We start from the raw sequence: 112046 nt of genomic DNA on the forward strand, positions 1-112046 counted from the left end.
GGCATGGGCAGCGGCGGGCTACGAGGTTCGAGGCGCCGCACTCTCCGGCATTGCCGCCGAGAATCTGGAAGGCGGATCAGGCATCCCGTCACGCACCATCGCCAGTATGGAGCATAGCTGGGGACAGGGCCGCGATCTGCTCACCGCGCGCGATGTCCTGGTGATCGATGAGGCCGGCATGGTCGGCACGCGCCAGTTGGAGCGCGTGCTCTCCCATGCGGCGGACGTTGGCGCAAAGATCGTCCTCGTCGGCGATCCGCAGCAGTTGCAGGCAATCGAAGCGGGCGCTGCATTCCGCTCTATCCACGAGCGACACGGCGGCGTCGAAATCGGTCAGGTGCGTCGGCAGCGCGAGGACTGGCAGCGTGATGCCACGCGCGATCTGGCAACCGGCAGGATCGGCGCTGCGAACAACGCCTATGACGCGCAAGGCATGGTGCATCAGGCTGCAACGCGCGACGAGGCGCGATCTGAACTCGTCGAGCGCTGGGATCGCGACAGGCAGGCGCATCCAGAGGCAAGCCGGATCATTCTCACCCACACAAACGACGAAGTGAGCGCCCTGAACCAGGCCGCGCGCCAGCGCATGCGCGCTGCTGGAGAACTCGGCGACGAGGTGCAAGTGATTGTCGAACGCGGCCCAAGAACCTTCGCCAGCGGCGACCGGGTCATGTTCCTGCGCAACGAGCGTGGCCTCGGCGTCAAGAACGGCACGCTTGGCATGGTGGAAGAGCTCAGCACACAGAGCATGACCGTGCGCACCGATGACGACAGGTCGGTTCGCTTCGACCTGAAAGATTATTCCCACATCGACCACGGTTATGCCGCAACCATTCACAAGGCGCAGGGCATGACCGTCGACCGGACGCATGTGCTCGCCACGCCGGGCATGGATGCACATGGCAGCTACGTCGCATTGTCGCGGCATCGAGACAGCGCGGACCTGCATTACGGCGGAGACGACTTCACAACCCGCGAACGCCTCGTCCATACGCTGTCACGGGACCGCGCCAAGGACATGGCGTCGGATTACGAGCAGGTCGACCCGGCGCAACACTATGCCGAGCGGCGCGGCATCACGTTCCGCGAGCGCGTGGTCGAGATCGTGCGCCGGATCGTTCCGGAGAAGCTGCGCGACAGGATCAGCGGATTGCTGGACGGGTTGCGCTCGCCCGCAGACGGCGAGCCCATGCAGGAACGTGGACCTGGGCCGGGAAGGGAGAGTGTTGGGGTGCGGATCGGAGATGCAGACGCGACGCCCGGCAGAGGAAATCTCGCCACCGGAGTGCCACGCGCCGCGAATGTGCCGGTGGACGCGGAAGCGGCGTTGCGAAGCGCTCGTACGAAGGCGCTTGTTCGTCACGCACGCGCTCTCGACGCGATATCGCACAACGGAGATGCGGATGGGCAGGGCAGTCCCGAGCAGATGCGCGAGTTGAGGGATGCACGTAGCGCCTTCGAGAAGGTGCGGCCGTATGGCTGGCGCGATGCCGAAGCGGCTTATGTGAAAAATCCCGAGCTGGTTCGTGAAGCGGGTGCCGGCCGCGTCAACCGAATCGTGCTTGCTCTCCAGCTTGAGACGGAAATCCGCACCGGGATGGACATCGATCCCGGCCGCCGCGCCGACCGTTTCGTCGAACGCTGGCAAAAGCTCGATCGGACGGGACGGGAGCAATATCAGACCGGCGACATGTCCGGCTACAAGTCAACGCGTTCGGCCATGTCCGATATGGCCAAGAGCCTTGAACGCGATCCTCAACTTGAATCCCTACTGGCCAATCATAAGAAGGCGCTTGGCATCCAGGTCGAATCCGGCCGGCGTCTGGGTGTGGAACTCGCTTTCAACCACGGCATTGGCAGCGGCCGTGGCATAGGAATCTAAACCCTCCGATTCGCCGCCGTTTTCACGCCCCAGATCGACGCGATGACAAATCTGATTGCGCGGCGACCTTGGGTTGTCCTGTCTGGTTCCAGCAGGTGCCAAATGCTCTGAACGAAAGACAAGGCAGCCATGCCTGAACTGGATCGTATCATTCGCCTTAAGACCGTCCTCGCGCGGACCGGCTTGTCCCGCTCGACGATGTACCGAAAAATCGGCGAAGGCACGTTCCCGGCCCAGGTCAAGATCAGCTTAAACGGTGCGGGATGGAGGGAGTCGGACATCAATCGGTGGGTCGCTGATCCTGTCTCATGGCACACCAATGCATCACGAAAAAACAGCGACTAGTGGCGGTGGAGTGGCAGGTTGCGCCCATCGTTGAACAGTCCTCTCTGATGTAAGTTCAACGACTGGGAAGAGGCCGGAAGCGGAATGGCAGCTCATTGAGGAGCCATATCCGGAACATAGTCCGACGCATTCCTAGCTGCGCTTGTTTCGAGGCGATAGCAAGAATGTGGCAGCGGTAGTGCCGTTGCCTACCGATCATTAGAGAGCAGGTGAACCGTGCGTGCTAGTCGCTCAGATCGAGACGTCAGAATACCGCGTGCCCTGCGGCCAGCAGCCACCGCGATGATCGCCTATGGGTTGAGTGGCGCATCATCCTGATCCCACCCAAATACATCTTGATGCGGAACGTCGACGTCGCGAAGGCGAAATCGCGATATCAGAAATTTCTCAGCTCCCTCATAATCCACGCTTGGTGGCCAATGCAGCTGCCAGCTGCTGAAAAAGGCACCAAGGTAAACCTTGGCATGGGCGCTTAGCAGCTCATCGGTGAACACGGCCGGTAGGAGCGCATCGGGCTCGGTTTCGACCTTATCTAACAGGGCCATTCCCCGGCTTCGGAGCTCCTCAAGTGGGAGATCTTCCGGCACATCAAGCCGAATGCCCATCGCGATGTTGCTTAAGATGCTCAGAATCTCCCAATCTTTCATGCCTCGTTCATGCATCTCGAGCAATCGCGCCCGAGTGCCAGGATCGTGAGCGATGCCTGAAATTGTGTACCGAAGCGATACAAGGACTTTGTCATACCTATTTTGCGCGTCACCGAGTGCACGTTCCAACTCGAACGTTGGACCCGGCCCGTCGAACCACTGAACACGGCCGCCGGCGCGGCTGACGAAGGAACGCTCGGGATCGAGAGGCGCGATCGACTGGCGGAAGAACTCGGCAAATAGATCCTCAGGAACAAACTCCCGGAACAGTTCCGCGTAGGGCCGACCAACAAAGGTTGGTTCCAGCACGGACCTGTCAAATTGCCTCGCTAAGGCCTCATCATCGAGCACGGAGATTGCGCGAAGGGCCGCAGCGAACACCAATAGAACATCAGCACTTTCCTCCGGCCCTCGGTCCCGCGACGGCAGCGTCACGCGAAATGCGGCTCGCGTCTCGGTCGGCTCTTCTACCGTCAGTCTCTCAATCGCGTCGGAAACCTCGATATTCATGGTGATATCGACCGGGACGATTCCCAGGTCCCTGTTCGCGAAGGCGAAGACTACAAGCTGCAGTTCCGCGATGATCTGCTCGGCCGGTGGGGTCGTGCGATAGTCGTTGAGGAAAACGCAAGTCCAGCGGATGCCCAGCCCCTCCCAGCGGACGTGTCGTTCGAGCCCGAGATCGCCGAAGGGTCGATCGAGTAGTGCTTCCTCAAGGCCGGTCCACGCCTCCGGCCAGGTGCCTCGGTTCCAAAAGCCATCGGGCTCGTTCGCGGCGCTCAGAATCGGATCTCTGAGTAAGGGAGGCCACTCGCCTACAAGTTCGTCTAGCGCCTGGCGTGTCGTCGGGCTCCCCCGCTTCAGGAAACCAAGTAGGGACGCCAACTGTCCCAGATTGCTCTGCAGGCGCGGATGCCGCTCGGTGTTCAGTGGATGATCGTCATGGAAAATATGGGCTTGAATGAACACGGGAAGCAGCCGAAGAAACCCAAACGAATTGCCGGCACCGTCTTCGGCATCGAGCAGGTCGAGCAGAGCCTCGGGTTGCAGGCGGCGGACACCGTCGTCCCGCTCGTAACGGGTTAGAAGCGCGGCCGTCATCGCATGGTACTTCGCAGCATAGGCGAGACCATGTTGGCGATATTGTTCGGCAAGCAGGACCAGGATGCGCACCGCTCCTACTAATCGCTCACCAGAGAACCACTTGGCTTTGGCTCGATGAAGTTCCCGGATGGCAGCCGCGGGTTGGTCCCGCTCGAGCAGCGACAGAGCTCGATCGATGGCCTTCTCACCGGCCGCGACGCCGCCCATACGCTCAGCCAGCAGATCATCGGCTCGTGCTGCGAGACCCATCAACTCCGGATCGTCACCGCGGAGCTTGACTATCTCGACCAGCAAATCCGCAAATGCTTCGATCGGATAAAGTGACGCTTGCTCGGCGCTGTCCAACATCGCGTTCCAGAATGCGATCACAGCAGAAAAATCGGGCGCCAGGCCGGGTCCTGCAGGCGTCTGCTCCAGAAGGGCCCGCACGTGCAGCAGGCCCGCCCTTCGTCCCGGACCGATCGCTTCGTCGAGTTCTGATTGCACGGCATCTGCGAGTTTGCGCCGATAGTCATGCAGATCGGACTCCTTCGTGAGGAACTGTCCCAGCCAGTACCCACCAAACGCGTAGGTCAGTAACGTCGCAGCCGTAGTCAGATCGCCGATGTCTGTATGGGCTTCGACGTCGACGAAGTAGTCGGCAACCAGATGAGCCTGACTGGTCATGTCGCCGCGACCACGCAGATGAGCGACGGCTATCTCATAACTCGCCGAGCGAACCAGATCGCGCGGCGCCATCGGCACGAGGAAGCCCGCCATTCTCTCTATCCAGAATGATAGGTCCGGTCGTGCGACAGCTTCAAACGTAGCATGACGCAGACCCGCTTTGATCGCAACGAAGTCGGCGCGGCTGATCGGAAGCACCGTCCGAGCCTTCCAATCCACCTTATGCTGCGCATAGCCGTCGTCGTCCGACTGCATCTGTGGGCTGATCTCGGCTGGGACGTGCAGAAATTCCTCCGCGATCCAGAACAGGTCGGGCTCAGCCAACCACTCTGCAATGGTATTGCCGTCGAAGATTTGGAGCTCAGCCCCCATGCCGCTGGCCGCGGTTACCAATTCCTGGCGTTTGGCAATCGGGAGATTCGCCTCGCAGAAATAGACGATCTCGTCGACCTTGCCAGTCGCGAGGATCTTTTCGACATCGCCACGGATCTTTCTTTGTATGCGCTTTTCGAGACTACAGGCAAACGCGACCGCCCATTCTCGCGATGAGCGCGCCGCGAACAGGGAGCCGGCCACGGGTAGCGGAATCCCGGTTCGAAACGTCTCGAAATCGCGGCCTCCGTCCCCACCGGCGCTGACGGGGCCCGTCGCAGGCAGGATGTTGCTGTAGATGCGGGCGCGGGCAAGATGGCGTGCGAGATGCTCGAACTCGTGGTGTGCATTACGGGAACCCAACTCGCTCAAATGAAAGCGGAGCTGGGCGGCGAGTTGGACAGGATTTACCATTTCATGCGCGTGTGTCGGCCGAACACACGCCCCCCCAATCCGACGATCTGCGAGAATTGCGATAAACGCGACCCGGTGAGCATATGGGTCGAGCACATATCAATGTCCGCCTTCACCGGTTCAACCGCGGAGCTGGATACGCTGGCGTATCTGCTGGTAGATTTGAATCTCGGCTTCGTGTGCGACCTGCACGACGATGGCAAACCGTTGGCGGTCAAGCTCCGTCGCCCACCCGGCTTCGCATCGAACGACGATGTAATAGCGATCGCCGTAGTTCGAAATGTCGGTCTTGAACGTCGCAGTAGCCGACTGGAGCGTACTCTTCTCCCTCGATTGCGGACCGGGGACCATCTTACACTGGAACCGATTTGCGATGTCGGGGATCGCCTCGTCACGCGGTCGGCGGCGATAGTGTTCCGAGATCAGCGCCGGCTCGCACCCCCGCACGAGGCGGAAACTCATACCGACGCCGGCATAGTCATTGCGGCTGTGACGGACCGGCGGATCGTACGCAAGCGAAACGCGGATCGTGCGCCGGCCATTTGTGCTCTGAAATAGTGCTGGAACCGGCAGCTCGTAGATGGCGAAATGATCGATCGCCAGCTCGTCTTCCGCACAGAGCACGACGCGTGCGTCATCGGAGAATGCGGCGTGCTCCAGATTGATCTGCCCGTAACCACACACCCACCGGACTGCGTCGTCGCCCAACGGCGACAAACGCCGGTGTGCGGCCTCAGGTACAGTCGCCGAGGTGGCAAGTAGTGCGCGCACGAGGTTGGCCGACGCCTCTGGAAATCGGGACAAAACCTGCGCCGCCTTGAAGGCGACGAGCGGCGCCGCATAGGAGGTGCCCGATCCGCTGGTGATCAAATGCTCAATCGGCCGATGATGAAGCGTTAGCAGGCCGGCGCTCGCGATGTCGCGGCCGTCGCGTAGTCTCTGAACGAGAGGGTCGACGATCATCGTACCGCCGATGTCTATGAAATCCGGCTTGACCGATCCCTCCACCCCGGGCCCGATCCGCGTAAATGGCGACGGCTCGCCCTCCTGCGTGATCGGACGCACCGCAACCTCTGCGCCTAGTCGCGCATCGAGCCCATTGCCATGGGCGAGAGACCCGACCGTCACAACGTTGATGGCGCCGCCGGGCTCAAAAATCCGGTTGCCCTCTTCGATTAGGTAGCGGGGATACTCGGTCACAGCCTGTTCGATCCTGTTGCCCGCACGCGGGGCACGGTTGCCGGCCGAGACCACGATCACAACATCAAGCTCGCGCGCGAGTTCATCCAGTGTCGCGGCCCAGGTGCCGACTTTCCCACCGTCATAGACGCGCTTGCGGTCGGCTAGCGCGATGACAAACAGCCGGCATCCAAAACGGGCGTGAAGCGCAGTGACCGCTTCTCGCATCTGAGAGGGTACCAGTCGCCTCTCATCGAAATCGCCACGCTCGTTGACGACTTTGGCGGAACAAAGACGCGCTGCGCGCGCGAGGGCACCGCCGGCAAGCTGAGCACGAAGATCTCCGAATACGGCCACGCCGCCGACGCGCGTTCCATGCCCCCATTCGTCGGCAGTGCCCAGACGTTCGGGAACGCCGATCGCGCCCACGAGGATGTCCTCAATTAGGGGATGGTCATTGACGCCGCTGTCGATCACGCCGATGAGCGGCGCGTCTTCACCAAGGAGCCCCGGCTCCGGCAGTTCGCCGAGTTCGAGGCGCATGGCTTCTGCCGTTGCAACGTCCGGGGACGGCGGAAGGTCGATGGACGCGACGTCCTCAAGCGACAGCAACGATCGAAAAACCTCTCCGCTGGCGCGGATACGTGCCATGGTGATCGACGGCCCAATATACTCGTCGAGCCATTCGCCGCCGCGAGCGACCACATAGGCTTCGATGTCGCCAAGTTTGCGCTGACGTAGGTCACGTCGGCCCAGATCCCAGAGCTCCAGGTCGGCGATCAACTCACCGACAGCGTCGAAGTCTTCGGAATCGGTGTAGCCCTCTTCTCTCAGGCGCATCCCAATCCGATCTCTTGGATCGACCGTACCAACCGATGCAATCGAGGCGACGAAGTTCGCATACGGAGCGCCCGCCTGCCCAGCCGGGATCGGACCGCCATAGGCGACGATCCGCGCCCGGAAGTCGTGCAATTCGTCGTTTGACGAAAAAAGGACAAGAGTTCGGTCAGCGTCGCTCGATAGCACCGTTAGGCCTAGATCCTCCCAGTCACTTTCGAGCAGCGAACCCGTCATGCGGACACGAAGGATCAGAGATGGATTGACGGTCCCAGGAGGACGGCGGCGCTGCTGAACCGCGACCGCATCGTTGAGCTCCTCGGCGATTCGGCGGCTGTGATCAGGACGGTCGCGCTCCGGTGCTGCACCAAAGCCCGGGCGCTTGCGGCGTTCGAGTTGCTCCGGCAGCCTTGCGAGCTGCAAATGGTCGTACCGGGCCATTAAAGCGGCCTCCTACGACTGGCTGGTGAGGCGCGACCGACCCGCACTGCGACGCTGTTCGTCGAGGATGGCGGCATTGAAATCCCGCTCCCTGACGTCCTTGCGCTTTTCGATGACCGCCGACTTTATCGCCTGAATGCAGACGCGCTCGATCTCCGCGTAAGATAACCCGATCAGTTCACCAGCCTTCGTTCCGACATCGAAGGCCGTCGACACATTTCGGAATTTTGTGCGTAGGTAGCGGCCGATCAGCTGCTCATCCGGCTTGTCGAACCAGATCACCTCGTCGAACCGCCGCCAGATCGCGCTGTCGAGAGCGTGGTCGAGGTTTGTTGCAGCGATCAGGAAGCCCTGGGGTCTGAGGCGGTCGATGAACAGGAGCAGACTATTGACGACGCGCCGGAGCTCATTGTGCTCGCTTGAATCATCGCGAGACCGCGCCAAGGCGTCGAACTCGTCGAGAAAAAGAACACAAGGCTGCTTCCGGGCGAAGTCGAAGATCTTCCGAAGATTGCTCGCGGTTTCCCCAAGATAGGAGGAAATCAGCTGGTCGAGTTTGACGGCAAACATCGGCAAGCCGAGCTCAGCGGCAAAAACCTCCGCTGATACGGTCTTGCCGCAACCGGGCGGTCCGCAAAACAGGAGCTTTGACCGCACAGGCAGACCCCTGCGTCGGATTTCTTCAGCCCGTCGGAACTCCTTGAGGAGACCGATGAAGACACGCGTGTTGGAAGCGCTGAGAACGACGTCTTTGGTTGTATGCGTCGGCTCAACCCGCTCGACAAAGTCCTTGGCGGCATCCGGAAACGGGATGAGTGGCGCAAGCGATTTCATGGACCTAGGCCCGCTCGGCGAAGGACCGTTTTCGAGAGTCTTGCGAAGAGTGCGCGCAAGAACCTTGTTGTTCTTCTTTTCTTCCTCGACGATTATCTGCTCGGCAACCGCACGAAACTCATCGTCGCGGCCATAGCTCGCCAGCAATTTCTTCATTAATTCACCGCGAGCCATCCGAATTCCTATGCTTTGTCCTTGTAAGCTAGTAGATATTCACTCCGTGCTGCGGAATCCGACGCTTGGCACCAAACCGTCAGAATCGCCTAAAGATACCTTACTGAGAAATCACTCTGGTCGAAAGCGGTCATGAGGCTGCTACTGCTGCCCTGACCGCGTCCGGGAGGACATCGATTTCCTATCACGGGACGTCCGCTTTAGGGGTCGGATGAGAACTATAGCAATGTCTGGAATGAGGCGCAAAACAGCCGAATGACGCGGCTATCGGTCTATCCCCCAAATAGGCGTGCTAAGAAACCGCGCTTCGCGGGTTTCGACGCGGGAGGCGGGGTGGCCGGACTCGCGATCGGTTTGGCAGCCGGTTTCCAGTCGCTGGGCTGGACCATAGACGTCTTCGGCAGTTGCGGGATGGCCCGTGGTGCAGGCGGAGTGACGCGCTCCGGCTCGCGCCGACCCGTCCGCATCGTCGGAATCTCGATGACCTCCTTGGCCCGCGTTACGGCGACGTAAAACAGTCGTAACTCGGCGGCATCATGCTGCTCTTTTGCCGCCTGTTCTGCTGGCGAGCGGGCCTCCCGGGTCTTGAGGAAATCATCCATCAGCCGAACGTTCCGCCACTCCCGTCCCTTCGCTTTATGGGCCGTCGAGACGACGATGTCGGCCTCACCCTCATCAAAAGAGCGATTGAGAGCCCAGAGTAGACGCTTCTCGCCCTTGCTTTGCACCAGGTTGACGAACATGGCCAATTGCTCGCCCTCGGTGGTTTTTGAGAAATCCACCACCGCCTGCCAGTTGGTGAACCCGAAGAACTCCGGCGCCTCGGCCGGCCGGCCTTCCTTCAGATCAACCACACCTCGCAAGAGAGTCTTCAGGTCCTTGTTGTCCCCGACAAGGTGGGGCTTTCTGTCGGCTTCCAGGCAATCGATAAGCGCGGTCATAACGTTGGCATTCGTGCGCGCCAGGATCGCGTCGGGATTGCAGATGCCGACCCGGCTGCGCAACGCGCTGTTGCCGGTTAACGGCCTCAGCTCACCAAGGCGGGCGAGAACGCGCGACGCTTCATCCGCAATCCCCGGACCGAAGCGGAACGACTGTGTTAGATGCACTGTTGTGTCGGTCTCGATAGCCTCCATCGCGTTGACAGCGCCGCGCCATTCGTAGATCTGCTGGTATCGGTCACCCACATAGACCAGCTGGCACTGCTGCCGCTTGAGGACGTCTAGTACGACCGGGTTGGTGTCCTGCGCCTCATCAAGGAGGATGTAATCGACGGCAAGTTGCGGCTTCGACAACGCCCATAGCTTGAGATATCCGTCATGGCCGAGCGGTAGAGGGTCGCGGCCATCACACATCCGCTCCCAAACGTGCTGGGCATTGGTTAGAGCATATTCATTAACGGCCTTGAGGGTCGGTTCCCCTGCGGCCAGCAACGACCCGTGGCGTGGCACGTGGATTTCGGAAATGACCTCGTCTGCGCTGTGGGCGAAGCGCCGGACGGTCTCCTGAACCAGGTAGGCTTGCGATACCGCCTGCAGGCTGTGATCCTTGTCGATCCGCCAGGATTTTTTGATGCCGAGAATCTCGGCCAACTGCCTTGCGCTTAAGCGGCTGAAACATTTATCCCGATTGCGCTTGTAGTCCGAGGAGATGGACTTCAGTGCCAGGCTATGGGTTGTCGCGCAGTCGACCGTTGCCGGAAACTTTCCCTTCGAATCTGTAACGATCGCCTTGTTGAAGGCAACGTATTGCCCGCGCCGTCGCGTACTCTGTGCGAGGAACTGGAGGGTCGAGGTCTTGCCGGTTCCGGCGTAGGCATTGATGCGCAGAGACCCGCCGGACAAAAACGCTTGGATCGCCTGTTCCTGCTCCGCCGTAGGTGTTCGGCTGCCTGCTTTCATAGGCACGCGCTCATGCCCCCCAATAGCCTTGGGCTTTCGAGAGGTGCGGGCGGCAGGCTTCATAGCTTCAAACAGGTCAGGCTGCTTCGACGCCTGGAGCTGCTGGATCCGCGCAAGCAATTTCTTCGCGCTCGGCGTATTGCGATGGTCGCGCAACTCGCTGGCAACCGCACGTAGGGTTGGCGTGTTCCCGGCCGCCAGTGCCTTATTCGCAATCGCCTCGATTTCGCTTACACTTAAGGAAAGATACGGCCGTTTCATTTTGCTCCCCGCCCCGAGGCAATTCGCCAACGAACGCGTCGATGAGTCAAGATGAAACAAGTTATGCCGGGCTATTATGCGACCGGTGTTTTATTAACGCTATGGCAGCTTGCGAGACAAAACGCCGGGCTTCTGAATGCCGATGTGAGCGCGCTTAGGTGCCATTGAGGTCAGGTCAGGCAAACGTCCGCTCACAGGCAAAAACGAATTTGCCTGAACGGCGGAAATCAGGCGCATTGCTGACATTGATTGAGAAACAGATAATCCTAAAGGCGCCTGTAGATGCCGCCTTCGTCTAAGTGTTCGCGGTACCGCGTGACAAGCGCACACCACGGCCACCGCCATTCTCTGGAATGAATTCTATTCCGGCTGCTTCGAGCGATAGCTTCAGCGCTTGCAGGATTGATTCAGATGCTGGTTTCGAACCACGTTCGAACTGCACGATCGTCCTCAAACTTACCTTGGATAGATCCGCCAGTTCCTGTTGAGAAATGTCGAGAAGCCCACGGGCCGCGCGAACTTGGGCCGCACTTACCTTCATTGTTCAAATGCCCTGTTGCACAAAAAGTGCAAATATGCTTGTTTTAGGTAACGGCCGTTGGAAGTGGTTCCCCGCTTCCAACAGTCTAACCACGCCCACGCTTTGCGGAGCTCGGATCATGGCTGATTCCGACAATAACACGACTTTGCCTTTCGTCACCCGCAGGAAGGTGCTTGCGGGAACAGCAACCGCAATGGCGGCGACGCAGGCTACATCGTTCGCTGGCATCGACTTGGAGGGTGATGACGCCATTGATCCTGCGGTGGCGGTGTGGAAACGATGGCAGGCGGCTTGGGAAGAGGCTGAACGGCTTTGCAATCAGCAGCAGCGGCTGGAGAGGGTACTTATCGAGACCGTTGGCTTCCCTTGCACGACAGTTACCTTGTCCGACGGAGAGAGCGTGACAGTTCACTCCGTTGAAGCCCTCCAGGAATTGCTCGGTGTTCGTCCCGCTAACACAGTGGCCCGCACCCAAGCTGAAGCTGAAATCGTAGCCAATCAGGCGCGCTGGGATGCCGCCGCTAGGGAGATTGGTTATTCGACAGCCTTACTTGCTGAGCACGAAGCTGGCGAGCGGGCGAAGGAATTACTCGAAACCTTATCCCAAGTTCCTGCAACGTCGCTCGCCGGTATAGCCGCCAAGCTAAATGCAGCGCTTAGGGAAGGGGAGTATTCGCTACATGACAGTGAGCCCCCGTGGCCACAAATCCGCTCGGCCTTAGACGACATAGCTCGGATTAGAGAGCAGAAAGTCTCAAGCTGAACTTCGGCACTAAGGTACCGGAATCGCGATCATTCGTCGGTGTGGTGATTTTCGCGGGGCTTACCGAGACAAACTCTCTACACATGGAGCGACCGATGCAGTTCCGAAAGGCATTTGCGGAGCCAGGACGTCGCAGCGTCTTCGACGCACCGGCAAACCATGGAATCGAGAGTGGCCCGCACCCTGCTGATCAACATGTCGGCAGGCAGATCGCTGCGGTTCGCGTGCAGTCGGACGTCTCGCAGGCACAGCTTGCCCGATCCATCGGTATCAGCTTCCAGCAGCTCCAGAAATATGAGAACGCGAGAAACCGCGTGAGCGCTTCCATGCTCTACGAGATCGCTAGTTCACTAGGTGTTCCGGTGGGCCGCTTCTTCGAAGGCCTGCCGGGCAATGAGATCGATCGTGATCCTCCTCCGCTGCCGGTCGACGAACGCATCAATTTTATTGCCAGCACGGAAGGTCGACGCCTGATTGAAAGGCTTGTGCATCTCCATCCGCGAGTGCGAGGTCGGGTGTCGTCTTTAATCGCAGCATTAGGAGAGGAACTGGCAGTCATCGACCCAAAGCAGGAGAGCGCTAGGTCCAGCGAACCCATGCCGGTCGAATGCAGGCTGGCTTGACCGGCAGTTATGGCAAAGCTCAACGAGTTCCCTTCGACGGCTGGAATGGCGAAGTTCGCGCTGTCGCCTCGATCCGCACCGCCAGGGAGGGGATGGTCGAGCGAGTGTTTCCCGAAGAGACTTCGACAACGGCTATATCGCCGCAGGCAGGGAGAAAGTGGTCCGGTCGTTGCCTACGGCGATGATGGGAGCGTTGCATGAAAAAGCTTCCGAACGCATCCCAAGTTCCTGCCATAGGCTTCCCAGCAGCACGGCTGCAGCCCGTGCGATCTAGATTCGCCAGTTCGGCGACTATCCGATTTGCGCGCCGAAGGGTCCCAAGTGCACGATCGAAGGCGTGTGCCCCTTTTATCGCCGGTCGTGTTAGTGATGCTCGGCTTCGTGAAGTCGGCACGACACAGACGCGATGGTGGATTGCTGCGCGAAACCGCCCTAGCGGTAACGCCGGAGGAGCTTCGCACAGCCATGCTTAAGTTTGTCGAAGCACTCGCCATCGCCGATGCCAGAGGCGATCATCTCAAATCCGTCGGCGCTTCGGCTGGCCGAAATGCTGCCATGGATGCAGATCGCTGCAAGAAGAAGGCTTCCGACACATGAGGCGGGCCGCTGTCTACGCACGCTTTTCGACCGAGCTGCAGAACGAAAAATCCACTGAAGACCAGATTGCGCTGTGCCGTGCTTACGCAGCGCGCAACGGTCTGGCTATCGTTGCGGTCTACGAGGACAAGGCGCGCTCCGGCTCATCTATATTGGGTCGCGACGCGCTGATGCGCCTGATGGAAGCTGCGGGCCAGAACGCGTTCGACATCGTCGTTGTCGAGGCGCTCGATCGCCTATCGCGCGACATGGCGGATCTCGCAGGTCTTCACAAACGTCTCTCTTTTCTCGACATTGAAATCCAGGCTGTTCATGACGGTATCGCCGATGCGGTTCTCATTGGTATTCGTGGACTTGTCGGTCAGATGCAGAGGGAGGATGGCGCAAAGAAAGTCCGTAGGGGTATGGCTGGAGTCGTCCGTGATGGACGTCATGCCGGAGGCCGGGCCTATGGCTATCGACCGGTCTTGGGCCATCCTGGCGAACTCGAGATCGTCCAAGAGGAGGCAGACGTTATCCGGCGTATTTTTGCCGCTTATTCGGCCGGTCGCGCTCCACGTGACCTAGCCGGTGACCTCAACCGGGATGGTATAGCGCCACCGCGGGGGATACGGTGGAACGGTTCCACCATCAACGGAAATGCACAGCGCGGCGTAGGTCTGCTCTTCAACGAGCTCTATGTCGGTCGGATCGTCTGGAACAAGGTCCGAATGGTGAAGAACCCCGATACTGGCAAGCGTGTTTCTAGGCCAAATCCAAGGGACCAATGGCAGACGAAAGAAGTTCCGCATTTGCGCATCATCGAAGACGAAACTTGGCACAAGGCGCAGGCTCGCAAGGCAGTGAGGGTGAACGCAACCTCTCATGTCAAGCGTCGGCCAGCTCACCTGTTGTCCGGTCTGCTCCGCTGCGGCGTTTGCGGTTCAGGTCTGTCGGTTCACGATCGTGATAAGACAGGCAAGACGCGTATTCGGTGCTCGGCAGTGCGAGAAAGCGGGAGCTGCTCCAATCGGCGCATCATCTATCTGCCCGAGATCGAAAAGGCGGTCCTTGATGGCATGCGCGACCAACTGAAAGCCCCCGACCTCATCGAGGCATACATCCGCAGATACAACCAAGAGCGCCGAGAATTGTCCGCACAGGCGAATGCGATGCGCACAGCGCTGCAAGGCAAGCGCGATCGGATAGAAGGCGAACGGCAGCGCACGATCGATCTTGTGATCAGAAGCGTCATTGCTGAAGAGGATGCCAAGCAGCGTATTGCAGAACTCAAGACGCAGCTTTCCGAGGTAGAGGCACAGCTCTCCGGTCTCGATGAGCCGCTGTCACCCGTAGCTCTCCACCCTGCGACCTTGCAGCGTTACATCGAAACCGTCGACGGCCTTTCAAAGGCGTTGGCCGACCACGCAACTGCTGCTGACGACCGTGGCCCGCTGATCCAAAACCTTCGAGGACTTGTTCATAGCGTCACCGTGCACCCCAAGCGGGCACGTGAGGGCTTCGAAATCGAGGTCAAGGGCAAGCTTGCCGCCCTTATAGGCGGGGCCGCATTTCCCAATGCACGGTATACTGAAAAGCCCACCGGACAGGGCAGCCACTTCAACGCTGCCGTTACGTACGATAGTGGGTTGGAAGTGGTAGCGGGAGAGGGACTTGAACCCCCGACCCCAGGATTATGATTCCCGTGCTCTAACCAACTGAGCTACCCCGCCAGGGCGGCGAAAGGCCCGAAATCCGCCTTAAATCGAAAGGCATTTCGAGGCGTTCGCCAAGGTCGCGCGGATATAAGGTTGGGAGGGCGAGCCTGTCAAGCATCGATGCGCGAGGGGCGCCGGCATATTGTCGCCGGTAAAAGCTTTGCCGGGCTGGCATCTCCGGTAAGCCACCGGGGTTGAGTTCGACGGGGCACGCCGCTATGTCTCGGCCAAGAAATTAGAGTTTGAAGCTGATGAAGCCGCGCATTGCAGTCCTCGGTTGCGGATACTGGGGCAGCAACCACATCCGCACCCTCAAGGCGCTCGGCGCGCTGCATGCGGTTTCCGATGCCAATCGGGCGCGGGCCGAAGGCTTTGCCAGCGAGCAGGACTGCCTGGCGATCGAGCCCGACCAGCTGTTCGTGCGTGACGATATCGACGCCATCGTCATGGCGCTGCCGCCGCAATTCCATGCCGATCTTGCCGTGCGCGCCGCTGAGGCCGGCAAGGACGTGCTGGTGGAAAAGCCGATTGCGTTGACCGTGCCCGACGCCGAGCGCGCCGTGCAGGCGGCCAGGGACAACGGCCGCGTGTTCATGGTCGGCCATGTCTTGCGATTCCATCCCGCCTTCGAGACGCTGAAGGCGCTGATCGACAATGGCGAGCTCGGCGAGGTTCGCTACATCCACTCGCACCGGCTCGGCCTCGGCAAATTCCACACCGAGAACGACGCACTGTGGGATCTGGCGCCGCACGATCTGTCGATGATCCTGGCCATCACCGGCACCGAGCCGATCGACGTCAGGGGCGAGGGGGCCGCACTCCTCGACAATCTCAGCGATTTCGCGCATCTGCACATGCGTTTTCCCAATGGCTTGCGCAGCCATCTCTTCACCTCGCGGCTCAATCCCTATCGCGAGCGGCGGCTGACCGTGGTCGGCACCAAGGCAATGGCGGTGTTCGACGATGTCGAGCCATGGGAGCGCAAGCTGGCCGTCTACCGCCATGCGGTGTGGCAGGACAGCGGCCAGTGGGCCTTCACCACCAACGAGCCGTCCTATGTCGCGGTCGGCCAGGGGATGCCGCTGACGCGCGAGCTCGAGCACTTCATCCAGTGTATCGAGACGCGGGCCGAGCCGCGCACCAGCGGCGAGGAAGCCATCAGGGTGCTGCGCATCCTGACGGCGGGTACAGTCACGCACACAAAGTCCTGAGACCGTTTCGAAACCCTGCTCTTAAGGCAGATCGAAACCAAACTGCCTCCGAGAGGGTAGTGTTTACTCTGCGGGAATCTGCGCCGGCCTGGCTGCGAGCCGGCTGAGCATGGCTTCGGCCTCGGCGCCGCGCTCGGAGCGCTCGATGAAGCCGCCGCCGAAAACGCGGGCTTCGTTGCCGTCGTCGGAATAGAGCACGCAGGCCTGTCCCGGCGCGATGCCGGACTCGCCGTCGACCAGTTCGACAAAGGTGCTGCCGGCGCGGTGATGCAGCACGGCCGGGCGCGGCGGCCGCGTCGAGCGGACCTTGGCGAACAGCTCCATGCCGGCGGCCGGAATGTCGGACAGCGCGCGATCGCCCAGCCAGTTCATGTTGCGCAGATAGATCTTGTGGGTCTCCAGCGCCTCGCGCGGGCCGACGATGACACGGGCCCGGTCGGCGTCGAGATGGACGACGTAAAGCGGCTCGCCCGAGGCGATGCCGATGCCGCGGCGCTGGCCGATCGTATAGCGCAGGATGCCGTCATGGCGACCGAGCACGCGGCCGTCGATATGGACGATGTCGCCTGGGTTGGCGGCAGCTGGCTTCAGCTTGGCGATGATGTCGGAATATTTGCCCTGCGGCACGAAGCAGATGTCCTGACTGTCCTGCTTGGCGGCAACGGTCAGCCCCATTTCTTCGGCGATGGCCCGCACCGCAGGCTTGGACAGCCCACCCAGCGGAAAGCGCAGATAGTCGATCTGCGCCTGCGTGGTGGCAAACAGGAAATAGCTCTGGTCGCGGTCGGCATCGACGGGCCGGAATAGCGCGCGGTGGGCGCCATTGGCCCCGGAGCGGATATAGTGGCCGGTGGCGAGCGCATCGGCGCCAAGGTCCTTGGCGGTGGCCAAAAGGTCGGCGAACTTCACCGTCTGATTGCAAGAGACGCACGGAATGGGCGTTTCGCCGGCGACGTAGCTTTCGGCAAACGGGTCGATGACCGCCTTACGGAAGCGCTCCTCATAGTCGAGCACGTAATGCGGAATGCCCAGTGTCTCGGAAACGCGGCGGGCATCGTCAATGTCCTGGCCGGCGCAGCACGACCCGGCCCGGTGCGTTGCGGCGCCATGGTCGTAGAGCTGCAGCGTGACGCCGACGACATCATAGCCTTCGCGCTTCAAAAGGCCGGCAACGACAGACGAATCCACACCGCCCGACATGGCGACGACGATGCGGGTGTTTTGCGGGCTGGCGGGAAGGTCGAGGCTGTTCATGGTTCTTTCGTTCTGCGCGGCGCTTCAATGGCAGTGGCGCGAATATAGGTCAACCACACCAGCGGCGCCAGCTTTGCGGCGGTGCCGATTTTGCGGGAAAATTGCGCGCCTGCCCGCCGTTGCCTCAAATGCCGACGAAAAGACTAACGCGGCGTTCATGATCCTTACCTACTCATTAGGGTTCGCTTAGGCAATTTTTAAAGCTGTGGCGGTAATGTGGTGGGGATTGGGTCTTTGAGTTTTTAGTAGAGAGTACGATGACCGATCTTGTTAGACCGCGAGTCAAATATGTTATTGGGCCTGACGGCAGCCCTCTTACGATTGCCGATCTTCCGCCGACGAATACACGTCGCTGGGTTATCCGGCGCAAGGCGGAAGTGGTTGCTGCGGTGCGCGGCGGGCTTTTGAGCCTCGACGAGGCATGCCAGCGCTACAAGCTGACCACCGAGGAATTCCTGTCCTGGCAAGCGTCGATCGACGAATACGGCCTTGCCGGGCTGCGCACGACGCGCATCCAGCAATACCGGCACTAGAGCCAGGACCACAATAGAAAAGGGCGCGGTAACCGCGCCCTTTTGCCTGTCGGTAATGCCTGCTGCTTCAGACCGTCAGCACCACCTTGCCGATCGGCCTGGTGGCGAGAAAAGCGTGCGCGGCGCTCGCCTGTTCGAGCGGAAAGCTCTTTGCCACATGGACCGCAAGCTTTCCCGCATCGACCAGTTTGCCAAGTTCGACGAGGCCTTCACGGTCGGGCACGACGGACATGCGCTCGACGCGGATCCCACGCGCAGCAGCCTTGGCTCGGGTGGTGTCGTGGACATTGAGCAGCGACACCAAGGCGCCACCGTCCTTCAGGACTGTCAGCGATTGGTCGGCATGGTCGCCGCCCATCGGCTCCAGCACCAGGTCGACGTCGCTGACCTCGGCGGTGAAATCTCCCTTGATGTAGTCGATCACTTCATCGGCGCCGAGCGAGCGGGCGAAATCGAGTTTCTTCGGGCTGGCGGTGGCGATGACATAAGCGCCGCGCGCCTTGGCGATCTGCACCGCCAGATGCCCGACGCCGCCTGCCGCGGCATGGATCAACACGCGCTGGCCGCGCTTCAGGCCGCCATGGCGGACAAGGCCTTGCCAGGCGGTCAGACCGGCCAGCGGCAGCGCGCCGGCATGATTGTGGTCAATGCCTTGCGGTTTCGGTGCGATTTCATCGGCCGGGGCGACAGCGAGTTCCGCATAGGCCGCGGCCTGCTTGGGAAAACGCGGCATGCCGAACACGGCGTCACCGACCTTGAGGCCTCCATCGACGCCTGGGCCCACCGCCTCGACCGTGCCTGAAATATCCCAGCCCAAAGTGAAGGGCGGTTCGCCCAGCAAAGGATAGTAACCGGCGCGCACCGAGCCATCGACCGGATTGATGCCGGCGGCATGCACGCGCACGAGCACTTCGCCTGACTTGGGCGAGGGCGCGGGGCGATCGGCGATGACGAGGACGTCGGGTCCGCCGACTGAATTCTGGACAACGGCACGCATGGGAGGCTCCTGCTGGGGTTTTCTGAGCCACTATCATTTCGATAGTAACATTCCCTTGTCCAGTATGTACCTTTTCCATATATAGGCACCTCATGGATAGTGATAATGATTGCGGCTCCGGCTATGACGCCTTCCAGCGGACGTGTCCTTCGCACGCCGTGCTCGAGATGCTGGCCAGCAAATGGGTCTATCTGACGGTTTGTGCGCTGCGCCGTGGCCGGATGCGCAATGGGGAACTGGCGCGTAAGCTCGACGGCATCACACCCAAAATGCTGACGCAGACCCTGCGCGTCCTCGAGCGCGACGGGCTGGTGCGGCGCGAAATCTTTCCGGTGATCCCGCCGCGGGTCGAATATGAATTGACCGAACTTGGCCAGAACTTGGCGGGGCTGCTCACCCAGATACGCTCCTGGTCGGAAGAGCATGTGCCTGACATCAAGCAAGCGCGGGCGAGGGCGGCGGCGAACCAGGACGGGGATTTGGCACGGGCCTGAGGCTGCGGCCGCCTTGCGGCCAAGTCAGCAGCGCTGGAGCCTTTTGGTCCGGAGCAAGAAGATCGGCGTCAGGCGGCGCCGGTCGGGCTCAAACCCTGCCGTCAGCCGATCATGGCGCTGCGACCGCCGAGTTCCGCGTCGCGGATCTTGGTGTCGCGCGATTCCAGCATCTCGGCCTTGGAAAGCTCCGCTTCAGCTTCGCCGAGTAATGATTCGGCAGCGCTTCGCTGCTGGGCGAGGTCGCTTTGAGAGTTTCTGAGGTTATCACGGCGCAGACGCGCCGCCTTGGCGAAGGTCGGATAGGCAAAATGATTGATGTCGGTGATGCCGGCCTTCTTCTCCTCGGCGGTGATCTGAAGCTCCAGTTCAACGGCCATGCGCTCGAACTCGGCGATCATCATGTCGAGCTGCAGCAGCTGCCGCCGCTTCTCATTCACCTGAAATTGCTTCAGCCGAACGAGGTTTTCACGTGACTTCATGATTCGGTACTCCCGGAAACGCACACCTGCACATATCGTCCAATCCGCCCGCCAGGGCCTGGCGCCGCCCGTATCCACCGGCATTCCCCGAACTATGGGAAACAAATCCCTAAAGTTTTTTGCCGGCGGTAACCATTCGTTTACGCGCATTGTTAATCATAAGGGCGAGGACTTAAGGCCGGGTAAAAATTCCGGCTCCCGATACGGAAGCCGGCCAGCGAGTCCCTTGAGTCACTTAGTCCGACTTATTAATGTGTAGCATTAGCGATTTGGTTCTGTGATTCATCATTAGATTCAAGAGGGTGTAGAAAGGGGTTAAAAAATCTGGTACCGTCCTTGGTGCGGAATTAGGTTTTGTTAACCATTCGATGGCAGCCTCTGTTCAGGCAATCACTGCTCCGGTCCCGGATGGGTCGTGACATGGTCCGGCGGCAGAAAAGGGGAATGAAATGCGCGTTCTGCTGATAGAAGACGACAGTGCAACCGCTCAGAGCATCGAGCTGATGCTCAAATCTGAAAGTTTTAATGTTTACACGACCGACCTCGGCGAAGAAGGTGTCGATCTCGGTAAACTTTATGATTACGATATCATTCTTCTCGACCTCAACCTTCCCGATATGTCCGGCTACGAAGTCTTGCGGACACTTCGCCTGTCCAAGGTGAAGACGCCGATCCTGATCCTGTCCGGCATGGCCGGTATAGAGGACAAGGTGCGCGGCCTGGGCTTCGGCGCCGACGACTATATGACCAAGCCGTTCCACAAGGACGAACTGGTCGCCCGCATTCATGCCATCGTGCGCCGTTCCAAGGGCCATGCCCAGTCGGTCATCACCACCGGCGACCTGGTGGTCAATCTCGACGCCAAGACCGTCGAAGTCGGCGGCCAGCGCGTGCATCTGACCGGCAAGGAATACCAGATGCTGGAGTTGCTCTCGCTGCGCAAGGGCACCACGCTGACCAAGGAAATGTTCCTCAACCACCTTTATGGCGGCATGGACGAACCGGAACTGAAGATCATCGACGTCTTCATTTGCAAGCTGCGCAAGAAGCTCGACGCAGCATCCGGTGGGCAGAACTACATCGAGACGGTCTGGGGTCGCGGCTATGTGCTGCGCGAGCCGGAAGACATCCGCGTCAGCGCCTGAGCGAACACCATCCGATTGAATTTAATGAGAAAACCCGGCTCAGGCCGGGTTTTTTGCTGTCCTTCTTGGCCGAGGACGTGCCGAGTCAGGCGGCAACCTTCAAGGTACGAAAACGTTCGAGCAGTTGCGGCCGGTTGAACGGCTTCAACAGATAACCCTGGGCGCCGGCGCGCTTTGCCTTCATGATCGAGGCAACATCGACCTCGACCAGTGAGATCAGAATCTGCGGTTTGATCGTGCTCTCCATGGCGCGAACCTGGCGAATGACGTCGACCGCTTGCATGTCCGGCAGGGCGCCGTCGACGACAATCACATCAGGCATCTCGGCAGCGCACATCTCGACAGCATCAAGTCCAGTTGCCGCTTCGATCACCACCATGTCGGAGCCGCCAAGAATCCGTTTTGCAACCTTTCTGATGACGCTCGAATCGTCGACAAACATGCAGCGCTTCATTTCCGGGTCCTCTTTGCCATGGTGCGAACCGGCGGCATCCGGGTATCGGGATGCACACTAGGCCAATCTGGTAAAGAAGCAGAAAAGCCGTTAGGTAAAGTTTTTACAAACATGTCGTTTGCAGCCCCATTCTGCAGGGGCGTTGCCGGCGATGAAACTTGCCTGTTCTGAATTGCCGCAAATATCAGCGGGAAAAGATACTTGATTGTTCTTGATGCTCGGCGTCCTGCCGAACGGCTTCGCTCAGGCCGCGGACAGCACGATCTCTTCGGCGGTCGCGTGAATCGAGATCGTCATGTTGGCCTCACGCGCCAGCAGCAGCGTGTAGTAGGGCTGGACGGTATGGGCGTCGATAGGCTCCTCGGGCTTGTTGCCGGAATGGAGTTCGAGGAATTTCGGCGGCACGCGCAGCATCGGGCCGCTTGCGGCAAGCGCAAAGCGCGGCTCGGTGTCGAGGTTTTCCAGCGTGACCACCAATCTGCCGCCGCGCGGGATGGCAGCATTGGCGACGAGCAGCAAATTGAGCAGCAACTTGACCTTGTTCTTGGGCAGCAGGGCGCGAACCCCGTTCCAGATCAATTCCGGCTTCTCGTTCTTCAGGAAGGCGATGGCGACGGACTCGGCATCGCCGGTGTCGATCATCATGCCGGCCGAACCGGCGGCGCCGAAGGCGATGCGAGCGAATTGCAGGCGGGCCGAAGCGTTTCTGGCGCTCTGCCGGATCAGTTTCATGGCGTCTTCGTCGGCGCCGCCCTCGTCCAGGAGTTCAAGGCCGTTGTTGATGGCGCCGACCGGCGAAATGATGTCGTGGCAGACTCGGCTGCACAACAAGGCTGCGAGATCGGGTGCGGAGAGAGAGAAAAGCTCAGCCATCGGCGAAAAATCCCTGCTAAAATTCACATCCTGGTGGCCGCGCGACCGACTGCCACGCTCACCACCCGAATCACGCTCTCTCCCCAGGCATTCTGAATACACAGCGCCCGAGCGTGCAGCAACAATCCACAATTCTCGTGAGAAAAAACGGCATCTTTGCACAGGATGGGAGCCCGCGCAGACAGTCAGAAACAGCCTTCGAACCGCCATGTTCATGTGGGAGGTTAATGGTTGAAAAAGGATTACGGCATAGTTTGCCCGTAACAGTCATCCTTAACGGCCGCCTAAAGAGCCGGACGGGGTGCGAGGCGTCGGCGAAAGTGCTCCCTGACGGAGATTGGAAGCATGGTTTCCCGATTCTACGACCGGACGTTTGTCCGCGTCTTCTTCATGGCGATTGCCCTCATGGGCGCTCTCGCTTTCTCAACCTCTGCGTCGCGGGCACAGGAATACACCGCTCAGGAGATCGTCGATTCCGGTCACAAGTTCTTCGGCGCGACGTCGGGCGGTCTCGCCACCGTCGTCGAGAAGATTTTTGCCTCCTACGGCCTGCCCAATGGCTATCTGCTCGGCGAAGAGGGCTCCGGCGCGCTGATCGGCGGCCTTACCTATGGCGAAGGTACGCTCTACACCAAGAATGCCGGCGACCATAAGGTGTTCTGGCAAGGGCCTTCGCTCGGCTGGGATTTCGGCGGCGAGGGATCGCGGGTGATGATGCTCGTCTATAACCTCGACGACGTCAGCAATCTCTACAATCGGTTCGGCGGCGTTGCCGGTTCGGCCTATGTCGTGGCCGGCGTCGGCTTCAACGTGCTGCAGAACAACAGGGTGCTGCTGGTGCCGATCCGCACCGGCGTCGGCGCGCGGCTTGGCGTCAATCTCGGCTATCTGAAGCTGACGCAGAGGCCGACCTGGAATCCTTTCTGAGCGATTCCGACCACACTTCGACCCGATCAACAGATTCTGACCCGGTGCAGCTGCGGCAAACCCTTGCCGCAGCGCTGGATTTGCGTCATGCGAACATGGCAAAGTCCAGACTTGGCGGTTGCCGGATAGCGGCCCGCCCGTAACGGGTAGTCACCTTGGTTCAGTCGATCCTGTTCTTCGCCCTCGGCTTTCTGTGCGCAGGCTTTCTGGCGCTGCTGGTCGCGCCGGCCATCTGGCGGCGGGCGGTTGTGCTGACACGCAAGCGTGTCGAGGCGTCGGTGCCGCGAACGCTGGCCGAGATCCAGGCCGACAAGGACAGCTTGCGGGCCGAGTTCGCCATGACGACGCGCCGGCTCGAAATCAGCATCAAGACGCTGCGTGAGCAGGCGAATGAGCAACTCGTCGAAATCAATCGCGGCCGCGAGGCGCTGAAGGGCCTGGCGGTCGAGCGCAAGGACAAAAAGCAGGCGCTTTCGGAGCTCGGGGAAAAAAACGAATTGCTCCTGCATCGCGAGCAGCAGATACAACAGCTGTCTGACAGGCTTGCACAAACAGAGCGCATGATGGAAAAGCGCGCGCTCGAGCTGGAAAAGCTCGAACATATGTACGACGACGCGTCCTTCTCCTCCAGCAATCGTCAGATCGAACTGGTGGCGCGCGAATCCGAGCTGGAAAAACTCGCCAACGACATTTCAGTGCTGCGCGGCCAGCGCAAGGAGGCCGACAGGCGCCATCAGGAAGTCGTCACCGAGGCCAAGGCCACGCGCGATGCCTTGAAGGCCGAAAAGAAAAGAACCGCCGACCTCGACAGAAAGCTCGAGCGTCTGCTCGCCACGCTTGCCGATCGCGAGGACAAGCTCGATCGCCGCGAAAAGGAACTGGCCCGGCTTCGCGAACGGGTGAAGGGCGAGGCTGCGGGAGGCGCCGCGGCTGCTGGCCTGGTTGGTGCGCAAGACAGTGCCCGCGCCAGGAACGAGGACATCGACAAGACGCTCGCCAAGCTCGAAGGCGACCGAGAGCGGCTCGAAGCCAGGCTGACGACGCTGGCCCGCGAAAACAAGCGGATGAAGGCGGAGCTTGGCGGTTCTGGATCCGCGAAGCCCCGGAATGGCCCCGGCAATGGCAATGATGCCGGTTCTGCCTTGCGCGAACAGATGAACAATCTGGCGGCTGAGGTCGTCCATTTGACGGCCAAGCTCGAAGGACCGGATTCACCGATCGCCAAGGCGCTGGCGGCGCCGCAGGAAACGCGGTCAGGAACCACCAGCCTCGCCGATCGCGTCCGGGCGTTGCAGAAGGCGGACTCGCCGAGCTGAGTTTCGAGCCTCGGCTTGGAATTGCCCGACTACCCCTATCAGCGCGAAAAATGATGCAGCGCGATGGCTGAGGCGGCCGCAACATTCAGGCTGTCGAACCCTTCCGACATCGCGATCCGCACCGTCCGCAGGCGAGTGAGCAGCCTCTCCGGGAGGCCCTCGCCTTCGGTGCCGAGATAGAGCGCCAGTCGTTTCGGTCGCGCGGCATCACGAATGTCAGCCTCACCACGCGGCGACAAAGCGACCTGGCCGAAGTCCAACTCGCCGAGCTTCGCGATGAAAGCTTCAGTGTCGCCGAAGGACGCAAAGGGCACCTTCAACGCGGCGCCGACGGAGACGCGGATCGCCTTGCGATACAGTGGGTCGCAACAGGTGGCGTCGACGAAGACGGCATCGGCGCCGAAGGCGGCGGCATTGCGGAAGATCGATCCGATATTGTCATGGTTGGCGATGCCGATGAGAACGACGATCAACGCTTCGGCAGGCAAGGTGTCGAGCAAGGCCTCGGCGGGCTGTGGCGTGCCCTTGCTGCAGATCGCCAATATACCGCGATGCATGTGGAAGCCGGCGATCCTGTCCATGACGGCGCTTGCCGCAACGTAGACCGGCAGGTCGGCAGGGGCCTTGCGCAGTATGTCGTGGAGCCCGGCCAGGCGGTTTTCGAGAACCAGGACCGACTCCGCAGCAAAGCGTCCGGCTGACAGCAGGACGTCCAGCACCACCTTGCCTTCGGCAACGAACCGGCCATGGCGGCCGGTGAGATCGCGCTCGCGGATGTCGAGATAGGCGGCGACCCGCGGATCGCGCGCGTCGTCGATCTGGATCGGATCCATCAATACCTCGGCCGGCGAAAAATCGTCAGCGAGGTAAGGAGCGATCGGAGCCGCCAGTCAAGCCCTGCAGGTCAAGTCCCGGCGCGGCGCAGACGCGTTGCCATCTGGGACAAGTCGCCTATCCCGAAAATGCCGTCCAGCATGCGCAACAGTTCGCGCACCGCTTCGGACTTGCAGGAATAGTAGATCATCTGCCGGTCGCGGCGGGTCTCGACAAGATCGAGCGCCCTGAGCTTGGCCAGATGTTGCGACAAAGCGGACTGGCTGAGCATCACCTTTTCGGCGATGGCGCCGACCGACATTTCACCGTCGGCCAGATAGCTCATGATCAAGAGCCGCTTTTCGTTGCCCATAAGGGTCAGAAATGTCGCCGCCGATTCGGCATTGGCGATTAGTTTGGTCGAGACCATCGATGCCCCATGTTTTCCTGCTCATCCAAACGCTATGGGGGCAAATAGCGTTGGCTGCTATAATTCAGCTATGGATCACGCTGCTGATTCAGCGTCGCCTGAATCGTAGATCATTTCGCCCAAATCTCAAGACGTGCTTTTGATTCATGACGATTATCCTTGCGTAGCTGGCGCACGACCGGCTTTGGCCATGTCGACCAGAACCGGCCGCAGGTCGCGCGCGGTCTTCAATGGCTGCGGAAAATAGACCCTGCAAACGGTGTCGCCCGACGCCAGGTCCATGCCCTCGGCATCGAAGCCGGTCATGGTCCAACCATCACCTTCAACCCTGGCGAAATGATGGGCATAGACGGCGATGGCGTCGAGATGGTCGGCATTCATGTGGTCGAGAGCGGATTGTTCGCTGGCGGCCAGCTCGTCGACGATCAACCCCTCGGTGATGAGATCGGCACGGTCGAGCAGGTAGGCCTTGCCGAAGCCGCCATTCAGGCTGGCGCGCTCCGGCTCGAGGCGAAAGATCGAGAAATCGCCGAGCTCGGCATAGAGCTTTGCCTTGGGATTGCGGTTGAGATAGCGCCGCTCGGCGCGGGCATGCGCGCTCGACCCGCGTTCCAGCGGCTGCGCCCGGCAGACCAGCGTTATCCTGGGATGCGCCAGCGGATCGCCCTTGCCGGGTTCGCCGACAAGCAGCGAGCAGCGCGGCTCGGCAAGGATGGCGCCGGTATGGGCTGACAGCGCCGAGACAAGGATCAGAGGCGTGCCATCGATGTCGGTGGCGACTCCGACCCTGGAGGCCAGCGGTGCGCCGGTCGACGGCTCGATCACCGCGAGGGCGCCGAAACGGGCGCTGCGGATCAGCGTTGCGGCCAGCCTGATCGCCTCGGCGTCCGTCGCGCGAATGACGTCCTTCTTCGGCTGGTCCAAAATGCTCACCAGGTAAGTTGATTTTCTAAATCCAGTTACTGGCCCAATCATGCCGGCTTTGACAAGCGCTTTGATCTCGGCGGTCGAAAAGCCGAAGCGCGCCAGCACAGTCTGGGGCAGCTGATCGTCATCTTCAGACATGCCGGCAAGCGCCGGCTGCGAGGCCGAGAAGCGTGGCGCGGGCGCGGGGCGCTCGAGCGCACCGGCCTTCACAAATGCGTGACGCGCCCGGTTGTGCGGATGATCCCTGGCTTCGGCCAGCGACAGAACCGGCGCCACGCAGGCATCGCTTGCGGCAAACAGCGCGTCCCAGTCGTCGCGTGTCTTCTGCCGGAACCGGTCGGCAATGGCCGCGCGCATGTCCGGCCACAACGCCATGTCGTATTGGCCGCGGACAAAATCCTCGCCGAGCGGCAGCAGCCTTGCGAATGCGGCGAAGAAGCACGGCTCAAGGCAGCCGACCGCAACGTGGCGTGCGTCCGCCGTCTCATAGGTGTCGTAGAAGGGCGCACCGGAATCGAGCAGGTTGGCGCCGCGCCGGTCGCTCCACAGACCTGCCGACATGAAGGCGTGTATGGGGGCCGCCAGCATCGAAGCGCCCTCGACCATCGCCGCGTCGATCACCTGGCCTTTGCCGGAGCGCGAGCGCTCGAACAGCGCTGCAAGCACCCCGGCGATCAGCATCATGGCGCCGCCGCCATTGTCGGCGATCAGATTCAGCGGCGGCACCGGCCGACCTTCCTCCCGGCCGATGGCATGCAACACACCCGAATAGGCGAGGTAGGTGATGTCGTGGCCGGCACGGCCTGCGAGCGGCCCGTCCTGGCCGAAGCCGGTCATGCGGCCGTAAATCAGCGCCGGATTGCGCGCCAATGCAGCATCCGGGCCGAGACCAAGCCGCTCCATCACACCGGGGCGAAAGCCTTCGACAAACAGATCGGCCTTTTCGGCAAGGCGCAGCAGCAGTTCCGTTCCTTTGGCCTGCTTGAGGTCGACGCGCAGGATGGAGCGGCCGTGACGGTCGAGATTGTACGCATCGGAGAGGGGCAGCAGGGGTTGGTCCGAACCGGTGCGCTCGATGCGCAGCACCTCGGCGCCCATCTCCGACAGCATCAGCCCGGCCAGAGGCACCGGGCCGAGCCCAGCCATCTCGATGACTTTCAGGCCGGCCAGCGGACCGGTCTTCACTGCGCCGGCCGCCATGGCCGTCTATTTCGGCGCCATGCGGATTGCCCCATCGAGGCGGATGGTTTCGCCGTTCAGCATCTGGTTTTCGACGATATGCAGGGCGAGCGCGGCATATTCGGACGGCTCGCCGAGGCGGGACGGGAAGGGCACGGCCGCGCCGAGCGAATCCTGCACCTCCTGCGGCATGCCGGCCATCATTGGCGTCTTGAAGATGCCGGGCGCGATGGTGCAGACGCGAATGCCGGAGCGCGCCAGGTCGCGGGCAACCGGCAGCGTCATGCCGACGACGCCGCCCTTGGATGCGGCATAGGCGGCCTGGCCGATCTGGCCATCATAAGCGGCCACCGACGCGGTGTTGACGATGACGCCGCGCTCGCCGCCCTGCAGCGGTTCGAGTTTGGCGGCACGGTCGGCGACGAGGCGGATCATGTTGAAGGTGCCGATCAAATTGATCTCGATCACCTTGCGGTACTGGTCGAGCGGATGTGGACCATCCTTGCCGATCGTCTTCACGCCGATGGCAATGCCCGCGCAATTGACCAGGATGCGCGCTGGCCCAAGTCTCTTTTCCACCTCGGCGACCGCGGCCGCACCGCTGTCGGCGCTGCTCACATCGCACTGGATAGCGGCGCCGCCAATGTCGCCCGCCACCTTCGATGCCCGGTCGATGCCGATATCGAAAATGGCGACGCGCGCGCCCTTGTCGGCCAGCGCGCGGGCGGTTGCCTCGCCGAGGCCGGAGCCGCCGCCGGTTACGATCGCAATCTGGCCGTTCGGGTTCATGCTGCATGCTCCGTGCTGTTCCGGGTCATGCTACGGAGGTCGCCGCCATGGTGCAACCTGACCAATGGGGATCCATCGCGACCGGTGCCGCGACCGATCCTGGAGCTCAGGCCATCACTGGTGCCTGCTCCGCGATCCTGGCAAGGCTGGCATGGCCGACCTCGCCGGAGAGCCGCGCCACGGCACCGGGCACGATCTCGTGCGACAGCAGCCGGTCGAGGTCGACTGGGCGCGGCATGGAGATCTGGCCGCGGGGGATCTTTCTGAAGCCGAGCGGGCCGTAATAAGGCTCGTCGCCGACAAGGATCACCGCCGGCGCGCCGGCCTTGGCGGCCGCCTCCAGCGCGATCGCCACGAGCCGGCGGCCGATACCGAGATTCTTGAAGGCGGGCCGCACGGCGAGCGGCCCGAGCATCAGCGCGCGTCCGGCGCCGGCGGCGATGCGGGTCATGCGCACCGAAGCAACGACGATGTCGCCATTCATGGCGACAAAGGATAGCGAGCGCTCGTGGCCGCCGGTCTCGCGAATCTTGTAGGCGGCCAGCACGAAACGGCCGGGGCCAAAGGCTTCGTCGTTGATGGCTTCGATTTCGGGATCATGCGCCGGAGTTTCCGGCAGGTATTTCACGTCGGCAAGGCTCATGGTCTTCGCGGTCCGATAAAGAGGAAAGGTTGCTGCAAGCGGCAGCGTTCGCCAGTCAGCGCTTTCTAAGCGCGGGCGCCCTTTCGTCGTCGGTCAAACCGGATCAAGCCAAGATCGAACATGCGGAGTGTCCGCTAGCATCAATTTCCGGCGGCTGCAATCGGCTGTTTTCATCCGGCGTTTCATACGAGTGACGCTCTGTTCAGCAGATGACGGCTTCGACATTGCCGCCTTGCGACTACATTGGCCAAGGCACGCAAGGAGATTTCGTATGGGATTGCTGGTCGAAGGCAAATGGCAGGACCGTCCGGCCAATGTCGATAGCAGCGGCAGGTTCATCCGCGCCGAGACGCAGTGGCGTGACTGGATCACGCGCGACGGCGCGCCGGCGCAAGGTCGTACGCGCGGCTTCAAGGCCGAGCCCGGACGCTACCATCTTTATGTCTCGCTCGCCTGTCCGTGGGCGCACCGCACGCTGATCTTTCGCGCGCTGAAGAAGCTCGAAGACATCATCCCGGTTTCAGTCGTGCATCATTTCCTCGGTGCTGAGGGCTGGACGTTTTTGGCCGAGGATGGCGCCACCGGCGACACGCTCTACGGCCTCGACTTCCTGCATCAGATCTACACCAAGGCCGATCCAGCCTATTCGGGCCGGGTTTCGGTGCCGGTGCTGTGGGACAAGAAGGAAGAGACCATCGTCTCCAACGAATCCGCCGAAATCATCCGCATGCTCAATTCGGCCTTCGACGAGTGGGGCGATGCCGCTCTCGATTTCTATCCGCCAGGCCTGCGCGGCGAGATCGACAAGGTCAATGCGCTGGTCTTTCCAGCCGTCAACAACGGCGTCTACCGCGCCGGCTTTGCCACCACGCAAGCGCCCTATGAAGAGGCGTTCGGCGAGCTGTTCGCGGCGCTCGACACGCTGGAGGGCCGACTGTCAAAACAGCGCTATCTCACTGGCGAGCGTATGACCGAGGCCGACTGGCGGCTGTTCACCACGCTGGTGCGTTTCGACCCGGTCTATGTCGGCCATTTCAAATGCAATCTGCGCCGCATCGCCGACTATCCGAACCTTTCGAACTATCTGCGCGACCTCTACCAGGTGCCCGGTATCGCCGGCACGGTGAACCTGCACCACATCAAAATGCACTATTATGGCAGCCACGAGAGCATCAACCCGACGCGCATCGTGCCGGTCGGGCCTGGGCTCGACTATGGCGCGCCGCACGATCGGGCGCGGTTCAGGCAGGCGGCGTGAGCATCGGATTGACAGCCTACCAGTACGGCGATACCGGCTCGCCTTCAAAAACCTCGGCAAGCCGCCGCAGCGTCGCCGGCGTCGTGCCATGCGGCAAGCGGTCGAGCGGAAAGAAGCCTGCTTCGGCGATCTCGTGGTCCGGCAGTTTCGGCGCGGTCTGGTTGAAGGTTTCGATGAGATAGAGGCCGACATGGTCGCGGCGGCTGGAGCGGCGGTTGAAATGCATCGATTTCAGCACCGGCTGGGCTGTCAGCGCGATGTTGCCTTCCTCGGCCAGTTCGCGCACCAGCGCCTCACCGAGCGTCTCGCCGACTTCGACGCCCCCGCCCGGCAATTGCCAGCCGGGAACGTAGGTGTGGCGGATGAGGAAGACAGTGTTCGAGGCGCGATCGTGGATCAGGCCGCGCACGCCCAGCGTCATCGGCCGCCGCAGCAGGAAATAGAGATGGAACAGCCTTGCCCTGAGGCCTGCCCAGCCGGTCTGGCGAAACGCCTGCTCCGGGTCCGATATAGCCATGACTAGCGAAACCGTGGATGGGCAGGAAACAGTGAGTGGAAAGCGGGGAGCGCGTCGCCTATGAAGGAAGGATGTTCAGGCTCGCGCATATTTCCGATGTCCATCTGGGGCCGCTTCCCGGTGTAACCTATCGCGAACTCGCGTCCAAGCGCGTCGTCGGCTACGTCAACTGGCAGCGCAACCGCCGCCGCCATATGCACGATGCCGTCATCGACACCATCGTCGCCGACATGAAGGCGAGCACACCCGACCACCTCACCGTTACCGGCGATCTGGTCAATCTGGCGCTCGACGGCGAGATCGAGATGGCCAAGCACTGGCTTGAGACGCTGGGTTCGCCGGAGGATGTCTCGGTGGTGCCGGGCAACCACGACGCCTATGTGCCGGGCGCCTTCGACAAGGTCTGCCGCTCCTGGGCGGCGTGGATGAGCGGCGACGGCGTGACTGCGCCGATCGACCGCAACGCTTTTCCCTATCTGCGCGTACGCGGCAATGTCGCGCTGATCGGCGTTTCGACGGCGCGCGCCACGGCGCCGTTCATGGCCAACGGCTTCTTCCTCGAAGGTCAGGCGCAAAGGCTGGCGACAGTGCTCGACGCAACGAACAAACGCGGCCTGTTGCGGGTGATCATGATCCATCATCCGCCGGTGCGCGGCGCCGTCGCCCAGCAAAAGCGCCTGTTCGGCATCTCCCGCTTCCACAAGACCGTTCATAGGCATGGCGCCGAACTCGTGCTGCACGGCCATTCGCATCTGCCGTCGCTGTTCTTCATCGGCGGGCGCGGCGCCAGGATTCCGGTCGTCGGCGTCGCCGCCGCCGGGCAGTCGCCAGGCAGCAAGAACCCGGCGGCACAGTACAATCTGCTCGATATTGACGGGGAGAAGGGCAATTGGCTGATTCGCCTGACGCGGCGCGGCCTGACCGGGCCGGCCTTGCCGCCATCGGACCTGCAGGTCATTGAACTCGGCGCGCAGACACCGAGGCCTTCAGATCGTTGATCAGAAGCTGATCTTCATCGCCATCAGGCGATCCCAAAACAGCGCGGCCGCCACCGCCAGGCCAACAAGCGCGCCGGCGGCGACCAAGCCGAGACCGGAAAGGAACGTCGACCAGCCCTTGCGGGGCACGGCTGCTTGCAAGGGCGGCTCAGCTTCCGGCACGGCGGCGCGTTTCAGGTCGGCGACGGCCGGCTCGACACCGCCCTCCATCATGCGCTGGCGCTCGACGATACGCTCCGCCACATAGCGCGTGACCTGATCGGCGACCGGTTTCATATCGGTCGATTCGGCGAGCACGACGCGGCCGATGCGGGTATCCCTGAGAAAGCGGTAGGTGCGGCGGTCGCGCCCCATGGCGACATGGCTGACGGCGTCGATCCACAGGCGGGGCTGCAGGCCGGAGGAGACGACGAAGTCGAAATTGTCCATGTCGGCGGGCACGTCGGCAAAGACCGGGGCGAGCTCGGCCGCGAGCAGATCAAGCCGCATCCGGTGCGCCTCGCGCATGTCGACCACGACATCGTCGCGATCGGCGAAGGCATTTTTCACATCGCGAACGGCGTCGGACAGTTTGCGGGAGGTGTCGATGGGGGTGATGTTTTCGCCAGTGTCCTTCATCGGCGTCGCCTCGCTGATATGGTTAATTGCGAGTTAACACAGGCGGCGGCAAAATGCACTGGCGAGATGCGGGGCGCAAGTAAGTTAGCTCGCCGCGGCCTCGAATGTCGGACGCAGGCGCCTGCCGCGGCGTGCCATGTTTCGGCGCACGGCCTGGGCGACCACATCAGGCACTTCCTCGACCAGCATATGGCCGGCATCGAGCACATGATGAATATGAAAATGCGCCGGCAGACAATCAGCCTGGGTAAAGGGCAGCACCGGATCGTCCGTTCCCCAAACCACCATCACCGGCATGTCGAGGGTGTCCAGCTGTTCGCGGGGGATGACCCCCTGCCGCTCGTTCCTGGTCATGACGGCCGATATCTCAATCAGCTTGCGCAACTGGCCGGGGCGACGGCGTAGGTCCGCCAGGACGCCAACGATGCGTTCGGGCGGCGGGCTTCGCGGTCCCGACATGGCGGCAAGGCAGGCGCGGATTTCCCGTCTGTCGGCGGCCGCGGCGTAGCGGCGCAACAGCGGTCCGTTGATCTCGGGGCCAACACCGCCCGGCGCCAGAAGCGTCAGCGAACCTATCCTTTCAGGCTCGGCAAGCGCCATCAGGGAGGCGACCGCGCCGCCCATCGAATGACCGGCGACATGCACCCTTGCTATCCCGCGTGCGGCGATATCGGCGAGAACCGCTCGCGCCGCTGTTTTGGCCGGGCCGCTGCCAGGAAATTCGAGAGACAGTCCGTGTCCCGGAAGATCGTAGGCCAAGGTCCTGACATCGGGCCCTAGCGACGCGGTCACCTCGCGCCAGATATCATGGCAACCACCGAAGCCATGCAGCAGGACGACCGTCTTCGGCCCGGCGCCCCGCTCGGCAACATAGAGGGATGAGACCATGAAAATGTGCGATTATTGCAAGACTGGAGAGGAAATTCGAATCGAGGCTGGATTGCTCCCAGTCCAGACCGATGGCCAGTAAAGTTTTCGCGATCCGGAAAGACTAGCTGGCGTTGCCGAGGCCCGCGGCGCGCAGCGCCTCAACCAGCCGGTCGGTCAGATCGGCGGGATATTTGCGCTCGGCGAAGGCCGCGCGCGGATCGGCGGCGAATTTCGGGAATTTGGTGGTCAGCTCATCCAGAAGCTTGGCTGCCAGCTGTTCGCGGCCGGCAGCCTTGGCGCCGATCAGCCGCGCCGCCAGATAATGCGATTTCATCGCCGTAGTGCGCAGCGACTCGCTGGCTATCGCGGCCTTGTTCATGTCGCCCAGCATGAATTGCCCGGCGAAAAGCCCAAAATCCCACCATGTCGGATGGCCGCTGAACGTCTCGACGGCATGGGTCAGGATGGGTGTTCCCTCGGCATATTTGCCGGCAAAGATCAGGCCATAGCCGTAAGCGGCAGCCATGCCGAGGTCGTAGGGGTTGAGCTCATAGGCCTTGCGCATCCAGCGGATCGATTCCTCGGTGTTGCCGAGGCGCGAATTGAGGTAGCCATAGGCGCGGTGCGCATAGGGGCTGGTCGGTCCCATCTGGATGGCGCGATGGGCGAAAGACATTGCCTGTTCCACCGTCGCGCCAGGCGGATAGGCGTAATGATCGGTGGCGGCCTCAAGGGTCAGGGAGGCCAGTTCCGAATAGACCAACGACGATTTCGCACCCTGGCCGGCGAGGTTGTCCAGGCAGCGATAGGCGGCCTCGTGCGTCCTGGTGCTCTGGTCGAGATAGTATCTGTCGTTGAGGATCAGGCAGCTCGTCAGCCCGGTCTGGATGCCGTTCTGTTCGATGTAGCTGTAGAGCGGGCCGGAGGCGGGAATGGTCGAGCTGAGGATGGCGGCGATACGATCCTCGACGGTGCCAGGTGCGCTGTCGGCGGCCGTCAGACTGCGGGACAAAAGCACGCGGCCCGTCGCCACGCTCTGCAGTTCGAGCGTCACGTCACCTGCCATTGGTCCCGGCAGGACATCGAAAACGAAGCTGGTCGGGTCGGTGCTCGGATCGCGCTTGCCATCGGCGTCGCGGCCGATGAAGTCGATGGTGTCGAAACCGGCAAGGCCGGCGCGCAGCGAAGCGGCGACGCGGCCGGCCTCGGGGCCGGTGGCCTTCACCGCGATGTAGACGAGGGGCAGGGCCTCCATCGACGGCGATGCGATGCTGCTCGTTACGCCCGCGGTCTCGACCACCGCGGTAGGATCGCTGCTGGCAAGCAATGCGCCGCCGCCCTGGCGCAGGATGAGCACGCCCAGCATGAGAATGACCAGCGTCATGGCGACCCAGAAGAACTGGAGATGGCGCGCCAGCGAAGGCCCAGGTTCTGTAACCCCCGAAGCTGTCGCGGCAGCGGGAACGGCGTCAAGAGCCGCCTGGTCGGGCGATCCGGGCAAGGCGGCTACCGCCGCCGCAAGCGGCTCCTGCCCAACCGGCAGGCGTATGGCGTTGAGCTCATAGGACGGCACGTAGCCGCCGCGCGGAATGGCAATGCGAACCGGTTCGGCTATGCCTTCATTGGCGAAATAATGCTGGAGAAGTTCGCGCAGCCGGCCTGCCTGCACCCGGACAACGGCGTCGGTCGACGAATCGAAATCGCCGTCCTTGCCGAAGACGTCCATGGCGATGGAGAAACCCTTGAGCCTGTCGGCTTCGCCGGCCTGCTCGCGCTCAACAAGATAGCGCAGCAACTTGCGCGCGCGCTCGGAACGTCCGAACGTTTCGCTGGCGAGCAGTCGCTCCAGTGTCTCGCGCACTGCGGGGGCGGCAGGCGTGGCATGCTGCAAGTGTCGATCCTCTCGAAGTCGGCACAGGTTGAGGCGCAATCATATAGAGCCTGCACTTCCATACAAGCATGCTTATGTTATGCGATCGCGTAACACACCGGATAGTTGCCGGTGGTTGACACAAAAGACCGGAACTTCCCTCGGCAAATGGGGGATTTCCGGGCGCCGCGGACATTCGGCGCCCGGGAAAATATCAGCCGGCCTTGCGGCCGATTATCCGGTTGGCGGCCGAAACAACGGCTTCCAGCGAGGCGGCGACGATGTTGGTGTTGATGCCGGCGCCGAACAGCTTGCCGCCGGGATATTCCATCTCGACATAGGAAATCGCCGAGGCGTTCGAGCCGCGCTGGAGCGAATGTTCGGAATAATCAAGCACCGACATGTCGACGCCAACATGACGCGACAGCGCATCGACGAAGCCGTCGATCGGGCCGGTGCCGGAGCCGGCGATTGTCGTCTCCTTGCCGTTGTCGAGGATCACCGCCTCGACCGCGCGCCGGCCCTTTTTCTCGGTATCGGGATAGGTGTGATGGTCGAGGAACTTCAGCCGTGCGCCGGGCTGGTCGACATAGGTTTCAATAAAGCGGTCATGGATGCGTTTTGCCGGCACTTCCTTGCCTTCGGCGTCGGTGATCGCCTGGATCTCCTGGCTGAACTCGATCTGCAGGTTGCGCGGCAGATTGAGGCCGTAATCGGCCTGCAGTACATAGGCGATGCCGCCTTTGCCCGACTGCGAGTTGATGCGGATGATCGCCTCGTAGCTGCGTCCGACATCGGCCGGATCGATCGGCAGATAGGGCACTTCCCAGACCGGCGTGTTGGCCTTCTTCAAGGCCTTCATGCCCTTGTTGATGGCGTCCTGGTGCGAGCCGGAAAAGGCGGTGTAGACGAGTTCGCCGACATAGGGATGGCGCTCGGAGATCTTCAGCTGGTTGGAATATTCGTAGACGTCCTTCATCCGGTTGATGTCGGAGCAATCCAGATGGGGATCGACGCCTTGCGTGTACATGTTGAGCGCCAGCGTCACGATGTCGACATTTCCGGTGCGCTCGCCATTGCCGAACAGCGTGCCTTCGACGCGGTCCGCACCCGCCATCAGGCCGAGCTCGGTGGTGGCGATGCCGGTGCCGCGATCGTTGTGGGGGTGCAGCGAGATCAGCAGGTTCTCGCGGTCGTCCAGGTTGCGGCACATCCATTCGATCCGGTCGGCATAGATGTTGGGCGTCGACATCTCGACCGTCGACGGCAGGTTGATGATCAGTCTGTTGTCGGCTGTCGGCTTCACGATCTCGGTGACGGCGTTGCATATCTCCAGCGCGACTTCGAGCTCGGTGCCGGTAAAGCTTTCGGGCGAATATTCGAAGCGATAACCGCCGCCGGCCTTGGCCGCCATGTCGGTGATCATCTTGGCCGCGTCGGTGGCGATGCGCTTGATACCGCCGACATCCTTCTCGAAGACGACGCGACGCTGCAACTCGCTGGTCGAATTGTAGAAATGCACGATCGGGTTGGTGGCGCCCTTCAGCGCCTCGAAGGTGCGGGTGATCAGTTCGGGACGGCACTGCACCAGCACCTGCAGCGAGACATCGGCCGGCACATTGCCTTCCTCGATGCACCAGCGGGCGAAATCGAAATCGGTCTGCGAGGCCGAGGGGAAACCGATCTCGATCTCCTTAAAACCCATGTCGAGCAGCAGGGCGAACATGCGCGCCTTGCGCTCGTGACCCATCGGATCGATCAGCGCCTGGTTGCCGTCGCGCAAATCGACCGAGCACCAGATCGGCGCCTTGTCGATGACCTTGTTGGGCCAGGTGCGGTCGGTGAGACCGACCGTCGGATAGGGCTGGTATTTTCGGGCCGCGCCCGGCATGCGGCCGGCCGCGCGCTTTACGCTTTCGGCTTCGCCGGCGCGGATGTCTTCTCGTGCGTTCATCGTCTGGTTCTCCCGGCGGCTCGCGGATCGGTCTTCGGACGGATTCCAAGGCGAGCAGCGCCTTATCAGATTTTCGTTCGTTGATGTGAATTGCCAATTTCTGAACTGGCCAAGGAGCGTGCGCGTAAGCGGCGGTTCGACCGCCGGGCGCTCCTTCAGCGAACCCGGCGATCGCCGATAAGGCCGAGAAGAAGCAGGGTCGATGCCAGCGCGCGCACCGTCTCGCCGGCAAAGCCAGTCGGACGGGAAGCGACGGAGGAGACGCGCGTGTTCATGGCGGGTTTCATACAGGAGCCGCCATGGACAGGCAAGTGGGCTGCCATTCCACCACTCGCGAGCACTCTTCCCCATGCGCGGCAAATGCGCCAGACTTGCGTGTAGCCGAGGCCGCAATGCTTCGCCGTCGGAGGGGTCATCCGTGAATTTTGTTTTCTTCTCGCCGCATTTTCCCGCCAACGGCGCCGATTTCTGCGACCGGCTGAAGAAGGCCGGCGCCACGGTGCTGGGCATTGGCGATGCTCCTTATGAGGCGCTGGACGGCAAGCTGAAGGTGGCCCTGTCGGAATATTACCGCATCGCCGACATGGAGGACTACGACCCGGTGTTCCGGGCGATGGGTCATTTCATCCACAAATGGGGCCGGATCGAGCGCTTCGAGTCCCTCAACGAACATTGGCTGGAGCTGGAGGCCAATATCCGCACCGACTTCAACATCTACGGCACCAAGCTCGATTTCGTGAAGAATTTGAAGCGCAAGAGCCGCATGCGTGCATTCTTTCGCAAGAGCGGCGTCGACACCATCGCCCAGCGCAAATGCTCCGACCGGGCCGGTGCCATGACCTTCATCCGCCGCGTCGGCTATCCCGTGGTGGTGAAGCCCGATTCCGGTTCCGGCGCCTCGAACACCTTCAAGATTTCCAACGCCAGGGAACTCGACCAGTTCTTCAGAGACAAGCCCGAGGACGTGACCTTCGTCATGGAGCAATTCATCGAGGGGCTGGTGGTGACCTTCGATGGGCTGGTCAACCGTGACGGCGAGGTGGTGCTGGCGGCCAGCCACCGCTACGACCAGAGCATCATGGAAGTGGTCAACAAGGATCGCCACATGAGCTACACCTGCTTTCCCAAGGTCCGACCGGCGATCGAAGAGGCCGGCCGCAAAATCCTCAAGGCGTTCGACGTGCGCGAGCGCTTCTTCCACATCGAGCTGTTCGAAACCAAGGACGACCGCGTCATCGCGCTTGAGGTCAACATGCGGCCGCCCGGCGCCTGGATGACCGATGCGATCAACTACACGTTCGACATCGACGTCTACGCGGCCTGGGCGGACATGGTGGTGAAGGATGCCACCGGTGGTCCTTATGAGGGCAAGTATTTCACCGCTTATGCCAGCCGCAAGCAGCACCTCCACTATTTGCACAGCCATGAGGACGTGCTAGCCGCGCATCGCGACAAGATCGTCCATCATCAGCCGATAGAAAAGGTTTTCAGCCGCGCCATGGGAAATTACGCCTACCAGATGCGCTCGAAGGACGAAGCAGCACTGCGCGCGGCTGTCGCCTACATCCACGCGGAAAAGGCTTAGACGCGATGGACATCTCTTATCACAAGGGTTTCTCCGGCAATCTCGGCCGCGACATGGAATACAAGCGCTACGGCCATGCCGGCCGGCCGGTGGTGGTGTTCCCGACGTCGCAGGGGCGGTTCTACCAGTTCGAGGATTCCGGCGGGGTAGGAGCGCTGGCCGAATTCATCGACACCGGCCGCATCCAGCTGTTCGCGGTCGACGGCATCGATTCGGAATCGTTCTTCAACAAGCATGCCGGCGCCGCGCACCGCATCGGTCGCCATGAGGCTTATTTCCGATATGTGCGCGAGGAGGCGCTGCCGGAGTTTCTGGCGACCGCTGAGCAAGCCAATGGCGGGCGCAAATTAAAGCCGCTGTTCACCGGCTGTTCGATGGGCGGTTATCATTCCACGAATTTCGTCTTTCGCTTTCCCGAACTCGCCAGCGGCGTCATCGCGCTGTCGGGCGTCTATTCGGCGGGCGACTTCTTCGGCAAGGCGCTGGAAGGCGATATCTTCTACAATTCGCCGCTCGACTATCTGCCCGGCATCGTAGACCCAAAACTGCTTGCCCGGCTGAAGGCGCTGAGGATGATCTTCTGCTGCGGGCAGGGCGCCTGGGAAGAGCGGATGCTGGTCGAGACCCGCAGGCTGGAACAGATCCTGCGCGACAAATCCATTCCCGCCTGGGTCGACTATTGGGGCGGCGATGTCAGTCATGACTGGCCATGGTGGCACAAACAGCTGGTCTATTTCTTCGGCCGCTGGCTGGATGATGATCTGATGCACCGGCTCGATTGATGACCACACCCGAACCTATCCGCCGCTTTATCGAGGCCACCAATGCGGGTGATAGCGAAGCCGTTCTCCACACGTTCACAGCCGACGCGTCCCTGACCGACTGGGGGCGGTCCTTCCAAGGCCGCCAGCAGATCGCGCCCTGGAACCAGTCGGATAATATCGGCGTGAAGTCCAATCTTCGCATTGTCCGCATCGCCGAGGTCGAGGGCAGCTACCGCGTCCGCATTGCCGTGAAAGGCAATGGCTTCAACGGTGAGGGTGACATGACCTTCGTGCTCGACGGCCACCGCATAGCGAGCCTCGTCATCTCCTGACGCGGCTCAGCTACCCTTCCTGGCAAACCGGCAGAGCAATGGTCTCGTGTTCCACCGCCGATCCACGGCGCAAGCCGAGAAAGACGACAAGGGCGGTGACGGTGGTGATTGCCGCCAGCACGATCAGCAGCCTGTCGAACGCGATCTCATAGGCCTGGACCAGGACCGTGGCTCCGGCACCCGGCAAGCGGGCTGCCGCTTCGCCGATGTTGCCGGTCACCAGCAGCTGCGCGGCGGCGGTTGCATCCAGGGAAGACGCCGTTCCCTGAGCCGCCAGTTGGGCTGCCGTGAAACCCGACAGGACTGCCATGACGATCGCCAGCGCCACGCCTTCGCAAGCGACGCGGGTGGTGTTGAAGATGCCGACCGCCATGCCGGCACGCTCTTTCGGCACGACGCCGACGGCAAGTCCGTCCATCAGCCCCCAGGGCAAGGCGATGCCGACGCCGATGAGGATCAGCGGCGCCACCAGCGCTGCGACGACAGGCGGTGTCAGGCTCAGCCAGACAAGGCCGCCGGCGGCCACAAGCAGGCCGACACCGCAGATCGTTGCCGGAGCGATCCAGCGCGCTACCTGGCCGGCGAGCAGTGGCAGGATCAACAGCGGTCCCGACAGGCAGATCATCAACTGCCCCGCCTTGATCTCGCTCATCCCCTCGATGCCGATGAAGCGGATAGGCAACAGCACCAGCAGGACGACGAAGCCATAGGCGGGAGCGGCCGCCAGGAACTGGACGCCGACGAAGCGGGGAAAGCGGAACAGCGAGAGATCGAGCATCGGCCGGCGCACGCGCCGCTCGACGACGACGAAAGCGGCAAAGCAAAGGGCGGCCGCCACGAGAAGCCCGATCACCAGGGGATCGGTCCAGCCGCTCTGCGGCGCTTGCAGCACGCCGTAGGTCAGCGATGCCAGCGCGATCGTAAAGGTGCCGGCTCCCGCCCAGTCGAGGCCGGTCGCATCCGGATCGCGCGATTCCCTGATGGTGCGCAGGCCGAGCAAAGCGGCTGCAATCGCGAGCACTGCCACCAAGACGAAGATCGATCGCCAGCCGAAAGCATCTATGAGCAGGCCCGACGCGATCGGCCCAAAAGCGAGGCCGATGCCGAAACTGGTGCCGAGGAAGGAGAAGGCGCGCAGCCGCAATGGCCCATCGAATTCCTGGGCAAGAGCGGAGGCGCCGCCGGCAAAGGCGGCGGCACTGCCGAGCCCTTGCGCAGCCCTGAGCACATCGAACCAGACGATATCAGGGGCAAACATCGATCCCAGCGATGCCAGCACATAGGTGGCGAGGCCAACAAGGAAGAGCCGCTTGCGGCCATGATTGTCGGCCAGCGCGCCTGATGCCATCAAGGTGGCGGCGAAGGTCAGCATGAAGGCGTTGGTCACCCAGTTGAGCGCGATCGGGCTGCCGCCGAGGTCGGCCGCAATGCGGGAAAGCGCGACGGCCGGGCCGGTGAAGGTCAAGGGCATTGTCATGGCGGCAAGGCATACCGACAACAGGACAAGCCATGGCGCGACCGCGCCGTTTGTGGTCTTCGAGGTCATGGATTTCCTATCTGAACCAGGATCCGCCGGCCTGCCGCAAGCTTGCTGCGCCGGTCGTAACGGGAAGATAGGCTCGCGACACTTCGAGAAAAATAGTGTTAAATCTCCAGATATACCGGACTAAAACGCTCGAATGGAGAGATGCGATGGAACGCCTCAATGGGCTCCTGGCCTTTGCCCGCACGGCTGAGTTCGGCAGCTTCATCGCTGCGGGCCGCACGCTCGGCATCTCGGCATCGGCCGTCGGCAAGAGCGTCGCCAGGCTCGAGCAGGATCTCGGCGTCAGGTTGCTTCAGCGCAGCACGCGCCGCATCGGCCTGACCGAAGAGGGCAAGCTGTTCAACGAGCGGGTGCGGCGCATCCTCGACGACATCGACGATGCCGAGGCGATGCTGTCGCGGAGCCGCGAAACACCGCATGGGCGGCTGCGCGTTTCGACGCCGATCGTGACCTATCATTTGCTGTTCCCGGTGCTGTCCGAGTTCATGGCGCGCTATCCCGAAATCGAACTCGACATCGACTTTAACGACCGCATCGTCGACCTCATCGACGAAGGCGTCGACATCGCGATCCGCAGCGGCGACCTGCCGGATTCGCGCCTGGTGGCGCGGCCGCTTGCACCCTTCCGGCTGCTGTTGTGTGCGGCACCCTCCTATATCGAGCAGCACGGCAACCCGAGCCGCCCGGACGATCTCGTGAACCATTACGGCATCCGCTTCCGCTTTCCCAACAGCGGCAAGCTGCAAGGCTGGCCGTTCATCGGCGGCAGCGCCGAGCCGCAGGTCCGCTCGATGCTGACCTGCAACAACACGGAGGCGCTGAAGGGCGCCACGATGGCCGGGCTCGGCATCAGCTCGATGCCCGATTTCCTGGTCCGCGAGGCGCTGCGTGACGGCCTGCTGCGCACGGTGCTGGACGATCATGTCGACGGCCGCGGCCAGTTCCGGTTGCTTTGGCCGTCCAATCGCCATTTGTCGCCAAAGGTTCGCGCCTTCGTCGACTTTCTTCCCGACCGGCTTGCCGCGACGCTGAGCGGCTCTTGAATTAGTCCTTCGCGGCCGACAGCGACGGCGACAGCAAGGAACAGCGGCGCTTCTCAGTAGGTGGCGCGGCCGCCGGAGAGATCGAACGTTGCGCCGGTGGTGAAGGAATTTTCGTCCGATAGCATGAAGGCGATCATCGCAGCCGCCTCTTCGACTTCGACGAACCGGCCTCGCGGCACCTTGCCCAGCATGTAGGCGACCTGGGCCTCAGTGAGCTGTTCGAGGATGCGGGTGCGGGCGGGCGATGGGGTCAGCGCGTTGACGGCGATGTCGTGGCCAGCCAACTCCTTACCGAGCGATTTTGTCAGCGCGAGCACGCCGGCCTTGGCGGCGGAATAGGCGGCGGCATTCGGATTGCCTTCCTTGCCTGCGACCGAGGCGATGTTGACGATGCGGCCGTAGCTGCGCGCGATCATGCCGGGCACCAGGCGCTTGCAGCAGTAGAAGACGCCGTTGAGGTCGATGTCGATTATCTGGCGCCAGGCGGCAGGATCATAATCCGCCACCGTCGCTGCCGGTCCGGCGATGCCGGCATTGTTTACCAGCAGATCGACCGGACCAAGCGAGCGCTCGGTTTCGGTCGCGGCGCTGTCGACGGCCTCCATCAGCGATTGATCGCACAGCAAACCCTCGACCCGGCCGAGCGGGGCGAGTTCGGAAACGGCCTTCGCCATGGCGGTCTCGTCCACATCCCAGATGGCGACGCTGGCACCCGATGACAGCAGTCGCCGGGCGACGGCAAGGCCGATGCCTTGCGCGCCGCCGGTCACCACGGCGACCCGGCCTGAGAGATCGACGGCATTCACACGACGTTTCATGGGCACTTTTCCTCTTCCCTGGATATTTGAATCTCAGTCCCTGACGGCTCTCGCCACCAGCCGCGCTATGCTCGGCCCGGCGATGAGCACGACCAGGAAGCGGGTCGACTGCAAGGCCATGACGAAGGATATGTCGACGTTCTGCGCGGCGGCGGCAATGATGGCGACGCTGTCCATGCCGCCGGGGCTGGTCGCGAGATAGGCGGTCAGCGGATCGATACCAAGGACGTGGCTGATCAGCCAGGCTAGCCCGCCGCAAAAGGCGATCAGCACGACGATAGAGCCGACGATCTGCGGCAGCGCCCGTGTCGCATGACGCAGGATCGCCCGGGTAAAATTCAGCCCTATCGACCAGCCGACCATCGCATAGGAGAGCGCCAGCAGCCATGGCGGCAATTGCATCGCCACGCCGAAGCCGAGATGGACGATGGTGCCGATGATGAAGGTGCCGAGGAAGAAGGGTGACGGCAGCCGGCACAACCGGCCGAGCAGGCCGCCGACCAGCGCCACGCCGAGCGTGGCGGCAAAGGCTGCCGGTTCGATCGGCGGGAACCAGACGATGGCTGGTACCTCGATGCCGGAAGTGTCGACCCACATCTTGGCGACGAGTGCTGCCGTCATCGAGACGAAGATGACGCGCAGATACTGCATGAAGGCGACGAGGCGCTGATCGGCGCCGAAGGCACCGGCCATCAGCACCATGGCAGTGGCAGCACCCGGCGACGAGCCCCAGACCGCGGTGGTGCCGGGCAGGATGCGCCAGCGGCTGATCAACCAGCCAAGCAGGCTGGACGCCGCAAGGGTCGCCAGCACCACGACAAGGACCAGCGGCCATTCCTTGTAGAACACCGAAAAAATGTCGGTGGAGATCGACGCCGCGACCAGACAGCCGACCAAGGCCTGGGCGGCGGCGAACAGCGGCCGCGGCACGCGCACCGTGGCGCCATTGGTGCCGGCAAGGATCGCCGCCAGCATCGGGCCGATCAGCAGCGCCGCCGGCAGTGCGGCGTATTCCAGCGCGCCGGCGAACAGCAGCGAGACGATCAGCAGCACCAGCCACTGCCGAACCGGACGCATGCGCGCCATGCGTTCGACGGCCGGTTGGTCTGGCGAAGAGTCCATGTTTGGGTCTTAGACCTGGAAGAGAAAAATGCGAACGCTGTCTCGGACGAAATTCACGACCCCGACCCCGCGTTGGGATGTCACTCGTTCTTGATGGCGGACAGGCCGAAACCGCCGGCCGGATGGGTCTCGACCTGGAATTCGAAGCCGGCGATGATCGGCCGGGCCTTGGCGATCGCTGCCTGGACCTCCGGCAGCTGCAGCGAAGCCTTGTGGCTTGCGGCGTCGGTCCACACTTCGGTCACCCAGATCGCGTCGGCATCGGCCGGGTCGCGGGCGATGACATAACTCAGGCAACCCGGCATGGCGCCGGTCGAGGCGAGCAGCACATCCATGATCGCGTCGCGCTGGCCGCGCGCCGCCCGCATCTTTCCGATCAATCCGTACATTGCCTCTCCCCTTTCTTCCAACCTCAGCAAACGTGCGCACGACATGCATGGTTGCGAGACGCAGTATGCAATTGCCGGCTCACGGCATCAACTGGCCACCGTTCACCTCGATGACCTGACCGGTGATGTAGCCGCTCAAAAGATCGGAGGACAGAAACAGATAAGCGCCGACGCAGTCTTCGGCCGTGCCGGCACGCCCTTGAGGAATGGTGGCGACCATGCCCTTCATCTGCTCGTCGGTGGAATAGCGCTCATGGAAGGGTGTCGCGATGGTGCCCGGCGCCACCGCGTTGACGCGGATGCCGAAGCCGATCAGTTCCTTGGCCATGCCGCGCGTCACATTGGAGACAAAGGCCTTGGCCGAACCGTACAGCCCGGCGCCGCCGCCGGCGCCGTTGCGCGCCGCGATCGACGAGGTGTTGACGATGAAGCCGCCCTGCTTCTTCAGCCATGGCATCGCCTTGCGCGAGGCCGTCAGCACCGAGCGGGCGTTGAGGTCCATCACCGCGTCGTAGTGCGCCTCGGTCTGCTCCGCATAGGGCACGCGGCCGAGCATGCCGCCGGCATTGTTGATCAGCCCGTCGAGCCGCCCGAATGTTTCGGCGCTCTCCTCGACTACCCGCTCGACATCGGCTGCCTGTGAGAAGTCGCCCTGTGTCAGGAACACCTCACCGCCGCTGTCGCGGATGTTTTTGGCCAGCGTTTCTGCGGCCTCCCGGCTCGAATTGTAGTGCAGGGCGACCCGGCATTTCTGGGCGGCGTAGGCCAGTGCAAGGGCGGCACCGATGCCGGTCGAAGCGCCGGTGACCAGCACCGCTTTGCCGGCAAGATCGGGGATGACGAGGGTGGTCGCGGTCATGAGCACTTTCCTTCGGGCTGTTTGGCCACCCTTCGTAGGCTCTCATGGCCTTCACGTTCAAGCCCGTGGCGGCTCAGGGCCGGAGATAGGCGTAGCCCTGGCGCTGCAGTTCGGCGAGCTTGACGACGCCGCCCTTGTCGGCGGCGTGGAAGCCCTCGAGCAGGTCGGCAAGCGTGATCTCCATGCCTTGCATGGTGTTGCCGCAGGCATGCGGCTCAAGGCCCTGTTGGACAAGGCCGGCAAAGCGTCCCGAGATCGCCGCCGATATGCCTTTCGACTTGAAGCCGGCGAGGGCCGGACCATGCACGACCAACACGATGTCGACATTGCCGCCGGTGCCTTCATAGTGGTTCTTGATGTTGCCGAGCACGAAGTTGACCTTATCGAGGTCGCTGAGGTGATAGGCGACCTTCGGTCTGTCTTCAACGGCGGCGGCCCGGCTCAGCCCGAACAGGCCGGCGGCACCGGCAAGGCTGGCCCGGAACATGTCGCGTCGACGCATGGCATCCTCTCGGCTTGGCGCTCCCCGCAAATTGCGTGGCTGCGGCCATGATACTAGCATAAATTCACGTTACGTCCTGTCGATGCGAGGAGGGGGTCACATGGCGTTCAGGAAGTGGAAGGTTGTTGCCAGCGCTGGATTTGGCTGCGTGCTGCTCGGCGCGCTTGCAAGTTCGGCCCTTGCCGGCGATGCGCTTAAATTACCCGAACTCAGCCCGAATGGCGCCGATGCGTGTTTCGGCCGCGTCTATGATGCGGCGCACCTCAAGGCGCATCCAAAGCAGAAGGTGGCGCGGATCTTCTTCCTCTATGGCCATGATCCGGTGAGCCATCCGAACGAAGAGCCGATGGCAAACGCCGACACCTCCTACAACGGTTTTCTCACCACCACGGTGCGCGGCGCCAAGGCGCCGCAATGGGCCGGCGGCTGGTGCAATCACGAGTCCGAGGACGGCAAGTCAGGTCCGATCCGCTGCGGCATGGACTGCGACCGCACCATGGCGTCGCTGAAGCTCGATGACAAAGGCCGCCTGATCCTCACCGACGTCTCGTCCGATCTCTATCTCGACGCCGGATCGGAAGACGAACTGGGCGAAGCCGAATATGACCGGCAGGCTCTGGGCTCGGAGGACAATAATTTCCGCCTCGACCCGATGCCGGCCGCAACCTGCCAGGCTGAATTCGCCAAGATCGACCCGATCGATCCGGCGCTTGGGGCTCCCTTGCGCGAGCGACTGAAGCCGGACCAGCCTTTCTGTTTCGGGCGAGACTACGATGCCGCGCATCTCTCCTCGCATCCCGACCAGGTGACGCAGTCGATCCGGGTCTTCCGCGGGCCGGTCGAACTCGCCTCCTTTGCCTCAGGCGATGTCGCCAACTGGCCCGACGGCTCCGATGTCGCCGTTTCGGTGACCACCAGGAAGAACGGGACGAAGGTCACGCAGACCTATTCCTGCCAGGGTGAAGCGGATCAATGGCGCTGCGCGGCCAGTTCGAAGATGAGCAACTTTTCCTGCGATATCGCGCAAAAGGAAATCTTCCTCAAGCGCGGCGCCAACGGCACCCTTATGCTGGCCAACCCCAATAGCAGCCTGGCGATCGTCGATTTGTGCTCGGCGGATGGCAAGACCAAGTCCGATGACAAGGTCTACCGGTTGGAGGCTATGCCGCAGTCGGCCTGCACTCGTTGAGTTCGATCTTGTCTATGACGCTACCATGGTATATATCTTTGCTATATCTCATTTGAGGATAGCACATGGACAAGGCAAAGGTGTTCTGGTCAGGCCGGTCACAAGCTGTGCGCTTGCCTAAGGAGTTTCGGTTCGAGGCAGACGAGGTTTCGATCCGTCGTCATGGGCAAACTGTCATCTTGGAGCCGCTTGCGCAGGATTGGGCATGGCTCGACCAGGTCATCGGACCGGTTGACGACGATTTCGCCCAGGGAGCGCTGGAGCGTCAGGATGGTCAGGATCGACCTGCTTTGGATGACCTCTTTAAGTGACCTACCTGCTCGACACCAATGCCGTCATAGCGGTCATCGCGGGCGACGAGGGTCTGCTGGCTTTGCTCAAACGGCATGCACCACAAGACTTTGCTCTCTCGGCGGTCGTTTTGCATGAGCTGTACTACGGCGCTGAAAAGAGCCAGCGAAAGGTCCAAAATCTGGCGCGCATCGACGCCTTGCAGTTCCCGGTACTTGAATTCGACCGAGACGACGCGAGACATGCCGGTGAGATTCGTGCTGGGCTTGCGGCACTGGGAACCCCGATTGGTCCCTACGATGCGCTGATTGGCGGGCAGGCACGTGCTCGGGACCTCACGCTGATAACCCGCAATATCCGGGAATTCGAGCGGATCAAAGATCTCACTATCGAAACGTGGTAACTCGCCTCAAGCAAACGGCACCGCCGTCGTGCCTTTCGGCAGCTTCGCCTCGTCGTCCGGTTCGACATGGATGGTGACGCGCACCGAGGGGATTTCGGCCTTCAGCGCGTCCTCGATGCGGTCGCAAATGACGTGGCTGGCGCCGACCGTCATGTCGGCGTCGACGACCAGGTGGAACTCGATGAAGGTGGCGCGGCCGGCGATGCGGGTCTTGAGGTCATGAACCTCCAGCGCGCCCTTGCAATTGGCCGAGATGATGTCGCGAATGTGCATGTGTTCGGTCGTGTCCACTGCGCGGTCCATCAGCCCGTTCATCGACGAGCCGATGACGTGCCAGCCCTGCCACAGGATGTTGAGCGCGACGATGACGGCAAGCGCCGGATCAAGGATCTGCCAACCGGTCAGGATAGCGCCGACGAGGCCGCCGAAGACGCCGACCGAGGTCACGACGTCGGTCATGATGTGCCGGCCGTCGGCGACCAGCGCCGGTGATTTTGCGCTGCGCCCGGCGCGGATCAGCGTCCAGGCCCAGAAGGCGTTGATGACGGTGGCGACACCGTTGATCGCCAGGCCCTCCCAGGGTTGTTCGAGCGGGGTCGGCGTCTGCCAGGAGCGCCAGACCTCGTTGAGGATCAAAAGCGCGGCGAGCACGATCAGCACGCCTTCCAGCACCGCCGAAAAATACTCGGCCTTGTGGTGGCCGAACGGATGGTCCTGGTCGGCCGGCTTGTAGCTGACCAGGACCGCCCAATAGGCGGCGGCCGAGGCTATGACGTTGACGATCGATTCCAATGCGTCCGAATAGAGCGCAACGGAGCCGGTGACGTACCAGGCGGCAAGCTTGAGCGCGAGCACCACGCAGGCGATGACAATCGACCAGAAGGCAAGGCTGGCGATCCTTTGCCTGGCCGCTGCCTTCGCTGCGATCGCCGCCATGTTGTCCGTTGCCGCCATCGTTTCTAGGCGGCCTTTTCCTTGGCCTTGCGCGGCAGATGCGCAACGATGTTTTCGATGATGCGCATGCCGGCATTGTGGCCGAGCGTCATGATCGATTCCGGATGGAACTGGACGGCGGCGATCGGCTCCTTGCGGTGTTCGAAGGCCATGATGATGCCATCCTCGGTCTCGGCGGTGACGATGAAATCGTCGGGCAGCCGCACCGGATCGGCAAAGATCGAGTGGTAGCGGCCGACGGTCACTTCCTTGGGCAGGCCGGAGAAGATGATTCCGGGCTTGGAGACGCGGATGCGCGACGGCTTGCCGTGCATCGGCACGTGCAACTGCCTGAGTTCGCCGCCATAGGCCTCGGCCAGCGCCTGCAGGCCAAGGCAGACACCGAAGATCGGCAGGTCGCGGGCGCGGGCGTTCTTGATGGTCGCGGCGCAGTCGAAATCCTTCGGCGTGCCCGGTCCGGGCGACAGCACGACGAGATCGGGCTTCAGCCGTTCGAAGACTTCTTCCGGCACCGGCGAACGCACGGTCGAGACATTGGCACCGGTCTGGCGGAAATAGTTGGCCAGTGTGTGGACAAAGGAGTCTTCGTGGTCGACGAGCAGGATGTTGACGCCGTCGCCGACGCGCGCGGTGGTGCGTTCGGCGCCTGCGGCATTGCCCAATTTGGCGTCGCGAATGGCGGAGAGCATGGCGGATGCCTTCAGTTCGGTTTCGGCTTCTTCTTCCTCGGGGATGCTGTCGAAGAGCAACGTGGCGCCTGCTCGCACCTCGGCAATGCCGTCCTTGATGCGGATGGTGCGGAGCGTCAGGCCGGTGTTCATGTCGCCGTTGAAATTGACCATGCCGATGGCGCCGCCATACCAGGCTCGCGGGCTCTTTTCGTTCTGCTCGATGAAGCGCATGGCCCACAGTTTCGGCGCGCCGGTGACGGTGACCGCCCAGGCATGCGACAGGAAGGCGTCGAAGGCATCCATGCCTTCGCGCAGGCGCCCTTCGATGTGATCGACGGTGTGGATCAGGCGCGAATACATTTCGATCTGGCGGCGGCCGATGACGCGCACCGAGCCCGGATCGCAGACCCTTGACTTGTCGTTGCGGTCGACGTCCGAGCACATTGTCAGCTCGGATTCATCCTTCTTGGAATTGAGCAGCTTCAGGATCTGCTCGCTGTCGGAAATGGCGTCGTCGCCGCGCTTGATGGTGCCGGATATCGGGCAGGTCTCGACGCGGCGGCCATTGACGCGCACGAACATTTCGGGCGAGGCGCCGATCAGATACTCGTTTTCGCCGAGATTGATGAAGAAGGAATAGGGCGACGGATTGATCGACTTCAGCTTGCGCGAGATTTCGGAAGGCTGCGTCTCGCAGCGTTCGTAGAACATCTGCCCGGGCACGACCTCGAACAGGTCGCCGCGCTTGAAACTGTCCATCGCCTTGCGCACCAGATTGGCATATTCGCCCGGCTCATGGTCGCCGCGCGGCGGGATGCGGTCGGCGGTCTTGAACGGTTCGGCAATTTCGTCGCGCGGCAGCCCCTCGGTTGAAAAACCGTCGCCGGAATAGTCGTAGCGGTCGGTCCAGGCCTTGGTCGAATAATGGTCGACGACCAGGATCTCGTCAGGCAGGAACAGCACGAGATCGCGCTGGCTCTGTTTGCGCTCAAGCTTGTAGTCGACTGGATCGAACTGGAAGGCGAGGTCGTAACCGAAGGCGCCGTAAAGGCCGAGATTGGCGTCTTCATCGGTCTTGAACAGAGCGGTGATGGCGCGCAGCACAGTAAACACAGAGGGGACGCGGCTGCGCTCTTCCTCTGTGAAGACGCGGCCGGGCTTGGCGACATCGAGGCGGATCAGCTTTTTCGAGGTTTCAGCAATCGTCACCTCGGCAATGCCGGCCAGCGTCTTGCCGATCACCGGCAGCAGCACTTCGCCACGGCCATTCAGCGCCTCGATGCGCATGGCGCGGCCACGCGCGGAAATCACCAGCGGCGGATCGATGATGGCCGTATCCCAGCGTGTGTAGCGGCCCGGATATTCGTAATTCGAGGAAAACACCGCACCACGGCGCGAGTTCAAGCCATCGACATAGGCATCGATCGCACCGGCGTAAGGCTTGTCGTGGCGTTCGCGGGTGATGGTGACACCACCTGCGGTCACGAAGCTTTCCGCGCCGTTTTCCAGAGCCTTCATCGTCATTGCCGTCTCCATATGGCTTGTTGGGGCAACGGACCCGGGAATGGCTTTGAAAAAACAAATGGCCGCCCGGACATTCCGTTGCGGCCACCCTCTATTTTCACGCGCACGCGTTCGAACAGGCCGCTGTCAGCGAGCCCACCACCAAATGGTCTTGATCGAGCGCATGTTCATGGGCGAAATCCATAGCGGCGAAAAGCCGGATGCGCAACAGGTTTGAAAGGCCTGTTTGTGGCCGCCGCTTCTGCAGCCCATGGCACATCGCCAAGGCTTGGGGTCCTGCCTAGACTGTTCGTCCAACATCGGAAAGACGGGAAGACAGCAATGACCGAGCAGATCGAGCGCGCACGCACGTTCCATGCCCTTCATGTCAAGGGCAACCCGATCGTTCTCTACAATGCCTGGGATCCGGGCTCGGCCAAGATCGTCGAGAGGGCGGGCGCCGAGGCGATCGCCACCGGAAGCTGGCCGGTCGCGGCTGCTTTTGGTTATGCCGATGGCGAGAAAATTCCGCTGGAGCTGGCGCTGGACAACATCAGGCGCATCGTGGCGGCAGTCGACCTGCCGGTGACCATGGACCTCGAAGGCGGCTACGGCGTCGAGCCGGTGACTGTCACCCAGACGGTGACACGTGCCCTGCAGGCCGGCGCCATCGGTTTCAATTTCGAGGACCAGATCGTCGGCGGCGCCGGTCTGCACGACATCGCCGTGCAGGTGAAGCGCATCGAGGCGGCAGCGGCGGCGGTGAAGGCTTCCGGCATTCCCGCCTTTATCAACGCACGTACCGACATTTTCCTCAAGGCCAAGCCGGATGCGCATGACAGCGTGCTGCTCGACCAGGCCGTCGAGCGGGCGCACGCTTATGAAAAAGCCGGAGCGAGCGGCTTCTTTGCGCCGGGGCTCGGCGACGAGGGTCTGATCGAGGCGCTGTGCAAGGCGACGGCATTGCCGGTCAACATCATCGCGCTGGCGCATGTGCCGCCGCGCCAGCGCCTGGCCGAGCTTGGTGTTGCCCGTGTCAGCCACGGCCCGGTGCCGTACCGGCAAATGGCCGAATGGCTGGAGGCCAAGGCGCGGCTGGCGATTTCGGGTTAGCTCAGTCCTCCAGCGTGCCTAACCTCGCGTCGGCGCTCTTCTTGTTGCCAACCAGCTTCAAGAGATCCTCGCCGGCGCGGATGATGCGGCGTGAGCGGCGGGTCAGGATGACGCCGTCCTGCGGCGCCAGCACTTCGGTGCGGCCACCGGCCTCGCCCGGTGTGTGGACGATGGTGGCGAGGCGCGCGCCCTCGGCGACGCGGTCGCCGGGCTTGACGTCGTAGAGGATGGCGCCGGCCCGGGGCGCCGGCATCATGTCGATGTTCTCCAGCGGCGCGACGAGGCCCTTGAACGCGCCGGGTGCGGGAAGGGCGGTATCGGCGATGACGCCGCGCGCCGCCAGCAGCCGGTAAAGGCCTTCGGCATCGGAACTTGCCAGCGCGCCGTCGACATCCAGCATGCCACGGTATTCAACCGTGGTGGCAACGCGGCGGTCGAGCTTCGCCACGTTGGCGGGGACGTTCTGGTAGGGCATGATCGTGGCGCCCTCGAAGGTGCCGTCGGTGTCCTCGCTCCACAACACCACGGCGTCGATACCCATTGCGGCGGCGCAATCGGCCATCGCCGGCCACAGGCTGGCGTGGACGTAGAGATAGGCAAGGCCCTCGTCGTCGCAATGCAGGTCGAGCACGATGTCGTGGCCGAGCGACAGCTGCACCAGACGGGTCTTCAATCGCTGGTCGGGGGTGCCAAGCGTGGTGTCGGGCAAAAGCTTGGCGTCCGGTGCTGCGAGCAACGGAAAGCCGCGGTTGAAATTGTTGCGGGTGCCGAGATGAAAGCGGCCCTGGTGCTCGCCGAAATGATATTGCGCGCGGCCGATCGGATTGGCCCAGGGCACGACCGTGATGCTGCCCTTGATGCGGCCTTCGGCTTCGGCCTTGTTCAGCGCCGGCATCAGCGCGTCGATGGCGACGACACCAGGCAGTTCACCGGCGTGGAGTGCTGCCTGGAGATAGGCCGAAGGTGCTGCCTTGTCGGCGCCGGCGAAGCGGAACACCGGGAATTCGTAGGAAACGCCTTCGGTATCGCCGGCGATGCGTTCGATCGATTTCTGCATGGGATGCCTCCAGGATAAGAGGCAGAACACATGCACTTTTGCCGAAGGGCTGTCGATTGGTCCAGTTCGCGCCGCCATGGGCGCAATGGAATTATTCGGCGGCGGCCGGAACCGTCGTTATCGGCGCCGATCCTTCGAGCGCCTGCGAGACAACGGCTACGCTGACCGCCAGCAGGGCCAGCACCGCGCCGGCCAGCGGCAAATGAGCATAGGAAACGCCGGCCGACAGAGCCACGCCGCCGATCCAGGCGCCGCTGGCATTGCCGATATTGAATGCGCCCTGGTTGAGCGTGGCGGCGAGGTTCGGCCCTTCCGAAGCCGCTTCGACGACGCGGATCTGCAGCGGCGGCACGACGACGAAGATCAGCAGTCCCCACAAGAAGACGACGCCGATGGCGACGCTGGCGATAGCGCCGAACTGCGTGAAGCCGACAAACAGAACTGCCATCAAAAGCAGCGTGCCGATGACCGTCGGCATCAATTTCCAGTCGGCCAGCCGGCCGCCGATGATGTTGCCTATGGTCATGCCGGCGCCGAACAGTAGCAGGACCCAGGTGACCGCGGAGGTCGACAGGCCGGAGACATCGGTAAGGTAGGGCTTGATGTAGGTGAAGACGGCAAACAGGCTGGCCGAGGCCAGCGAGGCGATCAGCATGGCGAGCCAGACTTGCAGCTTGCCCAGCACGCGCAGTTCACTGCGCAGGCCGCCGCCGCTCGGTTCGGCGACATTGGATGGCACCAGCCAGGCGATGGCCGCAACAGAGATCAGGCCGATGCCAACGACGGCAAAGAAGGTGGAGCGCCAGCCGAAGGCTTCGCCAAGCGCCGTGCCGGCGGGAACGCCGAGAATATTGGAGAGCGTCAATCCCGCGAACATCATCGCCATGGCGCTGGCGCGCTTGTTGCGCGGCACCAGGCTGGCGGCAACGACCGAGCCGATGCCGAAGAAGGCGCCATGGCCGAAGGCGGTGAAAACGCGAGCGGCCATCAGGAGCCAGTAATTGGGCGCGATGGCGCAGAGCAGATTGCCGACGACGAACATCGCCGTCAGCGCGACCAGGACCGGCTTGCGCGGCAAATGCGCGGTGGCCATGGCGACGATGGGTGCGCCGAAGACGACGCCCAGCGCATAGCCGGTGACCAGCAGGCCGGCCGAGGGGATCGACACGCCGAGATCGGCCGCAACCTCCGGCAACAGGCCCATGATGACGAATTCGGTGGTGCCGATGCAGAAGGACGCAATGGCAAGCGCAAGGATCGGCAAAGGCATGGAAAATCCAGACTGAATCGGTTCAATTCAGACTGAACGAGAAGCCTTGCCGCGCGCAATGCACATTGCTGCAACGCACCAATGCAGAAAGCGCTGAGCTTGACGCGGGGCTATGTCAGGCGAGCGGCTTCAGCTCCTGGGCGATGGTTGGCAACAGCTCCGAGACGTTGGGGTGGATATGCACGGCGCGCGCCAGCGTATCGACCGGCGCCTTGGCGTACATCAGGTCGAGCACGCAGTGCACCGCCTCGTCGCCGCCGGGGCCGAGCACGGAGCAGCCGAGGATTTGCCTGGTGTCGGCATCGACCAGGATTTTCATGAAACCTTGCGTCTCGCCCTTTTCGATGGCGCGGCCGACGCGGGTCATTGGCCGCTGGCCGACCAGCGCCTTGCGCCCGGATTTCTTCACCGCCGCCTCGGTCATGCCGCAGCGGCCGAGCGGCGGATCGATGTAGAGCGCATAGGCCTCGATGCGGTCGCTGACCTTGCGCGGATCGTCGTCGAGCAGATTGGCGGCGACGATCTCATAATCGTTGTAGGAGGTGTGGGTGAAGGCGCCCTTGCCGTTGCAGTCGCCCATTGCCCAGATGCCGGGCACGCTGGTGCGCAGCTGGTCGTCGACGGTGACGAAGCCGCGCAGATCGACCGCGACGCCGGCCTTATCGAGGCCGAGATCGTCGGTGTTGGGGGTGCGGCCGAGTGCCAGAAGCACATGCGAGCCGACCGCCGGCGGCTTGCCGGATGAGAAGGTCACGGCGATCTCCTTGCCCTGTCTGGCAAAGCGGATGTCGTCGGCGCCGACATGGACTTCTATGGCTTCGTTTTCGAAGATCGACAGGATGGCCGCCGACACGTCCTCGTCCTCGCGGCCGGTCAGGCGCGAACTCTTCTCGATGACGGTGACTTCAGAGCCGAAGCGGCGAAACATCTGCGCGAATTCAAGAGAGATGTAGCTGCCGCCGACGACGATGAGATGGCGAGGCAAAACGTCGAGGTCCATCATCGAGGAGTTGGTGAGGTAGTCGACGTCGTTGACGCCGGGCAGGTCGGGCACCGAGGCGCGGCCGCCGGTGTTGAGGAAGATCTTTTCGGCGGTCAGAAGGTCGCCGCCGACACGCACGGTGTTGGCGGATTCGAAGCGGGCATGGCCGCGATAAAGCGTGCAGCCCTTCATGCCGGCGATCCACGTCTCCAGATTGCTGCGGGAGTCGTTTGTGACCTTGTCCTTGCGCGCCTTGATCCTCTTGTAGTCCACGCCGACAGGGCCTGAGAACGTCACGCCGTAGTCCGCGGCACGCCGCGCCAGATGCGCGGCATAGGCGCTGGCGACCATGGTCTTGGTCGGCATGCAGCCGGTGTTGACGCAGGTGCCGCCGACCAGCTTGCGCTCGATCAACGCAACGCTCATGCCGGCTGACGTGAGCCGGCCGGCGAGAGGAGGGCCGGCCTGTCCGGCGCCGATGATGATGGCGTCGTATGTCTTGGCGTCTGAGGCTTGGGCAGTCATACCACCGCCGCCACGATCAGCAGGCCGCCGATGATCGCCACCGCGTCCTCGATGAGGGCGGCAGGCAAATCCTTGCCGAAGGCGGCGGCCAACCGGCCGCGCGCTTCGGCGCCGCCATAGGTGCCGATGACAGCACCGATGGCGCCGGCAATCAGGCCGCCAATGGTGGAACCGGCAGTGGCGCCGATCACCGCGCCGCTGAAGGCGCCAAGCAGGATGCGGGCGCCGAATTGCTGCGGCACCTTGCGGCTCGGCGTCGAGGGCAGCTGGTCGGTGACCAGTTCGACGATGGCGAGGATGGTGAAGATACCGACGGCGGCCCAATGGCCCATGAAACTTGCCCAGGTGCCGGCCACCGGCAGCCATCCGAGATAGGCGCCCCAGGCGATCGCGCCCGGCGCGGTCATGGCGCGAAGACCGGCAATGACGCCGATCAGAAGTGCAAGCAAATAGAGCATGTCGATCCCCTCGAAAGCAGGCCCGGGACTGGCCCACGAGGCAAGCTAGCATAGGTCCTGCGTTTGACGAGAGTAGGCGATGGTGCTTCTTCCATCAGTGAGCATTGTACTTTGGTAACCAGTCGAACACGACGAAGGGACGGAGTCGCTGTGATGGCCGGAAGCGAACGCACAAGGATGATTGCAGGCGAATGGTACACCTGCATCGACGACGAACTGGAGGCGCTCCGCGTGATCGCGCGAGATGCGGTGTTCGAGCACAACGCGCTGCCGCCCCAGCAACGCGGCAATATCGGCCCGACGCTATTGGCGCTGCTCGGCAGCGCGGGCGCAGGCTCCCGGATCGAGGCGCCGTTCCACTGCGCCTACGGTTTCAACATCCATCTCGGCGACGGCGCCTTCCTCAATGCCGGCTGCACCATCCTCGACCCCGCGCCGGTGCGTATCGGCAGGCGGACGCTTCTCGGCCCCAATGTGCAGATCTACTGCGCCGAGCACCACAAGGAGGCCGCGGGCCGTCAGGCGGGACTGGAGATTGCCCGGCCGGTCACCATCGGCAATGACGCCTGGATCGGCGGCAGCGCCATCATCCTCGGCGGCATCAGCATCGGCGATGGCGCCATAGTCGGCGCCGGCGCGGTGGTGACGCGCGACGTCCCTGACAACACCACGGTGGTCGGCAATCCGGCGCGGGCGGTCAAGCGGGGCTGAACTCGTCGTGGGCGGTCAGTATGAAGCCGTGCGTGCCATGCGCTCGTCCGGACCGGCTCGCCGCGAGAATTCACGCCGGTATTGGGCCGGTGACGTCTTGAGCCGTGCGGCGAAATGCTGGCGCAGCGAGGTGGCGCTGCCGAAGCCGGCTTCGAAGGCCACCATGTCCATCGATTTTTCCGTCGCCTCCAGCAGCCGTTGCGCCAGTTCGGTGCGTTGGCCGGCCAACCATTCGCCAAAGCTGGTGCCGATCGATTTCTGGAAACGGCGGGTGAAAGTGCGCCGGGTCAGGCCCGCGGCCTCCGCGACGCGGTCGAGGTTGTGCGTTTGTCCGAGCGTTGCCCGCACCGTGTCCAGCGCCAGGGTGAAGCGGTCGGTGGCCGGGGTTTTCGCCAGCGGGCGCTCGATGAACTGCGCCTGCCCACCCTGCCGGTGCGGCGACAGCACGATGTGCCTTGCCAGCCGCAGCGCTACCTCTGCGCCATAGCGCGCGCGCACAATGTGCAGGCAGCAGTCGAGCCCGGCGGCGACGCCGGCCGAGGTGACGATGTCGCCGTCGTCGACATAGAGCACGTCGGCGTCGACTTCGATGTCCGGGTACAATGCCTGCAACCGGTCGGTGGAGGCCCAATGTGTCGTCGCACGCCGGCCCGCAAGCAGCCCGGCGGCGGCAATGGCGAAGGTGCCGAGACAGAGGCCGACGATCAGCGCACCGCGCCGGTGCGCGTGGGTGAGCGCTGCCAGGAGCGGCGGCGGAAGTGGGGCCTCGAGATCCTTCCAGCTCGGAACGATGACGATGTCGGCATCGTCGAATGCGGAAAGGCCATACGGCACCGCGATGGTCAGCCCGGCATCGGTGTGGATCGCTCCATCGTCGAGCGCGCAGACGCGAAAGTCGAAACGCGGCAGGCCAAGCTTGGTGCGGTCGGTGCCGAACACCACGCACGGCACGGAGAGGTGGAACGGGCTGATGCCGTCAAAGGCGAGAACGGCAATGATCGGGTCGGCCATGCGTGTTTCCAGCAAGCGAAAAGCGGATTGTCCCAATTCTTTCGACTGATGTCAATCGGGCCACTTTTGGCAGTCGGGCGATTCGCCTATTTCCTGTCCCATTCAAGCTCGAAGGAGAACACCATGTCCGCCAATATCACGCCGCGCCGCGCACTCATCGTTATCGATGTCCAGAATGATTATGATGGCGGCAACCTCGCCATCCAGTGTCCGCCGTTCCGCGACAGCGTCGTCAATGTCGCGCGCGCTATGGATGCCGCCGCTGCGGCCGGCGTGAAGGTGGTGGTCGTCAAGCAGATGGCGCCCGAGACCTCGCCAGTCTTCGCCAAGGGCAGCCATGGCGGCGAACTGCATCCCGAGATCGCCCGGCGAAGCCGCGACCACTATGTCGAGAAGTCACTGCCTAGCGCCTTTGCCGGCACCGACCTCGAGGCGTGGCTGCGCGCCAATACCATCGATACGATAACGGTGATCGGCTACATGACGCATAATTGCGACCTGTCGAGCATCATCCACGCCGCGCATGTCGGCTTTGCGGTCGAGTTCCTGTCCGACGCCACCGGTTCGCTGCCTTACGCCAACAGCGCCGGCTACGCCTCGGCCGAGGAGATCCACCGCGTGGTGTCCATCATCCTGCAGTCGCGCTTTGCGGCCGTGCTCAAGACCGCCGAATGGATCGATTGCCTGAAGACCGGTGCTTTGCCCGAACGCGACACGCCCTATGCGTCCAACCAGCGCGCGCTGGCGCGCAACGCTGCATAGGCAAATTGCCGCGAAGGAACAGGGGCGCCGCAGTCTGCGGCGCCCCTTGGCGTTCCTGATCACGAACACCGGGGCGTGGCCTCGTTTGGAAGTCTTTTCGGCTGGGCCCATTCACTTTCGGGATGATGAGCCGGCTAAACGCAAGAAACTCAGATCGGGCTCTATCTCAGGATGGGGAACTGGAGAACAGAGTGAAGTCTTTCACAGACGAAGGCCTCTCTCCGAGGAACGGTATATCTGGATCAAGGGGTGGGACGGGGTAGACTTCCCCGGGAGAAACAAGTGAAAGCGCGAATTGCACGAACTACAGTCGTTCTCGCCTTGGCTGGTGCCGCGGCACTCTTGCCATGGCCCGCTTTCGCCCAGGTCCCTTCGCACGCGCCGGGGACGATCTGCTTCACTCAATCCTTCTGGTGCTGGGCGCAGCCGCCCGGCCCGCCCGGATATCCGTGCGGGTGCCCGTCGCAATACGGCTATGTGCCGGGCTATCTAGGGTAGTCGTCAGGCGGGGGGATTTCACGATGACGACGACACCGGCCGACCCTCTCGTTTCTGGACTCATCGCGGACGCCAAGCTGGTCGCCAACTACGGCCGCTACGGTGTGTTCAAGGACAGTTCCCTGTTTGCGGCCATCGGCAATGCCGAAAAGCTCGACGATGCGACGGCCAGCCAGCCTGAGGTCGTCAATCTTCAGACGGTTTTCAACGATTGTTCCGGCACCGTGCCATTTGCCACCCTGGCGGCACTGCGATCGGGCTGGTCGCCCGGTGACATGTCGCGCAAGACCGCGCTGGCGACGTACTTTCTCGTGGCTCTTTCCGTGCTTTTCATGGTTGTAACCGGAAGATTGACGTACATTTACAACAAGGGAGTCGCGATAAACTCCGAACTCATAGAAATCGACAACAATGATTTCAGCGCACGGTTCGGACAGGCGATACGCCAGGTTTGGGCGACGAAGAAACAACTGAGCTCGGCATCGTCCGAGCAGGCTTCGACCACGGATCTGACGCTTCTGAAGGACGCCTATTACAATTCGGAAGATAGCCTTCACGCTCTCGACCAGCGCTTTTCCTCCCTGGTGAGAAGAGCGCAAGGGTTCATGACTGAGGACGCGCAATTCCCGATCTGGGGAATGCAATGGATGTACTGCAAATTTTATTCAACCTCCACGGCAGATGGCGTAGCGGCGGGCCAGGCTCAGTATTCCCAGCAAGGTGCCATAGACCAGTTCTGTGACCAGCCGCTGGGGGTGAGTAAATCCACGCCTCCAGACAAGCTCAAGGAGCTCCCCAATCAGCCGGATGCTATTGCGCGCAGATAAACACCGAAAAGAAAAACCCGAACAATCTTGAAGGTACGTCTTCGGAAAAAGTGACGGACGTGAATGCCGATTTCGACGAGGCAACGCGCAGCCTGCAGTGCGACGGAGTGATCACGATCGCGCCGAACTCGATCTACACGCTGACCGCGCAGATAAAGACGCTGGACGAGGTTCTCAGCCCATATGCCTTGTGGATACTCCCAGCCTTCTACGGCGCGCTCGGAGCCATCATGTTTCACATGCGGATGATCCTCAATCCGCTGCTGCCCAATCCACCGCTGTCGCGGCTGATCCACAGGATCGCACTGGGGGCGCTGGCCGGCATGGTGCTTGCCTGGTTTGTAGCACCGGGCACCAAGCTTGGAGAGGAGGCTTCGGGAATAGGCTTCAGCCTCTTCACCTTCTCCTTCCTGTTTGGGTTCAGTCTGGATATCTTCTTCACCATTCTCGACCAGTTCGTCAGCATGTCGGTCGCCGGGATCAAGAAGTTCGGGTCCTCGACAGTGGCGTGAGAAGCCCGGCAAGCAAAAGGGCGCCGCATGGCTGCGGCGCCCTTGGTTGTCGAGACAAATCTCAGAACAGGCCTTCGATCTGGCCGGCCTCGTTGAGGAAGATTTTTTCCGAGGACGGCGCCTTGGGCAGGCCGGGCATGGTCATGACCTCGCCGCAGATGACGACGACGAAGCCGGCGCCCGCCGAAAGCCTGACCTCGCGCACCGGCACCGTGTGGCCGGTCGGCGCGCCGCGCAGGTTCGGGTCGGTCGAGAAGGAATACTGGGTCTTGGCCATGCAGACCGGCAACTTGCCGTAGCCGGCGTCTTCCCAGGCCCTGAGCTGGTCGCGCACCGACTTGTCGGCGATCGCCTCCGAGCCGCGATAGATGCGCTGGACGATGGTGTTGATCTTCTCAAACAGCGGCATGTCATCGGGATAGAGCGGCGCGAACTGCGACGCCCCGGATTCGGCCAGCGCCACCACCTTGTTGGCGAGTTCCTCGATGCCCGCGGAGCCATTGGCCCAGTGCTTGCACAGGATCGCCTCCTCGCCCATCGAGGCGACATAGTCCTTCATCGCCTGGATCTCGGCGTCGGTATCGGAATAGAAGTGGTTGATCGCAACCACCGCCGGCACGCCGAACTGACGGATGTTCTCGATGTGGCGGCCAAGGTTGGCGCAGCCCTTCTTCACCGCCTCGACGTTTTCCTTGCCGAGGTCTTCCTTCTTGACGCCGCCATTCATCTTCATGGCGCGCACGGTGGCGACGATGACGGCAGCCGCCGGCTTCAAACCCGCCTTGCGGCACTTGATGTCGAAGAATTTTTCGGCTCCGAGGTCGGCGCCGAAGCCGGCTTCGGTGACGACGTAGTCGGCGAGCTTCAGCGCCGTGGTGGTGGCGACCACCGAGTTGCAGCCATGCGCGATGTTGGCGAACGGGCCGCCATGCACGAAGGCAGGGTTGTTCTCCAGCGTCTGCACCAGGTTTGGCTGCATGGCGTCCTTCAACAGCACCGCCATGGCGCCGTCGGCCTTCAAGTCGCGGGCATAGACCGGCGTCTTGTCGCGGCGGTAGGCGACGATGATGTCGCCGAGGCGCTTTTCCAGATCCTTGAGGTCGGTGGAAAGGCACAGGATCGCCATCACTTCCGAGGCGACGGTGATGTCGAAGCCTGCCTCGCGCGGATAACCGTTGGCGACGCCGCCGAGCGAGCAGATGATTTCGCGCAGCGCCCGGTCGTTCATGTCCATGACGCGGCGCCAGGCGACGCGGCGGGTGTCGATGCCGAGCTCATTGCCCCAGTAGATGTGGTTGTCGATCAGCGCCGACAGAAGGTTGTGCGCCGTGGTGATGGCGTGGAAGTCGCCGGTGAAGTGGAGGTTCATGTCCTCCATCGGCACGACCTGCGCGTAGCCGCCGCCCGCGGCACCGCCCTTGACGCCGAAATTCGGGCCGAGCGAAGCCTCGCGGATGCAGACGATCGCCTTCTTGCCGATGCGGTTCAGACCGTCACCAAGGCCGACGGTGGTGGTCGTCTTGCCTTCGCCGGCCGGCGTCGGGTTGATGGCGGTGACGAGGATCAGCTTGCCGTCCTTGTTGCCCTTCACCGATTTGATGAATTCGGCCGAAATCTTCGCCTTGTCGTGGCCGTAGGGCAAAAGGTGCTCGGTCGGGATGCCGATCTTGGCGCCGATCTCCTGGATTTGCTTTTTCTTGGCGCCGCGCGCGATCTCGATGTCGGACTTCACTTCGGCCATGACGGCTTTCCTTCGGATTGGACGGTGGAGGGGACGGGTTTGATCTCACTCGCAGGCATGTTGAACCCGGGCGCGGGCATGTTCTAACCCTGTCGCTCCCGCGGCGTCAACTTGCATGCAACTATGTTTCCTATGAAGAAAGTGTCTCCGCGGCCGGCCGACCTGTCGCCGGTTCTTCCTGGCTCCGTTGCCGCGCCGTATAGAAGCCAGAGGACGCGACGTTCCGCCGTCTCAAAACAGCCGCCCAATGCACGGAATGCGACAGAGGCGACGGCGCAAATTCGCCATCGCTCGCCGGGAAAGCTGTGGACGCTACTGAGTCAGGACGTTGCTGATCTCGACCATGTTGGAGCGCACGCGAAGCACGTAGAAACCCATCGTCGTCAGGTGCGTCGGCATGATCCAGCCATCCTCGCGGCCATTGGCGATGATGAAGGGCTGGATGCGCAGCGCCGAGACGAATTGCGCATCCATCGTGTCCCACAGATTGCCGAGATGCTTTTCCTTGATGACGTCCTCGAAGTCGGCCTGGGCGCCCTTCATCAGGCCGTAATAGGCATAGAGCTGGCCATAGGCGAACCAGAAGCGGTCGTCGGCGCGGAAGTCGAACCAGCCATTGTTATGGTTTTCGGCGCGCTCCTTGAGGATCGCCGAGGTCGAACCGATGTCGGAGGAGATGCGGTCGATATACTGCTTCAGATTGTCGGCGCGGGCATCGAACGTCGCCTGGCAGCTGCCGAGGCGGGCGTTGAAGGAGCGCAGCTTGGTGACGGCATCGCGATAATAACTCGGCGTCGGCGTCTTGGGGCCGAACGGGTTGAGGCCGAAATACCAGGTCTCCTCGTCGAACTGCAGATTGCCGCGCGCATCCTGCAGGTCGCCGTCGATCTGCGATGTGGTGCGAACACGGCCGAGATTGTCGGCAAGCTCGGTGGCCGTACGCCGCACCGCCTGGTTGATGCCGCGCTGGAACGAGGCCTTGTTGTCCATGAACGGCGTGTTGTCCCAGTCGATGCCGAACAGGCCGAGTTTGTAGAGGATCATCGACGAGATCCAGGCATTCTGGTTGACGTTGAAGTCCGTCAGGTCGGCCGCCACCTGGGCGATGCCCGAATTGCCGCAGGTCTTGGCGGTGTCGGTGCCGGCGCCGGCGGCGACCTGTTCGCCGGCGGAAATGTTGCGGTTCTCGAAGGTATATTTGTCCACGTAGTTGGGATCGAACTTGTTCCACCACTGGGTGGCGTAGAAGAAATTGGCGTAGAGGCCGATCAACACCAGAAGCGCGAGGCCGACCACAGCCTTCAGGATCCAGCCGCGCTGCGTATACCAGCGCCCAGCCCAGAGGAACGGCCACAGGATCGCGCCGATGACGAGGCCGATGCCGCGGCCTATCCATTGGAAGATGCGGGTGAAGAAATTCACGATCGGATCAAGCATGGCTCTCGTTCACCCCTCAGTCAGTCAGGCCGTAAAGGCGCGTGCGAAACGCCACTTTGTCTTTCAAATATGTGGTTTTCAGAACGTCCACAACATGCGACCGCCAGGCGTCGCTGTAGCCGTCATAGTCCTTGTAGAAGCCCGGCTTGTTGAAGACGTAACGCGAGACGAAGTCCTGCGGCACGAAATCCGAGATCAGCTGGTTGGTCAGCCAGGCGTCGGGATGGTCGGGCTTGCCACGCACGACCAGGAAGCGCTGTTGCGGAAACACATCCTCGATCTTGAGATGGCCGAGTTGGGCGATCTCACGCTTGGCGGCGTTGAGAAAGGGGAAATTGCCGTCCTTGGTGATCAGATCGGCATGGCCATGGATCCAGGTCTGCAGCCAGACCTCGTCGACCTCGGTCAAATTGCGGTTCGGCTCTGTGTCGCGGATGAGAGAGCGCACCACCATCTCGGCGCGATGCTCGAGATAGCCCGAGCTTTCGACCCATGACGCGCGGGGCAGTTCGATGCGGCCGGTGCTGGCCAGGAACTTGAACACCTTGTCGGCATCGTTGATCGAGAGATAGCTGACCTGCCAGGGCCGCGAACGGCGAAAGCCGGGGGCGGCCGGGTCGCCGATGACGGTGGTCATATCAGGATCGACGAAGACGTAGACGCCGCCGAAATGGCTGGTCCAGTAGGCGTTGTGGCGGAAGATCACCTGGTCGGGCACCAGCGCATTCTCACGGATATCGCCGCAGACCTTCGCCAGCTCCACCATACGGCTCAGCATGGTGTTGTCGCGCCAGGCATCGGGCTCCTGCTTCAGCCGGTCGACCAGCTTGCCGAGTTCGGCGGCCTTGCCCAGCACGTCCTCGGCCGAAAGCACCCTGAACTCGACCTGGCTGATCGACAGCAGATCCTCGATGTCGTTGACCAGGGGAACGGAATCCTCGATCTCCCCGTAGATGACATCCTTGATGGTCAGCGCATCGATGGCGCGCTGGTTCTTGGACATGAACTCGAACATCAGCTGCGAGGTGTTGGAAAAGGCGGTGTGCACCACCGGCAGATCGATCTGCGACGGCGTCAGGATGATGAAGCGGCGGTTGACCTCATTGGGGTCGAGATAATCGTAATCGCCGCATTCCTCGGCCACTTCGGGCGAGAAGCCGGTGCGGTCGATCTGGAAGCTCTTCAGCTTGGTGGGCTTGAGGCCGAAGGCAACAAGCGCCTTGTTGTAGCGCTGGATGAGGTGCGACTCGTCGACGGTGAGCAAGCGACCGTAGATCAGCTCATTGTCGCGGAGAAGGTCGGGCTTTTTGGCGTGGCTCATGCAGAACGTTCCGAGCGGCGTTGCCTGTTGTGGCGAAGCGCCAACGCTGACGCCTCCCTCTCCCCGTTCTTCACGGGGAGAGGGTAAGGGTGAGGGGCAGCGCTAGCGTTCAAGGACATGTCTCCCCATGGCCTTTGGCGGCAATAAATCGAAGATCATTGGTCCGGATGTGCCGATCGAGGCGCTGTTCGATAGCTGCCAGTATGGTCGTAGCGATCTCTGGTCCACGCATGCGCCGCCCCTCACCCTTGCCCTCTCCCCGTGAAGGAGGGGGAGAGGGGGGCGTCAGCGTTAGCGCCAAGCCTTTCAGCACCTGCGGGCAGCGAAGGAAGTTCACGCATTCCAGAGCCCCTTCTTCTTCATCTCCTCCATCTCGCGCCCCGCCCGTTCGCGCAGGCGTGCGTCGCGCAGCAGCTTCTCCACCGCGGCGTCGTCGGATTTGTCGGAATAGCGGAACTCTGAGTCGGCGTAGCGGTTGATCTCCTGCATGACCATGTCCATCGAGAACGGCCCCCGCAGTTCCTCGATCATGGCCTTCTTTTCGTCGTAGCCCTTGTGCATGAAGACTTCCGGCTTCTCGAACCAGTCGTCGGGCAGCTCGATGTCCATGGCGCGCATCTTGATGGCGTCGGTGACGTTCTTGATGGCTCGGCCGGTGAAGCGCGGCTCGGCATCCTTGATCAGGTGCAGATAAGTGCCGATGTCGGCCATCGATTTCGGCGCGCCATTCTCCTTCATGTAGCGCTCATAGACCTTCATCAGCCCGTCTTCCTGAGGCTTCTCGTGCTCCTCATAGGCTTCGGTCACCGCGCGCTGGATCTCCTGCGCGGCGTAGAGCTTGTGGTCGCCGAGTGGGATCTTGTGGTTCTTGCCGGCAAGCAGGACGAAGATGTCGATATAGTCGTCGCGGCTCTGTGGGCCGTCGACCAGCCAGCGGGCCCCGGCGCGCTGGCGCAGCGCATCGTCGACATTTTCGGGATAGTTGGAAAACATGCCGAACGAGCAGTTGCCGCGCACCACCGTGCCGGCGCCGGCAAAGGCGTCCATCAAGACGCCGGTGATTTCCTGCTGGCCGGCCGAGGCGCGGTCGTCGGAGCGGCGGGCCGCCACCTGGTCGATGTCGTCGACGGTGCCGAAACCGATGACGCGTGGGTTCAAGACATTGTTGATGAACTGGCGGCAATTCTGGCCGGATTTGCCCTGGTAGGACGAGATCTGGTCGACGCCGAAATTCTCATAGGCGAAGGGATAGCCGGCAACCTGGCAATAATTGTTGACGAGGCCGGCGATCATCTGGATCAGCGTCGTCTTGCCGGTGCCCGGCGCGCCATCGCCGATGAAGGTGAAGAGGAAGCCGCCGAGCTCGACGAACGGGTTCAGCTCGCGCTCGAAATCATAGGCCATCAGCATCTTGGCGAGCTTGACCGACTGGTATTTGGCGATGTGGTTGCCGACGACCTCTTCGGGCTTCTTGAAGGTCATCACCAGCGGTTTCGAACGCTTGCCGGGCGCGACGTCGAAGCCGTCGAGGGTGAAATCGTCGGCGTCGATGCGGATGTGGGCGTTCTCGAACGGACCGATGCCGTCGAAGCGGCCTTTGCGGGCCAGCAGCCCATCAATGGCGACCCGTGCAAAAGCTCGCGCGCGCGTCGTCAGGTCGCCATCGTCCTTGGAGTCCGCAATCGCCTTGTCGAGACCGGCGACGATCGACTTCACCGCGTCCTGCGGCGTGTCGAACAGGAAGTCGGGTTCGGGGATATCGTTGGGCGCCTCGCCATCGCTGTCGATCAGCTGGAACAGATAGGAGGCAAGGCTGAAGGCCGAAACGTAAGCAGAGGCTGACAGAAGCTTCTTGAAGGTCGCCGCCTCATCGCCCTCAAGAGGCGCACGGGTGTTCTTGGCCTGGAGGCTTTCGAGGTCGGAGCCCTCGGCGAAGACGTCGGAGATGGCGAGCGCTATCGCCAGGCCGCGGCGGGCGCGGAACAGCAGCGTGTGCTGCGGGATGCTCATCAACTGGTCGTCGGGATGGATCGCGGCGACGGTCTTGGTAAGCTCGACCTCGCGGGTACGGCGCACCGAGCCGACCGAGACTGTCGAGACAAAGCGGCGATTGGTGCCGGCAAGTGCTGTGCCGGATTCGCGCGCAGGGTCTTCCAGAACCACGACGCGGGTGATGAAGCTCTGCGCCGTGGCGCGGTGCTTTTCGATTGCGGCTTCCGGGATGGTGGTCAGGCCGGTGTCCATCGTATCAATCCTCCTCGCGACTCACTCTTGTGCCTGCCCTCGCGTGAGCAAAATTGAAAACATCCCGTCAAAGGGTTCGTGATCGGGAAAGCGTTCGGCTTGAAAGATGGCCTCTCCCGGCCCTCCAAGCTTGAAACGGCAACGCTCAGTCCGTGCAAGACAATAAGCGACAGCCTGGTACTCAGTTAGGTCCGCTAACATCGCGCTAACGCAAATCTGATTCGGTTTTCCGTTGTTAGATGGCGGTCCGAATTCAACACGGTCTTCTGGCTCAAATGCATATCTTTTCATCAATCTTGGCCAGTGATATTCGACAAGCTTTTGTCTATTGTCGCAAAAGAACTGAATCACGATTTTTACATTGTAGCTATATCTTGGTTGCCGACTCTGTCTTATTCCAACGATCGGACGGGATGAATTACGTGTTCGGACAGGTAATTTTTCGACCAGAACGAGCATGACGCCTCCGGATCGAATGTGGCGGTATGCTTCATATTGATCCAATTCGTACCAATAGAAAGTACAGATCGTGTCACCGTCTGTATTTTCATCTTCAGACCGCGAAGTAACCGGTCTGTAGCCGGACCCGGAAAACCATTCGGATAAGCCGGAAATTTGTTGAAGAACAAAAAACGCGGCAAGCGCCGGGTCTGCAACATCGATATAATTGAAAGCTTCAAGCTTCCGCACCCCATCCGGTAATCCTCGATGACGCCACCGACTTTCAACGTGAACCCGGTGTCCGAGAATGCGCTCAAGGTTACGCAATGGTCGGGCGGTCAGTTTGTGCTTCTTGTAAGCACCGATATGCATATCGACATCCCACCAAGCGAGAACCCGGTAGGGCGATTCATTACTGCGGGAAGCAAGGTTATCCGTTTCGATCACAATCGCCTTCTGCCCCTGACCGCGCCCCGGAGATTGTCAGGCCCACCAAAAATGCCACCTCACACATCGCTGATCACCTGTCCGTTGGACAGAATATGGACCTTGTAGCCGGAAAAGATCTTTTGAGCTTCGCCGGCGGCGTAGAGTGCTTGATAGGCTTCGTGCGGGATCAGGGCGTGGTTCTCGTAGCTCGACACACCCTGGCGCGCGGCTTCGAGATCGTCGGTGTTGATAAAGAATTCCTGCGTCGTCTTATCGCTCGAAAACAGCCCCTTGCGGCCGGGTTTCTCGCCCTTGGAGTAGACCTCCTGGATGGTCCAGGTGAGCAGCCAGGCATTTTCCGGTTTGCGCACCTTGGCCAGCACCTCGGTCACGGTCGAATTGTTGTCCGTAATGCCTGCGGAATAAAAGGGGCCGAGCACGACGCGGCGCAGCTGCTTAGGGTGCAGCGGCTCGAAATCCTTGTCGAGATTGACCGCAATCGTTGCGGGCGAAAGCGTGTAGGCGGAATTCTTCTCGGTGAAATCGTCGAAGCGATGGGCGAGTTCGGGGTTGAGCAGGCCGTCCACCGGCAGCGGGATGTCGACCCGTTCATTGAGCTTGCCGTTGCTGTCAACGAGCTGCCGGATCATGCTTTCGGAGGAATCCTCCACCGTCACCATGTAGACCAGCGGCAGGTTGGCGCTGCCGTCGAAGCTCGCCCAGTGCACGAGGTAATAGGGGCGCCCGGTCTTTGGATTGACCGAGACCTTGGCCGTCTGCGCCAGCGAGAACGGGCCAAAAGTCTGTTCGCTCTTGACGTCCTCGAGATAGAGCCGCTCGGCCATCGACTTCTGCAGCGCTTCGGGGAATTCCTTGTGGCGCAGGATGAAGTCGGCCATTTCCTCGCGCAATTCGCCGGCCAGCGGAATGTTGGCCAGCCGCGCCTCGGCCTGGCGGCGGTCGTTTTCCAGTTCGAGCAGGTTCTGGAAGACGGGATAGCCGCTGTCGGCGCGCGAAATGCGGAACGTGTCCATGAAGCCGAGCCGGTTGCGCCAGCAGGAAAACGATTTGTCCAGCCGGGCAATGTATTCGGCGACGATCTTGGCGACGATGCCGTGCCGGTAAAGCGGCGAGCGGTCGTCGCGCATGAACACTTCGAGGCCGCTGAGTGCCGCCGTGATGGCGGAAAAATAGCGCGCCGCCGCTTCGTTTTCGGGAGTCATGCCGGTGTGCCCGCGTGCAGCCGCTTCTTACGACTGCACGTAGTTGGCCGAATTGTGCTTCTTCATCACGTCGTCGAAACGGCGGGCGAAGGCGTCGTCGGCGAGCTTCTTGCGGCGCTGGATGTCGGAGCTGGCGACCATGTTCTTCTCGTGCATTTCGAGGAGATCGCCGATGTGCTTTTGCGAGGCGGCGCCAATGCCGGCCATGGTCTCTTCGGCGGTGTTGTCAACCTGGCTGCCCAGCGTGTTGATCTTGTGGGCGACATCCTGCTGGGCGGCGGTCTTCAAGGAATCTTCCAGTGCCTTGTAGAGCACGATGCGCTGCTCGGTATCGATGGTCAGCTTGTTGATCAGCGTCGACTGCGCTGCGATCTGATTGTTGAGCGAATCGACGAAGGTCTGGAACATCGAGGTGTAGCGTTCCAGCGTCTGGCTTTCGGCCAGAAGCTCCTGCTCCTTGGCCTGCTTTTCATTGTATTCGGTCGCCAGTTTCGAGCGCTCGCCCTCAAGCTGCGTGCGCTCCTTCTGACTGGTAGAAGCGGCGATCTTGTTTTCGATGTCGAGCAGCAGCGGATTGACCTCCTCGATGCGCTTCTGCACCGCCTCTAGGTTGGTCATGGTGACCTTGCGGCGCTCGATCACCTGCGACAGGCTGTTTTCCGAGGTCTTGTAGCGCTGGTCGAGGACCTCTTTCTGCGCTTTCAGGATGCCGACGATGGTGTCGGACTTGACCAGAAGCTCCTGCAGATTGCCGGCCAGCGACATGTTGCGGACGCGGTCGGCGCGCATGCGCTGCTTGCGTTGCGCCGAGAAGACGCCGACGAAGCTTTCCCAGCCGGTGTAGTTCTTCATGCTCTCGAATTCGGTGCCGAAGACGTTGGTGGCGTCTTCCAGCCCGATGATCAGGTCGGCAATGTTGCCTTCCATCACCTTCTGCTGCTTCAGCACGTCCTCGATGCGGGCATTCTCGATGTCGAAATTGGCGTCGCCGATCTTCTTGTCGGCGGTGGCCAGCGTATCAAGCACCGTGCCCGACTGCTCGATCTTGGAGCGCATGTCCTGCACGACCTGCCTGGTCTTGGCAATTTCGGCATCGAAATTCTGCAATGTCGCCATAGGGGCCTCCCGCTTCGGCTTCCGGTCGCTGGCTGCGAACAGCGGCGAATATATGTGGGGTATCAGGGGATTGAAAGACGCAAGACAAGACCCGCCCCGAAAACAAAAAAATGCCTGGTCGTCTTGAAAGGCAATGAAGGCGGGGTCATGGCGTGATTAACCAGCCGGCCAAGTTTGTTCAATTGTCATTGAACTTTGACGGCTGCGAAGAAGTCGATCTCGGACAGTGTGGGTGTGCTGAATTCGACAGAGGGCTCAATGAGTTGCAAGTGCGAGACTGCTGGCGGAAGCCGTCGCCATCACGCTAAGCATCGCGCCGTTCAAGGCTTCGGATCGGCCTTCAGATAGGCGATGACGTTGGCGATGTCCTCGTCGCTGCTCAAGCCGGAGAAGCCCATCCTGTTGCCGGGTACTTTCAGCTTGGGAGCGCCGAGATAGGCTTTGAGGTTGGCTTCGTCCCAAACGAGGCCGGCCGCGCCGGCGTCCTTCATGGCCTGCGAATAGTTGAAGTTCTGGGCGGTGCCGGCGGTGCGGCCGACGATACCGAGGAGATGCGGGCCGACCTTGTCGCGGTCGCTTGCCGCCTCGTGACAGGCCATGCAGCGGTAGAACACTTTCTTGCCAAGTGCTGCATCGCCGTCGGCCAGCGCGGCGAGGATACCGGCCAAATAAATGACAAGGCCTGATGAAATGGCTCGAAGCATGGCGGTTCCCGGCTGGCTCTGGCTGAGGGCAAAATAGGCTGCAGGCCTTAACAAACGCCGTATGCCGGTGGATAGCAGCCGGGCTCAATCCGTGCGCGGGATCGCCGCGACCGCCTGCTTGACCTGCTTTTCAATCGCCGCCGACGAATGATTGTCGCGCACGAAAGCGCGGCCGATCTCCGCCATCTCGGCGGCCGCTTGCGGGCGTGTCGCGAGATCGATGATTTTCAATGCCAACTTGCCGGCATCGTCGCTGGACAGGAAATGCCTGCCCGCCTGCAGGCCAAGCCCTTCGACGGCCTTTTCGGTGGCGGCGACGACAAGGCCCGCCGCCATCGCCTCCAGCACCTTGATGCGGGTTCCGCCGCCGAAGCGCAGCGGGATCGGCGCATAGCCGGCACGCCCAAGCAATTCCGGCAGATGCGGTGGGTTCTCGATCAACCGCAGACCATGCCTGGTGCATAGACCGCGCACGACATCGCGCGGGTTTCTGCCGGCGACGGTGATCGACCAGGGCCGGCCGGAGGCGGCGAGGCGCGGCGCCATCGCGCGGCCGATCTGCTTGACGGCGTCGATGTTTGGGAAGTAGCCGAGATGCCCGATGAAGCACAGGCTGAGCTCACTGAAGCGCTCGGCAGCAATCGGCAGGGAAAGCACGCTCTCGTCTGGAATGGGGTTGGCGACGAACCTGACGTCGTTGACGGGGCCGAGAGCGGACAGAAGCGCTTCGTCCGCCCGCGAACAAACCCAGACCTGGTCGGCCAGGGCAGCCGCACACCTGTCGGCTTCGCGCGCCTCTGCCTTCCTTCGCCTGTTTTGGCGCCAGTCTCGAATTTGCTGCCACAGCGTCAGGCCGGCGATCCGGTCGGACACCGTCCGGGAATCAATGTTGTGCTGGTCAAGGACGGTGCGCGCGCGATGCTTCGGCGCCAGCGTCAGCAGCTGCGAAAGCACGATCTCCTCGATCACCACGAGATCGGGCGCGAATTCCCTCCAGATGGCGTCGGCTTCGGCCAGCTCGTCGTCCGGCATCATATGCACGGTCGGGTGCGGGCTGCGCCTGCCCCAGGGCGCCCTGCCGCGCGCTGCCTCGATGATCCGGTGACGGATGTTCGGCGGTGTGGAGGGTGCCGGGGCGCCAGTCAGGCTTACCGTCAGGACCTCGCCCATCGATGCCAGGGCGCGTGCATTGGCGGCGTTCCGGATCTCTCCGCCGGAGACCGGCGGAAACGGGCAATCAACTGTGAACTGCAGAATTTTCATGTTGTCCCGGCCGTTCAGCCTCTGGTGAAGCCAATGAAATCGTCGGGCGCGGCGCGGCCCATTTCCTCTTCCCAGTGGCGGCGGCAGAGCGAGATATAGACGTCCTTGCCGATCGCCACCTGTTCGCCTTGTCTGGCCACCTTGCCGTCAGCGCCGAGACGCACGACCATCGTCGCCTTGCGGCCGCAGCGGCAGATGGTGCGCACTTCGCGCAGATCGTCTGCGATGGCGAGAAGCGCTCGCGAACCGGAAAACAGATTGCCCTGGAAATCGGTGCGCAGGCCGTAGCACATCACCGGGATGTTCAGCCGGTCGGCGATACGGGCGAGCTGCCAGACCTGCTCTTCCTCGAGAAATTGCGCCTCGTCGACAAAGATGCAATGCACCGTCGTATGTTCGTGATGCTCGGCGACGCGAGCGTAGAGATCGTCGCCGTCGCGGAACATCTCGGCCTCCGTCTCCAGGCCGATGCGCGACGAGATCAGCCCGGTATCGCCCTTTCTGTAGTGGCCGGCGACGAACAGCATCGTCGTCATACCGCGTTCGCGATAATTGTAGGACGCCTGCAGCAGCATTGTCGTTTTGCCGGCATTCATCGTCGCATAGTGGAAGTAGAGCTTGGCCATGCCGTCCTTTTAAGCCGAGTTGGCGCTGTGCGGGGAGAGGGCACCGCTGCATTTCATGGGAAAAGCCGTCTGCCATCGAAAAAGCAGCAGGCGTGTCGCTGTTTGGCCAGTCCGCGCCGTTGATCGTGATTGTCTTAGCGCTTGAAACCACACCAGAATGGTGTTTGGCTGACGAAACAAGGCGGGCAGAGAAACCGTAACGCTTCGCCAAAGAATCACAATGGGAGACTGCCAATGTCGCGTATGAACACCTTCGTCGCCGGTCTCGGCCTGGCGACTTTTCTGTCCACGAGCGCTGCACTTGCCGGCGATCCGGAGAGCTGCAAGGCGGTGCGCCTTTCCGATGTCGGCTGGACCGACATCCAGGCAACCACCGGCGTCGCTTCGGTGCTGCTCACCGCGCTCGGCTACGAGCCGCAGACGATCCAGCTGTCGGTGCCGGTGACCATGGCGTCGCTGAAAAACAAGGATCTCGACGTCTTCCTCGGCAACTGGATGCCGTCGATGACTAACGACATCAAGGACTACACCGCCGATGGTTCGGTCGAGACGATCGGCACCAACCTGACCGGCGCCGGCTACGGCATCGTCGTACCGACCTATGTCGCGGAGGCCGGCGTCAAGTCGCTGACCGACATCGGCAAGTTCAAGGACAAGTTCAACGGCAAGATCTATGGCATCGAGGCGGGCAATGACGGCAACCGCATCATCCTCGACATGATCAAGAACCCGAAGGACAATCTCGAAGGCTTCGAGCTGGTCGAGTCCTCGGAAGCCGGCATGCTGACGCAGGCCGAGCAGTCGATCAAGAACAATGAGTGGATCGCATTCCTCGGCTGGACGCCGCATCCGGTGATGGGCGCCATGAAGCTCACCTATCTCGACGGCATGGGCGACAGCGGCTTCGGCGCCGCCACCGTCTACACCAATGTGCGCAAGGGCTACACCACCGAATGCCCGAATGCCGGCAAGTTCATCGCCAACCTGAAGTTCAACCTGGACATGGAAGGCGAGATGATGGACGCGATCCTGAAGGGCGGCGACGCCAACACGGTCGCAGCCGACTGGCTGAAGAAGCACCCTGACGCGGTTGCGCCGTGGATTGCCGGCGTCACCACCTTCGATGGCGGTGATGCGGCAGCGGCGGTCAAGACCGCGCTCGGAAGCTGAGCCGACTGAATTCGGCAAAGCCGAACCAGGAAGGGCAGCCAATCTAGAAAAGGCTGCCCTTTTTCATATCCTGTGAGAAGATGACCTAACGACAGCGGAGGCCGGAAGCAGGCGGTCTCTCGCATGAGAGGGGCGATATGGATCCGATTTCGAAATTCATGGTTGATCACAAGATACCGATCGGCGCCTGGGGAAAGGCGTTCTTCGGTTTCCTCACCGACAATTTCGACACCGTGTTCAGAGCCTTCTCGAATGGCCTCAATTTCCTGCTCGACGGGCTGGTTGGCATCCTTTTGATGGTGCCGCCGGTGCTGCTGGCGCTGATCATCGCCATCATCGCCTGGCTGCTGCAGCGCTCGCGCCCGCTGGCCATAGGCGTCTTTCTCGGCCTGATCTTCATCATCAACCAGAACCTCTGGAAGCAGACGGTGCAGACGCTGGTGCTGGTCGTGGCCGCCGCCGCCATGGCGATGGCCATCGGCGTGCCGCTCGGCATCTGGGCCGCGCACAAGCCGAAGGTCTACCGCATCATGCTGCCGGTGCTCGACCTGATGCAGACGCTGCCGACCTTCGTCTACCTGATCCCGGTCCTGACCCTGTTCGGTCTCGGCAACGCGCCCGGCCTCATCGTCACCATCATCTTCGTCATCCCGACCGCGGTCCGGCTCACCCATCTCGGGGTCGTCTCGGTGCCGAAGTCGATCATCGAGGCCGGCGAGGCGTTTGGCGCCACCAAGCAGCAGCTGCTGTGGAAGGTCGAATTGCCCTCAGCGCTGCCGACCATCATGGCCGGGCTGACGCAATCGATCATGCTGTCGCTGTCGATGGTGGTGTTTGCAGCACTCATCGGCGCCGGCGGCCTCGGCACTGAAATCAACCGCGCGCTCGGCTCGCGCCGCATCGATCTCGGGCTCGAGGCGGGCCTGGCGATTGTCGTACTCGCCATCGTGCTCGACCGGATGACGCGTATCGGCGTTGGAGGCAAGAAATGACCGTCGCCGTTGACTTCAAGAATGTCGATATCGTCTTCGGGTCCGACCAGGCCGGTTCGCTGGCGCTGATCGATGGCGGCGCCACGCGCGCCGAAATCCTCGAAAAGACCGGCAATGTGCTGGGTTGCGCCGGCGCCAGCCTGACCGTGCATGAGGGCGAAATCTCGGTGCTGATGGGCCTGTCCGGCTCGGGCAAGTCGACGCTCCTGCGGGCGGTCAACCGGCTCAACGTGGTGTCGCGCGGCCAGGTGCTGGTCAAGGACGGCGACAATATCGTCGATGTCGTGACCTGCGATCAGGCGACGCTGCGGCGGCTGCGCCAGAAGCAGGTGGCGATGGTGTTCCAGCAGTTCGGCCTGCTGCCTTGGCGTACGGTGGAGGAGAATGTCGGCCTCGGCCTCGAACTCGCCGGCGTGCCGGAGCAAGAGCGCAAGGAGCGCGTGCAACGCCAGCTGAAACTGGTCAATCTCGACCAGTGGTCGAAGAAATACGCGCATGAGCTGTCCGGCGGCATGCAGCAGCGCGTCGGCCTGGCCCGTGCCTTCGCCACCGAGGCGCCGATCCTGCTGATGGACGAGCCGTTCTCTGCGCTCGATCCGCTGATCCGCACCAAGCTGCAGGACGAATTGCTGCAGCTGCAGGCGGAGCTGAAGAAGACCATCATCTTCGTCAGCCATGATCTGGAAGAGGCGCTGAAGATCGGCACCCACATCACCATCATGGAGGGCGGTCGCATCGTGCAGACCGGGGCGCCGGAAGACATCGTGCTCAAGCCCGCCAATGACTATGTCCGCGACTTCATCGCCAATGTGAATCCGTTGTCGGTGCTGACCGCCTGGAACGTCATGCGCGACAGCCGCGACCTCGAGCACGGCGATAATGGCTGGGTGTGGCTCGACCGGCGCAAGACGACTCGCTTTAAGATCGACGAGCACGGGCTGGTGGCGGCGGCGGAACGCGACGGCAAACCGGCGGTATGGGTTTCATGCGCCGATGTCGAGGCGCAGCCGGAGGAGACGGCGCAGGTGTTCTGGGCCAACCCCGGCACGTCGCTGAAGACGGTGATGCTGGCCATGCACCGCTCGCAGACGGCACCCGTGGCGCTGTTCGACGACCAGTCGCGCTTTGTCGGCGCGATCGGGATACGCGATGTGCTGAGCGCGGTGTTGCGGCGCTAGATCATGATGAGATTTGGTTGAAATCTCATCATGATCTAACCCTTTGTTGGAGCATGATCTTTTCCAAAAACCGGTACCCACTTTTTGGGATCATGCTCTAAGCCAGACCGATGCGCGTGGCGCCGAGCTTGAACAGGGCTGTGGCATCCCGGTCGAAGCGGAAGGTGTCGATGAAGTCGTCGGCTCGGTAATCCGGAAGCGTCTTGCGGATGGCGGCGGCGAAGTTTTTCGCCTCGTCCAGCCGCCCAGCCAACGCCAGGGAGTGGGCGGCGATCGACAGGATGATGACATGTGCGTTGGGGCGGGCGGCCGCCTTCAGCGCCCATTCGGCCGCCTCGTCGAACTGGCCGAGGCGGACATGCGCCATGGCGCGTGCGCCCAGCATGCCGAACAGCATCGGGTCGAACGGCGACAGATGGCGCGAATGATCCGACGATCCGATCGCCGCGTGCGGGTCGCCCGACTGCGAATGCACGAAGGACAGCGCATAGTGGCCAAGCGCGAAGTTCGGGCTGAGGTCGACGGCTCTTTGCAGTTCTAGCACGGACGCATCACCCTCGCCGCGCAGCCACAGCGCCCGGCCCATCGCCCAGTGCGCGGCGGGATTATGATCGTCGACCAAAACGCTCTGGCCGGCCGCCTCAAAGGCAAGCGCGCTGTCCTGGTCGCGGTCGCCCCAGCGCTGGAAGGCGCTCTGCCAATGGGTGAAGGACAGGCCGGCATAGGCGCGGGTAAAGGTCGGATCCTGCTGCAGTGCGATGCCGAAGAAATGCCTGGCCTGCTCGTTTTCGCTGCGGGTGAAGCGATACATATGCCAGAGTCCTCGATGGTAGGCCTCCCAGGCATTGAGCGAATTGGGCGCTTTCAGCATGGCGCGGTTGCGCTCGACCATCTCTATCTCGGATGAGACAGAGGCCACGATGCTGTTGCCGATATCGTCGAGGACAATGAAGATGTCCTCGGCCTTGCGCTCGAAGGTCTCGGCCCAGACGATCCTGGCCGTGCGAACCTCGACAAGCTCGACAGTGACGATCAGGCGACCCGTCGCGCTGCGCACCGTGCCGGTGGCGACATAGTCGACATTCAGCCTTCGGCCGGCATCTTCCGGCGCGATGTTCCTTTCCGCCAGCGCAAAGACCGAGCCCCGGGCGATGACAAAGAAGTCCCTGAGCTTGGCGAGGCGGGTAATGATGTCGTGGGTCAAGCCATCGGCCAGCCCGCCACGAACGCCGCTACCGGCGTCTTCGGCAAATGGCATCACGGCAAGCGAAGCCTTGTGCGGCGTCGCGGCTTCTGAACCGGCAAGCATGACTGACGCCTGGTTCGGCCCGGGCGGAGCTGCCGGTTGTGCCGGCAAAATCGCGCAGGGCCGTTCGCTGCGGATGGACAGCCACGCCTCGCGCACCGGGCCGAAATCCAGCTCTTCCGACTGGAACAACTGCGCCGCAGCGGCAAGATGGTCTTCGCAGGCGCCGAACTGGCCGCGCCGCGCCAGCCTCACCAGGAGTGCGACATGGGCGCTGCTGTCGAACGGGGTCAGTTCCAGCCATTTTTCGAGATGGGCGGAGACGGCTTCGGAATCGGCCGGCAGCGTCTTGACCAAATGTTCCAGTATAGCCGCGTGGCAGGAACCGAGACGGCGGCGCTGCGCGGTCAGCCAGCTGTTGAAGAGAGGGCTGCGGTCGATCTCCAGCCCTTCGAGGAAGTCGCCGACGAACAGGCCGGAGAGCGACTGCAGTCGCATCGGCTCGAGCGTTTCGATGCCTGCGGCAGCCGCCGCCGCGACATCCAGCACGTCGACTGAGATGCCGTCGAGATCGAGCGCGATCGTATCGCCCGATGTTTCGATTCTGCAGCGGCCCGGTTCGTCGAGCGCGGCCCGCAGCTTGCTCAGGCACCAGCGCAGCTCACCCCTGGGATCATTTGGAACATCCCACAGCAACTCGCAGAGCTTGCCACGTCCGACCGGATGGGGCGCCAGCGCCAGATAGGCCAGCAGCGCGCGCAGCTTGCGCGATGTCGGCAAGACCACCGGGACGCCGTCGCGCGCAATTGTCGGCGGCCCAAACAGGCGCACGACAACACCTTGATGGCTGCTCGCCAGGCTCGATTCCACGCCAGATACCACGCCTGCTCCCACGCTGACCTGCCGGCCCCTGCTTTACCACCGAGCACGACAAAGTGCACCCGGCTCGCAAAATTTGTGCGCCGAATGTGGTGTTTACCACACTGCCGCACGTCAAGGACCTGTAGTGCGGCAAGGTGTCGAAATCTCGCCGCCCAAACCGCCGGGTGTGTAACCGGCCCGTGAGCAAGAACCAGGAGTCTACCATGTTGCATCAGCAGAAAATCAGAACCACGGCCGGCCGCGGCCGCCTGTTCGACAGCATTCTCGACACCATCGGCGACACGCCGGTCATCCGCGTCAATAATCTCGGACCGGCGCACGCCACCATCTACGTCAAGGCCGAGTTCTTCAATCCGGCGGCGTCGGTGAAGGACCGGCTGGCGCTCAACATCATCGAGGAAGGTGAACGCACCGGCGCGCTCAAGCCGGGACAGACCATCGTCGAGGCGACCAGCGGCAACACGGGCATCGGTCTTGCCATGGTCTGTGCGCAGAAGGGCTACAAGCTGGTGGTGACGATGGCCGACAGTTTCTCGGTCGAGCGCCGCAAGCTGATGCGGATGCTGGGCGCCAAGGTGGTGCTGACGCCGCGCGCCGAGAAAGGCTTCGGCATGTACAAGAAGGCGGTGGAACTGGCCGAAGCCAATGGCTGGTTCCTGGCCCGCCAGTTCGAGACCGAGGCCAACGCCGACATCCATGAAGCAACCACGGGACGCGAGATCGTCAACGATTTCGCCGGCTCGCGGCTCGACTATTTCGTCACTGGCTACGGCACCGGCGGCACCGTCGCCGGCGTGGCGCGGGTGCTGCGCCGCGAGCGGCCTGAGACTCGGATCGTGCTCACCGAACCGGTTAATGCGCAGCTTGTCGGCAGCGGCAAGCCGCAGATGCGTGGCGCCGGCGGAGCGCCGGCCGCCAGCCATCCGGCTTTCGAACCGCACCCGATCCAGGGCTGGACGCCGGATTTCATCCCGCACGTCCTGCAGGAGGCCATCGATGGCAACTTCTATGACGAGGTGATGCCGATCGCCGGGCCGGAGGGCATGAAATGGGCCAAGGCGCTGGCGCAGCAGGAAGGCATCTTCACCGGCATTTCCGGCGGTTCGGCTTTTGCCGTGGCGCGCCAGATCGCCGGCACGGCACCGGCCGGATCGGTGATCCTGTGCATGCTTCCCGATACCGGTGAACGCTACATGACCACGCCTTTGTTCGACGGCATCGAGGCCGAGATGAATGCGGAAGAGCTTGCTCTCTCGCGCTCGACGCCCGGTTGCCAGTTCCCGGCATGATGACGCGGGAGCAAATTGCATGGACGCGATGCCTGGACACTCGGCTACCAGTACCGAGGAAACGCTTGACCCCTCGGACTGGGCCGATGTGCAAAGCCTGTCGCATCGGATCGTTGACGATGCCGTCGCTTACCTGCGCGATGTCAGGCAACGGCCGGTGTGGCAGGAGATGCCTGGAGATGTGAGGGATTTCTTCACCGCCTCTCTGCCGCAATCGCCGACCCCGCTTGCCGACATCTATGGCGATGTCGTGGACAAGGTGATGCCCTATCCGATGGGCAACATCCATCCGCGCTTCTGGTCCTGGTATATGGGGTCGAGCAATTTTACCGGCGCGATCGGCGATTTCCTGGCGGCAATCCAGGGCTCCAATCTCGGCGGCGGCAACCATGCCGCCGCCCTGATGGACGGCCAGGTGGTCGACTGGTGCAAGCAGATGACCGGCATGCCGGCTTCGGCCAGCGGCACGCTGGTCAGCGGCGGTTCGATGGCCAACATCATCGGGCTGACCGTGGCGCGCAACACCAAGGCCGGCATCGACGTGCGCGAGCACGGCGTTGCCGCCATCGAAAAGCCGTTGCGTTTCTATGGCTCGGACCAGGTCCATTCCTGTCACCGCAAGGGGATGGAAGCGCTCGGTCTCGGCAACAAGGCGCTGCGCCGCATTGCCAGCGACGCCGGCCTGCGCATCGACATTGAAGGTTTGAGGACTGCGATATCGGAAGATCGCGCGGCCGGGTTCAAGCCGGCCTGCATCATCGGCAACGCCGGCACTGTCAACACCGGCGCCATCGACGATCTGCAGGCGCTGGCCAAGCTGGCGCATGAGGAGGACCTCTGGTTCCATGTCGACGGCTGCATCGGCGCGCTGATCGCGATCGCGCCTGAGAATGCACATCGCGTCGCCGGCATCGAATGGGCCGATTCCATCGCGCTCGATCCGCACAAATGGCTGCATGCGCCTTTCGAGGCAGGCTGCGCGCTGGTGCGGGATGCCTCGGCGCATCGCAAGACCTTCGCGGTGACGCCGGAATATCTGGAGTCGACACCGCGCGGCCTCGCCTCCGGCCAATGGCTGCACGATTACGGCCTGCAGACGTCACGCGGCTTCAAGGCACTCAAAGTGTGGATGGCATTGCGAGAACACGGCGTCGAAAAATTCGGCCGCCTGATCGACCAGAACATTGCGCAGGGGCAGTATCTCTCAGGGCTGATCGCGGCCGAACCAGCGCTCGAACTGACGGCGCCGACCAGCATCAACATCGTCTGCTTCCGCTATCGCGCGGATGGTCTCGATGGCGAGCGCGCGAAAGCGCTCAACACCGAGATCATGCTGAGGCTGCAGGAAGAGGGCATCGCCGCCATTTCCGATACCACGGTGCAAGGCCAGCATTGCCTGAGGGTGGCGATCAACAACCACCGGACCCGGCGCGAGGATCTCGACCTTCTCGTCGCCGAAACGGTCCGCCTGGGCAACGAGATCGCTTCTGCCTGACCGGCCATGGGGTAGTTCTCAGCCGCTGGCGGCCTCCTTTAAATCGCCCTCCGTGGCGGGAAACGTGACGCCGGGAAGGTAAAATGTGATCGGCCGGATCTCGTACACCGCCGAGGGGTTCACGCGGCGCAAGTCGCGCGCAGCCGCAATCGCCGCCTCCTGCGTGGCGCAGTCGAGGACATAAAGACCCAGCAATTGTTCCTTGGTCTCGGCAAACGGCCCGTCGATGACGATGCCGTCGCCCGGACCACGCAGCGTGACGGCGTCGGCGGTCGCGCCCAGTCTTGCGGCCGGCCCGAGCTTGCCTTCGCGGGTCAATCTGGCATTGACCTCGAGCAGGTCGTGCATTAGCGCCGCATCCTGCTGCGGCGTCAGGGACTGGATGGTCTGTTCGACGTGATAGGCCAGGATGGCATAAAACATGCGGCGATCTCCTCCTGTTCGAGCGGCCGCACTATTGCAAGGAAACATTGGCAACGGAAGTCTGACCTGGTCTGGGGTGTCAGGGGCTGGGCCACGATCATCGACCGGCTCGCTCATCCGCGAAGGCAAGCAAAATCTCCACTTCGTATCCGGAAAAATTTCCTGCTTAGCGTTGATCTGCGAGAGTGATTGCGATGCTTCGAGGAGCAAACCCGATCAAAAAATCCGCATCGAAATCATTTGATCTAAGGATGGATTCTCTGAAAAATCCGAGCCTGACTCCAGCGTCAGAAGTCGAGCCTCAACGCCACTACCTGATAGCGCCTGCGCGTATTCCGAAAATTTATTCTCTATATATGCGGAGCGTGGTTCCATCACAGCAATGGTTGCAATATCCGGTCTAATCCGTTTAGCTATATCAGCAAATTCGATTGCCTTCTGCATTTGCCTGGCAGATTGTTTTACCTCGAAAATTTGAACGACCCCATTCGAAATCGTAGTTAAATCAATATCTGTGTCAGGCTCTTGCCTGTCAGCGCTACTCTCAGAGAAATATATATCTAGTGGTCCCTCGAAATAAAATGACCGTTCCTGCATGGTCCTACTTTTCTCCAAGGCCCAAAACAACGGTAGAACACCATGAGCCCGTAGGGCCTCTCGAAAGAACTCATTCAGTCGAAATGCCCAGGGTCTTCCAACTGGAGCTGGTACCGTTGTATGGCAGACTTCGCAGGTGATCGTTGCCTTAAGTGCTTCGATCGATATCCAGAACTTATGAAGGCATTTTCGACACTTCGTCTCATAGCCTTGGTGGAGTACCCCCATCTGACATAGTCTTTGAACGCTGGGCTCAAGCGAAGCAAGTAGATCGTCTCGCCAGCCCGCCATACCGCTCTCATCCGCACGTGGCGGATGAAGTTCCCAATATCGTTCGACAAATCGCCCATGCGCAGAAGCTAGATCTGTCCATGCGACCGATGGCGGCCGAGATCGGAATTGTTCAGCTTCTTCGAGAACACGATCGGCGATCATATCTAATCCATCGGATATTGGTGAGTCCAATTTCTTTCTAAGTCTCTGTTTTAGAATATTAATAACCGATTCTCTTCGACTCTCGGTCCTCGATGAAGAGGCGCCCAGCAATTCAAATTGCTCTCGCCAGAATCCATGTAGAAGTGTCTGTTTTATAGCATCGAGACCGCCGAACATCTCCAGTACACCCCAAAAATATCGACCATTCCCGGATCGCCTCACATCGAAAGCCAATTGGTTGGGCATCTGGGCCGTTCCGTCATGCTTCTCAACGAATGGCCACCAGTTGCGGCCACTTGTGTAGCCTGCCCTGATTGCTTTCTCATCGGAAGGGACAGAGACATTCGTTATGTCGGTTTGTGCGTCGGCAAATAGGCAAAGGAAGCCACCGCAGGACACGCGAGGCATAACAATCGGACCATTGCCAGCTAGCTGATAACCACCTCGAAAGGCAGGGGCTGTCCGCAATCGCCTCGGTAGCCACCAGTTTTGCTGCTCATTTTGATATTTGGACAGATCGTTTGTACGTGAGATTTCCAGCTCGACTGCCCAAGATCCCGAATGTGAAGAAACCAGTGCCGGTGGCATGTGCTGCAGATGGTCAGGCTTCGGTGCCTGGATACTAATTTCTCTACCGTTTGCTTCGCTTTCCCTCCAGTTTTTGCGATTTCCCGCGCCGATTCCGTCGACAAAGGCAAAGTAAGATCGATCCAGTGACTTTTTGGAGGGAATATGATCTTCGATCGCCTCGAAAGGTGACACTTGATAGCGGACCCATTCGCTGCCGGCTTTCAGTTTCTCCGTTAATGCCTGTAGCCTGTCTTTTGATACGGATGATGACCTTATTATTGCTTCTGGAGTGCTGCTGCTTTGATTCGAGTTTACATTATTTCTATTTAGAATAAACTCACCTATAGACGACAATAGCTTATAGTCGTCTAAATCTTTCTCTGGTATTATTAAGTCAACGCTTCTGCCGTCGCGCCATCTTGGGTATAAGGACCGAGCGTTCCAAAATGTGACCCGGTCGACAAAACTATCACCAACTACGATATTGAAGGCATCCGCCCATCGGGAATTTGGTATATCCAAGCGGGGAGTAGCAAGTGAAGCGAGCCTCGACACACTTACTATGTCGTTTTTCGACATTTCCTTCAGGAGGTCATAACGATTTTGAATGACGTTGAGGTTATTCAGACCATGTCTTCGCCGCGGCTGTAATTCGGTATCTGATAAAATATGAAATGGTGCACCAAATTCGCTAAGTGAGGCCGGATAACTTCGACCGATACTTCCTGTGAATCCTCCAAAATTCTGCAGAATAAATGCATCATCTGAAGCTGATCCGTAATAAGAATCGATAATTACTGCACGGTCACCCTGCCTATATCTTATAGGGATGGTGACATATGGGACTAATGTTTCGCTAGATAAGGGGGAGAACTTAAGATCTGGCGTGAAGTACCGAATAGAGGTCTTATCGTCACCACGCGATTCGTGGCGAGTTAGATAGCTCGGGTAAATTGTTTCATGGATTTCTTCGATCGCCTGATTAGTCAGATCGCAGAATGAATAAACGATGTCTGGGTCATATGCTGTAAGCCACGGTGTAAACGCGGGGATAGGCTTTCCGTCTGCGCATGGAACAATTAGATGAAACCGGCCTCCCCAAAGTCCATAACTCTTTCGGAAAATCGCATCGAGCGTTAACCCTGAGTTCTCAGAGTCTTCCAAGAGGTACGCTATTCGGACGGGGCGCGAACGTGACAAAACTTTCATTTCAGAATCGAGCTCGCAGTTCGTGCAGTCATTGCAACATTTAATGGAGAATCTCGGCTGACGTCTATGCCTACTCTATTCATCCTCTGGGATTGAGTCCGCGAAATCAAACGTCTGACTTATGCCGCCAGCGGCAGGCTGAGCTCCGTCAGCAGGCCGCCGCGGGGATGGTTGGACAGGTTGACATCGCCGCCGGCGGCACGCGCAATGTTGCGGGCAATGGTCAGGCCGAGGCCGAGGCCGCCGGTCTGGCGGTTGCGCGATTGCTCCAGCCGCACGAAGGAACCGAACACCTGGTCGAGCTGCGCCTGCGGTATGCCCGGCCCCTCGTCGCGGATAACCAGCGTGACCGTGCCGTCCGACTGCCGCAGGCTGACATGGGCTTTCTTGCCGTAGGTCACGGCATTCTGGACCAGATTGTTGACGCAGCGCTTGAGCGCCACCGGCCGCGCCATGCAGATCATGCCGCGCGGCCTTGCGCCGTCATGGTCGAACGTGACGTCCTCGAAACTGTCGGCGATCGATTCCACCAGCGACCAGAAATCGATCCGCTCGCTCTTCTCCTCGGTGACTTCGAAGGTGGCGAAGTCGATGACGGAGCTGGCGATGCTCTCGATGTCGGCGAGGTCGTGGGCCAGCGCCTCGCGCGCCGTCGATCTGCGCAACAGTTCGAGGCGCAGCCGCATGCGGGTCAGCGGCGTGCGCAGATCGTGGGCGAGCGCGGCGGCCAGATGTTCGCGGTCCTCGACATAGTCGCGCAGCCGGACCTGCATGGCGTTGACGGCTTTGGCCGCGGCGCGGATTTCGCGGCTGCCGGTCTCGGCGATCGGCGGGCTCTTCAGATCCGTGCCGATCCGGTTGACCGCCGTTTCCATCATCCGATAGGGCGCCGTCAGCCGGCGCAGCGACCAGATCGACATGATCACCACCAGGGCCGCGATCAGCGAATAGAGCGGCAGGCTGTCGAAGCTCAATATCGGTCCGACCGGCGTGTTGGGCTCGGTGAAATTCAGCCATTGGCCGTCGGCGAAGCGGACAGAGGCCGTCAGCTTGTCGCTTTGGGCGAAGCTGGCCGCCAGCGATAACAGGTCGCGCTCCACCGCGCCAACATCCTTGGTCACGGCCACACCGCCAGGCGCGTTGGCTGCCTGGGTTGCCGGATCGCGCCGGACGCGGGCGTCGGTGATGCCGAATTTCGACAGCCGCCCGACCAGAATGTCCTCGAGCTCGGCCAGTTCGTCGTCGCCGGCGATCGACGAGGTGACCGCGGGCGTGTCCGAAACGGTGAGCGCATAGGTGGCGTTGAACAGACCGGAGGCCGTCAGCTTGCGCTGCTCCGGCGTGTCGTCATGCATCAGCTGCACCAGCGAATAGGCGCGGTCGTTAAGCCGGTAGAGATCGACCTCGTCATTGGCGACGGCGCGATCGCGCGAGACGATATAGAGCGTAGCGACCTGGCTGATCAGCAGGCCGGCAATGACGATGAGCAAAACCCAGACCGGCAGGGTTTGCGGCAGGAAACGTCTCATTCGGAGGTGGTCTCGGGCAGAAACTGGTAGCCTCCGCTGCGCACGGTCAGGATCAGTTTCGGCGTCTTGGGGTCGTCTTCCATCTTGCGCCTGAGGCGGCTGACCAGGATGTCGATGCTGCGATCGAAGGAATAGTCGCTGTCGCCGCCGGAAAGCTCGATGAGCTGGTCACGGGTGAGCACTCGCTGCGCGCTTTTAACGAAGGTCTGCAACAGGTTGAACTCCGCCATCGTCAGCTCGACCCTGACGTCGCCCGGCGCCATCAGCCGGCGGCGCGAGCAGTCCATCGTCCAGCCGGCGAAATGATAGATCTGCTTGGTGGTGGCGCGCTTCGGCTCGGCAGCACCATTGCGCCTCAAAACGGCGCGGATACGGGCCAGCAGCTCGCGCGGATCGAAGGGTTTGGGCACATAGTCGTCGGCGCCCATCTCCAGGCCGACGACCCGGTCGGTGGTCTCGGTCACCGCCGTCAGCATGATGATCGGCGTCGAGTAGCTGGCGCGCAGGTCGCGGCAGAGTTCCAGCCCGCTTTTTCCCGGCAGCATCACATCAAGCACGATCAGGTCTACCTGCGTGCGGCGCAGTATGTCCTCCATCTCGATGCCGTCGGCGGCAACCGTGGTGCGCAGGCCGCGCTTCTGGAAGAATTCCTGAAGCAGATCGCGAATGCCCTTGTCGTCGTCGACGATCAGTATGTGCGCATCGGATTTCACGGCGATCCTGTCATTGCTGGCGGCCGGTCGGCGGCTGCCTTCTGAGTCTGCTTCTGTGGCGTCACCCACACGATAGAATTCTGGCCACATGTTGGCCAGCGGCGATGATCGCCCGCAAAGCCGATTTGCCAGAAACAATTCAGAAACAAAATTCTATAGTCCGGAAAAACTCCCGAAAAAAATCAAGGGCATAAAGGGTGCCGTGGCGGTCAGGACATCGGCTGCGACGCGAAGTCTCCGGAGTAACGGACATCACCAATGCACAGGTTCACGATCAGCTTGATGGGTGCGCTGCTCAGCATTCCGCTCGTCACAGCCGCGGTCGGAGCCACAACCGCAAAGGTGACGCCGATCACAAGGAGCGAGCGCTGCATCGATCTCAATCGCCAGGTAGACGAAGCCCTTGAAACCCATGCCGCGGCAACGCAGGTCACCGCGGCGAAAGCACTGCAAAGAAAGGGAAACCGGTTCTGCGCCAACAAGAAACAGGCACAGGGTATCCGGATGCTCGCGAACGCTTTGAAGCTGCTTGGAGTGACACCGATCGACCCGGTTCAGTGACACTCGAAACTCGACCCGCACAAAGAAGGAAATGAAGCCATGAAAAAGTCCATCCTCTCCGCCACCGGTCTCGCCGTCGCTCTCGCTTTCGCAATGCCGGCTCTGGGCAATGCCGCTGCCACCACGACCGCTGCTCCGGCTGCTTCCACGACCACCGCTCCGGCGACCACGACCGCCAAGCCCCCGGTGAAGAAGGTCGTCGCCAAGAAGCCCGTCAAGAAGCACAAGAAGGCGAAGAAGGTCGTCAAGACGGACGCCCCGAAGGCCTGATCCAGACAGCCAACAGGCTTGTCTGTAACAAGGCCGCTCCAGCACCCCCCCGGCTGGAGCGGCCTTGTCGTGTGAGTGCATGATTACCCGTTGATGGGTGCCGGCCACCCAGGACTTTAACCCGTTTGCAATGCCGGTCCGGTAGGATAGCCCGCATGAAGAAGCGGCTTTCATCCATTCTGCGCTCGATGGCCATCGGCGGCCTTGTGGCCTCGGCAATGGTCAGGGTGCTGATCCAGTTCACCGCCAGCCCGGTGCCCGATCCGGTGAGCGGGCGCACGGAGCCGTCGCTGTTTGCACCGGCAATCTCCAGCAGCTGGCAATACATCACACCATGGCAAAGCCTGCTGCTTACCGTGATCACCGGCGCGGCGCTGGCCTGCTTCTTCGGCTGGCTCGCGGTCGCCTGGGTCGAATACAAGGCGGCCGGATCAAGGCCGGATGCGGCATCCAGCGCACGGCAATTCCAGGCTCGTCGCGTCGCCGATCGCCAGAGCCGTTGAACCGCAGCGTACAGTTCCTAAATTTGTGAACGGCAGCACTTCCGGGAAGCCGGTTTGGCGCGCCGATCAAAATGGACGACGGCTTTCCCCCATGACAAAGTGAGAGCGACCCCTCGCGCGATACCGGTTCCCGATGCCTGAAATCAGTTCCAAACCCCGCACCAAGACCAAGCCGCGGACCGAGCGGCCGAAGCTCTACAAGGTCATCCTCATCAATGACGATTTTACGCCGCGCGAATTCGTGGTGACGGTGCTGAAGGGCGAGTTCAAGCTCAGCGAAGACCAGGCTAACCGGGTGATGATCACCGCGCACCGGCTCGGCGTTTGCGTCGTTGCCGTCTTCACCAGGGATGTCGCCGAGACCAAGGCGACACGGGCCGTCGACGCGGCCAAGGCCAAGGGGTACCCGCTGCTGTTTACGACGGAGCCGGAGGAGTAGGTTGAGCGTCTTTCTCCCCGTATAGTGACGGAGAAGGGATCCTTACCTTCCCTCTCTGTACCACATCGCGCCCATGGCCAGCAGCAGCAGGCAAAGGCCGAGGAAGCCGCCGAACAGGGGTACGCGCGAGACGGCTTTGAGCACGCTGTCGTCGGTGCTGCGCAGGCCGATCCAGTCTGCGCCCGAGGCCGCACCGGAGGCGCGGACCGGGACGATGGAGGGCAGGGCGACGCTGCCGGTGAGCTGGCCAAGGGTGGAGGAGGCCGCCAGCCGGCGCACGCTGCCGCCGGTGGCCTCAGTCGGAGCCTTCAAGCGGTCCTCGGTAGAGACGACGTCGGAGAATTCCGGCGCGTTGACCGGGCCGACATGGGCGAGTGCGGTCAGGTCACCATTGCCGATCTGGTAGAGGCCGATCTCCTTGGTCTCGATGCTGCCCAGGAAAACGCCGGGTTCGGACTTCTCCAGCTTGACGATCAGCGCCTTGCCCGAAGGGGTGATCACCTGCGCCGGGCCGGGATCGTCGCTCATCGTCTGGCGGCGGATTTCCAGCATCATGCCGCGGCCGTCGGCGGTCAGCCGCTCTTCCTCGAGTTCAGGTTCCTTCATCAGCCAGTGGGCGATGCGGCGGTAAAGCTGGACATGCGGCCCGCCACCCTCGAAGCCGCGCGCCCATAGCCAGCCCTGATCGGACAGAAGCATGCCGACGCGGCCTTCGCCCTTATGATCGAGCAGAAGCAGCGGGCGGTTGTCGGCGCCCTTCATCACCACTTCGCCTTCGGGGTTCTGCACGCCGATGGTGCGGAACCAGCGGCTCCAGCGCGGCGGCTCGGTCGCCGAGCCGTCGAGGCCGCGCGTCACCGGATGGCGCTGGCCGAGATCGGTGAGGCGCGGATAGAAGGCCTTGTCGATGACTTCGCCGGTCGGCATTGCCGGCAGCGACGACATTAGCGGGGTGCGGGCAATCGAGGAGTCGCCGGCATATTCCGGCCCGGCGGCGATCAGCAGCGCGCCGCCCTTTTCGACGTATTCGGAGATGTAGTCGTAATAGAGGATCGGCAGCACGTCGCGGTGCTGGTAGCGGTCGAATATGATGAGATCGAAATCCTTGATCTTCTCGACGAACAACTCGCGGGTCGGGAAGGCGATCAGCGACAGTTCGTTGATCGGCGTGCCGTCCTGCTTTTCCGGCGGCCGCAGAATGGTGAAATGGACGAGATCGACCGAGGCGTCGGATTTCAGCAGATTGCGCCAGGTGCGCTCGCCGGCATGCGGTTCGCCGGAAACCAAAAGCACGCGCAAGTTCTCGCGGATGCCGTCGATCAGCGCGATGGCGCGGTTGTTGGCGTCGGTCAGTTCGCCCGGCTCGCGGTCAATGGAGAGTTCGACGATGTTGCGGCCGGCGCCGGGGATGGTCACCTGCAGCGGCATCGCCTGGCCGATGGTCGCCTCTTCGACCGCGACCTGCTCGCCATTGACCGAGACGCGGACATCGACCGGGCCGGTTTCGCCGTCGGTGGCGATGACGCGGTAGGTCATGTCGAGCGGCTTGCCGACGAGGCCGAAGCGCGGCGCGTTCTCGAAGCGGATGCGGCGGTCCTTCTCGTGCTCGTTGCCGGTGATCAGCGCGTGCAGCGGCGCATTGAAGTCGGGGGCGGCCGGGGCGTCATGCACCTCGCCATCGGTGATCATGATGGCGCCACCGATGCGCGAGGGCGGCACGTCGCGGAAGGCGCCTTCAAGCGCTGCAAAAAGCTTGGTCTCGGTGAGTTCGTCGGCAGCTTCCGACTTGCCGGCCTCGACGACGCGGACGTCGAACTGCTTGAAGCGGCCAAGGCGCTGCTGCAAACCGGCAAGCGCTTCGTCGGTCTGTTTGGTCCGGTCGCCGATATCCTGGCTCTGGCTGCGGTCGACGATGACGGCAACGACGCTCTTCAGCGCCTCGCGCTCCTCATCGAGGAAGACCGGATTGAGGAGTGCTGCGCCCAGCGCAATCAGCGCCGCGAAGCGGAAGATCGCGCCGCGCTGGCGAAACCACAAGCCGACAGCCGCCAGCACCAGCAGCGGTGCGAGCACCAAAGCCAGCAAGGGCCAGGACAGCAGCGGTTCGAAGGAAACCGACCAGTTCATAGGCTTACTGCCCCAGCCGTTCGAGCAGGATCGGCACGTGCACCTGGTCGGATTTGTAGTTGCCGGTCAGCATGTACATCATGATGTTGACGCCGGCGCGCAGCGCATAGATGCGCTGCATCGGATCCGATGGCACGGTCGGCAAAAGCGGGTCACCATTCTCGTCGACGGCCCAGGCGCCGGCAAAATCATTGGCGGTGATCAGGATCGGCGAGACGCCGTCGCCGACGCGTACCGGCCGATTCTCGGCATTGCTGGCCTCGAGCGAGGCTTCCACCCAGAGCGGGCTGCCGGAGAAGCGGCCGGGAAATTCGGGCAGGATGAAGAAGGATTTGGTCAGCACATGGTCGGCGGGCACCGGCTCCAGCGGCGGCACGTTGAGATTGCCGAGAATGTCGCGCAACCGTTCCGTCGCCGGGCTCGCCGAATCCGCACCGATGCCGTTGGCGAACTGGTCGCGCGTGTCGAACAGCACCGTGCCGCCCTGCTGCATATAGGCGTCGATGCGGGCGATCGCGGCTTGGCTCGGCATCGGCGCGGAGGGGTCGATCGGCCAGTAGATCAGCGGATAGAAGGAAAGCTCGTCCTTCGAGATATCGACGCCCGCCGGCGCGCCCGGCTCGAGCGCGGTCTTCTCGATCAGGAAGCGGGTCAAGCCTTCGAGCCCTGCGCGGCTGATCGAATCGTCACCGGGCACACCGGTCAGCACATAGGCGATGCGGGTCTTGGCAATGTCCTCGATAGCGGCGGCATCGCCGGGCTTGGCGTCGTCAGCGCGGGCGAGGTCGGCATGGCCAAACAGCATGCCGAGGCCAAGCAGCAGCGCAGCCGTCGTTGCTGCGGCCGATCGGGCGCGGCGCGGTCGGCGCGACATCAGCCCGCCCATCCAGAACACCGCCAGCGTGTCGAGCAGCATAAGCACAAGTGCCGCTGTGACCAGCGATCCCTTGAGGTCGCGCGATTCATCGAAAGCGTACTGGATATTGGTCACCGGCACTGTGAATTGCGGGCGCACCAGCGGCGCGAAGGCGGTGGCCGGGTCGAGCAGATTGTGGGCGAAAACGCCGGTTTCCGAGCCATAGAGGCCGGGCGGGTTCTCGAACGTCACCGGCAGCGAGCCGGCGCCGGGGACCAGCGGTCGTGCGTCCGGCGTCGGCGGCACCAAAGTGCCGTCGGCGGCTATCATGCGATAAGGCGCCAGCGACGTAGCAGCGGCTTCGGCGTTGGCGACCGCCGCACCCTGGTTGCGCGACAGCTGCACGATGCGCCGCAGCATCTCGACGAAGCTGCCGGAGATCGGCAGCGTCGACCATGTCGCTTCCGGGGTGATGTGGAACAGAACCAGCGTGCCCTTGCCCTTCTTCAACCCGGTCACCAGCGGGGTGCCATCGGCAAGGGTTGCCCAGGTGCGTTCGACGATGTCCGGGGTCGGTTCGGCCAACACCTGCCGGCTCACCGTGACCTCGGCCGGCGGTGCGAGGTCGGCGAACGGGCCGTTCTTCGGGAATTCGGTCACCGCTTGCGGCGTTGTCCATGACAGCGCGCCGCCAAGCGAGCGCTCGCCGGTGCGCAGCCTGACCGGCAACAGATCATCGTCATTGCCGGCGGCGGCCAGCCGCGAACCGGCAAAGCGCACCAGCGTGCCGCCATTGTCGACCCAGTCGACCAGCCGCTGATGGACCTGCGGCGGAATGGTACCGATATCGGCCATGACGATCATCGCCGGTTTCTGGTCGAGAAGCTGCGGGATGGCGTCGGCGAGATCGACGCTCGACGGTTCGACCAGATCGGCGAAAGGCTGCAGCGCGCGCCTGATGTAATAGAGCGGCGACAGAAGCGGCTGCGCCTGGTCGGCCTCGGCCTGCGATAAAAGTCCGACGCGGCGGCGCTTGGAGCTTTCGTCGAGCACGCGCACCGCACCTGCCTGGCGTTCGCCGTCGAGCGCGATCGAGGCGAAGTCGTTGCGCAGTTCGAACGGCACCGCCATCGTGCCGGTGGCGGTGGTCTCACCCGGCGCGAAGGTCAGCGTCGCGTCGGCGATGCGGCGGCCCTTGTCGTCGAAGGCGCCGGCTGTGACTTGTGCCGGCGCCGGATCGCCGGGCGCGCGAATGGCGGTCAGGGCGAAGCCGTCGACCTCGTTCTCGGCGCCGGTGAGCCCAGTCAGCGCCAGCCGGTCGGAATTGGCCCAGACGACACGGGCGGCATTTTTCGACAGCAGTGTGTTGAAGGCGGCCTCGTCGCCCTTTGCCGCAAGGCCGTCGGCGAGAACGGCAACGCTGGCGCCGGGCAAGGCTTCCAGCACGCCGGCGACGCGGACATAGACAGCGGGTCGGTCGGTCGGGATCGGCCTCGGCTTGGCGGCGCGCAGCCGGTCGAGGGCAGCCGCCGCATCGAAGGGGCCGATCTCGGCGTTCGGCTTTTCGGCCGTGAAGGCGATGACGACCGGTACGCCGTTCGAACCGGCATCGGCGATCAGCCGCTGGGCGGTGGCGACGCGCTTGCCCCAGTCGGCGGCACTCGCCCAGTCATTGTCGATGACGAGCGCCAGGGCGGCGCCCTCGGCCGGCAATTTTTCGCGCGGATTGAAAACGGGTTCGGCTAATGCCGCGACGACAAGGGCTGCCATCAACAGCCGCAGCAGCGTCAGCCACCACGGGCTCTGCTGCGGCGTTTCCTCGCGCTTCAGCACGCGAGCGAGGATCTTCAGCGGCGGAAACATTTCGGACTGCGGCTTGGGCGGTGTGAGCCTGAGCAGCCACCAGATCACCGGCAGCGCCAGCAGGCCCCACAACACCATGGGAGCGCCAAAGGAGAGCGGCAGCCAGCTCATGCGCCGGCCCTTCCCACGAATGCGCCATCGGCGGTCATCGCCATGTGGATGCGCACCAGCGCCTCGGAAGCGAGACGGTCGGTGTGGTTGACGGTATAGCTCCAGCCGAGGCGCTTGCACCAGCTGGCCAGCTCCTGGCGGCGGGCGGTGTAGAGCAGGCGATATTCGTCGCCGAGCATTTCGGCGCGGCCGGCGGTCAGCTTGTCGCCGGTCTCGGGATCGGTGAATTCGGTGCGGCCGGCATAGGGAAAGGTCTCCTCCGCCGGATCGGCAACCTCGATCAGATGCGCACGCACGCCATGCCGCGCCAGCACATCGAGCCATTCCATGGTCTCCTCGACCGGGTCGAGGAAATCGCTCACGACGACGATGTCGCAGAAGCGGCGGATGGCGGACAGGTCAGGCTTTGCTGGCAGGTCCGCGGCGTGCATCAATTGCGCTGCGATGCGCTCGGCGCCGTTGCGGGCGGTGAACGGATCTGTCAGGCCAGGCCATGCGATGCGCTCGCCGCTGCGAGATAGTAATTCGGCCATGGCCAGTGCCAGCACCAGCGCGCGCGATTCCTTGGAAACGCTGGCGCCAGTCGATTTGTAGAGCATGGAGGGCGAGGGGTCGGCCCAAAGCCACACCGTGTGGGCTGCTTCCCATTCGCGGTCGCGCACATAGGTGTGGTCGTCCCGGGCCGAACGGCGCCAGTCGATGCGCGAGGAATCGCCTTCGACATAGGGGCGGAACTGCCAGAAATTCTCGCCGATGCCGCGCTTGCGGCGGCCATGCCAGCCGGCAATTACCGTATTGACGATACGGCGTGCCTCGACCAGCAGGTCCGGCACCAGCGAAGCCCGCAACCGGCCCCTGGCGAGCGCGTCGCGCGTCGCTGCCGGTGCCTGGACTTCGCCGATACGCGCCATCAGATTCCTTTGGCCAGTTTCGCTACCACGTCGCGCACGGTCGTGCCCTCGGCGCGGGCGGCAAAGGTCAGCGCCATGCGGTGCTGCAGCACTGGTTCGGCCAGCGCGCGGATGTCGTCCACCGACGGCGCCAGCCGCCCGTCATAAAGCGCGCGCGCACGGGCGCACAGCGTCAGCGCCTGGCTGGCGCGCGGGCCGGGACCCCAGGCGACATGCTTGTCGGTCTCGGCATTGCCCTGGCCGGGACGCGCCGAACGCACCAGTTTGAGGATGGCGTCGACGACGCTTTCGGGCACCGGCATACGGCGGATCAGCGTCTGGATTTCCCTCAGCCGCGCCGGCTGCAGCACGTTTTGCGCCTTGGCGTCCTCGATGCCGGTGGTCTCCAGCAGAATGCGCCGCTCGGCCTCGATTTCGGGATAAAGGATGTCGACCTGCATCAGGAAGCGGTCGAGCTGCGCTTCGGGCAGGGGATAGGTGCCTTCCTGCTCCAGCGGGTTTTGCGTCGCCAGTACATGGAAGGGCGCGGGCAGGTCGTGGCGAATGCCGGCGATGGTGACGTGATATTCCTGCATTGCCTGCAGCAGCGCCGACTGGGTGCGCGGCGAGGCGCGGTTGATCTCGTCGGCCATCAGCAATTGCGCGAAGATCGGGCCGGAGATGAAGCGGAAGGAGCGCTTGCCGGCCTCGTCCTGTTCCATCACCTCTGAGCCGAGAATGTCCGACGGCATCAGGTCGGGTGTGAACTGGATGCGGCGCGAATCGAGGCCGAGCACGACACCGAGCGTTTCGACCAGCTTGGTCTTGGCAAGGCCGGGCACGCCGACCAGCAGCGCATGGCCGCCGGCAAGCAGCGCCACCAGCGTGCGCTCGACCACCACTTCCTGGCCGAAAATGACGCGGCCGACGCCGTCGCGCACCCTGGAAATATCGGCCAGCGCCGTCTCGGCCTGGGCGATCATGTCCTTTTCGCTGATTGGGCTTTCCTTGACCATTACGCTCATGCCGCATCGATCCTTGTGCTGGAAGTACCGGCTTGCACTGTAGTGCCTTAGAATGCCGCGATTCGGCTTCGCCTGGCGCCTACGAATGAATTTAAATCACAGACTTAGGCTGACAAGCGGAACAACAGTGACTATTTCGTGACCATGACGGAACGCTCCGAACATCGCGAACACAGCCTTGCTGCCGCAACCGAGGCGCGCGGTCTCGAAGCGTTGATCTCGCGTGCGGCTCGCGCCGGCAAGGGCGCGGCGCCGGTGGAGCGCTGGAATCCCGACTTTTGCGGCGATCTAGACATGGAGATCAAACAGGACGGAACGTGGTTCTATCTCGGCACGCCGATCGGCCGCATGCCGCTGGTGCAGCTGTTTTCCAGCGTGCTGCGCAAGGACGAGGATGGCAGGACCTATCTGGTGACGCCGGTCGAACGGGTCGGCATCCGCGTCGTGGACGCGCCTTTCATCGCGGTTGAAATGGATGTTTCCGGCGCCGGCGCCGAGCAGACCATCACTTTCCGCACCAATGTCGGCGATGTCGTCGAGGCCGGACCTGGCCATCCGCTGCGCTTCGTCGACGAGAACGAGACCGGCGGCCTGAAGCCCTATGTGCTGGTGCGCGGGCGGCTGGAAGCGCTGGTGGCGCGGCCGGTGATGTACGAACTGGTCGAGCATGGCGAGGAGATCGATATCGGCGGCAAGACGATGTTTGCCGTGCGCTCGAAAGGCGAAATCTATCCGATCATGCCGGCGGAAAAACTGAAGCGGCTGAGCGCATGATGGATCAGGTGAGGCCGCCGCCGTTTTCCACAGCGGATTTTCGCGTGCGGGTCGCGGCGCAAGCTGAAGCCCATGCCGGCGACGATTATGGCGATCATCGCTTCAACCCCGGCCATCCACGGTTGACGCAGCTCAAAGCGCTGCGCGACGCCGCGGTGCTGATCCCGGTCGTCGATCATGGACGCGATGCGACCGTGCTTTTGACCAAGCGGGCGGAAAAACTGCGCAGCCATTCCGGGCAGGTGGCTTTTCCCGGCGGCACCATTGATCCCACCGATGCGACCCCGGAAGCAGCGGCCTTGCGCGAAACCTTCGAGGAGATCGGGCTCGGCCAGGACCGCATCGAGATCATCGGCCGCATGCCCGATTATGTCGCCGGCAGCGGCTATCGCATCGCGCCGGTGCTGGCGATCGTCGAGCCCGGTTTTACGCTGTCGCTCAATTCCGACGAGGTCGACGCCGCCTTCGAAGTGCCGCTTTCGTTCCTGATGGATCCGGCCAACCACACCAGGGACAGCCGCATGTGGAACGATCTGGAATGGTTCTTCTACGATGTGCCCTATGGCGGCCAGCGCATCTGGGGCGTCACCGCCGGCATCATCCGCACCCTCTATGAAAGGCTCTATGCTTGAGTGATCCGGTGTCGCTGGCGCGCAGAGCCGACTGGCTGGGTGAAAAGCATCTCCAGCGGCTGCTTGCCGTGCTAGCGCAGGGCGGCGAGGAAGCCCGCATCGCCGGCGGTGCGGTGCGCAATGCGCTGATTGGGCAGCCGGTCGCCGATATCGATCTTGCTACCACTTGCCTGCCCGAGGAAACCGTTCGCCGCGCCGAGGCGGCGGGCTTCAAGGCGGTGCCGACCGGCATCGAGCACGGCACGATCACGGTGATTGCCGGCGGCGCGCCCTATGAGGTCACCACGCTGCGCGCCGACATCGAGACCGATGGCCGCCGCGCTAAAGTGTCGTTCGGCCGCGACTGGAAGGCCGACGCCGAACGGCGCGATTTCACCATCAACGCGCTCTATGCGGAGGCTGACGGGACGGTCGTCGACCTGGTCGGCGGCGTCGGCGATATCGAGGCACGAAGGCTGCGCTTCATTGGCGATGCCGAGCAGCGGATCCGCGAAGACTATCTGCGCATCCTGCGTTTCTTCCGTTTTTTTGCCTGGTATGGCGAGGGTCGGCCCGATGCCGAGGGATTGAAGGCCTGCGCCCGGCTCAAGGACGGTCTCGCCCATCTCTCGGCCGAACGCATCTGGTCCGAGCTGAAGAAGTTGTTATCGGCCCCAGATCCGTCGCGCGCCTTGCTGTGGATGCGCCAGGCCGGCGTGCTCACCAGCGCCCTGCCGGAAAGCGAGAAATGGGGCATCGATGCCATTCATGGGCTGACCAAGACAGAAAAGGATCTGGGCTGGGCGCCGGACCCGCTGCTCAGGCTGGAGGCGATCGTGCCGCCCGATGCGGAGAGGATGAAGACACTGGCCAAGCGGCTGAAACTTTCGACCACTGAGGCGGAGCGCCTGCGCCACTGGGCGCTGACGGCTGCCGTCGAGCCCAAGACAAGCGAAGCGGAACTGGCCAAGAAACTCTATTCCGGCGAGCGCCAGGGTTTTCTCGATCGCCTACGGCTGTCGCTGGCGTCGGCGCGAGCGCGGGCTCTCGAGGACAATGACGCGCTGGTTCAGGCCGGCGGGTTTTCGCGCCTGCTCGCTTTTGCGCTGAAATGGGAAAAACCGGTGTTCCCAGTCAAGGGCGGCGATCTGACGGCGCTTGGCGCGTCGCCGGGGCCAATACTCGGTGCGATCCTGAAAAACCTGGAAAAGGAATGGATCGGGTCCGGCTTTGCGCTCGATCGCGACGCGCTGCTGGAGCGCGCCGCGGAAGCCTTGAAGGCCAGATAGGACTGCTCAGGCCGCGTCGCGAACTTTCTCGATGCGCGAGCGGATCGCCTCGATCATCGTCTCGCGAATGACCGTTTCGCCATGTGTCTCGCGCATATGGTCGACGGCGCGGCGCATGACCTCGGCTTCCTCACCGGCACGCGTGTGCCACTCACAGCCGGGAACCAGCGAGCCGCAATGGAATTCCTTCATGGGATTTTCTCCTTTCCTCCTTGGAGCCTGTGCCTCTCATGGGCACACGAAGCTCCGCCATCTCTGTTCCGCGCCCTGTCACAGCAGTCGGTTTCGGGGGCACGCACGGGGGAGCTAGCATAACACGGTTCGACCATTTTGGTTGCCGTGGGTGCGAAAAAGGCGGAGCAGCGCTGCTCCGCCCCTCTTGTCAGGCTAAGCCAAGGCGAGACCGTTCGGTCTTGTCCCGATCACTTCACGATCTTGACGGACTCGGCAACCTTGTTCTTGCCGCTCATGTCCCAGGAAACGCGGACCTTTTCGCCGGCCTTCAGGCCAGGATCCTTGAAGGTCTTGGGCAGCGTAAAGGTCGATCCATCGTCCAGAACGAGGCTCATGGCCGTGCCATCATAGGTCTTGACCGTGCCCGTGGTGTGCTTGACCGCGGCAAAGGCAATCGAGCCGGAAGCGAGAAGGGCAGCGGCGGCTGCCGAAACAATGAGCTTTCGCATGTAATACTCCTGGAAATGCGGGCATCCGTTTGGAAAATGCTCCGCCTTGTTCAGGGCCGTCCGGTAGCGTCGTGTCGCGGTTCGGGACTGAACCGCCGGCGCTTCCCGGCCCGAAACGACAAATAGCCGTTTTATTTCAATCGCCTATTAGACGAAAAAGATAATGGCGATGCCACATTGGCTGCCCAGATTCGGCGAATGGGACGTCAATGCGGCTCACGTTTCGCTCACCGATTTTTTACGGCCACCTGACCTCCGGCGGCAGGCTGGACAGGATCGAAGCGACATTGCCGCCGGTCTTCAGGCCGAAGATGGTGCCGCGATCGTGAAGAAGGTTGAATTCGACGTAGCGGCCGCGGCGAATGAGCTGCTCGTCGCGGTCGTCGTCGGTCCAGTTCTCGTTGAAATGGGCGCGAACCAGGTGTCCGTAGACGACTAGGAAAGAACGCCCGACATCCTGGACGAAGTTCAAATCGGCATTCCAGCCGCCTTTCTCCTCCCCCGAATGCAGCCAGTCGAAAAAGATGCCGCCGACGCCGCGCGGCTCGTGGCGGTGCGGCAGATAGAAATACTCGTCGCACCAGGCCTTGAATTTGGGGTGGTCGGCGATCGCAGCGTTCTTCTCGCAGGCAAACTGCATGGCTCGATGGAAGGCGACCGTGTCGGGGTGATCTTCCGTGCGGTTGCGGTCGAGCACCGGCGTCAGATCGGCGCCGCCGCCAAACCAGTGGCGCGACGTCACGACCATGCGGGTGTTCATGTGCACGGCCGGCACGTTGGGGTTCCAGGGATGAGCGATCAACGAAATGCCTGATGCCCAGAAGCTCGGGTCTTCCTCGGCGCCGGGCATCTGCTTCCTGAATTCGGGCGAGAATTCGCCATAGACGGTCGAAGTATGGACGCCGACCTTCTCGAAGACGCGGCCGCGCATCATCGACATGGCGCCGCCGCCGCCCTTGCCATGGTCTCGTTCCCACGGCGTCTTTTCGAAGCGGCCGGGCGACCATTCGGCCAGCGGACCGGTCAAGTCCTGCTCGATCTGCTCGAAGGTGGTGCAGATGCGCTCCCGCAGCGTCTCGAACCAGAGCCTGGCCTTCATTTTCTTCTGTTCGATGTCGGCTGGCAGGCCTGCCGGTATTTCTGGTCGTTCCAAAATGCTGTCTCCGGTCGCAGCCGACAAAGGATCTAGTGGAGTGAATTTGAGATTTGCACACAGCGTGGCGCAGGGCATGGCGCAAATGTCAAATTCGAAAACTCCACCAGAAACATGAACTTGCTAGTGGTCCTTGTGATTCCAACGTTCGCAACGGCGACTGGGGATTAGGAAGGCGAATGTTGGAATCGGAGCACTAGCCTTTTCCGGGCGCGATCCCTAATCTCTTAGGGGCAAGGGTCAAGTGTCATCTGGTTCGGCCCAGGAGTTCTTTCATGCGCACGCCGGCAAGACCGCCGCTGCATGGCCTGAAGAAAAGGCTCGATCGTTCACGCGCCGAGCGCGAGCGCATGCCGCGTGACGGGTTTTTGCGGGAGACCTTTATCTTGCCGCGCCCCGATGCGCGGCTCAAGGCCAAGGAATGGTTCGAACGCTTTCCCAAGCAGGCCTACTGGACCGAGATCGAAAGCTGGTTCGAACGGCCAGGCGACGTCATCGAATTCACGATACGGCGGCTGCCTGCGGCAGATTAGAATTCCACAAGCAGTCGCCTTGCGCCCGGCCCTTGCGCACTCAAGCGATCTTCCCTGTTTCGCAGCGGGCATTTGTCGATCGACATGCAGCCGCAGCCGATGCAGTCGGTAAGGCCGTCGCGCAGCTTCTTTAGCCGAGTGATCTTGCGATCGAGGTCGTCGCGCCAGCCGGTCGACAACAGGTTCCAGTCCTCGCGCGTCGGGGTACGGCCTTCTGGCAGCGATTCAAGTGCGGCGCCGATCTCGGCCAGCGAGATGCCGACCTCCTGGGCGATCCGGATGATCGCCACCCGCCGCAGCACGTCGCGGCCATAGCGCCGCTGGTTGCCCGACGTGCGGTGGCTGCGGATCAGCCCGCGCGCCTCGTAGAAATGCAGCGCCGACACCGCCACGCCGCTGCGCATGGCCAACTGGCCGACCGTCAATTCCTTTACCGGAGCCATCTCGATTTTCCGCTTGACCTCAACTTAAGTTGAGCTTGTAGCTAGGAAATGTCGATAGGGCAATTGAGGAGAAGGCGATGTGCGCCTGGGTGAGAATGATGCAAGACGCAAGGGCCGTTGGCGATGACGACAACGCGTTGAAGGTTCTAGCCGAGTTGCCGGATGGCTTCACCGGCGACCATGGCGACGGACAGCGCGACGTTGATGCTGCGCGTGCCCGGCTGCATCGGGATCGTCAGCCGCGCATCCGCCGCCTGATGGACAGGATCCGGCACCCCAGCGGATTCGCGGCCGAACAGCAGGATGTCGCCTTGGGCGAAGCTGAAGCCAGTATAGGGGGTCGCGGCTTTGGTGGTGAGCAGCACCAGCCGGCAGGCTTGGCCCTTGCGCCAATCCTCGAAGGCGTTCCAGTCGACATGCCGGGTCAGGGCAGCCATTTCGAGGTAGTCCATCCCGGCGCGCTTGAGCGCTTTGTCGGAGAGCGGAAAGCCGGCTGGTTCGATGATGTCGACGCCAAGGCCGAGGCAGGCGGCGAAGCGCAGGATTGTTCCGGTGTTGCCGGCGATGTCAGGCTGGTAGAGGGCGATGCGGAGACGGTGGTTCATTTCCGCGTCTTTCTAATAAGTGGCAGATCGGCCACAGCGGGTGGCTGGTTTTGGAAATTGCTGGACCTGCGGGTGGCCATTTTCTGCGAAGTCGATTATACCGCACGCATTGTCAACCCGAACCGATGGAGGGGTATTTCATGATGACCATGCACATCCAGCGCCCCTCCCGTGGGCTTACCTGCCTGCTGGCGGTTTCGGTACGACGATTTACCTGATTTCTTAGATCTGATCGCACCGATTCCCGCCGAACCCAATTTTCGGCTCTCGAAGGAATCCTGCGATGTTTTTCAACCGGTTAAAGGGGCCAAGCGCCCCAGCTGAGCATGTCGCGACCGAGGCCTATCCTCGTGTCCCGACGGATACAATCCGTGCCTCCGGCCGAACGCCGGCGCACGACATTGCTTCGCCTTTTTATGTCTATTTTCACACGGAGGACGGACCGATGTTCGATCCCTATAACATACCGGGTTCAAGAAGCCTGCACGAACGCAAGACGGCGACCTGGGCGTTGCTGGTCGGCGAGACCTATTCGTCGGCGGTTCACGCCCAGACGCGCCGGCGTCCGCATCGCGGCATGTTGCCGGATGTCGATTTCTCGCGTGCGGTTCCCGACCACAGCCGGCCGTCGCTGGTGCGCCGGATCATCCGGCTGATCCGGCCGGGCGCGAAAAACCGGACTGGCGGCGGCGTGCCGTCAGCTCAGTCGAAAGCTTCTGTCGGTGAAAAGCCCGCAAGTCCCTATATTGCGCGAAGCAGGACCGATGGCCCGGGTGATTCCGGGCCGTCGGTCCCCGCCGACGTACGGTCTGGGGACGCGGAGCGCCCCGGGGATTTTTCCCGCGCCGCATGAGCGGACAAAAGTTTTGTGAGCATCACTATGTTTAGCTGGTTTGAAAGAAGGCTCGATCCGTTCCCCGCAGCGGAACCGGTCGAGCCGCCGAAGACGCTGGTTGCCTTCTGCGTGCATTATACCCGCGGCGCCTGGCCATACATCATCCTCGACGCGGTGCTGGTGACGGCGATTGCCATCGCGGAAGTGTGGATGTTCGGCTTCATGGGCCACATCGTCGACTGGCTGTCCGGGCAGAACCGCGAAACCTTCCTGCAGACCGAGAGCTGGAAGCTCGCCGGCATGGCCTTCGTCGTGCTGGTCGCGCTGCCAGGTACAGTATGGCTGCATTCTTTGCTCAACCAGCAGACGCTGATGGGCAACTACCCCATGCGCATCCGATGGCAGGTGCATCGTTATCTCTTGAAGCAGTCGATGAGCTTCTACCAGGACGAATTTGCCGGCCGCATCGCCACCAAGCTGATGCAGACGGCACTCGCCGTGCGCGAATGCGTCATCAAGGTGATCGAGGTGCTCAATTACGTAATCGTCTATTTCCTCGGCATGCTGTTCATCGTCGGCTCGGCCGACTTGCGGCTGGCGGCACCTCTCGGCGTTTGGCTGCTCGGCTATATCGGGTTGTTGCGCTATATCATCCCGAAGCTGGGCAAGGTCGGGGAGGCGCAGGCCAATGCGCGCTCGACTATGACCGGCCGCGTCGTTGACAGCTACACCAACATCCAGACGGTCAAGTTGTTTTCCCATGCACGGCGCGAAGCAACGTTCGCGAGAGAAGGCATGGCAGGCTTCCTCGACACGGTCTACCGGTCGATGCGGCTGGTGACGGTGCTTTACGGGCTGCTCTATATCCTCAACGCGCTGCTCCTGTTTTCGGTGACGGCGCTGGCGCTGTGGCTGTGGCTCGGCCAAGCGGTGACGATCGGTGCCGTCGCCGTGGTCATCGGCCTCGTGCTCCGTATGTGGGGCATGTCGCAGTGGATCATGTGGGAAATGTCGAGCCTGTTCGAGAACATCGGCACGGTGCAAGACGGCATCGCCTCGATCTCGCTGCCGCGCCTGGTCGAAGACCGGCCGGGGGCGAAGGACATTGCCGTCACCAAGGGCGAGATCCGCTTCGACGACATTCGTTTCCACTATGGCAAGCAGAAGGGCGTCATCGAGAACCTGTCGCTGACGGTGAAGCCCGGCGAGAAAGTCGGCATTGTCGGGCGCTCGGGTGCGGGCAAGTCGACGCTGGTCAATCTCCTGTTGCGGTTCTACGACCTCGAGAACGGCCGGATCCTGATCGACGGCCAGGAGATCGCTTCGGTGACGCAGGATTCGCTGCGCGCGCAGATCGGCATGGTGACGCAGGACACTTCGCTGCTGCATCGTTCGGTGCGCGACAACATTCTTTACGGGCGGCCCGATGCGACGGAGGAAATGCTTGTCGAGGCAGCCGGGCGGGCCGAGGCGCTGGAGTTTATCGGCAGGCTTTCGGATCACACCGGACGTAAAGGGCTCGACGCTCATGTCGGCGACCGCGGCGTCAAATTGTCCGGCGGCCAGCGGCAACGCATCGCCATTGCTCGCGTTATGTTGAAGGACGCACCGATACTTATCCTTGACGAAGCGACGTCGGCGCTGGATTCCGAAGCCGAGGCCGCCATCCAGGAGAATCTCTACAAGCTCATGCAAGGCAAGACCGTCATCGCCATTGCGCACCGGCTGTCGACCATCGCGGCGATGGACAGGCTCGTCGTCCTCGACAAGGGCCGTGTCATCGAGGAGGGGTCGCACGAGGAACTCGTCGCCAGCGGCGGGCTCTACGCGCAGCTCTGGCAGCGCCAGTCGGGCGGGTTCCTGCTCGATGACGGTCCGGTCGATGCCGCCAATGACGCTGTTGCCAACGACATCGGCGTGAAGGGTGAAGCCGCAGAGTGATGACGTCAGCATGATGACAGCCGTCTATCGCTGGTTCGAGGACTGGGTCTATCCGTTCAGGGAGCCGGCGGACCTTCGGCCACCGCCAAGCGTCGGCGGCTTCCTCTGGCACTATGTCGGCCAGGCGAAGTTCGCCTTCTTCGCCATGCTGGTCATCGGCGGCATCGCGCCGCTGATCGAGGCCGGGCTTTTCTACTTCGTCGGGCGGCTGGTCGATATTCTCGATCAGCTTCCCGGCGAGCGCAGCTGGGACGCGCTGTGGACCGCCGCCGGGCCTGAGCTTGTCTTCATGATCGCAGTGGTGCTGGTCATCCGCACCATCGTCGTCGGCCTGTCGGCGCTGGTCAACGAACAGACGATCACGCCGGGGTTCTACAATCTGGTGCGCTGGCAGGCGCACCGGCACGTATCGCGCCAGTCCTACACCTTCTTCCAGAACGATTTCGCCGGCCGTATCGCGACAAAAGTCTGGCAGGCGGGGCAGGCGACCGGCGACCTGATGGAGAGCTTCATCGAGGTCATCTGGTTCATGCTCATCTATACGGTGACGACCTTGGCGCTGGTCGCCGGGCTGGATCTGCGCCTGGCCGTGCTGGTGGTGATCTGGATCCTCGCGTTCGCCTGGCTGGCCAAGCTCTATCTGCCCTCGATCCGCAGGCATGCCGAGGCCACGGCTGAAGCTGGCTCGATGATCAATGGGCGCATCATCGATTCCTATTCCAACGTGCAGACGCTGAAGCTATTCTCGGCCGACGGCGACGACCGCTACATCAAGAACGGCTTCGACATCTATCTCGATGCACTACGGCCCTTCACCCGCCGGCTGACCGGCGTGCGCATGGCGCTGACGACGCTGTCGGGCATCATGATCACCGCGATTGGCTGCTTTGCCGTCTATCTCTGGGTCGAAGGGTCGATCACCGTCGGCGCCGTCGCGTTCACGCTGTCGCTGGTCTTGCGGCTCAACATGCTGCTCGGGCGCGTGATGATGCAGCTCAACGGCATATTGCGAAATCTCGGCGTCCTGGAAAACTCCAAGGCGCTGATCTCGCAGCCGCTTGGCCTTGTCGATGCGCCGGATGCGAAAGAGCTTGTCGTCGCCGGCGGCCGCATCGAGGTGAAGAATGTCGAGTTCCACTACGGCAAGGGTTTTGGCGTGCTGAATGGCATCGACCTTGTGGTCAAGCCTGGCGAGAAGGTCGGGCTGGTCGGGCCGTCCGGTGCGGGCAAGACGACCTTAGCCAATCTCATCCTGCGCCTCTACGACCTCGAGAGCGGGAAAATCCTGATCGACGGGCAAGACGTCGCCGAGGTGACGCAGAACTCGCTGCGCGCCAATATCGGCGTGGTCAGCCAGGACACGGCGCTGTTCCACCGCTCGCTACGCGACAACATCAAGCTCGGCATGCCGGATGCAACTGACGCCGAGGTGATCGCGGCGGCGAAGAAGGCCGAGGCGCACGAGTTCATATTGGGCCTGCGCGACAACCGGGACCGTACCGGCTACGAGGCTTTTGTCGGCGAGCGCGGCGTGAAACTGTCGGGCGGCCAGCGCCAGCGCGTCGCGATCGCCCGCGTCTTCCTCAAGGATGCGCCGATCCTGATCCTCGACGAGGCGACCTCGGCGCTCGATTCCGACATCGAGGCGGCGATCCAGGAGAATTTGGCCAGGCTGATGGAGAACAAGACGGTCATCGCCATAGCGCACCGGCTGTCGACCATCGCCGCGCTCGACCGTCTTGTGGTGCTGGACGGAGGCCGCATCGTCGAACAGGGCACGCATGACGAGCTGGTGGCGCTCGACGGGCTCTATGCGCGGCTGTGGAAGCGGCAGTCCGGCGGCTTCCTCTACCACGAGGAAAGCGTGCTGGAAGAGACACAGCCGGCGGAGTAGGGCATGGCAGGGTCGCCTGATGTCGGCTGCGTCCTCAAGCGGCTGCGGCCAACCGCGCCGGCCTTCGATGCGCTGAAGGAGGAGAGCCGGCTGGAGGGCTACTGGATGCTGGTGCGGCTGGCGGATGGCTGGGCAGGCGGCTGCAATAAGTTCCTGAAACGAGGCGAGGCGCTGTTTGGCGCATGGCATGGCCGAGAACTCGCTGGTGTGTGCGGGTTGAACATCGATCCTTATTTCGAAGGCAGGGACCACGGCCGGGTCAGGCACCTGTTCGTCAGCGCGCGTCATCGCCGCAGCGGCGTTGGCCGCATGCTGGTCGAGACCGTCATTGACAGGGCACGTCAGCATTTTGCCGTGCTGAACACCCGCGCGCCACAAGGAGCCTTTGGGTTCTATGAACGGCTTGGCTTCCAGCCGGTGGTGGGCGAAGAATTCGTCACGCACCGCATGATGCTCTCTCAAGACAGAAAAGGAGGCTGAGATGTCACTGCGTCCGCCATCCCTAGGCGCCTCGGCTGCCGAAGCCGCGTTCGACGCCCACGGCCATGAGATACTGGCTGAAAAGGCCGCAGCGCTCGGCCGTGCCGGCCAACGGGTCGAGGAAACGCTGGCCAAGCTCCGTCAGAACAACGACGACGAGGAGCAGCGACCGCGGCTGCTCAAGGAGGCTGCCGCAGCGGTGCACGCCTATTTCATCCAGCGTGAACTCTGCGGCCTGCGCCGGCATGAGTCGGTCATCCGCGAATACGATATCCCAAGGGCCGTGCTGGTCAGGCTCGGTGCAAGCTAGAGGTCACCAGCCGGCAACAATCATTCCAGCCATTCGGTGATGAAGCTGCCGTTTTCGTGGATGTCGGTCGTTTCGAGCGGGCCTGGGCCAAGATTGGTGAATTTGTGCGGCGTATCGGGCGGCACGATCAGGATCTGGCCGGCCGTGGCCTCGATCTGCTGGTCGCCGATCGTGAACAGGCCGGTGCCTTGCCGGATGATGAAGATTTCACAATAGGGATGCGTGTGCAGGCGCGGGCCGCCGCCAATCTCTTCCTGATAGTTGAAAATCAGGCAGGAGTTGGAGTCGTAGGCGCCGCATTGCAGTTCGCCCTGCCAGCGGCCGGGCGTCCTGGTCCAGGTCTCGCGGTCGATAATATGTGCCATGCCGGCGAGACTAGATCACGGCAACCTGTCCTGTCGAGACAGGCGGGGAGCCTCGGATTTGCTTATATTTCCCTGTTGTTTAGCCGCCTTTGCCGACCTTTGGGCATCTGGCCAACTGACGCGCTGTTCTGTCCCCGCGACAATCTGCCCTTGTGGCTTCAGCCCGCTGGACAAAAACGGGCTTCACGCATAAACCGAAATCCAAATGCCGGAGGAATTCGCTAGCTTGTTCGCCATGCGCTGTCGGGCCGGCGCGATGGAGCGGGGACAAAGCTCGGCCGCCGGCTCGGAAGAGGCGAAAGGATCAGGCACCCGTGAGCGCAACCGACACCCAGGATCCCAACCGTCGTGATTTTCTCTACGTCGCCACCGGCATGGCCGCAGTGGTTGGCGCAGGCGCCGTTGCCTGGCCCTTCATCGACCAGATGCGCCCCGATGCCTCGACGCTGGCGCTGGCCTCGGTCGAGGTCGACGTCGCCTCGCTGACGCCTGGCATGTCGCTGATCGTCAAATGGCGCGGCAAGCCGGTCGTGGTGCGCAACCGCACCGAGCAGGAGATGAAGGACGGCGAGGCCGTGAACCTTGCCGACCTCAAGGATCCTATTGCCCGCAACGCCAATCTGCCCGCCGATGCGCCGGCGACCGACGCCAACCGCACCACGCCCGGCAAGGAAGCCTGGATGGTGATGGTGCAGGTCTGCACGCATCTGGGCTGCATTCCGCTTGGCCAGGAAGGCGATTTCGGCGGCTGGTTCTGCCCGTGCCACGGTTCGGTGTACGATACCGCCGGCCGCATCCGCAAAGGCCCGGCGCCGGAAAACATGGCCGTGCCGGTATTCAAGTTCATTTCCGATACCAAAATCCTTATCGGTTGAGGCAGGGGATATTTCGATGAGCGAGGGACACTCGACCTATACGCCCAAGACCGGTATCGAACGCTGGTTCGACGCCCGCATGCCGCTGCCGCGCATGGTCTATGACAGCTTCATCGCTTATCCGGTGCCGCGCAACCTCAACTATGCGTGGACCTTCGGCGGCATCCTCACGATCATGCTGGTGGCGCAGATCCTGACCGGTATCGTGCTGGCCATGCACTATACCGCCGACACCAATCTCGCCTTCAATTCGGTCGAGAAGATCATGCGCGACGTCAATTCGGGCTGGCTGTTGCGCTACATGCATTCCAACGGCGCCTCGTTCTTCTTCGTCGCCGTCTACATCCACATCTTCCGCGGGCTTTATTACGGCTCCTACAAGGCGCCGCGCGAGCTGCTGTGGATCCTCGGCTGCATCATCTATCTGCTGATGATGGCGACCGGCTTCATGGGCTATGTGCTGCCCTGGGGTCAGATGAGCTTCTGGGGCGCCACCGTCATCACCGGCTTCTTCAGCGCCATTCCGCTGGTCGGAAACTGGATCCAGGAACTGCTGCTCGGCGGTTTTGCCGTCGACAACCCGACGCTCAACCGCTTCTTTGCGCTGCACTATTTGCTGCCGTTCATGATTGCCGGCGTCGTCGTGCTGCACGTCTGGGCGCTGCACGTGGTCGGCCAGTCGAACCCGACCGGCATCGAGGTGAAATCGAAGACCGACACCGTTGCCTTTACGCCCTATGCGACCATCAAGGATGCATTCGGCATGATCGTGTTCCTGTTCTTCTTCGCCTATTTCGTCTTCTACCTGCCGAACTTTCTCGGCCATCCGGACAATTACACGATCGCCAACCCGCTGAAGACGCCGGCCCACATCGTGCCGGAATGGTACTTCCTGCCGTTCTACGCGATCCTGCGCGCGATCACCTTCAACATCGGGCCGATCAACTCCAAGCTCGGCGGCGTGCTGTGCATGTTCGGCGCCATCGTCATGCTGTTCCTGGTGCCGTGGCTCGACACCTCCAAGGTGCGCTCGGCGGTCTACCGGCCCTGGTACAAGCTGTTCTTCTGGCTGTTCGTCGCCGACGCTGTCCTGCTTGGCTGGCTTGGCTCGCAGCCGGCGGAAGGCGGCGGTCTGTTGACCCTCCTGATAGGTGAGGTCTCGGGCAACTATGTTGGCTACGCTCAAGCGGCGACACTGTTCTACTTCGCCTTCTTCCTCGTCATCCTGCCGGTGCTTGGCCTGATCGAGACGCCACGCAGACTGCCGAATTCGATCACCGAGGCGGTGCTGGAGAAGAACAAGGGTGCCGGAGGGGGACATCCGGCCGGTGCGACCGCCGCGCCGGAAACCAAAGGCTGAGTGAGAATCTAAGGGGATTTGGCATGAAAAAGATTCTCACCTCGCTCGCCCTGCTAGGCGTGTTTGCCGCTGGCATCGGAGCCGTCGGCAGTGTGGCGATCGCCGCTGAAGAGGCGCACAACGCGGCGGCACCGACGCATTTCCCGATCCACGAGCCGAAGGAGATGGACTGGACTTTTGCCGGTCCGTTCGGCACCTACGACAAGGCGCAGCTGCAGCGTGGCCTGAAGGTCTACAAGGAAGTCTGCTCGGCCTGCCACTCGATGAATTTGGTGGCGTTCCGCACGCTGGAGGACCTCGGCTATTCGGAAGCGCAGATCAAGTCGCTGTCGGCCGAGTACACCATCCATGATGGACCCAACGATGCCGGCGACATGTTCGACCGGCCGGGCAAGCCGTCCGACCATTTCCCGGCGCCGTTCGCCAATGAGGAGGCGGCTGCCGCTTCCAACGGCGGCGCTGCCCCACCGGATATGTCGCTGCTGGCCAAGGCGCGCGGCGTCGAGCGCGGCTTCCCGCGCTTCGTCTTCGACATCTTCACGCAATATGCGCAGGGCGGCCCGGACTACATCCATTCGCTGCTGACCGGCTACGACGAGACGCCACCTGCCGGCATGGTGATCCCCGAAGGCACCCACTATAATCCATACTTCATGTCCGGCGTGTCGCTGAAGATGCCCAAGCCGCTCTCCGATGGCCAGGTCACCTACGATGACGGTTCGCCGCAGACGATCGACCAGTATTCGCGCGACGTCTCGGCGTTCCTGATGTGGGCGGCCGAGCCGCATATGGAAGACCGCAAGAAGACCGGCTTCCGCGTGCTGGTGTTTCTGCTTCTGTTCGGGGCGCTGATGTATCTGACCAAGCGCAAGGTGTGGGAAGGCGTGGCGCACTAAGCCGCATCTTATTCCTCGGAAATGGAAAGGGCGTCTTCGGACGCCCTTTTTGCTTGCCAAACCGGACATGGTTCGCATCTTGGCGCAGCAGCCGTCCAGTAAGAAGTCCGTTGGCACGGCGCCATGCGATTGGTATTGCACGCGCGCCCGGCGGATCGCCGGCTAGAGGGGCATTTGGATCGATGATGCGGCTACGCGACTGTCACAACTTTTCCGATTTCCGGCGCATGGCCCAGCAGCGGTTACCGGGGCCAATCTTCAACTACATCGATGGCGCGGCCGACGACGAGGTCACCTATCGCCGCAACACCGAGAGTTTCGAGCGCTGCGACCTCGTTCCCAGCGTGCTGCGCGGGGTAAGTGAGATCGACATGTCTGTGACGGTGATGGGCCAGAAGCTGGCCATGCCCGTCTATTGCTCGCCGACCGCCTTGCAGCGGCTGTTCCATCATCAAGGCGAGCGCGCGGTGGCTAAGGCTTCGGCCAAATTCGGCACTATGTTTGGCGTGTCCTCGCTCGGCACCGTCAGTCTTGAGGAAGCGCGCAAGATCAGCAGC

At 62.2% G+C, this 112046-nt stretch carries 107 protein-coding genes, 1 tRNA gene and 1 pseudogene (1 of these 109 running past the window's edge); 49 read left to right on the top strand and 60 right to left on the bottom strand.

Annotated elements, in window-relative coordinates; all coding sequences use genetic code 11:
* The coding region (locus NKJ75_RS13025) for an AAA family ATPase (RefSeq protein WP_352499763.1) at positions 1–1882 on the top strand (1882 nt) is incomplete at its 5' end.
* 129 nt (positions 1883–2011) lie between these two features.
* A complete protein-coding gene (locus NKJ75_RS13030; RefSeq protein WP_032998854.1) occupies positions 2012–2227 on the top strand; it encodes a helix-turn-helix transcriptional regulator in 216 nt (71 codons plus the stop codon).
* A 290-nt stretch (positions 2228–2517) separates the two neighbouring features.
* On the opposite strand, the gene NKJ75_RS13035 is transcribed toward NKJ75_RS13030, so the two are convergent.
* The 5 genes from NKJ75_RS13035 to NKJ75_RS13055 form a co-directional block, all read right to left on the bottom strand.
* Positions 2518–5430 carry a hypothetical protein gene (locus NKJ75_RS13035; RefSeq protein ID WP_352499764.1) on the bottom strand — a complete coding sequence of 971 codons (2913 nt, stop codon included), beginning with the start codon at positions 5428–5430 and terminating at the stop codon, positions 2518–2520.
* 120 nt (positions 5431–5550) lie between these two features.
* Positions 5551–7887 carry a S8 family peptidase gene (locus NKJ75_RS13040; RefSeq protein WP_352499765.1) on the bottom strand — a complete coding sequence of 779 codons (2337 nt, stop codon included), beginning with the start codon at positions 7885–7887 and terminating at the stop codon, positions 5551–5553.
* Positions 7888–7899: 12 nt separating this feature from the next.
* Positions 7900–8877, bottom strand: a complete 978-nt coding sequence (locus tag NKJ75_RS13045; protein WP_352499766.1) for an AAA family ATPase — start codon at positions 8875–8877, stop codon at positions 7900–7902.
* 290 nt (positions 8878–9167) lie between these two features.
* Positions 9168–11057 (bottom strand): UvrD-helicase domain-containing protein, encoded by a 1890-nt coding sequence (locus NKJ75_RS13050; RefSeq protein WP_352499767.1) that lies wholly within the window; start codon positions 11055–11057, stop codon positions 9168–9170.
* Between the two features lie 295 nt (positions 11058–11352).
* Positions 11353–11598: a helix-turn-helix domain-containing protein gene (locus NKJ75_RS13055; RefSeq protein ID WP_084567686.1), complete on the bottom strand. Its 246-nt coding sequence runs from the start codon at positions 11596–11598 to the stop codon at positions 11353–11355.
* 118 nt (positions 11599–11716) lie between these two features.
* On the opposite strand from NKJ75_RS13055, the gene NKJ75_RS13060 reads away from it, so the two are divergent.
* The 4 genes from NKJ75_RS13060 (at position 11717) to NKJ75_RS13075 (ending at position 15260) form a co-directional block, all read left to right on the top strand.
* Positions 11717–12361, top strand: a complete 645-nt coding sequence (locus NKJ75_RS13060) for a hypothetical protein (RefSeq protein ID WP_352499768.1) — start codon at positions 11717–11719, stop codon at positions 12359–12361.
* A gap of 95 nt (positions 12362–12456) precedes the next feature.
* The gene (locus NKJ75_RS13065; RefSeq protein ID WP_352499769.1) at positions 12457–12984 is read left to right on the top strand and encodes a helix-turn-helix domain-containing protein; all 528 of its coding nucleotides are present in this window, start codon (positions 12457–12459) and stop codon (positions 12982–12984) included.
* Between the two features lie 465 nt (positions 12985–13449).
* The gene (locus NKJ75_RS13070; protein WP_281391397.1) at positions 13450–13581 is read left to right on the top strand and encodes a hypothetical protein; all 132 of its coding nucleotides are present in this window, start codon (positions 13450–13452) and stop codon (positions 13579–13581) included.
* A complete protein-coding gene (locus NKJ75_RS13075; RefSeq protein ID WP_352499868.1) occupies positions 13578–15260 on the top strand; it encodes a recombinase family protein in 1683 nt (560 codons plus the stop codon). Before NKJ75_RS13070 ends, NKJ75_RS13075 begins: the two co-directional genes overlap by 4 nt.
* Here NKJ75_RS13075 and NKJ75_RS13080 read toward each other — a convergent pair.
* A tRNA-Met gene (locus tag NKJ75_RS13080) sits at positions 15217–15293 on the bottom strand. The genes NKJ75_RS13075 and NKJ75_RS13080 overlap by 44 nt on opposite strands.
* A 236-nt stretch (positions 15294–15529) precedes the next feature.
* On the opposite strand from NKJ75_RS13080, the gene NKJ75_RS13085 reads away from it, so the two are divergent.
* Positions 15530–16489 carry a Gfo/Idh/MocA family protein gene (locus NKJ75_RS13085; protein WP_023699712.1) on the top strand — a complete coding sequence of 320 codons (960 nt, stop codon included), beginning with the start codon at positions 15530–15532 and terminating at the stop codon, positions 16487–16489.
* Between the two features lie 63 nt (positions 16490–16552).
* On the opposite strand, the gene mnmA is transcribed toward NKJ75_RS13085, so the two are convergent.
* A complete protein-coding gene (gene mnmA / locus NKJ75_RS13090; protein ID WP_023683624.1) occupies positions 16553–17743 on the bottom strand; it encodes a tRNA 2-thiouridine(34) synthase MnmA in 1191 nt (396 codons plus the stop codon).
* Between the two features lie 257 nt (positions 17744–18000).
* On the opposite strand from mnmA, the gene sciP reads away from it, so the two are divergent.
* Complete coding sequence (sciP, locus tag NKJ75_RS13095; protein ID WP_013529904.1) at positions 18001–18276, top strand: CtrA inhibitor SciP; 276 nt, start codon at positions 18001–18003, stop codon at positions 18274–18276.
* Between the two features lie 67 nt (positions 18277–18343).
* On the opposite strand, the gene NKJ75_RS13100 is transcribed toward sciP, so the two are convergent.
* On the bottom strand, positions 18344–19273 hold the full coding sequence (locus tag NKJ75_RS13100) for an NADP-dependent oxidoreductase (protein WP_023833538.1): 930 nt from the start codon (positions 19271–19273) through the stop codon (positions 18344–18346).
* Between the two features lie 92 nt (positions 19274–19365).
* Between NKJ75_RS13100 and NKJ75_RS13105 the strand changes: the two genes are divergently transcribed.
* Entirely contained in the window at positions 19366–19767 is a 402-nt protein-coding gene (locus tag NKJ75_RS13105; RefSeq protein ID WP_023725005.1) for a winged helix-turn-helix transcriptional regulator, read from the top strand.
* A gap of 101 nt (positions 19768–19868) precedes the next feature.
* Here NKJ75_RS13105 and NKJ75_RS13110 read toward each other — a convergent pair whose 3' ends face one another.
* Complete coding sequence (locus tag NKJ75_RS13110; RefSeq protein WP_023669945.1) at positions 19869–20246, bottom strand: flagellar export protein FliJ; 378 nt, start codon at positions 20244–20246, stop codon at positions 19869–19871.
* Between the two features lie 449 nt (positions 20247–20695).
* Between NKJ75_RS13110 and ctrA the strand changes: the two genes are divergently transcribed.
* Entirely contained in the window at positions 20696–21391 is a 696-nt protein-coding gene (gene ctrA / locus NKJ75_RS13115; RefSeq protein WP_006203583.1) for a response regulator transcription factor CtrA, read from the top strand.
* Between the two features lie 85 nt (positions 21392–21476).
* Here the strand turns inward: ctrA and NKJ75_RS13120 are convergent, their stop codons facing one another.
* Both NKJ75_RS13120 and chpT read right to left on the bottom strand, forming a co-directional pair.
* On the bottom strand, positions 21477–21845 hold the full coding sequence (locus tag NKJ75_RS13120; RefSeq protein ID WP_023669946.1) for a response regulator transcription factor: 369 nt from the start codon (positions 21843–21845) through the stop codon (positions 21477–21479).
* Between the two features lie 243 nt (positions 21846–22088).
* Positions 22089–22718: a histidine phosphotransferase ChpT gene (gene chpT, locus NKJ75_RS13125; RefSeq protein WP_023669947.1), complete on the bottom strand. Its 630-nt coding sequence runs from the start codon at positions 22716–22718 to the stop codon at positions 22089–22091.
* Positions 22719–23108: 390 nt separating this feature from the next.
* Between chpT and NKJ75_RS13130 the strand changes: the two genes are divergently transcribed.
* Together NKJ75_RS13130 and NKJ75_RS13135 are read left to right on the top strand one after the other, a co-directional pair.
* A complete protein-coding gene (locus NKJ75_RS13130; protein ID WP_245259859.1) occupies positions 23109–23645 on the top strand; it encodes a DUF1134 domain-containing protein in 537 nt (178 codons plus the stop codon).
* A 155-nt stretch (positions 23646–23800) separates the two neighbouring features.
* Positions 23801–24961 (top strand): coiled-coil domain-containing protein, encoded by a 1161-nt coding sequence (locus NKJ75_RS13135; RefSeq protein WP_352499770.1) that lies wholly within the window; start codon positions 23801–23803, stop codon positions 24959–24961.
* Positions 24962–24999: 38 nt separating this feature from the next.
* Here the strand turns inward: NKJ75_RS13135 and NKJ75_RS13140 are convergent, their stop codons facing one another.
* The 6 genes and pseudogenes from NKJ75_RS13140 to NKJ75_RS13165 all read right to left on the bottom strand — a co-directional run bounded on the left by NKJ75_RS13140 (position 25000) and on the right by NKJ75_RS13165 (position 29742).
* The gene (locus NKJ75_RS13140) at positions 25000–25794 is read right to left on the bottom strand and encodes a TrmH family RNA methyltransferase (RefSeq protein ID WP_023691642.1); all 795 of its coding nucleotides are present in this window, start codon (positions 25792–25794) and stop codon (positions 25000–25002) included.
* Between the two features lie 71 nt (positions 25795–25865).
* Positions 25866–26204 carry an ArsR/SmtB family transcription factor gene (locus tag NKJ75_RS13145; protein ID WP_023669951.1) on the bottom strand — a complete coding sequence of 113 codons (339 nt, stop codon included), beginning with the start codon at positions 26202–26204 and terminating at the stop codon, positions 25866–25868.
* Between the two features lie 153 nt (positions 26205–26357).
* Positions 26358–27128 (bottom strand): HugZ family pyridoxamine 5'-phosphate oxidase, encoded by a 771-nt coding sequence (locus NKJ75_RS13150; RefSeq protein WP_081839848.1) that lies wholly within the window; start codon positions 27126–27128, stop codon positions 26358–26360.
* A 180-nt stretch (positions 27129–27308) separates the two neighbouring features.
* Positions 27309–28331, bottom strand: a pseudogene (locus NKJ75_RS13155) (CaiB/BaiF CoA transferase family protein); the annotation flags it as partial.
* A 6-nt stretch (positions 28332–28337) separates the two neighbouring features.
* A complete protein-coding gene (locus NKJ75_RS13160; protein WP_023683632.1) occupies positions 28338–29099 on the bottom strand; it encodes a 3-hydroxyacyl-CoA dehydrogenase in 762 nt (253 codons plus the stop codon).
* 106 nt (positions 29100–29205) lie between these two features.
* Positions 29206–29742, bottom strand: coding sequence for a GNAT family N-acetyltransferase (locus NKJ75_RS13165; RefSeq protein ID WP_023683633.1), 537 nt, complete (start codon positions 29740–29742; stop codon positions 29206–29208).
* A 271-nt stretch (positions 29743–30013) separates the two neighbouring features.
* Between NKJ75_RS13165 and NKJ75_RS13170 the strand changes: the two genes are divergently transcribed.
* Positions 30014–31000, top strand: a complete 987-nt coding sequence (locus NKJ75_RS13170; protein ID WP_352499771.1) for a glutathione S-transferase family protein — start codon at positions 30014–30016, stop codon at positions 30998–31000.
* Between the two features lie 16 nt (positions 31001–31016).
* Here NKJ75_RS13170 and NKJ75_RS13175 read toward each other — a convergent pair whose 3' ends face one another.
* Complete coding sequence (locus NKJ75_RS13175; protein WP_031195394.1) at positions 31017–31517, bottom strand: NUDIX domain-containing protein; 501 nt, start codon at positions 31515–31517, stop codon at positions 31017–31019.
* A gap of 71 nt (positions 31518–31588) precedes the next feature.
* Here NKJ75_RS13175 and NKJ75_RS13180 point away from each other — a divergent pair, with 71 nt between their 5' ends.
* Positions 31589–32515 carry a metallophosphoesterase family protein gene (locus NKJ75_RS13180; protein WP_023695843.1) on the top strand — a complete coding sequence of 309 codons (927 nt, stop codon included), beginning with the start codon at positions 31589–31591 and terminating at the stop codon, positions 32513–32515.
* Here the strand turns inward: NKJ75_RS13180 and NKJ75_RS13185 are convergent, their stop codons facing one another.
* The 4 genes from NKJ75_RS13185 to leuA all read right to left on the bottom strand — a co-directional run bounded on the left by NKJ75_RS13185 (position 32516) and on the right by leuA (position 37764).
* Positions 32516–33133: a hypothetical protein gene (locus NKJ75_RS13185; protein ID WP_023683637.1), complete on the bottom strand. Its 618-nt coding sequence runs from the start codon at positions 33131–33133 to the stop codon at positions 32516–32518.
* 84 nt (positions 33134–33217) lie between these two features.
* A complete protein-coding gene (locus NKJ75_RS13190) occupies positions 33218–34021 on the bottom strand; it encodes an alpha/beta fold hydrolase (protein ID WP_023686188.1) in 804 nt (267 codons plus the stop codon).
* Between the two features lie 103 nt (positions 34022–34124).
* Entirely contained in the window at positions 34125–35894 is a 1770-nt protein-coding gene (locus tag NKJ75_RS13195) for a tetratricopeptide repeat protein (RefSeq protein WP_352499772.1), read from the bottom strand.
* A gap of 193 nt (positions 35895–36087) precedes the next feature.
* Complete coding sequence (gene leuA / locus NKJ75_RS13200; protein ID WP_352499869.1) at positions 36088–37764, bottom strand: 2-isopropylmalate synthase; 1677 nt, start codon at positions 37762–37764, stop codon at positions 36088–36090.
* A 481-nt stretch (positions 37765–38245) separates the two neighbouring features.
* Here leuA and NKJ75_RS13205 point away from each other — a divergent pair, with 481 nt between their 5' ends.
* The 3 genes from NKJ75_RS13205 to NKJ75_RS13215 are packed head-to-tail and all read left to right on the top strand — an operon-like array spanning position 38246 to position 40508.
* A complete protein-coding gene (locus tag NKJ75_RS13205) occupies positions 38246–39412 on the top strand; it encodes an ATP-grasp domain-containing protein (protein ID WP_352499773.1) in 1167 nt (388 codons plus the stop codon).
* Between the two features lie 5 nt (positions 39413–39417).
* Positions 39418–40194 (top strand): esterase family protein, encoded by a 777-nt coding sequence (locus tag NKJ75_RS13210; RefSeq protein WP_352499774.1) that lies wholly within the window; start codon positions 39418–39420, stop codon positions 40192–40194.
* Positions 40194–40508 carry a nuclear transport factor 2 family protein gene (locus NKJ75_RS13215; protein WP_352499775.1) on the top strand — a complete coding sequence of 105 codons (315 nt, stop codon included), beginning with the start codon at positions 40194–40196 and terminating at the stop codon, positions 40506–40508. Before NKJ75_RS13210 ends, NKJ75_RS13215 begins: the two co-directional genes overlap by 1 nt.
* A gap of 10 nt (positions 40509–40518) precedes the next feature.
* Here NKJ75_RS13215 and NKJ75_RS13220 read toward each other — a convergent pair whose 3' ends face one another.
* Positions 40519–42054: an MFS transporter gene (locus NKJ75_RS13220; protein WP_352499776.1), complete on the bottom strand. Its 1536-nt coding sequence runs from the start codon at positions 42052–42054 to the stop codon at positions 40519–40521.
* 146 nt (positions 42055–42200) lie between these two features.
* Here NKJ75_RS13220 and NKJ75_RS13225 point away from each other — a divergent pair, with 146 nt between their 5' ends.
* Positions 42201–43097: a LysR family transcriptional regulator gene (locus tag NKJ75_RS13225; RefSeq protein ID WP_023669967.1), complete on the top strand. Its 897-nt coding sequence runs from the start codon at positions 42201–42203 to the stop codon at positions 43095–43097.
* Between the two features lie 53 nt (positions 43098–43150).
* Here NKJ75_RS13225 and NKJ75_RS13230 read toward each other — a convergent pair whose 3' ends face one another.
* The 5 genes from NKJ75_RS13230 to NKJ75_RS13250 all read right to left on the bottom strand — a co-directional run bounded on the left by NKJ75_RS13230 (position 43151) and on the right by NKJ75_RS13250 (position 46787).
* A complete protein-coding gene (locus NKJ75_RS13230; protein WP_023669968.1) occupies positions 43151–43903 on the bottom strand; it encodes an SDR family NAD(P)-dependent oxidoreductase in 753 nt (250 codons plus the stop codon).
* A 45-nt stretch (positions 43904–43948) separates the two neighbouring features.
* On the bottom strand, positions 43949–45037 hold the full coding sequence (locus NKJ75_RS13235; RefSeq protein ID WP_023711109.1) for an AbrB family transcriptional regulator: 1089 nt from the start codon (positions 45035–45037) through the stop codon (positions 43949–43951).
* An 80-nt stretch (positions 45038–45117) separates the two neighbouring features.
* On the bottom strand, positions 45118–45426 hold the full coding sequence (locus NKJ75_RS13240) for a putative quinol monooxygenase (protein ID WP_352499777.1): 309 nt from the start codon (positions 45424–45426) through the stop codon (positions 45118–45120).
* 79 nt (positions 45427–45505) lie between these two features.
* Positions 45506–46285 (bottom strand): SDR family NAD(P)-dependent oxidoreductase, encoded by a 780-nt coding sequence (locus tag NKJ75_RS13245; protein ID WP_023686180.1) that lies wholly within the window; start codon positions 46283–46285, stop codon positions 45506–45508.
* A gap of 73 nt (positions 46286–46358) precedes the next feature.
* A complete protein-coding gene (locus tag NKJ75_RS13250; protein ID WP_023711111.1) occupies positions 46359–46787 on the bottom strand; it encodes a DsrE family protein in 429 nt (142 codons plus the stop codon).
* A gap of 100 nt (positions 46788–46887) precedes the next feature.
* On the opposite strand from NKJ75_RS13250, the gene NKJ75_RS13255 reads away from it, so the two are divergent.
* The 3 genes from NKJ75_RS13255 (at position 46888) to NKJ75_RS13265 (ending at position 48670) form a co-directional block, all read left to right on the top strand.
* Positions 46888–47976: a hypothetical protein gene (locus tag NKJ75_RS13255; protein ID WP_023711112.1), complete on the top strand. Its 1089-nt coding sequence runs from the start codon at positions 46888–46890 to the stop codon at positions 47974–47976.
* Positions 47977–48041: 65 nt separating this feature from the next.
* On the top strand, positions 48042–48287 hold the full coding sequence (locus NKJ75_RS13260; RefSeq protein ID WP_023711113.1) for an antitoxin: 246 nt from the start codon (positions 48042–48044) through the stop codon (positions 48285–48287).
* A complete protein-coding gene (locus NKJ75_RS13265; protein WP_023711114.1) occupies positions 48284–48670 on the top strand; it encodes a type II toxin-antitoxin system VapC family toxin in 387 nt (128 codons plus the stop codon). The genes NKJ75_RS13260 and NKJ75_RS13265 overlap by 4 nt, the downstream gene beginning before the upstream one ends.
* A 6-nt stretch (positions 48671–48676) precedes the next feature.
* Here NKJ75_RS13265 and NKJ75_RS13270 read toward each other — a convergent pair whose 3' ends face one another.
* Together NKJ75_RS13270 and NKJ75_RS13275 are read right to left on the bottom strand one after the other, a co-directional pair.
* Positions 48677–49606: a cation diffusion facilitator family transporter gene (locus tag NKJ75_RS13270; protein ID WP_196813681.1), complete on the bottom strand. Its 930-nt coding sequence runs from the start codon at positions 49604–49606 to the stop codon at positions 48677–48679.
* Between the two features lie 23 nt (positions 49607–49629).
* Complete coding sequence (locus NKJ75_RS13275; RefSeq protein WP_023741042.1) at positions 49630–51819, bottom strand: anthranilate synthase; 2190 nt, start codon at positions 51817–51819, stop codon at positions 49630–49632.
* Between the two features lie 321 nt (positions 51820–52140).
* On the opposite strand from NKJ75_RS13275, the gene NKJ75_RS13280 reads away from it, so the two are divergent.
* On the top strand, positions 52141–52911 hold the full coding sequence (locus tag NKJ75_RS13280; protein WP_023744269.1) for an isocitrate lyase/PEP mutase family protein: 771 nt from the start codon (positions 52141–52143) through the stop codon (positions 52909–52911).
* Between the two features lies 1 nt (position 52912).
* Here the strand turns inward: NKJ75_RS13280 and NKJ75_RS13285 are convergent, their stop codons facing one another.
* The 4 genes from NKJ75_RS13285 to NKJ75_RS13300 form a co-directional block, all read right to left on the bottom strand.
* Positions 52913–53968 (bottom strand): succinylglutamate desuccinylase/aspartoacylase family protein, encoded by a 1056-nt coding sequence (locus NKJ75_RS13285; RefSeq protein WP_023744270.1) that lies wholly within the window; start codon positions 53966–53968, stop codon positions 52913–52915.
* Positions 53969–54059: 91 nt separating this feature from the next.
* On the bottom strand, positions 54060–55238 hold the full coding sequence (locus tag NKJ75_RS13290) for an MFS transporter (protein WP_023833534.1): 1179 nt from the start codon (positions 55236–55238) through the stop codon (positions 54060–54062).
* 115 nt (positions 55239–55353) lie between these two features.
* Positions 55354–56745 (bottom strand): FAD-containing oxidoreductase, encoded by a 1392-nt coding sequence (locus NKJ75_RS13295; protein WP_023744271.1) that lies wholly within the window; start codon positions 56743–56745, stop codon positions 55354–55356.
* Positions 56742–57203, bottom strand: coding sequence for a membrane protein (locus NKJ75_RS13300; protein ID WP_023669981.1), 462 nt, complete (start codon positions 57201–57203; stop codon positions 56742–56744). Before NKJ75_RS13300 ends, NKJ75_RS13295 begins: the two co-directional genes overlap by 4 nt.
* 153 nt (positions 57204–57356) lie before the next feature.
* On the opposite strand from NKJ75_RS13300, the gene NKJ75_RS13305 reads away from it, so the two are divergent.
* The gene (locus NKJ75_RS13305; protein ID WP_023744272.1) at positions 57357–57914 is read left to right on the top strand and encodes a sugar O-acetyltransferase; all 558 of its coding nucleotides are present in this window, start codon (positions 57357–57359) and stop codon (positions 57912–57914) included.
* A gap of 15 nt (positions 57915–57929) precedes the next feature.
* Here NKJ75_RS13305 and NKJ75_RS13310 read toward each other — a convergent pair whose 3' ends face one another.
* Positions 57930–58925 (bottom strand): helix-turn-helix domain-containing protein, encoded by a 996-nt coding sequence (locus tag NKJ75_RS13310; RefSeq protein ID WP_023695825.1) that lies wholly within the window; start codon positions 58923–58925, stop codon positions 57930–57932.
* A 123-nt stretch (positions 58926–59048) separates the two neighbouring features.
* Between NKJ75_RS13310 and NKJ75_RS13315 the strand changes: the two genes are divergently transcribed.
* From NKJ75_RS13315 to NKJ75_RS13325, 3 genes are all read left to right on the top strand, one after another.
* Positions 59049–59687 carry an isochorismatase family protein gene (locus NKJ75_RS13315; protein WP_023686167.1) on the top strand — a complete coding sequence of 213 codons (639 nt, stop codon included), beginning with the start codon at positions 59049–59051 and terminating at the stop codon, positions 59685–59687.
* 521 nt (positions 59688–60208) lie between these two features.
* Positions 60209–61012: a hypothetical protein gene (locus NKJ75_RS13320; RefSeq protein ID WP_352499778.1), complete on the top strand. Its 804-nt coding sequence runs from the start codon at positions 60209–60211 to the stop codon at positions 61010–61012.
* Positions 61013–61062: 50 nt separating this feature from the next.
* A complete protein-coding gene (locus NKJ75_RS13325) occupies positions 61063–61524 on the top strand; it encodes a hypothetical protein (protein WP_286489179.1) in 462 nt (153 codons plus the stop codon).
* A 61-nt stretch (positions 61525–61585) separates the two neighbouring features.
* On the opposite strand, the gene NKJ75_RS13330 is transcribed toward NKJ75_RS13325, so the two are convergent.
* The 3 genes from NKJ75_RS13330 to NKJ75_RS13340 all read right to left on the bottom strand — a co-directional run bounded on the left by NKJ75_RS13330 (position 61586) and on the right by NKJ75_RS13340 (position 66023).
* Entirely contained in the window at positions 61586–63265 is a 1680-nt protein-coding gene (locus NKJ75_RS13330) for a formate--tetrahydrofolate ligase (protein ID WP_023724983.1), read from the bottom strand.
* A 312-nt stretch (positions 63266–63577) separates the two neighbouring features.
* Entirely contained in the window at positions 63578–64702 is a 1125-nt protein-coding gene (locus NKJ75_RS13335; RefSeq protein WP_023686165.1) for a DUF2333 family protein, read from the bottom strand.
* Between the two features lie 16 nt (positions 64703–64718).
* Positions 64719–66023, bottom strand: coding sequence for a DUF6638 family protein (locus NKJ75_RS13340; protein ID WP_352499779.1), 1305 nt, complete (start codon positions 66021–66023; stop codon positions 64719–64721).
* Positions 66024–66150: 127 nt separating this feature from the next.
* On the opposite strand from NKJ75_RS13340, the gene NKJ75_RS13345 reads away from it, so the two are divergent.
* Positions 66151–66288: a hypothetical protein gene (locus NKJ75_RS13345; RefSeq protein ID WP_352499780.1), complete on the top strand. Its 138-nt coding sequence runs from the start codon at positions 66151–66153 to the stop codon at positions 66286–66288.
* 68 nt (positions 66289–66356) lie between these two features.
* Here the strand turns inward: NKJ75_RS13345 and NKJ75_RS13350 are convergent, their stop codons facing one another.
* The 7 genes from NKJ75_RS13350 to NKJ75_RS13380 all read right to left on the bottom strand — a co-directional run bounded on the left by NKJ75_RS13350 (position 66357) and on the right by NKJ75_RS13380 (position 74069).
* Entirely contained in the window at positions 66357–68267 is a 1911-nt protein-coding gene (locus tag NKJ75_RS13350; protein ID WP_352499781.1) for an AAA family ATPase, read from the bottom strand.
* A gap of 21 nt (positions 68268–68288) precedes the next feature.
* Positions 68289–69155 carry a hypothetical protein gene (locus tag NKJ75_RS13355; RefSeq protein ID WP_352499782.1) on the bottom strand — a complete coding sequence of 289 codons (867 nt, stop codon included), beginning with the start codon at positions 69153–69155 and terminating at the stop codon, positions 68289–68291.
* 59 nt (positions 69156–69214) lie between these two features.
* The gene (locus NKJ75_RS13360; RefSeq protein WP_023749800.1) at positions 69215–70360 is read right to left on the bottom strand and encodes a hypothetical protein; all 1146 of its coding nucleotides are present in this window, start codon (positions 70358–70360) and stop codon (positions 69215–69217) included.
* A gap of 27 nt (positions 70361–70387) precedes the next feature.
* Complete coding sequence (locus NKJ75_RS13365; RefSeq protein ID WP_352499783.1) at positions 70388–71476, bottom strand: hypothetical protein; 1089 nt, start codon at positions 71474–71476, stop codon at positions 70388–70390.
* Positions 71477–71796: 320 nt separating this feature from the next.
* Positions 71797–72180, bottom strand: coding sequence for a c-type cytochrome (locus NKJ75_RS13370; protein WP_023669991.1), 384 nt, complete (start codon positions 72178–72180; stop codon positions 71797–71799).
* 84 nt (positions 72181–72264) lie between these two features.
* Complete coding sequence (locus tag NKJ75_RS13375) at positions 72265–73443, bottom strand: glycosyltransferase (protein WP_023691608.1); 1179 nt, start codon at positions 73441–73443, stop codon at positions 72265–72267.
* Between the two features lie 14 nt (positions 73444–73457).
* Positions 73458–74069 carry a thymidine kinase gene (locus tag NKJ75_RS13380; protein WP_023683669.1) on the bottom strand — a complete coding sequence of 204 codons (612 nt, stop codon included), beginning with the start codon at positions 74067–74069 and terminating at the stop codon, positions 73458–73460.
* 234 nt (positions 74070–74303) lie between these two features.
* Here NKJ75_RS13380 and NKJ75_RS13385 point away from each other — a divergent pair, with 234 nt between their 5' ends.
* The 3 genes from NKJ75_RS13385 to choV all read left to right on the top strand — a co-directional run bounded on the left by NKJ75_RS13385 (position 74304) and on the right by choV (position 77409).
* Positions 74304–75239, top strand: coding sequence for a choline ABC transporter substrate-binding protein (locus tag NKJ75_RS13385; protein ID WP_023686157.1), 936 nt, complete (start codon positions 74304–74306; stop codon positions 75237–75239).
* 137 nt (positions 75240–75376) lie between these two features.
* The gene (gene choW, locus NKJ75_RS13390) at positions 75377–76231 is read left to right on the top strand and encodes a choline ABC transporter permease subunit (protein ID WP_023669995.1); all 855 of its coding nucleotides are present in this window, start codon (positions 75377–75379) and stop codon (positions 76229–76231) included.
* Positions 76228–77409 (top strand): choline ABC transporter ATP-binding protein, encoded by a 1182-nt coding sequence (choV, locus tag NKJ75_RS13395; RefSeq protein WP_023669996.1) that lies wholly within the window; start codon positions 76228–76230, stop codon positions 77407–77409. Before choW ends, choV begins: the two co-directional genes overlap by 4 nt.
* A 97-nt stretch (positions 77410–77506) precedes the next feature.
* Here the strand turns inward: choV and NKJ75_RS13400 are convergent, their stop codons facing one another.
* Positions 77507–79537: a transcriptional regulator gene (locus NKJ75_RS13400; protein ID WP_352499784.1), complete on the bottom strand. Its 2031-nt coding sequence runs from the start codon at positions 79535–79537 to the stop codon at positions 77507–77509.
* A 203-nt stretch (positions 79538–79740) separates the two neighbouring features.
* Here NKJ75_RS13400 and NKJ75_RS13405 point away from each other — a divergent pair, with 203 nt between their 5' ends.
* Together NKJ75_RS13405 and NKJ75_RS13410 are read left to right on the top strand one after the other, a co-directional pair.
* The gene (locus NKJ75_RS13405) at positions 79741–80826 is read left to right on the top strand and encodes a PLP-dependent cysteine synthase family protein (RefSeq protein WP_023754941.1); all 1086 of its coding nucleotides are present in this window, start codon (positions 79741–79743) and stop codon (positions 80824–80826) included.
* Between the two features lie 19 nt (positions 80827–80845).
* Positions 80846–82321 carry a pyridoxal phosphate-dependent decarboxylase family protein gene (locus tag NKJ75_RS13410; RefSeq protein WP_352499785.1) on the top strand — a complete coding sequence of 492 codons (1476 nt, stop codon included), beginning with the start codon at positions 80846–80848 and terminating at the stop codon, positions 82319–82321.
* 18 nt (positions 82322–82339) lie between these two features.
* Here NKJ75_RS13410 and NKJ75_RS13415 read toward each other — a convergent pair whose 3' ends face one another.
* The 4 genes from NKJ75_RS13415 to NKJ75_RS13430 form a co-directional block, all read right to left on the bottom strand.
* On the bottom strand, positions 82340–82744 hold the full coding sequence (locus NKJ75_RS13415) for a YciI family protein (RefSeq protein WP_023828130.1): 405 nt from the start codon (positions 82742–82744) through the stop codon (positions 82340–82342).
* Positions 82745–82960: 216 nt separating this feature from the next.
* Positions 82961–85510, bottom strand: a complete 2550-nt coding sequence (locus tag NKJ75_RS13420; protein ID WP_352499786.1) for a hypothetical protein — start codon at positions 85508–85510, stop codon at positions 82961–82963.
* A gap of 164 nt (positions 85511–85674) precedes the next feature.
* Entirely contained in the window at positions 85675–87084 is a 1410-nt protein-coding gene (locus NKJ75_RS13425) for an ATP-binding protein (protein WP_023670001.1), read from the bottom strand.
* Complete coding sequence (locus NKJ75_RS13430) at positions 87081–87797, bottom strand: response regulator (RefSeq protein ID WP_023744277.1); 717 nt, start codon at positions 87795–87797, stop codon at positions 87081–87083. The genes NKJ75_RS13425 and NKJ75_RS13430 overlap by 4 nt, the downstream gene beginning before the upstream one ends.
* A 258-nt stretch (positions 87798–88055) precedes the next feature.
* On the opposite strand from NKJ75_RS13430, the gene NKJ75_RS13435 reads away from it, so the two are divergent.
* The 4 genes from NKJ75_RS13435 to clpS all read left to right on the top strand — a co-directional run bounded on the left by NKJ75_RS13435 (position 88056) and on the right by clpS (position 89570).
* Positions 88056–88358 carry a hypothetical protein gene (locus tag NKJ75_RS13435; protein ID WP_023683677.1) on the top strand — a complete coding sequence of 101 codons (303 nt, stop codon included), beginning with the start codon at positions 88056–88058 and terminating at the stop codon, positions 88356–88358.
* Positions 88359–88397: 39 nt separating this feature from the next.
* A complete protein-coding gene (locus NKJ75_RS13440) occupies positions 88398–88628 on the top strand; it encodes a hypothetical protein (RefSeq protein WP_023670004.1) in 231 nt (76 codons plus the stop codon).
* Positions 88629–88783: 155 nt separating this feature from the next.
* Positions 88784–89131 carry a hypothetical protein gene (locus NKJ75_RS13445; RefSeq protein WP_023670005.1) on the top strand — a complete coding sequence of 116 codons (348 nt, stop codon included), beginning with the start codon at positions 88784–88786 and terminating at the stop codon, positions 89129–89131.
* Positions 89132–89264: 133 nt separating this feature from the next.
* The gene (clpS, locus tag NKJ75_RS13450; protein WP_023670006.1) at positions 89265–89570 is read left to right on the top strand and encodes an ATP-dependent Clp protease adapter ClpS; all 306 of its coding nucleotides are present in this window, start codon (positions 89265–89267) and stop codon (positions 89568–89570) included.
* Between the two features lie 42 nt (positions 89571–89612).
* Here clpS and NKJ75_RS13455 read toward each other — a convergent pair whose 3' ends face one another.
* Genes NKJ75_RS13455 through NKJ75_RS13470 form a run of 4 tightly spaced genes read right to left on the bottom strand, consistent with a single transcriptional unit; the run spans position 89613 to position 96442 of the window.
* Positions 89613–91697 (bottom strand): membrane protein, encoded by a 2085-nt coding sequence (locus NKJ75_RS13455; protein WP_023691601.1) that lies wholly within the window; start codon positions 91695–91697, stop codon positions 89613–89615.
* A 4-nt stretch (positions 91698–91701) separates the two neighbouring features.
* Entirely contained in the window at positions 91702–94527 is a 2826-nt protein-coding gene (locus tag NKJ75_RS13460; RefSeq protein WP_023754587.1) for a DUF4159 domain-containing protein, read from the bottom strand.
* Positions 94524–95438: a DUF58 domain-containing protein gene (locus NKJ75_RS13465; RefSeq protein WP_023695816.1), complete on the bottom strand. Its 915-nt coding sequence runs from the start codon at positions 95436–95438 to the stop codon at positions 94524–94526. The genes NKJ75_RS13460 and NKJ75_RS13465 overlap by 4 nt, the downstream gene beginning before the upstream one ends.
* The gene (locus NKJ75_RS13470) at positions 95438–96442 is read right to left on the bottom strand and encodes an AAA family ATPase (RefSeq protein ID WP_023670009.1); all 1005 of its coding nucleotides are present in this window, start codon (positions 96440–96442) and stop codon (positions 95438–95440) included. The genes NKJ75_RS13465 and NKJ75_RS13470 overlap by 1 nt, the downstream gene beginning before the upstream one ends.
* Positions 96443–96586: 144 nt before the next feature.
* On the opposite strand from NKJ75_RS13470, the gene NKJ75_RS13475 reads away from it, so the two are divergent.
* Genes NKJ75_RS13475 through NKJ75_RS13485 form a run of 3 tightly spaced genes read left to right on the top strand, consistent with a single transcriptional unit; the run spans position 96587 to position 99116 of the window.
* Entirely contained in the window at positions 96587–97216 is a 630-nt protein-coding gene (locus NKJ75_RS13475; protein ID WP_023670010.1) for a DUF1285 domain-containing protein, read from the top strand.
* Positions 97216–97848 (top strand): CoA pyrophosphatase, encoded by a 633-nt coding sequence (locus tag NKJ75_RS13480; protein WP_352499870.1) that lies wholly within the window; start codon positions 97216–97218, stop codon positions 97846–97848. Before NKJ75_RS13475 ends, NKJ75_RS13480 begins: the two co-directional genes overlap by 1 nt.
* Positions 97845–99116: a CCA tRNA nucleotidyltransferase gene (locus NKJ75_RS13485; RefSeq protein ID WP_031214927.1), complete on the top strand. Its 1272-nt coding sequence runs from the start codon at positions 97845–97847 to the stop codon at positions 99114–99116. The genes NKJ75_RS13480 and NKJ75_RS13485 overlap by 4 nt, the downstream gene beginning before the upstream one ends.
* A 6-nt stretch (positions 99117–99122) precedes the next feature.
* Here NKJ75_RS13485 and NKJ75_RS13490 read toward each other — a convergent pair whose 3' ends face one another.
* From NKJ75_RS13490 to hemF, 3 genes are all read right to left on the bottom strand, one after another.
* Entirely contained in the window at positions 99123–99308 is a 186-nt protein-coding gene (locus NKJ75_RS13490; RefSeq protein ID WP_023670013.1) for a DUF1059 domain-containing protein, read from the bottom strand.
* Between the two features lie 230 nt (positions 99309–99538).
* Entirely contained in the window at positions 99539–99799 is a 261-nt protein-coding gene (locus tag NKJ75_RS13495; protein WP_023670014.1) for a DUF1344 domain-containing protein, read from the bottom strand.
* A 238-nt stretch (positions 99800–100037) separates the two neighbouring features.
* Positions 100038–100952 (bottom strand): oxygen-dependent coproporphyrinogen oxidase, encoded by a 915-nt coding sequence (gene hemF, locus NKJ75_RS13500; RefSeq protein WP_023670015.1) that lies wholly within the window; start codon positions 100950–100952, stop codon positions 100038–100040.
* A 275-nt stretch (positions 100953–101227) separates the two neighbouring features.
* On the opposite strand from hemF, the gene NKJ75_RS13505 reads away from it, so the two are divergent.
* Complete coding sequence (locus tag NKJ75_RS13505) at positions 101228–101485, top strand: hypothetical protein (protein ID WP_023670016.1); 258 nt, start codon at positions 101228–101230, stop codon at positions 101483–101485.
* Here the strand turns inward: NKJ75_RS13505 and soxR are convergent.
* Positions 101482–101928: a redox-sensitive transcriptional activator SoxR gene (soxR, locus tag NKJ75_RS13510; RefSeq protein WP_023670017.1), complete on the bottom strand. Its 447-nt coding sequence runs from the start codon at positions 101926–101928 to the stop codon at positions 101482–101484. The two genes, NKJ75_RS13505 and soxR, sit on opposite strands and share 4 nt — an antisense overlap.
* Positions 101929–102074: 146 nt before the next feature.
* Positions 102075–102533, bottom strand: a complete 459-nt coding sequence (locus NKJ75_RS13515; RefSeq protein WP_023670018.1) for a tRNA (cytidine(34)-2'-O)-methyltransferase — start codon at positions 102531–102533, stop codon at positions 102075–102077.
* 445 nt (positions 102534–102978) lie between these two features.
* Between NKJ75_RS13515 and NKJ75_RS13520 the strand changes: the two genes are divergently transcribed.
* From NKJ75_RS13520 to NKJ75_RS13540, 5 genes are read left to right on the top strand one after another with little or no spacing between them, the layout of a single operon-like run.
* Positions 102979–103386, top strand: coding sequence for a hypothetical protein (locus NKJ75_RS13520; protein WP_352499787.1), 408 nt, complete (start codon positions 102979–102981; stop codon positions 103384–103386).
* A 27-nt stretch (positions 103387–103413) separates the two neighbouring features.
* A complete protein-coding gene (locus tag NKJ75_RS13525; protein ID WP_352499788.1) occupies positions 103414–105309 on the top strand; it encodes an ABC transporter ATP-binding protein in 1896 nt (631 codons plus the stop codon).
* A 10-nt stretch (positions 105310–105319) separates the two neighbouring features.
* Positions 105320–107203 (top strand): ABC transporter ATP-binding protein, encoded by a 1884-nt coding sequence (locus NKJ75_RS13530; RefSeq protein ID WP_023744286.1) that lies wholly within the window; start codon positions 105320–105322, stop codon positions 107201–107203.
* Between the two features lie 3 nt (positions 107204–107206).
* Positions 107207–107683 (top strand): GNAT family N-acetyltransferase, encoded by a 477-nt coding sequence (locus tag NKJ75_RS13535; RefSeq protein WP_023744287.1) that lies wholly within the window; start codon positions 107207–107209, stop codon positions 107681–107683.
* 1 nt (position 107684) lies between these two features.
* Positions 107685–107993: a DUF6665 family protein gene (locus NKJ75_RS13540; protein ID WP_023744288.1), complete on the top strand. Its 309-nt coding sequence runs from the start codon at positions 107685–107687 to the stop codon at positions 107991–107993.
* A gap of 20 nt (positions 107994–108013) precedes the next feature.
* Here the strand turns inward: NKJ75_RS13540 and NKJ75_RS13545 are convergent, their stop codons facing one another.
* Positions 108014–108358: a cupin domain-containing protein gene (locus NKJ75_RS13545; RefSeq protein WP_023683696.1), complete on the bottom strand. Its 345-nt coding sequence runs from the start codon at positions 108356–108358 to the stop codon at positions 108014–108016.
* A gap of 314 nt (positions 108359–108672) precedes the next feature.
* Between NKJ75_RS13545 and petA the strand changes: the two genes are divergently transcribed.
* The 4 genes from petA to NKJ75_RS13565 form a co-directional block, all read left to right on the top strand.
* Positions 108673–109233, top strand: coding sequence for a ubiquinol-cytochrome c reductase iron-sulfur subunit (gene petA / locus NKJ75_RS13550; protein WP_023670027.1), 561 nt, complete (start codon positions 108673–108675; stop codon positions 109231–109233).
* Between the two features lie 16 nt (positions 109234–109249).
* Positions 109250–110593 carry a cytochrome b gene (locus tag NKJ75_RS13555; RefSeq protein WP_023670028.1) on the top strand — a complete coding sequence of 448 codons (1344 nt, stop codon included), beginning with the start codon at positions 109250–109252 and terminating at the stop codon, positions 110591–110593.
* A 23-nt stretch (positions 110594–110616) separates the two neighbouring features.
* Positions 110617–111489: a cytochrome c1 gene (locus tag NKJ75_RS13560; RefSeq protein WP_023670029.1), complete on the top strand. Its 873-nt coding sequence runs from the start codon at positions 110617–110619 to the stop codon at positions 111487–111489.
* A 185-nt stretch (positions 111490–111674) separates the two neighbouring features.
* Positions 111675–112046, top strand: the beginning of a protein-coding gene (locus NKJ75_RS13565) for an alpha-hydroxy acid oxidase (protein ID WP_023744289.1). It continues 774 nt past the right edge of the window; 372 of the gene's 1146 nt are visible here — the first part of the coding sequence; it begins with the start codon at positions 111675–111677; the stop codon falls past the right edge of the window.

It is taken from the genome of Mesorhizobium sp. M0058 (assembly GCF_040323095.1).
Taxonomy (GTDB): Bacteria; Pseudomonadota; Alphaproteobacteria; order Rhizobiales; family Rhizobiaceae; genus Mesorhizobium.

What these genes read in the sequence shown, in the direction of transcription:
- NKJ75_RS13365 (WP_352499783.1), bottom strand. Translation starts at nt 71,476, where the DNA reads ATGGCGACATTGCAGAATTTCGATGCCGAAATTGCCAAGACCAGGCAG.
- NKJ75_RS13300 (WP_023669981.1), bottom strand. Translation starts at nt 57,203, where the DNA reads ATGCTCTATTTGCTTGCACTTCTGATCGGCGTCATTGCCGGTCTTCGC.
- NKJ75_RS13310 (WP_023695825.1), bottom strand. Translation starts at nt 58,925, where the DNA reads ATGGCCGACCCGATCATTGCCGTTCTCGCCTTTGACGGCATCAGCCCG.
- NKJ75_RS13045 (WP_352499766.1), bottom strand. Translation starts at nt 8,877, where the DNA reads ATGAAGAAATTGCTGGCGAGCTATGGCCGCGACGATGAGTTTCGTGCG.
- NKJ75_RS13380 (WP_023683669.1), bottom strand. Translation starts at nt 74,069, where the DNA reads ATGGCCAAGCTCTACTTCCACTATGCGACGATGAATGCCGGCAAAACG.
- NKJ75_RS13260 (WP_023711113.1), top strand. Translation starts at nt 48,042, where the DNA reads ATGGACAAGGCAAAGGTGTTCTGGTCAGGCCGGTCACAAGCTGTGCGC.
- NKJ75_RS13495 (WP_023670014.1), bottom strand. Translation starts at nt 99,799, where the DNA reads ATGCGAAAGCTCATTGTTTCGGCAGCCGCCGCTGCCCTTCTCGCTTCC.
- NKJ75_RS13140 (WP_023691642.1), bottom strand. Translation starts at nt 25,794, where the DNA reads ATGGATCCGATCCAGATCGACGACGCGCGCGATCCGCGGGTCGCCGCC.
- NKJ75_RS13315 (WP_023686167.1), top strand. Translation starts at nt 59,049, where the DNA reads ATGTCCGCCAATATCACGCCGCGCCGCGCACTCATCGTTATCGATGTC.
- NKJ75_RS13060 (WP_352499768.1), top strand. Translation starts at nt 11,717, where the DNA reads ATGGCTGATTCCGACAATAACACGACTTTGCCTTTCGTCACCCGCAGG.
- sciP (WP_013529904.1), top strand. Translation starts at nt 18,001, where the DNA reads ATGACCGATCTTGTTAGACCGCGAGTCAAATATGTTATTGGGCCTGAC.
- NKJ75_RS13255 (WP_023711112.1), top strand. Translation starts at nt 46,888, where the DNA reads ATGGCGTTCAGGAAGTGGAAGGTTGTTGCCAGCGCTGGATTTGGCTGC.
- NKJ75_RS13065 (WP_352499769.1), top strand. Translation starts at nt 12,457, where the DNA reads ATGCAGTTCCGAAAGGCATTTGCGGAGCCAGGACGTCGCAGCGTCTTC.
- NKJ75_RS13465 (WP_023695816.1), bottom strand. Translation starts at nt 95,438, where the DNA reads ATGGCGCGTATCGGCGAAGTCCAGGCACCGGCAGCGACGCGCGACGCG.
- NKJ75_RS13210 (WP_352499774.1), top strand. Translation starts at nt 39,418, where the DNA reads ATGGACATCTCTTATCACAAGGGTTTCTCCGGCAATCTCGGCCGCGAC.
- NKJ75_RS13250 (WP_023711111.1), bottom strand. Translation starts at nt 46,787, where the DNA reads ATGCGTCGACGCGACATGTTCCGGGCCAGCCTTGCCGGTGCCGCCGGC.
- NKJ75_RS13505 (WP_023670016.1), top strand. Translation starts at nt 101,228, where the DNA reads ATGCGCACGCCGGCAAGACCGCCGCTGCATGGCCTGAAGAAAAGGCTC.
- NKJ75_RS13165 (WP_023683633.1), bottom strand. Translation starts at nt 29,742, where the DNA reads ATGAGCCTTGCCGACGTGAAATACCTGCCGGAAACTCCGGCGCATGAT.
- NKJ75_RS13185 (WP_023683637.1), bottom strand. Translation starts at nt 33,133, where the DNA reads ATGAAGGACACTGGCGAAAACATCACCCCCATCGACACCTCCCGCAAA.
- NKJ75_RS13100 (WP_023833538.1), bottom strand. Translation starts at nt 19,273, where the DNA reads ATGCGTGCCGTTGTCCAGAATTCAGTCGGCGGACCCGACGTCCTCGTC.
- NKJ75_RS13545 (WP_023683696.1), bottom strand. Translation starts at nt 108,358, where the DNA reads ATGGCACATATTATCGACCGCGAGACCTGGACCAGGACGCCCGGCCGC.
- NKJ75_RS13345 (WP_352499780.1), top strand. Translation starts at nt 66,151, where the DNA reads ATGGCCTTTGGCGGCAATAAATCGAAGATCATTGGTCCGGATGTGCCG.
- NKJ75_RS13220 (WP_352499776.1), bottom strand. Translation starts at nt 42,054, where the DNA reads ATGACCTCGAAGACCACAAACGGCGCGGTCGCGCCATGGCTTGTCCTG.
- NKJ75_RS13540 (WP_023744288.1), top strand. Translation starts at nt 107,685, where the DNA reads ATGTCACTGCGTCCGCCATCCCTAGGCGCCTCGGCTGCCGAAGCCGCG.
- NKJ75_RS13455 (WP_023691601.1), bottom strand. Translation starts at nt 91,697, where the DNA reads ATGAACTGGTCGGTTTCCTTCGAACCGCTGCTGTCCTGGCCCTTGCTG.
- NKJ75_RS13360 (WP_023749800.1), bottom strand. Translation starts at nt 70,360, where the DNA reads ATGACTCCCGAAAACGAAGCGGCGGCGCGCTATTTTTCCGCCATCACG.
- NKJ75_RS13340 (WP_352499779.1), bottom strand. Translation starts at nt 66,023, where the DNA reads ATGAGCCACGCCAAAAAGCCCGACCTTCTCCGCGACAATGAGCTGATC.
- NKJ75_RS13425 (WP_023670001.1), bottom strand. Translation starts at nt 87,084, where the DNA reads ATGAGACGTTTCCTGCCGCAAACCCTGCCGGTCTGGGTTTTGCTCATC.
- NKJ75_RS13075 (WP_352499868.1), top strand. Translation starts at nt 13,578, where the DNA reads ATGAGGCGGGCCGCTGTCTACGCACGCTTTTCGACCGAGCTGCAGAAC.
- NKJ75_RS13280 (WP_023744269.1), top strand. Translation starts at nt 52,141, where the DNA reads ATGACCGAGCAGATCGAGCGCGCACGCACGTTCCATGCCCTTCATGTC.
- leuA (WP_352499869.1), bottom strand. Translation starts at nt 37,764, where the DNA reads ATGCCGGGCGCGGCCCGAAAATACCAGCCCTATCCGACGGTCGGTCTC.
- NKJ75_RS13295 (WP_023744271.1), bottom strand. Translation starts at nt 56,745, where the DNA reads ATGACTGCCCAAGCCTCAGACGCCAAGACATACGACGCCATCATCATC.
- NKJ75_RS13180 (WP_023695843.1), top strand. Translation starts at nt 31,589, where the DNA reads ATGTTCAGGCTCGCGCATATTTCCGATGTCCATCTGGGGCCGCTTCCC.
- NKJ75_RS13175 (WP_031195394.1), bottom strand. Translation starts at nt 31,517, where the DNA reads ATGGCTATATCGGACCCGGAGCAGGCGTTTCGCCAGACCGGCTGGGCA.
- NKJ75_RS13335 (WP_023686165.1), bottom strand. Translation starts at nt 64,702, where the DNA reads ATGCTTGATCCGATCGTGAATTTCTTCACCCGCATCTTCCAATGGATA.
- NKJ75_RS13110 (WP_023669945.1), bottom strand. Translation starts at nt 20,246, where the DNA reads ATGAAGTCACGTGAAAACCTCGTTCGGCTGAAGCAATTTCAGGTGAAT.
- NKJ75_RS13490 (WP_023670013.1), bottom strand. Translation starts at nt 99,308, where the DNA reads ATGAAGGAATTCCATTGCGGCTCGCTGGTTCCCGGCTGTGAGTGGCAC.
- NKJ75_RS13225 (WP_023669967.1), top strand. Translation starts at nt 42,201, where the DNA reads ATGGAACGCCTCAATGGGCTCCTGGCCTTTGCCCGCACGGCTGAGTTC.
- NKJ75_RS13330 (WP_023724983.1), bottom strand. Translation starts at nt 63,265, where the DNA reads ATGGCCGAAGTGAAGTCCGACATCGAGATCGCGCGCGGCGCCAAGAAA.
- NKJ75_RS13120 (WP_023669946.1), bottom strand. Translation starts at nt 21,845, where the DNA reads ATGAAGCGCTGCATGTTTGTCGACGATTCGAGCGTCATCAGAAAGGTT.
- NKJ75_RS13385 (WP_023686157.1), top strand. Translation starts at nt 74,304, where the DNA reads ATGTCGCGTATGAACACCTTCGTCGCCGGTCTCGGCCTGGCGACTTTT.
- NKJ75_RS13285 (WP_023744270.1), bottom strand. Translation starts at nt 53,968, where the DNA reads ATGCAGAAATCGATCGAACGCATCGCCGGCGATACCGAAGGCGTTTCC.
- NKJ75_RS13245 (WP_023686180.1), bottom strand. Translation starts at nt 46,285, where the DNA reads ATGACCGCGACCACCCTCGTCATCCCCGATCTTGCCGGCAAAGCGGTG.
- NKJ75_RS13190 (WP_023686188.1), bottom strand. Translation starts at nt 34,021, where the DNA reads ATGGTCTCATCCCTCTATGTTGCCGAGCGGGGCGCCGGGCCGAAGACG.
- NKJ75_RS13270 (WP_196813681.1), bottom strand. Translation starts at nt 49,606, where the DNA reads ATGGCGGCGATCGCAGCGAAGGCAGCGGCCAGGCAAAGGATCGCCAGC.
- NKJ75_RS13525 (WP_352499788.1), top strand. Translation starts at nt 103,414, where the DNA reads ATGTTTAGCTGGTTTGAAAGAAGGCTCGATCCGTTCCCCGCAGCGGAA.
- NKJ75_RS13050 (WP_352499767.1), bottom strand. Translation starts at nt 11,057, where the DNA reads ATGAAACGGCCGTATCTTTCCTTAAGTGTAAGCGAAATCGAGGCGATT.
- NKJ75_RS13040 (WP_352499765.1), bottom strand. Translation starts at nt 7,887, where the DNA reads ATGGCCCGGTACGACCATTTGCAGCTCGCAAGGCTGCCGGAGCAACTC.
- NKJ75_RS13145 (WP_023669951.1), bottom strand. Translation starts at nt 26,204, where the DNA reads ATGGTCTCGACCAAACTAATCGCCAATGCCGAATCGGCGGCGACATTT.
- chpT (WP_023669947.1), bottom strand. Translation starts at nt 22,718, where the DNA reads ATGGCTGAGCTTTTCTCTCTCTCCGCACCCGATCTCGCAGCCTTGTTG.
- NKJ75_RS13435 (WP_023683677.1), top strand. Translation starts at nt 88,056, where the DNA reads ATGCACAGGTTCACGATCAGCTTGATGGGTGCGCTGCTCAGCATTCCG.
- NKJ75_RS13105 (WP_023725005.1), top strand. Translation starts at nt 19,366, where the DNA reads ATGGATAGTGATAATGATTGCGGCTCCGGCTATGACGCCTTCCAGCGG.
- NKJ75_RS13350 (WP_352499781.1), bottom strand. Translation starts at nt 68,267, where the DNA reads ATGGACACCGGCCTGACCACCATCCCGGAAGCCGCAATCGAAAAGCAC.
- NKJ75_RS13520 (WP_352499787.1), top strand. Translation starts at nt 102,979, where the DNA reads ATGTTCGATCCCTATAACATACCGGGTTCAAGAAGCCTGCACGAACGC.
- NKJ75_RS13130 (WP_245259859.1), top strand. Translation starts at nt 23,109, where the DNA reads ATGGCGATTGCCCTCATGGGCGCTCTCGCTTTCTCAACCTCTGCGTCG.
- NKJ75_RS13410 (WP_352499785.1), top strand. Translation starts at nt 80,846, where the DNA reads ATGGACGCGATGCCTGGACACTCGGCTACCAGTACCGAGGAAACGCTT.
- NKJ75_RS13030 (WP_032998854.1), top strand. Translation starts at nt 2,012, where the DNA reads ATGCCTGAACTGGATCGTATCATTCGCCTTAAGACCGTCCTCGCGCGG.
- NKJ75_RS13560 (WP_023670029.1), top strand. Translation starts at nt 110,617, where the DNA reads ATGAAAAAGATTCTCACCTCGCTCGCCCTGCTAGGCGTGTTTGCCGCT.
- NKJ75_RS13415 (WP_023828130.1), bottom strand. Translation starts at nt 82,744, where the DNA reads ATGTTTTATGCCATCCTGGCCTATCACGTCGAACAGACCATCCAGTCC.
- NKJ75_RS13085 (WP_023699712.1), top strand. Translation starts at nt 15,530, where the DNA reads ATGAAGCCGCGCATTGCAGTCCTCGGTTGCGGATACTGGGGCAGCAAC.
- NKJ75_RS13475 (WP_023670010.1), top strand. Translation starts at nt 96,587, where the DNA reads ATGACGGAACGCTCCGAACATCGCGAACACAGCCTTGCTGCCGCAACC.
- choV (WP_023669996.1), top strand. Translation starts at nt 76,228, where the DNA reads ATGACCGTCGCCGTTGACTTCAAGAATGTCGATATCGTCTTCGGGTCC.
- NKJ75_RS13535 (WP_023744287.1), top strand. Translation starts at nt 107,207, where the DNA reads ATGGCAGGGTCGCCTGATGTCGGCTGCGTCCTCAAGCGGCTGCGGCCA.
- NKJ75_RS13440 (WP_023670004.1), top strand. Translation starts at nt 88,398, where the DNA reads ATGAAAAAGTCCATCCTCTCCGCCACCGGTCTCGCCGTCGCTCTCGCT.
- NKJ75_RS13480 (WP_352499870.1), top strand. Translation starts at nt 97,216, where the DNA reads ATGGATCAGGTGAGGCCGCCGCCGTTTTCCACAGCGGATTTTCGCGTG.
- NKJ75_RS13530 (WP_023744286.1), top strand. Translation starts at nt 105,320, where the DNA reads ATGATGACAGCCGTCTATCGCTGGTTCGAGGACTGGGTCTATCCGTTC.
- ctrA (WP_006203583.1), top strand. Translation starts at nt 20,696, where the DNA reads ATGCGCGTTCTGCTGATAGAAGACGACAGTGCAACCGCTCAGAGCATC.
- NKJ75_RS13275 (WP_023741042.1), bottom strand. Translation starts at nt 51,819, where the DNA reads ATGACGATGAAGGCTCTGGAAAACGGCGCGGAAAGCTTCGTGACCGCA.
- soxR (WP_023670017.1), bottom strand. Translation starts at nt 101,928, where the DNA reads ATGGCTCCGGTAAAGGAATTGACGGTCGGCCAGTTGGCCATGCGCAGC.
- NKJ75_RS13235 (WP_023711109.1), bottom strand. Translation starts at nt 45,037, where the DNA reads ATGGACTCTTCGCCAGACCAACCGGCCGTCGAACGCATGGCGCGCATG.
- NKJ75_RS13070 (WP_281391397.1), top strand. Translation starts at nt 13,450, where the DNA reads ATGCTTAAGTTTGTCGAAGCACTCGCCATCGCCGATGCCAGAGGCGAT.
- NKJ75_RS13240 (WP_352499777.1), bottom strand. Translation starts at nt 45,426, where the DNA reads ATGTACGGATTGATCGGAAAGATGCGGGCGGCGCGCGGCCAGCGCGAC.
- choW (WP_023669995.1), top strand. Translation starts at nt 75,377, where the DNA reads ATGGATCCGATTTCGAAATTCATGGTTGATCACAAGATACCGATCGGC.
- NKJ75_RS13215 (WP_352499775.1), top strand. Translation starts at nt 40,194, where the DNA reads ATGACCACACCCGAACCTATCCGCCGCTTTATCGAGGCCACCAATGCG.
- NKJ75_RS13460 (WP_023754587.1), bottom strand. Translation starts at nt 94,527, where the DNA reads ATGAGCTGGCTGCCGCTCTCCTTTGGCGCTCCCATGGTGTTGTGGGGC.
- NKJ75_RS13445 (WP_023670005.1), top strand. Translation starts at nt 88,784, where the DNA reads ATGAAGAAGCGGCTTTCATCCATTCTGCGCTCGATGGCCATCGGCGGC.
- NKJ75_RS13035 (WP_352499764.1), bottom strand. Translation starts at nt 5,430, where the DNA reads ATGGTAAATCCTGTCCAACTCGCCGCCCAGCTCCGCTTTCATTTGAGC.
- NKJ75_RS13515 (WP_023670018.1), bottom strand. Translation starts at nt 102,533, where the DNA reads ATGAACCACCGTCTCCGCATCGCCCTCTACCAGCCTGACATCGCCGGC.
- NKJ75_RS13370 (WP_023669991.1), bottom strand. Translation starts at nt 72,180, where the DNA reads ATGCTTCGAGCCATTTCATCAGGCCTTGTCATTTATTTGGCCGGTATC.
- NKJ75_RS13305 (WP_023744272.1), top strand. Translation starts at nt 57,357, where the DNA reads ATGGCCGGAAGCGAACGCACAAGGATGATTGCAGGCGAATGGTACACC.
- clpS (WP_023670006.1), top strand. Translation starts at nt 89,265, where the DNA reads ATGCCTGAAATCAGTTCCAAACCCCGCACCAAGACCAAGCCGCGGACC.
- NKJ75_RS13170 (WP_352499771.1), top strand. Translation starts at nt 30,014, where the DNA reads ATGGGATTGCTGGTCGAAGGCAAATGGCAGGACCGTCCGGCCAATGTC.
- NKJ75_RS13290 (WP_023833534.1), bottom strand. Translation starts at nt 55,238, where the DNA reads ATGCCTTTGCCGATCCTTGCGCTTGCCATTGCGTCCTTCTGCATCGGC.
- NKJ75_RS13405 (WP_023754941.1), top strand. Translation starts at nt 79,741, where the DNA reads ATGTTGCATCAGCAGAAAATCAGAACCACGGCCGGCCGCGGCCGCCTG.
- NKJ75_RS13055 (WP_084567686.1), bottom strand. Translation starts at nt 11,598, where the DNA reads ATGAAGGTAAGTGCGGCCCAAGTTCGCGCGGCCCGTGGGCTTCTCGAC.
- NKJ75_RS13160 (WP_023683632.1), bottom strand. Translation starts at nt 29,099, where the DNA reads ATGAACCCGAACGGCCAGATTGCGATCGTAACCGGCGGCGGCTCCGGC.
- NKJ75_RS13375 (WP_023691608.1), bottom strand. Translation starts at nt 73,443, where the DNA reads ATGAAAATTCTGCAGTTCACAGTTGATTGCCCGTTTCCGCCGGTCTCC.
- NKJ75_RS13470 (WP_023670009.1), bottom strand. Translation starts at nt 96,442, where the DNA reads ATGAGCGTAATGGTCAAGGAAAGCCCAATCAGCGAAAAGGACATGATC.
- NKJ75_RS13320 (WP_352499778.1), top strand. Translation starts at nt 60,209, where the DNA reads ATGACGACGACACCGGCCGACCCTCTCGTTTCTGGACTCATCGCGGAC.
- NKJ75_RS13555 (WP_023670028.1), top strand. Translation starts at nt 109,250, where the DNA reads ATGAGCGAGGGACACTCGACCTATACGCCCAAGACCGGTATCGAACGC.
- mnmA (WP_023683624.1), bottom strand. Translation starts at nt 17,743, where the DNA reads ATGAACAGCCTCGACCTTCCCGCCAGCCCGCAAAACACCCGCATCGTC.